The organism is Gammaproteobacteria bacterium (genome assembly GCA_019748175.1).
Classification (GTDB): domain Bacteria; phylum Pseudomonadota; class Gammaproteobacteria; order JAIEPX01; family JAIEPX01; genus JAIEPX01.
In genome coordinates this window covers 1-115,343 of sequence record JAIEPX010000014.1, presented here as the reverse complement: position 1 = coordinate 115,343, position 115,343 = coordinate 1, and the positions used below count along the sequence as shown (strand labels likewise).

100 protein-coding genes and 1 tRNA gene (1 of these 101 running past the window's edge) are annotated in these 115,343 nt (G+C 40.2%); 38 read left to right on the top strand and 63 right to left on the bottom strand.

From position 1 onward, the window contains the following. Positions 1 to 1,362 carry the 3' portion of a Fic family protein gene (locus K2X50_07690; protein MBX9587127.1) on the top strand. The gene continues 162 nt to the left of window position 1, outside the view, so the window shows 1,362 of its 1,524 coding nt (coding positions 163-1,524); its start codon lies beyond the left edge, outside the window; it ends in the stop codon at positions 1,360 to 1,362. Positions 1,363 to 1,506: 144 nt separating this feature from the next. On the opposite strand, the gene K2X50_07685 is transcribed toward K2X50_07690, so the two are convergent. The 8 genes from K2X50_07685 to K2X50_07650 all read right to left on the bottom strand — a co-directional run bounded on the left by K2X50_07685 (position 1,507) and on the right by K2X50_07650 (position 7,735). Then, positions 1,507 to 1,821, bottom strand: a complete 315-nt coding sequence (locus tag K2X50_07685; protein ID MBX9587126.1) for a hypothetical protein — start codon at positions 1,819 to 1,821, stop codon at positions 1,507 to 1,509. A 326-nt stretch (positions 1,822 to 2,147) separates the two neighbouring features. Continuing rightward, positions 2,148 to 2,291, bottom strand: a complete 144-nt coding sequence (locus tag K2X50_07680; GenBank protein MBX9587125.1) for a hypothetical protein — start codon at positions 2,289 to 2,291, stop codon at positions 2,148 to 2,150. A gap of 274 nt (positions 2,292 to 2,565) precedes the next feature. Beyond that, a complete protein-coding gene (locus tag K2X50_07675) occupies positions 2,566 to 3,078 on the bottom strand; it encodes a GNAT family N-acetyltransferase (protein ID MBX9587124.1) in 513 nt (170 codons plus the stop codon). A 20-nt stretch (positions 3,079 to 3,098) separates the two neighbouring features. After that, positions 3,099 to 3,521: a GNAT family N-acetyltransferase gene (locus tag K2X50_07670; protein MBX9587123.1), complete on the bottom strand. Its 423-nt coding sequence runs from the start codon at positions 3,519 to 3,521 to the stop codon at positions 3,099 to 3,101. Between the two features lie 164 nt (positions 3,522 to 3,685). Next, positions 3,686 to 4,423 (bottom strand): hypothetical protein, encoded by a 738-nt coding sequence (locus tag K2X50_07665; protein MBX9587122.1) that lies wholly within the window; start codon positions 4,421 to 4,423, stop codon positions 3,686 to 3,688. A 97-nt stretch (positions 4,424 to 4,520) separates the two neighbouring features. Then, the gene (locus K2X50_07660; protein MBX9587121.1) at positions 4,521 to 4,946 is read right to left on the bottom strand and encodes a hypothetical protein; all 426 of its coding nucleotides are present in this window, start codon (positions 4,944 to 4,946) and stop codon (positions 4,521 to 4,523) included. Positions 4,947 to 5,058: 112 nt separating this feature from the next. Continuing rightward, entirely contained in the window at positions 5,059 to 5,862 is an 804-nt protein-coding gene (locus tag K2X50_07655) for a serine protease (protein MBX9587120.1), read from the bottom strand. A gap of 10 nt (positions 5,863 to 5,872) precedes the next feature. Continuing rightward, positions 5,873 to 7,735, bottom strand: coding sequence for a hypothetical protein (locus tag K2X50_07650; GenBank protein MBX9587119.1), 1,863 nt, complete (start codon positions 7,733 to 7,735; stop codon positions 5,873 to 5,875). Positions 7,736 to 7,869: 134 nt separating this feature from the next. Here K2X50_07650 and K2X50_07645 point away from each other — a divergent pair, with 134 nt between their 5' ends. Then, positions 7,870 to 8,364: a GNAT family N-acetyltransferase gene (locus K2X50_07645; protein ID MBX9587118.1), complete on the top strand. Its 495-nt coding sequence runs from the start codon at positions 7,870 to 7,872 to the stop codon at positions 8,362 to 8,364. Between the two features lie 28 nt (positions 8,365 to 8,392). Here K2X50_07645 and K2X50_07640 read toward each other — a convergent pair. From K2X50_07640 to K2X50_07630, 3 genes are all read right to left on the bottom strand, one after another. Continuing rightward, a tRNA-Thr gene (locus K2X50_07640) sits at positions 8,393 to 8,468 on the bottom strand. A gap of 73 nt (positions 8,469 to 8,541) precedes the next feature. Next, positions 8,542 to 9,474, bottom strand: coding sequence for a TIGR01777 family oxidoreductase (locus K2X50_07635; GenBank protein ID MBX9587117.1), 933 nt, complete (start codon positions 9,472 to 9,474; stop codon positions 8,542 to 8,544). A 22-nt stretch (positions 9,475 to 9,496) separates the two neighbouring features. Continuing rightward, complete coding sequence (locus tag K2X50_07630) at positions 9,497 to 10,234, bottom strand: SDR family oxidoreductase (GenBank protein ID MBX9587116.1); 738 nt, start codon at positions 10,232 to 10,234, stop codon at positions 9,497 to 9,499. Between the two features lie 287 nt (positions 10,235 to 10,521). On the opposite strand from K2X50_07630, the gene K2X50_07625 reads away from it, so the two are divergent. The 5 genes from K2X50_07625 to zapD all read left to right on the top strand — a co-directional run bounded on the left by K2X50_07625 (position 10,522) and on the right by zapD (position 14,488). Continuing rightward, positions 10,522 to 11,364: an A24 family peptidase gene (locus K2X50_07625; protein MBX9587115.1), complete on the top strand. Its 843-nt coding sequence runs from the start codon at positions 10,522 to 10,524 to the stop codon at positions 11,362 to 11,364. A gap of 1 nt (position 11,365) precedes the next feature. Further along, positions 11,366 to 11,962, top strand: a complete 597-nt coding sequence (coaE, locus tag K2X50_07620; GenBank protein ID MBX9587114.1) for a dephospho-CoA kinase — start codon at positions 11,366 to 11,368, stop codon at positions 11,960 to 11,962. 103 nt (positions 11,963 to 12,065) lie between these two features. Beyond that, positions 12,066 to 12,338 (top strand): glycine zipper 2TM domain-containing protein, encoded by a 273-nt coding sequence (locus K2X50_07615; GenBank protein ID MBX9587113.1) that lies wholly within the window; start codon positions 12,066 to 12,068, stop codon positions 12,336 to 12,338. Positions 12,339 to 12,688: 350 nt separating this feature from the next. Next, entirely contained in the window at positions 12,689 to 13,633 is a 945-nt protein-coding gene (locus K2X50_07610) for a DMT family transporter (protein MBX9587112.1), read from the top strand. Between the two features lie 84 nt (positions 13,634 to 13,717). Further along, a complete protein-coding gene (gene zapD / locus K2X50_07605; GenBank protein MBX9587111.1) occupies positions 13,718 to 14,488 on the top strand; it encodes a cell division protein ZapD in 771 nt (256 codons plus the stop codon). A gap of 26 nt (positions 14,489 to 14,514) precedes the next feature. On the opposite strand, the gene K2X50_07600 is transcribed toward zapD, so the two are convergent. The 3 genes from K2X50_07600 to K2X50_07590 are packed head-to-tail and all read right to left on the bottom strand — an operon-like array spanning position 14,515 to position 19,025. After that, on the bottom strand, positions 14,515 to 15,366 hold the full coding sequence (locus K2X50_07600; GenBank protein MBX9587110.1) for a hypothetical protein: 852 nt from the start codon (positions 15,364 to 15,366) through the stop codon (positions 14,515 to 14,517). Then, a complete protein-coding gene (locus K2X50_07595) occupies positions 15,366 to 17,666 on the bottom strand; it encodes a DUF2309 domain-containing protein (protein ID MBX9587109.1) in 2,301 nt (766 codons plus the stop codon). Before K2X50_07595 ends, K2X50_07600 begins: the two co-directional genes overlap by 1 nt. Positions 17,667 to 17,675: 9 nt before the next feature. After that, on the bottom strand, positions 17,676 to 19,025 hold the full coding sequence (locus K2X50_07590; protein MBX9587108.1) for a proton-conducting membrane transporter: 1,350 nt from the start codon (positions 19,023 to 19,025) through the stop codon (positions 17,676 to 17,678). A gap of 114 nt (positions 19,026 to 19,139) precedes the next feature. Here K2X50_07590 and K2X50_07585 point away from each other — a divergent pair, with 114 nt between their 5' ends. Then, positions 19,140 to 19,994 (top strand): LysR family transcriptional regulator, encoded by an 855-nt coding sequence (locus K2X50_07585; protein MBX9587107.1) that lies wholly within the window; start codon positions 19,140 to 19,142, stop codon positions 19,992 to 19,994. A gap of 107 nt (positions 19,995 to 20,101) precedes the next feature. Here the strand turns inward: K2X50_07585 and secA are convergent, their stop codons facing one another. Continuing rightward, complete coding sequence (gene secA, locus K2X50_07580) at positions 20,102 to 22,798, bottom strand: preprotein translocase subunit SecA (GenBank protein MBX9587106.1); 2,697 nt, start codon at positions 22,796 to 22,798, stop codon at positions 20,102 to 20,104. A gap of 107 nt (positions 22,799 to 22,905) precedes the next feature. Here secA and K2X50_07575 point away from each other — a divergent pair, with 107 nt between their 5' ends. Next, the gene (locus K2X50_07575) at positions 22,906 to 23,343 is read left to right on the top strand and encodes a DUF721 domain-containing protein (GenBank protein ID MBX9587105.1); all 438 of its coding nucleotides are present in this window, start codon (positions 22,906 to 22,908) and stop codon (positions 23,341 to 23,343) included. On the opposite strand, the gene lpxC is transcribed toward K2X50_07575, so the two are convergent. The 11 genes from lpxC to murD all read right to left on the bottom strand — a co-directional run bounded on the left by lpxC (position 23,329) and on the right by murD (position 37,116). After that, positions 23,329 to 24,237 (bottom strand): UDP-3-O-acyl-N-acetylglucosamine deacetylase, encoded by a 909-nt coding sequence (gene lpxC, locus K2X50_07570; GenBank protein MBX9587104.1) that lies wholly within the window; start codon positions 24,235 to 24,237, stop codon positions 23,329 to 23,331. The genes K2X50_07575 and lpxC overlap by 15 nt on opposite strands. Before the next feature lie 104 nt (positions 24,238 to 24,341). Next, positions 24,342 to 26,090: a hypothetical protein gene (locus tag K2X50_07565; protein MBX9587103.1), complete on the bottom strand. Its 1,749-nt coding sequence runs from the start codon at positions 26,088 to 26,090 to the stop codon at positions 24,342 to 24,344. Then, on the bottom strand, positions 26,077 to 27,279 hold the full coding sequence (locus K2X50_07560; protein MBX9587102.1) for an adenylosuccinate synthetase: 1,203 nt from the start codon (positions 27,277 to 27,279) through the stop codon (positions 26,077 to 26,079). The genes K2X50_07565 and K2X50_07560 overlap by 14 nt, the downstream gene beginning before the upstream one ends. A 2-nt stretch (positions 27,280 to 27,281) precedes the next feature. After that, positions 27,282 to 28,805: a hypothetical protein gene (locus K2X50_07555; protein MBX9587101.1), complete on the bottom strand. Its 1,524-nt coding sequence runs from the start codon at positions 28,803 to 28,805 to the stop codon at positions 27,282 to 27,284. A gap of 92 nt (positions 28,806 to 28,897) precedes the next feature. Further along, positions 28,898 to 30,049 (bottom strand): cell division protein FtsZ, encoded by a 1,152-nt coding sequence (ftsZ, locus tag K2X50_07550; protein ID MBX9587100.1) that lies wholly within the window; start codon positions 30,047 to 30,049, stop codon positions 28,898 to 28,900. A 24-nt stretch (positions 30,050 to 30,073) separates the two neighbouring features. Further along, positions 30,074 to 31,312, bottom strand: a complete 1,239-nt coding sequence (gene ftsA / locus K2X50_07545; protein MBX9587099.1) for a cell division protein FtsA — start codon at positions 31,310 to 31,312, stop codon at positions 30,074 to 30,076. A 167-nt stretch (positions 31,313 to 31,479) separates the two neighbouring features. Next, the gene (locus K2X50_07540; protein MBX9587098.1) at positions 31,480 to 32,163 is read right to left on the bottom strand and encodes a cell division protein FtsQ/DivIB; all 684 of its coding nucleotides are present in this window, start codon (positions 32,161 to 32,163) and stop codon (positions 31,480 to 31,482) included. A 17-nt stretch (positions 32,164 to 32,180) separates the two neighbouring features. After that, positions 32,181 to 33,152, bottom strand: a complete 972-nt coding sequence (locus tag K2X50_07535; protein MBX9587097.1) for a D-alanine--D-alanine ligase — start codon at positions 33,150 to 33,152, stop codon at positions 32,181 to 32,183. Positions 33,153 to 33,167: 15 nt separating this feature from the next. Then, positions 33,168 to 34,580 (bottom strand): UDP-N-acetylmuramate--L-alanine ligase, encoded by a 1,413-nt coding sequence (murC, locus tag K2X50_07530; GenBank protein MBX9587096.1) that lies wholly within the window; start codon positions 34,578 to 34,580, stop codon positions 33,168 to 33,170. Next, complete coding sequence (gene ftsW, locus K2X50_07525) at positions 34,577 to 35,767, bottom strand: putative lipid II flippase FtsW (GenBank protein ID MBX9587095.1); 1,191 nt, start codon at positions 35,765 to 35,767, stop codon at positions 34,577 to 34,579. Before ftsW ends, murC begins: the two co-directional genes overlap by 4 nt. Then, positions 35,764 to 37,116 carry a UDP-N-acetylmuramoyl-L-alanine--D-glutamate ligase gene (gene murD, locus K2X50_07520; protein MBX9587094.1) on the bottom strand — a complete coding sequence of 451 codons (1,353 nt, stop codon included), beginning with the start codon at positions 37,114 to 37,116 and terminating at the stop codon, positions 35,764 to 35,766. Before murD ends, ftsW begins: the two co-directional genes overlap by 4 nt. A 227-nt stretch (positions 37,117 to 37,343) precedes the next feature. On the opposite strand from murD, the gene K2X50_07515 reads away from it, so the two are divergent. Beyond that, entirely contained in the window at positions 37,344 to 38,645 is a 1,302-nt protein-coding gene (locus tag K2X50_07515) for a hypothetical protein (GenBank protein ID MBX9587093.1), read from the top strand. Here the strand turns inward: K2X50_07515 and rlmE are convergent. Then, positions 38,642 to 39,259, bottom strand: a complete 618-nt coding sequence (gene rlmE, locus K2X50_07510; protein ID MBX9587092.1) for a 23S rRNA (uridine(2552)-2'-O)-methyltransferase RlmE — start codon at positions 39,257 to 39,259, stop codon at positions 38,642 to 38,644. The two genes, K2X50_07515 and rlmE, sit on opposite strands and share 4 nt — an antisense overlap. Positions 39,260 to 39,392: 133 nt before the next feature. Here rlmE and K2X50_07505 point away from each other — a divergent pair, with 133 nt between their 5' ends. From K2X50_07505 to K2X50_07490, 4 genes are read left to right on the top strand one after another with little or no spacing between them, the layout of a single operon-like run. Further along, entirely contained in the window at positions 39,393 to 43,943 is a 4,551-nt protein-coding gene (locus tag K2X50_07505; GenBank protein MBX9587091.1) for a hypothetical protein, read from the top strand. 50 nt (positions 43,944 to 43,993) lie between these two features. Beyond that, entirely contained in the window at positions 43,994 to 46,696 is a 2,703-nt protein-coding gene (locus K2X50_07500; protein MBX9587090.1) for a hypothetical protein, read from the top strand. Positions 46,697 to 46,708: 12 nt separating this feature from the next. Then, positions 46,709 to 49,108, top strand: a complete 2,400-nt coding sequence (locus tag K2X50_07495) for a hypothetical protein (protein MBX9587089.1) — start codon at positions 46,709 to 46,711, stop codon at positions 49,106 to 49,108. Between the two features lie 12 nt (positions 49,109 to 49,120). Next, positions 49,121 to 52,030 (top strand): hypothetical protein, encoded by a 2,910-nt coding sequence (locus tag K2X50_07490; GenBank protein MBX9587088.1) that lies wholly within the window; start codon positions 49,121 to 49,123, stop codon positions 52,028 to 52,030. A gap of 45 nt (positions 52,031 to 52,075) precedes the next feature. Here K2X50_07490 and K2X50_07485 read toward each other — a convergent pair whose 3' ends face one another. Further along, positions 52,076 to 52,816 (bottom strand): cytochrome c, encoded by a 741-nt coding sequence (locus K2X50_07485; GenBank protein MBX9587087.1) that lies wholly within the window; start codon positions 52,814 to 52,816, stop codon positions 52,076 to 52,078. A gap of 152 nt (positions 52,817 to 52,968) precedes the next feature. Between K2X50_07485 and rimK the strand changes: the two genes are divergently transcribed. From rimK to K2X50_07470, 3 genes are read left to right on the top strand one after another with little or no spacing between them, the layout of a single operon-like run. Next, a complete protein-coding gene (rimK, locus tag K2X50_07480; GenBank protein MBX9587086.1) occupies positions 52,969 to 53,874 on the top strand; it encodes a 30S ribosomal protein S6--L-glutamate ligase in 906 nt (301 codons plus the stop codon). 2 nt (positions 53,875 to 53,876) lie between these two features. After that, on the top strand, positions 53,877 to 54,929 hold the full coding sequence (locus K2X50_07475) for a succinylglutamate desuccinylase/aspartoacylase family protein (protein ID MBX9587085.1): 1,053 nt from the start codon (positions 53,877 to 53,879) through the stop codon (positions 54,927 to 54,929). A 9-nt stretch (positions 54,930 to 54,938) separates the two neighbouring features. Further along, positions 54,939 to 55,433, top strand: coding sequence for a RimK/LysX family protein (locus tag K2X50_07470; GenBank protein ID MBX9587084.1), 495 nt, complete (start codon positions 54,939 to 54,941; stop codon positions 55,431 to 55,433). Positions 55,434 to 55,462: 29 nt separating this feature from the next. On the opposite strand, the gene mraY is transcribed toward K2X50_07470, so the two are convergent. The 10 genes from mraY to K2X50_07420 all read right to left on the bottom strand — a co-directional run bounded on the left by mraY (position 55,463) and on the right by K2X50_07420 (position 67,883). Then, entirely contained in the window at positions 55,463 to 56,545 is a 1,083-nt protein-coding gene (gene mraY / locus K2X50_07465) for a phospho-N-acetylmuramoyl-pentapeptide-transferase (protein ID MBX9587083.1), read from the bottom strand. Between the two features lie 4 nt (positions 56,546 to 56,549). Then, entirely contained in the window at positions 56,550 to 57,899 is a 1,350-nt protein-coding gene (locus K2X50_07460) for a UDP-N-acetylmuramoyl-tripeptide--D-alanyl-D-alanine ligase (GenBank protein MBX9587082.1), read from the bottom strand. Positions 57,900 to 57,906: 7 nt separating this feature from the next. Then, on the bottom strand, positions 57,907 to 59,373 hold the full coding sequence (locus K2X50_07455) for a UDP-N-acetylmuramoyl-L-alanyl-D-glutamate--2,6-diaminopimelate ligase (GenBank protein MBX9587081.1): 1,467 nt from the start codon (positions 59,371 to 59,373) through the stop codon (positions 57,907 to 57,909). Positions 59,374 to 59,400: 27 nt separating this feature from the next. Then, complete coding sequence (locus tag K2X50_07450; protein MBX9587080.1) at positions 59,401 to 61,101, bottom strand: penicillin-binding protein 2; 1,701 nt, start codon at positions 61,099 to 61,101, stop codon at positions 59,401 to 59,403. A gap of 19 nt (positions 61,102 to 61,120) precedes the next feature. After that, entirely contained in the window at positions 61,121 to 61,462 is a 342-nt protein-coding gene (ftsL, locus tag K2X50_07445; GenBank protein MBX9587079.1) for a cell division protein FtsL, read from the bottom strand. A gap of 94 nt (positions 61,463 to 61,556) precedes the next feature. Continuing rightward, positions 61,557 to 62,483, bottom strand: coding sequence for a 16S rRNA (cytosine(1402)-N(4))-methyltransferase RsmH (gene rsmH / locus K2X50_07440; GenBank protein MBX9587078.1), 927 nt, complete (start codon positions 62,481 to 62,483; stop codon positions 61,557 to 61,559). A 10-nt stretch (positions 62,484 to 62,493) separates the two neighbouring features. Beyond that, positions 62,494 to 62,946 (bottom strand): division/cell wall cluster transcriptional repressor MraZ, encoded by a 453-nt coding sequence (gene mraZ / locus K2X50_07435; protein ID MBX9587077.1) that lies wholly within the window; start codon positions 62,944 to 62,946, stop codon positions 62,494 to 62,496. A 346-nt stretch (positions 62,947 to 63,292) separates the two neighbouring features. Beyond that, positions 63,293 to 65,644, bottom strand: coding sequence for a hypothetical protein (locus K2X50_07430; GenBank protein MBX9587076.1), 2,352 nt, complete (start codon positions 65,642 to 65,644; stop codon positions 63,293 to 63,295). Between the two features lie 83 nt (positions 65,645 to 65,727). Beyond that, positions 65,728 to 67,035, bottom strand: a complete 1,308-nt coding sequence (locus tag K2X50_07425; GenBank protein MBX9587075.1) for a hypothetical protein — start codon at positions 67,033 to 67,035, stop codon at positions 65,728 to 65,730. Positions 67,036 to 67,205: 170 nt separating this feature from the next. Then, a complete protein-coding gene (locus K2X50_07420) occupies positions 67,206 to 67,883 on the bottom strand; it encodes a hypothetical protein (GenBank protein MBX9587074.1) in 678 nt (225 codons plus the stop codon). A 213-nt stretch (positions 67,884 to 68,096) separates the two neighbouring features. Between K2X50_07420 and K2X50_07415 the strand changes: the two genes are divergently transcribed. The 7 genes from K2X50_07415 (at position 68,097) to K2X50_07385 (ending at position 72,424) form a co-directional block, all read left to right on the top strand. Beyond that, positions 68,097 to 68,477 carry a YraN family protein gene (locus K2X50_07415; protein ID MBX9587073.1) on the top strand — a complete coding sequence of 127 codons (381 nt, stop codon included), beginning with the start codon at positions 68,097 to 68,099 and terminating at the stop codon, positions 68,475 to 68,477. A gap of 271 nt (positions 68,478 to 68,748) precedes the next feature. Further along, complete coding sequence (locus K2X50_07410; GenBank protein ID MBX9587072.1) at positions 68,749 to 69,360, top strand: phosphoheptose isomerase; 612 nt, start codon at positions 68,749 to 68,751, stop codon at positions 69,358 to 69,360. 2 nt (positions 69,361 to 69,362) lie between these two features. Then, positions 69,363 to 69,950, top strand: a complete 588-nt coding sequence (locus K2X50_07405; GenBank protein ID MBX9587071.1) for a BON domain-containing protein — start codon at positions 69,363 to 69,365, stop codon at positions 69,948 to 69,950. A gap of 87 nt (positions 69,951 to 70,037) precedes the next feature. Next, a complete protein-coding gene (locus tag K2X50_07400) occupies positions 70,038 to 70,697 on the top strand; it encodes a site-2 protease family protein (protein MBX9587070.1) in 660 nt (219 codons plus the stop codon). Positions 70,698 to 70,724: 27 nt separating this feature from the next. Further along, on the top strand, positions 70,725 to 71,300 hold the full coding sequence (locus K2X50_07395) for a YceI family protein (GenBank protein ID MBX9587069.1): 576 nt from the start codon (positions 70,725 to 70,727) through the stop codon (positions 71,298 to 71,300). Positions 71,301 to 71,312: 12 nt separating this feature from the next. Next, entirely contained in the window at positions 71,313 to 71,852 is a 540-nt protein-coding gene (locus K2X50_07390; protein ID MBX9587068.1) for a cytochrome b, read from the top strand. Continuing rightward, positions 71,849 to 72,424 carry a YceI family protein gene (locus tag K2X50_07385; protein MBX9587067.1) on the top strand — a complete coding sequence of 192 codons (576 nt, stop codon included), beginning with the start codon at positions 71,849 to 71,851 and terminating at the stop codon, positions 72,422 to 72,424. The genes K2X50_07390 and K2X50_07385 overlap by 4 nt, the downstream gene beginning before the upstream one ends. Positions 72,425 to 72,446: 22 nt before the next feature. Here the strand turns inward: K2X50_07385 and K2X50_07380 are convergent, their stop codons facing one another. From K2X50_07380 to rplM, 4 genes are all read right to left on the bottom strand, one after another. After that, positions 72,447 to 72,881 (bottom strand): ClpXP protease specificity-enhancing factor, encoded by a 435-nt coding sequence (locus K2X50_07380; GenBank protein MBX9587066.1) that lies wholly within the window; start codon positions 72,879 to 72,881, stop codon positions 72,447 to 72,449. Then, complete coding sequence (gene sspA, locus K2X50_07375; protein MBX9587065.1) at positions 72,871 to 73,503, bottom strand: stringent starvation protein A; 633 nt, start codon at positions 73,501 to 73,503, stop codon at positions 72,871 to 72,873. Before sspA ends, K2X50_07380 begins: the two co-directional genes overlap by 11 nt. A 150-nt stretch (positions 73,504 to 73,653) precedes the next feature. Beyond that, on the bottom strand, positions 73,654 to 74,097 hold the full coding sequence (gene rpsI, locus K2X50_07370) for a 30S ribosomal protein S9 (protein MBX9587064.1): 444 nt from the start codon (positions 74,095 to 74,097) through the stop codon (positions 73,654 to 73,656). 29 nt (positions 74,098 to 74,126) lie between these two features. Next, the gene (rplM, locus tag K2X50_07365) at positions 74,127 to 74,576 is read right to left on the bottom strand and encodes a 50S ribosomal protein L13 (GenBank protein MBX9587063.1); all 450 of its coding nucleotides are present in this window, start codon (positions 74,574 to 74,576) and stop codon (positions 74,127 to 74,129) included. A gap of 340 nt (positions 74,577 to 74,916) precedes the next feature. Between rplM and K2X50_07360 the strand changes: the two genes are divergently transcribed. The 4 genes from K2X50_07360 (at position 74,917) to K2X50_07345 (ending at position 79,537) form a co-directional block, all read left to right on the top strand. Beyond that, positions 74,917 to 75,249, top strand: coding sequence for an HU family DNA-binding protein (locus K2X50_07360; GenBank protein MBX9587062.1), 333 nt, complete (start codon positions 74,917 to 74,919; stop codon positions 75,247 to 75,249). A gap of 229 nt (positions 75,250 to 75,478) precedes the next feature. Beyond that, positions 75,479 to 78,154, top strand: coding sequence for a hypothetical protein (locus tag K2X50_07355; GenBank protein MBX9587061.1), 2,676 nt, complete (start codon positions 75,479 to 75,481; stop codon positions 78,152 to 78,154). 118 nt (positions 78,155 to 78,272) lie between these two features. Next, on the top strand, positions 78,273 to 78,881 hold the full coding sequence (locus tag K2X50_07350; protein ID MBX9587060.1) for an alpha/beta hydrolase: 609 nt from the start codon (positions 78,273 to 78,275) through the stop codon (positions 78,879 to 78,881). 44 nt (positions 78,882 to 78,925) lie between these two features. Then, on the top strand, positions 78,926 to 79,537 hold the full coding sequence (locus K2X50_07345) for a hypothetical protein (GenBank protein ID MBX9587059.1): 612 nt from the start codon (positions 78,926 to 78,928) through the stop codon (positions 79,535 to 79,537). A gap of 4 nt (positions 79,538 to 79,541) precedes the next feature. Here the strand turns inward: K2X50_07345 and K2X50_07340 are convergent, their stop codons facing one another. The 4 genes from K2X50_07340 to K2X50_07325 form a co-directional block, all read right to left on the bottom strand. Next, entirely contained in the window at positions 79,542 to 81,176 is a 1,635-nt protein-coding gene (locus K2X50_07340; GenBank protein MBX9587058.1) for an AAA family ATPase, read from the bottom strand. Between the two features lie 306 nt (positions 81,177 to 81,482). Continuing rightward, entirely contained in the window at positions 81,483 to 82,469 is a 987-nt protein-coding gene (locus K2X50_07335; GenBank protein ID MBX9587057.1) for a hypothetical protein, read from the bottom strand. 20 nt (positions 82,470 to 82,489) lie between these two features. Beyond that, positions 82,490 to 83,032: a hypothetical protein gene (locus K2X50_07330; protein MBX9587056.1), complete on the bottom strand. Its 543-nt coding sequence runs from the start codon at positions 83,030 to 83,032 to the stop codon at positions 82,490 to 82,492. A 9-nt stretch (positions 83,033 to 83,041) separates the two neighbouring features. After that, a complete protein-coding gene (locus tag K2X50_07325; GenBank protein ID MBX9587055.1) occupies positions 83,042 to 83,575 on the bottom strand; it encodes a hypothetical protein in 534 nt (177 codons plus the stop codon). 247 nt (positions 83,576 to 83,822) lie between these two features. Between K2X50_07325 and K2X50_07320 the strand changes: the two genes are divergently transcribed. The 3 genes from K2X50_07320 to K2X50_07310 all read left to right on the top strand — a co-directional run bounded on the left by K2X50_07320 (position 83,823) and on the right by K2X50_07310 (position 90,385). Next, positions 83,823 to 86,171, top strand: a complete 2,349-nt coding sequence (locus K2X50_07320; GenBank protein MBX9587054.1) for a penicillin-binding protein 1A — start codon at positions 83,823 to 83,825, stop codon at positions 86,169 to 86,171. Between the two features lie 166 nt (positions 86,172 to 86,337). Next, positions 86,338 to 86,784, top strand: a complete 447-nt coding sequence (locus tag K2X50_07315; GenBank protein MBX9587053.1) for a hypothetical protein — start codon at positions 86,338 to 86,340, stop codon at positions 86,782 to 86,784. Between the two features lie 331 nt (positions 86,785 to 87,115). After that, complete coding sequence (locus tag K2X50_07310; protein MBX9587052.1) at positions 87,116 to 90,385, top strand: hypothetical protein; 3,270 nt, start codon at positions 87,116 to 87,118, stop codon at positions 90,383 to 90,385. A 24-nt stretch (positions 90,386 to 90,409) separates the two neighbouring features. Here K2X50_07310 and ubiA read toward each other — a convergent pair whose 3' ends face one another. The 3 genes from ubiA to K2X50_07295 are packed head-to-tail and all read right to left on the bottom strand — an operon-like array spanning position 90,410 to position 92,326. Beyond that, on the bottom strand, positions 90,410 to 91,273 hold the full coding sequence (ubiA, locus tag K2X50_07305) for a 4-hydroxybenzoate octaprenyltransferase (protein ID MBX9587051.1): 864 nt from the start codon (positions 91,271 to 91,273) through the stop codon (positions 90,410 to 90,412). Beyond that, positions 91,270 to 91,869, bottom strand: a complete 600-nt coding sequence (locus K2X50_07300) for a chorismate lyase (GenBank protein MBX9587050.1) — start codon at positions 91,867 to 91,869, stop codon at positions 91,270 to 91,272. The genes ubiA and K2X50_07300 overlap by 4 nt, the downstream gene beginning before the upstream one ends. Further along, a complete protein-coding gene (locus K2X50_07295) occupies positions 91,850 to 92,326 on the bottom strand; it encodes a DoxX family membrane protein (GenBank protein ID MBX9587049.1) in 477 nt (158 codons plus the stop codon). The genes K2X50_07300 and K2X50_07295 overlap by 20 nt, the downstream gene beginning before the upstream one ends. A 143-nt stretch (positions 92,327 to 92,469) precedes the next feature. Here K2X50_07295 and K2X50_07290 point away from each other — a divergent pair, with 143 nt between their 5' ends. From K2X50_07290 to K2X50_07280, 3 genes are all read left to right on the top strand, one after another. Then, on the top strand, positions 92,470 to 93,777 hold the full coding sequence (locus K2X50_07290) for an MFS transporter (protein ID MBX9587048.1): 1,308 nt from the start codon (positions 92,470 to 92,472) through the stop codon (positions 93,775 to 93,777). 123 nt (positions 93,778 to 93,900) lie between these two features. Next, on the top strand, positions 93,901 to 94,485 hold the full coding sequence (locus K2X50_07285) for a hypothetical protein (GenBank protein ID MBX9587047.1): 585 nt from the start codon (positions 93,901 to 93,903) through the stop codon (positions 94,483 to 94,485). Between the two features lie 95 nt (positions 94,486 to 94,580). Further along, on the top strand, positions 94,581 to 95,081 hold the full coding sequence (locus K2X50_07280; GenBank protein MBX9587046.1) for a hypothetical protein: 501 nt from the start codon (positions 94,581 to 94,583) through the stop codon (positions 95,079 to 95,081). Between the two features lie 131 nt (positions 95,082 to 95,212). Here K2X50_07280 and K2X50_07275 read toward each other — a convergent pair whose 3' ends face one another. From K2X50_07275 to K2X50_07220, 12 genes are all read right to left on the bottom strand, one after another. Further along, on the bottom strand, positions 95,213 to 96,337 hold the full coding sequence (locus K2X50_07275) for an SAM-dependent methyltransferase (GenBank protein MBX9587045.1): 1,125 nt from the start codon (positions 96,335 to 96,337) through the stop codon (positions 95,213 to 95,215). 2 nt (positions 96,338 to 96,339) lie between these two features. Further along, positions 96,340 to 96,723: a dihydroneopterin aldolase gene (locus K2X50_07270; GenBank protein ID MBX9587044.1), complete on the bottom strand. Its 384-nt coding sequence runs from the start codon at positions 96,721 to 96,723 to the stop codon at positions 96,340 to 96,342. After that, positions 96,720 to 97,490 carry an ABC transporter permease gene (locus tag K2X50_07265; protein ID MBX9587043.1) on the bottom strand — a complete coding sequence of 257 codons (771 nt, stop codon included), beginning with the start codon at positions 97,488 to 97,490 and terminating at the stop codon, positions 96,720 to 96,722. The genes K2X50_07270 and K2X50_07265 overlap by 4 nt, the downstream gene beginning before the upstream one ends. Continuing rightward, a complete protein-coding gene (locus K2X50_07260; protein ID MBX9587042.1) occupies positions 97,487 to 98,404 on the bottom strand; it encodes an ABC transporter ATP-binding protein in 918 nt (305 codons plus the stop codon). The genes K2X50_07265 and K2X50_07260 overlap by 4 nt, the downstream gene beginning before the upstream one ends. Before the next feature lie 15 nt (positions 98,405 to 98,419). Then, positions 98,420 to 99,061 (bottom strand): RNA polymerase-binding protein DksA, encoded by a 642-nt coding sequence (dksA, locus tag K2X50_07255; protein MBX9587041.1) that lies wholly within the window; start codon positions 99,059 to 99,061, stop codon positions 98,420 to 98,422. Between the two features lie 230 nt (positions 99,062 to 99,291). Further along, positions 99,292 to 99,849 carry a hypothetical protein gene (locus K2X50_07250; GenBank protein MBX9587040.1) on the bottom strand — a complete coding sequence of 186 codons (558 nt, stop codon included), beginning with the start codon at positions 99,847 to 99,849 and terminating at the stop codon, positions 99,292 to 99,294. A gap of 41 nt (positions 99,850 to 99,890) precedes the next feature. Next, positions 99,891 to 101,354, bottom strand: a complete 1,464-nt coding sequence (locus K2X50_07245) for a hypothetical protein (protein MBX9587039.1) — start codon at positions 101,352 to 101,354, stop codon at positions 99,891 to 99,893. Positions 101,355 to 101,533: 179 nt separating this feature from the next. After that, complete coding sequence (locus K2X50_07240) at positions 101,534 to 101,914, bottom strand: hypothetical protein (protein ID MBX9587038.1); 381 nt, start codon at positions 101,912 to 101,914, stop codon at positions 101,534 to 101,536. A 284-nt stretch (positions 101,915 to 102,198) separates the two neighbouring features. Then, on the bottom strand, positions 102,199 to 103,794 hold the full coding sequence (locus K2X50_07235; protein MBX9587037.1) for a hypothetical protein: 1,596 nt from the start codon (positions 103,792 to 103,794) through the stop codon (positions 102,199 to 102,201). A gap of 13 nt (positions 103,795 to 103,807) precedes the next feature. Beyond that, positions 103,808 to 104,650, bottom strand: a complete 843-nt coding sequence (gene dapF / locus K2X50_07230; protein MBX9587036.1) for a diaminopimelate epimerase — start codon at positions 104,648 to 104,650, stop codon at positions 103,808 to 103,810. A gap of 117 nt (positions 104,651 to 104,767) precedes the next feature. Next, positions 104,768 to 106,033 carry a diaminopimelate decarboxylase gene (lysA, locus tag K2X50_07225; protein ID MBX9587035.1) on the bottom strand — a complete coding sequence of 422 codons (1,266 nt, stop codon included), beginning with the start codon at positions 106,031 to 106,033 and terminating at the stop codon, positions 104,768 to 104,770. Beyond that, positions 106,020 to 106,136, bottom strand: a complete 117-nt coding sequence (locus tag K2X50_07220) for a lipoprotein (protein MBX9587034.1) — start codon at positions 106,134 to 106,136, stop codon at positions 106,020 to 106,022. Before K2X50_07220 ends, lysA begins: the two co-directional genes overlap by 14 nt. A gap of 373 nt (positions 106,137 to 106,509) precedes the next feature. On the opposite strand from K2X50_07220, the gene K2X50_07215 reads away from it, so the two are divergent. From K2X50_07215 to K2X50_07205, 3 genes are all read left to right on the top strand, one after another. Continuing rightward, the gene (locus K2X50_07215) at positions 106,510 to 109,224 is read left to right on the top strand and encodes a hypothetical protein (protein ID MBX9587033.1); all 2,715 of its coding nucleotides are present in this window, start codon (positions 106,510 to 106,512) and stop codon (positions 109,222 to 109,224) included. Between the two features lie 198 nt (positions 109,225 to 109,422). Then, positions 109,423 to 112,212 carry a hypothetical protein gene (locus tag K2X50_07210; GenBank protein MBX9587032.1) on the top strand — a complete coding sequence of 930 codons (2,790 nt, stop codon included), beginning with the start codon at positions 109,423 to 109,425 and terminating at the stop codon, positions 112,210 to 112,212. A gap of 82 nt (positions 112,213 to 112,294) precedes the next feature. Next, positions 112,295 to 112,975 (top strand): dienelactone hydrolase family protein, encoded by a 681-nt coding sequence (locus K2X50_07205; protein ID MBX9587031.1) that lies wholly within the window; start codon positions 112,295 to 112,297, stop codon positions 112,973 to 112,975. Here K2X50_07205 and K2X50_07200 read toward each other — a convergent pair whose 3' ends face one another. Both K2X50_07200 and K2X50_07195 read right to left on the bottom strand, forming a co-directional pair. Next, positions 112,976 to 113,632: a nucleotidyltransferase family protein gene (locus K2X50_07200; protein MBX9587030.1), complete on the bottom strand. Its 657-nt coding sequence runs from the start codon at positions 113,630 to 113,632 to the stop codon at positions 112,976 to 112,978. It abuts the gene before it with no gap. Beyond that, entirely contained in the window at positions 113,574 to 114,620 is a 1,047-nt protein-coding gene (locus K2X50_07195) for a phosphotransferase (GenBank protein ID MBX9587029.1), read from the bottom strand. The genes K2X50_07200 and K2X50_07195 overlap by 59 nt, the downstream gene beginning before the upstream one ends. Positions 114,621 to 114,916: 296 nt before the next feature. Here K2X50_07195 and K2X50_07190 point away from each other — a divergent pair. Further along, the coding region (locus tag K2X50_07190; GenBank protein MBX9587028.1) for a hypothetical protein at positions 114,917 to 115,343 on the top strand (427 nt) is incomplete at its 3' end.

Sequence of the window (115,343 nt, the reverse complement as noted above, 5' to 3'; positions counted from 1 at the left end):
TGTTCACCCCAAGCAAAGGAAGGCGAAAGCACTGTTTGGTATGCAAGTTATTGGCACTTCATTGCTCAGTACCTGAAATTCCGTTTAGATGATGATTATTGTCTGTCTGCTGAATCGTCTCTTGATGTACACGTAAGTAGCACCGTTATACCAAAGCAACTCATTGTTATGACAAAATATGGACCAAATCAGACAATCTCATTACCATTCGAAGTCAGCATCCTTATTTATAAAGATAGAAAAAAATTTCCGCAGGAAGTTGAAACCAAAGATAATATAAGGGTAATGCCTATCACTTTGGCGCTCTGCCGTGTGTCAAATACATTTTTTGAAAAGGATCCAATTAGTGCTGAAATTGCATTGAGTTTGATTCGAGACCCAAGTCAGCTTAATACAATTTTATTGGACTCTGGCGCGGTAATGGCTGCAGGAAGATTGGCAGGCGCGTATCAGCACATCGGTCGTGAAAACTTCGGCGAACAAATAATTGGTGCGATGAATGCAGCCGGCTATGATGTAAAATCGACTAATCCATTTTTGTCTAGCCAAAAGACTTTTTCAGTAAAAGAATACATGACTTCACCATACAAGGCGCGAATAATAAGTATGTGGAGCGCATTACGTGAAAATATTATCAAAACATTTCCACAGAAAGCGTATACTAAATACAAAATTGATGATCTCATAGATAAGATCAATGAGATCTACGTGAACGATGCGTATCACTCACTTTCCATAGAAGGTTATCGAGTATCGAAAGAACTCATTGTAAAAATTAGAGATGGGAATTGGAATCCAAATAATAATGACTTTGACAGAGATCAGCGCAATGCGATGGCTGCTAAAGGTTATTACAATGCCTTTAACGCTGTAAAAAATAGTATCCGAAAAATTTTCGCGGGAGACGACGTTGCCAAGACAATTAAGCATGATCTGACAATTTGGTATCAAGAGTTATTTTCACCATCGATAGAAGCAGGATTAATCGAGAGAAAGCAATTGGCTGGTTACCGTAACGATAGGGTCTTTATTCGAAATTCTTTGCATACTCCGCCTCCAAAGGAAGCAGTATTGGATTGTATGGAAGCGTTTTTTCAATGTTTGTCTAACGAAGACAATCCAGTCGCACGTGCAATTTTGGGCCATTTTATTTTCGTATTTATTCATCCGTATATGGATGGTAACGGTCGCATCGGGCGTTTCATCATGAATGTTTTATGGGTAACTGCTGGTTATTCGTGGACAATCGTTAGAGTAGAATCGAGAAGACAATATATGGAGTCTCTTGAAAAAGCATCTGTTAACAATGACATTATTGATTTTAGTAGGTTTCTTGCTCATGATATGTCAGTAAAGTGGTAAGACTAACGCATTAACTTAAACCACGACGCTTTAACTAAGAACTACCAGCAATAACCGAAATATATGAAAAAAATTTTCTCATTGTAAACTTTTGAGTTAAATCAATACGATAAATCTGACAAATTGATATCACTCTCATAGATATTACTTTCGAGACTTCTGATTTTTCACAAACTCAGAAAATTTTTTCTCGAAATCTTCTAACGTTTCGCATATTTTATCATATAACTCTTTGATTTCAGGACAATCTTTTTTTATATCTTTATATAACGGCAATGGTTTATATAGAACGAAGTGCTCCACTTCCCAATACTTACCAATCAACATTGGTACAATCTGAATCTCACACCCAATATTTTCGTTTTCTTTAATTTTTCCTTGATATTGAAATCCATAACGGAAGGTTTCATCCATATTCCAACTAAATTCTTTTTTTATTAGCTCATTAATATACGTCATTTTATCACCAGGAAATACCTAAATACGAAGACCAACTAAATCGGTTAAATTATTCAAAGAATGATCATGATTTTTATTTGAAAACTCGCTTTTCTTAGACCCCTCATGATTTCGACCACGATCTTCTACTTTCAGCTTAGAAATTGAACTCTTACATGTTTTTATTCTGGATGTTATATCTATACGCTCATGTTCTTCAAGATTGAAATTTAATTATTTTAATTTCCACCTAACTGTTGAAACGAGCAAAGATTCAATTTTTCTCAACTGAGGTAGAATCTCATCATATTCACCTCGTATTTTATCCTCTATCTCTTCTTGCTTCGTCATTGAATATCCTGAAGAATTTCATTTAATTGTCCAGCGGTTGGTACTGTATTAAAATAAAACATCCATTCATATTTATTTTCTTCACTTATCTTATCTTTTAACCATTCTTCAGGATTGTCATCAACAGCTTCCTTCTTCACTAAATATTTTTTTGTATGTCTATTGTAATATAAACCTCGCAGAAAATGATACCTATAACCCTCTTTTTTAAGATCTCACTCTTTGCGCTAGAAATCCACATATAAACTTCTCCGTTGGAATCAAGTTGGCTATGATTTCAGTATAGAATACTTTTTGAATATTTCAAGACACGACGAAGGATAGTCATACATTATCCTTCATAACCATCCGCGGTCTTATAAAATTATAACATAGCTATGTTATAGATAACTTTAATGTTGGCAGATACAAAGGTTAAGCAACAATAAATTTAAGAACGATATTTTCGTGGGGCTGAGGCTCTTGGATAATTTTTCTTTCTTCTGAATATTTATTATTCGTATAGCCAGCAATAACTTTTTTCCAAAATGCTATGGCTGGGATATTATCTGGCATTTGCATTACTTCCCAAGTTCCTGAAAATTTCTCAAATATCTGTACAGCCACTTGGCGACCAACACCTTTTCCTTGGTATTTACCGACAATAAAAAACTGTCCCATGTTCCAATCAACATCGGATGTTGTACCGATTTTATCAATTAGCACAAATCCTGCTAACTCACCATCGACTCTTATCAAAAAAGGATAATGATCTGGTTTCCAGTAATTACTTAAATCAAGCGCTTCGTAGAGGCCGTCTTCGGGAAATGACCAGTCAAAAAGACTATAAAATCCGCAGGATTTTGATAAGTCATAAGCATAGAATCTTGCCATGTTTTGTATAACAGGCACTTTATCAACCGGAGCTTCAAGTATATCAATTTTCATAATGTATTCTCATACTGTCTTCATGTTAAGTCTTTCCGTAGAAAATAAAATATTGAGTCTTTATCAAAACCTTTACGTTCAAATTCTACGGTGAAACCCAACTTTTTATAGAAATCGAGAGCCTCCCAATCCATCGTGTTCACCGTCATAAAATGACATTCATTTTCCATACCTATACATTCTGCCTTTTGCATAAGCTTCGTTCCATAACCTTGTCCACGCAACGATTCAGCAACCCAAAGAGTGTCGACAACGAGACAGCCATATATGAAACATCCATTACACCCACCGACAATGTTGTCGTTTTCATCTTTGATGAAGTACCCAAAGAAACTAATTGGCTTTAAGTCGCGTTTGGCTATCATATGCTCTTTTAGGCCATCATATAATATCTGAATATCTTGATGCCTTGGATCAGATTCATAGCTGATAGTATATTTCATAATTTGCCCATTAAATTTTTCGTGAAATAAAGCACGAAATCATCATCCAGATAAAACTTACCTTCATAATAAACTAGCTTATTCTTGTTATATAGCCTTTGCCATAAATAATTAATTTCGTTTCATTTATATCTGTACCTTACAAATTACATCCGAACTGATGCTTACCACCTCTTATTTATGGAATCAGGAGACTTTATAGGAAAATGAGCAGAGCCATAACTGGATAATTTATTTATTTCGTTTTTTGACCTAAATAAAAGCTTGTTGTTATCTCCGTATAAAGATATATCTTCATTTGGCTTAAAAGATAAATTAACACCATCGTTAGTCTTTAAAACCTTTATCGCGGTCCATCGGCCATTCCCGGAATACACTTCAGCGCCATTTGACTGAATGTTTTTTAGTAATGAAGGATTAGTATCTTGTGGCGTTAATTTAACTGAAGTAGACATGTGAATTCTCTTAGTTTTTGGCTTATCTTGTATTACATAGAACGCACTCTCTCCCTTTCTTTTACTCCCTACAATTGTTGTAGCTTCAACTTGTAATTTATATATACCACCCTCTGTAGGTGGCAATGTAAATGTCGGCTCAAGCCCATCTTCATTAAAAATGACATCATTACCTCTGATTACTTTCCAGCTCGCGGAAGAGATATTTTTTCTAGGAAATGAATCATAAAATTCCATATCAAGACCTATTTGCTCTCCAGGAAATAAATTAATTATTGGTTCCAATGAATCAATCCGATGCCATTCGAGATAATATCCGGGAATCAAGTTTAGCCAAATAGCAGCTAACCGAAAAGCGCTAAAGATCGTAAAGCATACACATAACATAGCTAAAATTTTGTATGTCGTACTTTCTTGGAGCCTTTGCACACATTTAGAAAAACTCATTACTATGTTTCCTTAGTAAATCCTATAATAACATTCGTCTCACATAATAAATAGTCTAAAAATCTAACGCTAGACTTAGGATCTTAAATATTAAAGTTCAGTTTAAAAACAACACCGCAACACGATCGACTAGCATTCCTGCTATTCCAAAAATAAAACATGGCCAATAACTTTTTTCTTCGTAAAAAATAAATATAATAGTTTTTTTATAAAGGTAATATGATGGTGATTTAAGGTACTCTTCGATTGATTTGAATTTTTTGAGTGGTCCTACATATTGTTCTAACCGTAATAATAATATTATACCCGCAAAAAAAAGAGATAATAATGAAATCGTTTCAATAAATTTTAAGATTAAAGAATGCGTCACTATTGGATGAGAACCAATAAAAGATAAGACAGCAAAAGATAACCCAGCAAAAAACATCTTGGATCTTGCCCTCAACTGATCTGCTGCAATATCTTCATTGCTCTCTATGTTTCTTGCTGCTATTTCACCACTTAAATCTGGACGATTGCCCATATTGCACCTCCTTGCAGTTCACAATGAGAAATCCCATTGAATTATCTATTGAGAACTGAGCTAAATCAAGCTAAAGCGATCAATCCATCGGTTTTATTTAACATAAGTAATATTATTTACTGATTTTAAACGCGCTTTCTAAATTTAACATTTCAATTAATTTCGCAACTGGTGTCACGATAGCAATACCAGAATTGACCTGCCCTTTAAAATCACTGCTATCAGATACACTATCTATATCATTTTTATCGGAGTCAAAATGCCCCAACACAATTCCAAATAATGGTAAAATATACTCACCTGCTTGTTTAATTTGACCCCCTATCATTCTAGTATGTCCCAAATTTATAAATACGGGTGACCCACTTAGTCCGCCGATCGATCTAGACTCAATTAAATACACATCTCTATTTTGACCTGAAACATTGATCATTTCACTTGGCATTAAGGCAATATTTCCTACTCGTACGATTGGTGAATTTCTATTTGTACCAGCGTGATGTTTGAATAAACCCGCAATTACAACTTCTTCACCGCAACTAATTTCTGCCGTTATCTCAACTTCCTTTGTCAGACAGGCTGAACTTGGATAAAAAAGATGATCAACCTCATTCGGCAGGCCACTTGGCAAAATTGCCACATCAACAGTTTGGTCCGAATGCGTTATCCAATCTGCAATCTGTGTCTCATATACGCGGGTTTCCCCATCTTTCAAGTTCAATCTTATATAAATTTCACCGACCCCAGTATGTTTCACTCCATCGAGCACATGTTTAGCTGTGACAACATATCCGAGTTCTTTCGTTTCTGATTTATGCAAAATGAAAAAACAAGTCCCTGCATATCCAAATGACCCATCACTCATTTGATATTGTAAAAAAGCAACGCACTTTTTGTAGTTATCGTTTAATTTCAATAACCTCTCCTTATAGTTTCAACTTATAAACAGTAACACCATCCTCTTCACCACCCACTTCCCAATCATTATCATTATAATTATGAGGTTGCGGAGCCATAGGATTGGGACCAGTTTTACGTAACCAATAATTCTGAATTCTAGACAGAGATTGGTAAACAATATTTTCAGCACGAATTAGATGTTCGTCATTATTTTTTGTCGATGCGTCTTTAAGAACGCATATACTCGCATCAAGCCCTTCTTGTTCATCGGTAAGTAGCCCCCAAAGAGTTGGATCAAAGCTCTTTGGTCTATTTTTTTCGCAACGCGTTCCTTCATTATTTTTTGGGTCATCACTTCGAGATTTTGGCCCCTTAAATAAGTTCCAAAATCCCCAACAAAATGATGATTTCCCGGGATTTAATGGATGACATAATTGATTGATTTTTTCATGAACTCTTCTATACCTACCATCAGTAGATAAAAGTAACTCATCTGTTATATCTCTGCTTTTATCTTCCTCCATTTCTTTCGAAATAATTTCCTGCTGAACAATATATGCTTGTCCATGTTCGTCTGCACTATAATAGTCTGTGACCGCCTCACGAACACGACGTTTAAAAGTATTATTAGAATACTTGTCTAATTGCGATACTCTATCAGTAATGTCTTTGGCAAGTTTTGGTGGAATTCTTTTGACTAACTTTTGTCGATAACCTGGATATTCCTCACGTTTCGCAGGTCTTGCTAATTGCTTATATTCGTAAAAATGTTGGTAAAGCCAATAAATATCAATTTTTTGAACTATATGATGATATTGAAATCCTGGGGGTACGTTTAACCTAAAATATTCATCATCTGGCTTATCATCAGCATTCCCACTATTTTCACCGTAAAATCCCGCAAACCACCTTAAATACTCGTACCCATCATCTTCCCAAATTGAATGCGAACGAAAAATACTGAAGTTTGGATTATAATAATACGGAGCCTCTTTACCTCTGAATAGTGGCGATTCATTTAGATCATCGAAGCTAACCAAATGTCTTTCTGGAATACCATTTAGAAAACTTCTATAAACAGAGATTCCCGCTGCTGATAATGCACCACTAAGACTACACCAAAGTAACATTCCACCAGAAGCGCCAGGCCCAGCTTGTAATCCGATTATATTTTGTAGTGAACTTGCATTAGCCATGTCATGAGCAAGATTACCTATGGATACTTGTGGAAATCCACCTGCAAAATGAAACAATAAATATCTTCCATCAGGCAGCGGTTGACCAAATTGATTATTATACAGCGCAGCACCTCTGATATATTTTTGATGTAAGGACCAGCTAGACAGCGTTGGAACATCAAGAAAGCCAACATCATATCCCCAGCCTGAATCTACTGCCCCAAGAATAGGTATATCAATATAATCCTCATATACTACATATCTGCCATAATCGCGCTCAACATTGAAATGAAAAAACCTAACATACAAATCTTTGAAATCTAGTTCTCGATATAAATGCTTTGCTGTTATCACAATTCCGTTATTTAAACGCCCTCCAGTACCGATAATATGCGACTTACTACCTGAACGATAAATGATGGCACATGCAAGTTTATAATTTTGGGCTATTAGTCTATCAAATTCAGTTCTAGCCTCTGCTGGCTTGCATAATGATTCAAATAAACTGACATTATCCACATCCTCAGGCCAAGCATTATGCACTGATATATGAGCATATTGACTGGAATTACCTATACTAAAACCTTGAACCTGCTGTTCAACAGTTTGAAATGTGTTATTTCCAGGACTCCAATAAAACCAATTTCCCTTTCTTTCGATCGCGGCCCTATTCCCATTTAATACTTGGTGATGAAAAAGTCCTTTTTGCATTGATTAATCTCAGTAATAATTAGAAGCTGCACTTTATCACAGCGAAGTATTATTTTGAATCACAAAAAGGCAGATCTTGATTTATTCCAAAAAAATAAAGACACTAAGCCATCTTACAGCACATGGTAAAAAATATGACTGAAACATTTGAAATCAAACCAGCAAGTATTGAGGACACCCCTCTTATTCTCTCGTTTATCAAAGAACTTGCTGAGTATGAAAAATTGCTGCATGAGGTTGTTGCAACAGAAGAGATATTGAAAGAAACCTTATTTGGTGAAAATGCACATGCTGAAGTGTTAATTGGCTATCTCAATCATCAACCGGTAAGTTTTGCTTTATTTTTTCATAACTTCTCAACTTTCCTTGGCCGTCCTGGAATTTATTTGGAAGACTTATTTGTAAAACCTGTGGCACGAAGCAAAGGAATCGGCCAGAAAATGTTAGCTTATCTCGCGCATTTAGCCAAAACCAGAAAATGCGGACGTCTAGAATGGTGGGTATTAGACTGGAATGAAAGCGCTATAAAATTTTATAAGCGTATCGGTGCAAAAGCTATGGACGAATGGACAGTTTATCGAGTCACTGACCAAGCTTTAGATGACTTAGCCGCGTCTTGGACAAAATGAGTATTTTGCTCATCAGCATTTTTCATTTTGGTGCCGGTGAGAAGAGTCGAACTTCCGACCTACTGATTACGAATCAGTTGCTCTACCAACTGAGCTACACCGGCAAGGGCGGAGCATTATCACCCGCGGTCCTAAGCTAAATCAAGTCATTGCTAGACCGTTAAGCGCAGACAGAACTTATCTTTTCCATTCGTGCTGTAAAGTTGAATCGAGATCAGGATATAAAAACTGAAAACCTAGCTCTAGCAATCGCTCCGGATAGATATTTTGCCCACCGAGCAATAATTCCTTGCCCATCTGACCAAACAACAAGTTAACTATCGCAGATGGCATTCTTAAAAATAAAGGTCTATGCAACGTATTGGCGAGGGATTTTGCAAATGATTTTTGTGAAACCGCGTGTGGAGCACATAAATTAACAGGACCTGTGATATCGGGATGTTTCAAGAGAAATAGTATCGCGTTAACTAAATCATCAATGTCGATCCAGGTTACTGCCTGATGACCGTTGCCCAGAATACTGCCAAGCCCTAATGCGAAGGGTAATTCAAGTTTTTTTAGCATGCCTTCTCTGCGCTTCAACACAACAGCAAAACGCATCAAGGTAACAGGCAAGCCTGCAGCTGCGATCTCATTCGTTGCTGACTCCCACTCCACTCCAATTTCACTTAAAAAATCCTTAGGCTTCTCAAAGTCTATGGGCACCGACTCAGACAACTTTGGAGGCAACGTTTCACCAGAGTCTTGCAAACCATAAATCCCTATTGCGCTAGCGTTGTAAAGATGCGGCTTGTTTGTATCTGTTTTTTGTAACCACTTCACCAATTTTTTTGTGGTATTGATACGACTGTCTTTAATGGATTTTTTAGTCGCATCTGACCATCGTCTCTCTGCAATATTTTCACCGGCGAGATTGATCACAGCATGATAAGTGTCGGGCGTGATAGAATCCAATTGCTCCCAAGATAAGCAAGTCACCTCTTTTTGAAATACACGTTTTGCTTTTTTAATGTCTCGACCAATCACAGTGACTTCATGCTGATTTTGCAACAGTGCTGGCACGAGATTTCGACCTACAAAGCCAGTGGCACCAGAGATGATAATCTTCATACGTTAATCCTTTATGAACAACTCACGCTTTTACTCTGGGCCGAATATAACTCAGACCGCCATCAACGGATAATACTTGACCAGTTACCCAACTATTTTCAGGTGCAATAAAGAATAAAATAGCCGAAGCCACATCTTCTGGCGTTCCTAACCTACCTAATGGATGCATTGACTCAGATGCTTTACGACCTACTGGACTTTGGGTAAGCGCAACCGTTAGCTTTGACTCAACAAGCCCTGGTGCAACAACATTAAAACGCAAGTTGTTATTCGCATAAGTAGCAGCGGCTGATCGTGCCAGTCCAATGATTCCTGCTTTTGCAGCAGCAATAGCTTCATGGTTGGGAAGCCCCACCAAAGCAGCAGCAGATGACACCAATACTACAGAACCACCTTTTTGAGACATGTATTTGCCAGCTGAATGCACAACGGCAAATGCGGTGGTGAGATTAGCTTGTATCACCTCATGATATTGACTTTCCGTGGTGAGATGTGCTGATTTTAATAGCAATGAACCAGCGCAATTGATAACAGCATCAATAGCCCCTAACTTCTCTTGAGCCAATTCAAAAGTTGAGTTTACATCATTAAAATGGCTGGCATCCAAAACAGAATATGTGACATTTAATTCGTTGGCTATTGGAGCGATAGTTTCTTCATTACGACCAGTTAAATGAACATTATTATCCGTTTCGACAAGCTTCTTGGCAACTGCCGAGCCAATATCGCTGCTCCCAGATATAATTAAAACATTTGACATAGTTCACTTCCTAATTGAAATTTCGCGATTAATCAGATTTACTCATAGTAATTCACGACCTAAGAAAAAGATAGCTCGGGGTTATTTCTTTGAATTTAAAATTATAGCTCTTAACTATTGTCAATCCCTGGAAAAATCAAAACTTTGAAATACCCCTACCAAATCGAGTCAAGATCCTGGCCAGAGAATTTGACACACAAATTCAGCAGGGCTATGCTCAATATAACTGAAGTCAGTAAGGTGTTGGAATGCTCGATAGCGTCGTTTTAATATTTCAAAGCAATCAAATGCTATTTTTTAGCCTCGTCGGTATTTTGGGTCTTTGTGTTGGGAGTTTTCTCAATGTGGTGGTTTATCGTTTACCCATCATGTTAGAAAGAAGTTGGACTGCCATTACATTGGCAAGTGACAATATCAAACAAAGTAGATTTAAAACTACGTTTAATGTAGCAGTACCGCGATCGCACTGTCCATTTTGCAAAAAAAATATTTCGGCTTATCACAATATTCCACTTTTCAGTTATTTATTTTTGAGAGGAAAAAGCGCTTGTTGTGCTCAAAAAATTCCTCTTCGATATCCGATAATTGAATTATCCTCGCTCATTATTTCCCTATTTTTATCGGCGCATTATGGCGCTAGCTGGCAGTTTCTTGCAGCGCTGGGATTTTCATGGACGCTGATTATTTTATTTTATATCGATGTTGAAAATAAAATATTGCCCGATAATTTAACGCTATCATTGTTGTGGGCCGGCCTTTTGATTAACACAGCTCAGATTTTCACCCCAATAGAAAATGCAATTTTTGGTGCGGTTTTTGGTTATGTTTTTTTTTGGATAATTGCTTTTTTATATCATCACTGGCGAGGTATTGAAGGACTCGGGTTAGGCGACGCGAAATTATTATCAGCGTGTGGAGCGTGGTTTGGATGGCAAATGTTGCCTCTGATTATTCTTCTATCTTCCTTGTTAGGAACAGTAATCGGGATTGTGTATTTGCTCATGCGACGCGGCAATCTTCGCGAAGCCATTCCTTTTGGACCTTTTATCGCCATCGCCGCATTCATTTCGATGATCTGGGGGCAAGATATTGTCTCTGCCTATTGCAATTTGATGGATGTGAGTTTTTAATATGCTAACAATCGGTTTAACAGGTGGAATTGGCTCGGGTAAGACAACGGTTGCGAATTTTTTTGCTGATTTGGGAATAACAATTATAGATACGGATATCCTTGCTCGCCATGTCGTTCAATCAGGCACCTTAGCCTTACAAAATATAGCCGACCACTTTGGCAATGAAATTCTTAATCAAGATCACACCTTAAATCGCAACAAATTGGCCGGAAAAGTTTTCAATAATCCTGATGATAAAACGTGGCTAGAAAAATTACTGCATCCTCTTATCCGCGAAGAAGTTGCAATGGCAAAAAAGAAAGTGACCTCACCTTATTGCATCGTCGTGATTCCATTATTGGTCGAAACGTTACCAAACCCCGATATTGATCGAATATTGGTGGTGGAAGCGCCTCAATCGTTACAGATCAGTCGAGTCAATCATCGCGATCAACGTCCTGAATCCGAAATTTCTGCGATTATTCAATCTCAAGCCACTCCCGATGCGCGCCTCGCTGTCGCGGATGATGTGATCGTCAATGACGGAAGTATGGAAAAATTGCGTGACGAGATCAGTGAGCTGCACAAGAAGTATCTTGCCTTATCTGGCGTTTGAATGACTTCGCGCCTTTCATAACCTACTGATAAATATGGAAAATAACCCACTCTTGCCCTTGTGCTATAATTATCAACGAGAAGTCAATTAAAGGAGCAAACGTATGAAAGCATTTAAATTAGCAGCTTGCAGTGCGATTCTCGCGAGCGCAACACTAGTAGGCTGTGCAACTAATGAGGAAGGCGGGACGGTTGTGGGTGCGGGCACAGGCGCCTTAGTAGGTTATGCCATAGCACCTCATAGCGTACTTGGCCCAGTCATTGGTGCTGGAGCGGGAGCGATAGTAGGAAATCAAGTCGGTCGAAATATAGATAGAGACCAAAATTATCGACATCGTTATCATCACCGACAACATTATCGCTATTACGAAGACTAATTTTTATCCATTGAACAATGGGGATTGCTGGGGGAGCAATAAAATACTCCCCCTAACAGCAGTTTCCGGCTCATAGAAATCATTTGCATTCAAGGTGTTAGAAGAGCTTCCTTTCACGATGAGGGGTTTTAGGGGAGAGAATCGTGATTCTCTCCCCTGAATATATCAAAGGAAGCATCTCCCGGTTTTTGAATCAACAGCTTTGAATACAGGGTATTGAGTGAGCAAAACATCCAAAATCCTTAACCGGGAGATGCTGCCCCCCCTAATTTCTAGATCCACCTTAAATAACTTACGATCATTCTGTTTATACTTATAGATTTTAAAAACTGTTGTGATAGACTCTTCGAATGAAAAAAGACCCCAGCACACGCACTATCTATTTATTACTCCTAACCAATGTTGTGATTTGGGCATTAGCATGGCCCATCAGTAAAATTGGTTTAGCTTTTATGGGGCCGTTATGGTATTCAGCGTGGCGATTCATTATCGGAAGCGCGGCCGCTATTATCGCTCTCGGTGCCGCGGGTGCTATTCGTATACCCAAACGCAAAGATTTACCGATCATCTTTGGTATTGGCCTTCTTCAAATGACTTTGTTTTTAATGCTGATCAACACGGGATTATCCTATGTTGGCGCAGGTCGTTCAGCGATTCTCGCTTACTCAACACCCCTCTGGGTCACTCCGCTCGCAGCAATATTCTTCCACGAAAAAGTCACCCCCATAAAACTGATCGGGGTCTTATTAGGATTAAGCGGCATCGTTGTTCTATTTGCACCTAGCAGCTTAGATTGGAGCAATGGCAACATCGTATTTGGCAACATTTTACTTGTACTGTCCGCCTTTGTCTGGGCACTCGCGATATTGCAATCTCGTTTCAGTCAATGGCATTCAGATCCACTGACACTACTACCTTGGCAATTATTATTAGCCACCATTTTGACTACCGCCGTCGCGCTTTATCACGAACCGCTCTCGTCAATTCAATGGAACTCGACGCTCTGGCTCACACTATTTTATAATGGCCTATTAGCGACGGCTTTCGGATACTGGGCCTCAATCACCGTTTTCAGAAATCTTCCTGCTGTAACATCCTCTTTGTGCTATCTCGGCGTCCCAGTTCTTGGGCTTTTATTTTCAGCACTCATCCTTGGCGAGACCATCGACTTGTCGGTCGTAACTGCCATGCTGTTAATTGTCGGTGGATTAGTGTGCGTTGCTCTCAGCAAAAATCGCCCCTCTACCCCTCAAGCAGCCAATAGTGCAGAATACTCTAACAGCCAATCCCATTAATTCTGCGATAGTCGACATCAGCGGTTTTCGCTACACAAAAACTCTGCTACTATCCCCCTATAGCGGATGAGGAAATGAGAGTTTATGCTCAATAATACCCCTAAAATAACGTTTGAACAGCCCATGAATGAGCATGTCCGCCTGTGCTTGCGCCTCGAACATCTTTTTAAACAACTGGATGAAAATCTTCCCATCGAAACAGAATGGGGTAGTCGCGTTGCTTTATCTGCAGTTCTTGAAATTTTAAACGTAGTCGACAGGCCTGATTTAAAAACAAAACTCACTAAAGCGCTCTCACAACATTCCGCAAAACTTGCTCAATTAGAAAAATCTCCTCAAGTCGATAAAGAAAAATTACATGAATTGCTAAAAGAGATTGATCGATTGAATGAAACGTTATTTAATTTACCTGGTAAAATCGGAGCTGCACTACGTGAAAATGAATTTTTAAATAATATTAGACAATACACTTACAATCCTGGTGGCGCATGCAATTTTTGCCTGCCTTCTTACCAACTCTGGCTACGACAACCTAGCCCTCATCGAACTCAAACATTGAATGCTTGGATAAAACATTTTGTTAACATACGCGAGACTGTTTTTTTACTATTGAATCTCATTCGAAATGGGGCAGTTTCATCACAACAAATTGCGCGCGATGGATTTTATCAGCAAGCTCTTGATCCCAACAATCCATGTGAACTGGTGCGTGTTAGCCTCCCTGAAAATATCGGCATTTATCCAGAAATTAGCGTGGGCAGACATCGCATGTCAGTGCGTTTTTTACTTGAAAATCTTCACGACAGACCAAAACAATTACAAAATGAAATCACATTTGATTTGAATATTTGCTGAATCAAAGAAGCGGAGCTTAATTTATCTTACGGATTGCACAGGTTACAATAGGTCGGATCCACACATTCTAACCCATCCCCTCTTGGCTGCTCAACTTCATAAGAACATTGCACACATCCCATAATTTCAGCTTTTATCCAATCCGTTTCAAATTTACAGCAAGAGCATCTCAGGCCTTTTTCAACACGTTTAATCCCCCAACCTGGAGCTGCGCAACGAGGACAAGCTGTCATTAACTGTTGAGCTAGTTTTTCTGCGACCTTTCGTATGACCCCCATACGTGTTGGATTCATATGAGCACGCATGTCTGTTTCAACCCTAACAGAATGATCCTTTGAAATTCTAACAGCTTGTTGATATGAATATTCTAATTTCTCTACTGTTTGTATGCCCTTAAAGATATCATTTTTATTTTCCCAAATATTCGGCCTGACTATCAAAGCATGACTGGGAAATTTCACTTTTTTTGAAAAATCTAACAGCTCTTCGAAATGAGTCACTGTTTTCATATCGAAATTTGTTTCGACAGAAAAAATCATAGACCGAAGATGAAAGTTTCGACTATTATCAATAAAGTAAAGAATTTCATGATCACAAGGAATAAAAGGATTATCTGGATGAGGCCCAAAAGTACCCTCACTCGCCAAAGAATAACTGAAAAAACCCTCATTAATCCCTAATTCACATTTACGCCGAACACACTCCAAAGGGCCCTCCCTTCTTGGAACTTCTCCGGAGAACGTTCCTAACGTATCCGTATCAAAATCGAAAACAACAACTTGCGCACCCAAAATGTTTTGAAAGACTGGAGCAATCGCAACATTTTTGTCATGTTTTGTTACTAAACCAATTCGCACATTTTGATAGGGTGTAAACATTATTGGAAATCCTTCCAAGAAAAGTCTCTCTGCAAAATACCAATAGATTGATCATTTGGATCTAGTATCGCTAAATTTACCCAACCATTACCAAATAATTTTTGCAAACAAGGCTGCCTTTTGATGATTTGACTGACCCTGTCTTTAGGCGCATAGACGACGGTGAGCAATCTCATAGGTTCATGGTACTGTGTTTGATCATCTTTATACACAGATTGAAGTGGTAATCCATGCATTAAATCGCTGGCGTTACCCTGCATTACTCCTATTTTACCGGTGATATTTTGAGTAATTTTACTTCCACTACCATAAGCTATGTTATCCATAGTTGAAAAAAGATATTGAGCGTTGATCCATTGGGCAACTACCATGGGGGCTGTCAAAATAATTTCTAGAAATTTCCCTTCTGGATCCTGACGCCAATCATAGGAGTGAAGAAAAGATCGACCTTCTAGAATAATATTTTTTGTCAGGTTACGAGGACCCACAATAAAACAAGCGTTTCTAGATAGCCCCCATTCCGGCCTTGTCTGAGCCCAGTCCTGACTGCGGAGTGTACAATGATCAAGAGCATTTTTGCTCTTGCAAAAATATCCTAATTCTTGCGCTCGAATAACATTATTTTTAATTCTTGCCATGTCTAAATCTTGTTTCAATTTAGCTAGTTTATTACGGATTTTTTCCTCAACATTATTTTGGAGATATAATTCCATTGCATCAGTTGTTGTATCATGTTGTGCCGCTATAAAAACTGTTTCCACAGGAATTTTAATCTCCGTATTTTGCGATAACCATTCCCTCACCCGACTATCATTCAGAATTTTTGCCAAAATCTTCGCATTAAATCCACCATGATGACCACCGCAAGCCCCGCAATCTAAAGCAGTTGCGAAAGCATTATTTTGAGTTGTACTGCCATGACCACAAAAAGCAACAATAGGAGCAAAATATTGAGTTAAGCCCATCATAGCCAGGGAGTTCGCCGCATACTGACATTGTTCGCTAAACTCGATACCGGGATTTTCACTACTAAGAACAGCAGTTTTTTCAATAATGGGATCAATCGCAACCTGAGGCTTGAGCAAACGTATCAGACTATTTTTTAATATCGAAGCCATTTTCGGGGACAATGTTTTTATCATCATCCACACGCCGGACCACAGCCCGATGGTCTCTACAAGCCCAAAATGTGTCGAAAAAGAATATTTCAATCCATAATAAATTCGCTTGATATTTTTAATAATATTTTCGCCTCGATGGAACTTATGACATTGTTTATCAGAACAAGATAATTCCTCTTGAATGATGTGTTGTGAGTCCAGTAAGACTGGGCATGAGTCAAATTCATCAGAGGAAATTTTACGAATTCTAATAGGTAACCCAAAAAACCCAGCGAACCCAAGTGTTTCGTAATTTCCTTCCTTTTCTATAGCACGTCTAAAAGGTTCGGATCGAACATCAATACAAAACACTAACTGAACTTCAGCCGACTTCTTAATCGACCTTAATTCATCAGAGCTCATTTGAGATCTTAATAATGGAAGCAAAGAAGACAAATATTTTTCTTCGCGCGACTTCATGAGTCTCGTTCTTTCGTTTATTGAAGCTATGTCAGACGAATTAATCTTAATATGATTTATAAAGTCTTTGACATTCGGACATAATAAAACAAATGTAACAAGCCTTATCGCTAAAAAATCATCTTCACTCAGTGGGTATTGGGCATTCAAATTATTAGTCGCCCACTCTACTTGGTATTTTACATATCCAGACCAGCCCGGAAGTGATGTTAGCAATATAGTCAAAAATTCTTTAGATAAAGACTCGGGTATATTTAATACCATCAAAACATAAAAAATAGCATCTCTTGGGTTCTCCGATAAACCCTTCAGAATCTGAATTTTATACGGAACGTTTTGATGCAAATTTTCATCATACAAGGCCAGTTCAAGCCAAGCTTTATAAAGACCTTTTGCTCGTCCTGGCATTGAAAATGTCGCTTGCCCTTGATCAAAAAAAGCTTGGCACCATTTTATTGTTTCACGATTGACAGAAAGCAATGTTTCTGGCAAATCTGACTTTTGAAAATAGTTAGAGCCTATAACACAAGCTTCCTCGAAAGAAAAAGATTCTAAGCCTTGCAAAGGATTACATGCGATTATATTTTCTAAAGGCCAAACTGGAGGAATAATATCCCATACATCCTTTATATTTTTCTTCAGGTACTCAAAAGAACTTCCCTTAACGTCCCAATGTGCTTGCATAGAATTTTCTTTGAAATCTCGATTTAGCGTTTTCATGTTAGCTCCTTAATAATGATAGTGGTTACGATGGGCCGTGATTGTGTTAGGGGCAGGCTGACTTGCATTCAGAGCTCTTACATAAAGCACTTTTGATTTTTGTTTTACCCACATCAAATTGCCTAATTCATTTCTGAATTGCATAGCACTCCATGCCAGGATCATTATCATTAATCCAAAACCATGAATTAAATTGAGAGGCTGTGGCTCTGATAAATTCAGTGGAACCAACAAGTTGGTGATTAATGAAACACTCAGCCCATATGACATTCCGACGAGGGAGCTCAACAACAAAGCAATTGCAGCATATTTATTTCCTACAGACTTTAAAAAGGTTAAGGAGAATTGGGCTGCTGTTAAAAAAGCTATACAAACTAATATCAATGTAGTATCCAGAGCAAACCACTCTTCTCCAGTTGCGTAAGCGAAAAAATAACTTCCGACAAAACCACAGAAAAGACTCAAAATGAACATACTTAAACCAGGGCTTTGCTTGAATAATTCTTTTTTATCTTGGGCCGCACCACCAGCACCGAGAAATAATGTTGCCTTAAATAATCCATGCCAGCATAAATGAGCAACTGCTGCGGGAAATAATCCCAAACCACACTGCATTAACATGAACCCCATCTGCGCCATTGTTGAACAAGCCAACATTCGCTTAACATCACTTTGAATTAATTTCCAGGCAGTACCTAATAATGCACTCAATAATCCTATTGTAAAAACTACTAATAGGAGGTTTTTTTCCATGAGAAACAATTGCCCAAATCGTGCCAGTAAAAATCCACCGCCATTAATTAACCCAGCATGCATAATTGCTGAAACGGGCGTTGGAGAATTCAATGAACTTAATAGCCAACGATGAAAAGGCCAAATTGCAGACTGTGTCATGGCCGCTAATAACATCAGACCCAACGCAAAACTCAAGGCTAACTGCTGGGTAGGATGCAATTCAATTTGGATGATTGTTTGAATGGACATTGATCCGGTAATCAAAAACAATATCTGAAAAGCGGCTGCAAGACTAATGGCCCCTACAAGAAAGGTTTTGCCTGCAAGTACTCCAGACGCTTTGGCAGCCGACCATTCGTACTTATGTACCATCAGCAATACTAATAGGGCATTACTTGCACACCAAGCCAAAAAGAAGGCTACGAGATTGTCAGACGCTAATAACAGCAGAACACTAACACATAAAGCCATCAATCTGAGCAAAAAACGTCCGTAATGCTCGTCACCCTGCATGTAACGGCTGGCGAATAGCCATACTAAACAGCCTATAAGGGCAACTAGACCGATCATAATCACTGCCAACGCATCGAAATTGAATACTTTCGATAGCAGTTCAATTAACATAATGACTCTCCTCGTTTAAGTTTTATAAGAAACGCTACTCTGCTTTACTAAATATATTAGATTTGTTAATATAAGGAAAATTGATAATTCTTATCTATCTTATTAGGGGTTCTTATGAACATCGATACAGTCACTCTCAAATGCTTTCTTGCCATTGCGGATACAGGCAGTTTCACACAGGCTGCTCAACGAGTTGGACGAACCCAATCTGCTGTGAGCCAACAAATCGCCAAACTCGAAAATTGTCTAGGGACTGCCCTGATCGAACGAGGCAAAACAGTTCACCTAACTAATGAAGGTGAAATTTTTCTAGGGTACGCCAGAAGAATATTTGCTTTACATTCAGAGTTAATTGACCGGTTCAAAGAACCTGAATTGACGGGCGAAGTGCGTTTTGGATTACCTGAAAGTTTTGCATCCGTTTTTCTTTCAGAAATCCTCGTTCATTTTGCACAAATTCATCCTCGGATTATGCTGATCGTCGATTGCGATCTTACTTTAAATTTGTATGAAAGATTTAAACAAAAAGAATTCGACTTAGTGTTATTGAAAATGAGCAGACCCGAAGATTTTCCCAATGGCGTGGAAGTCTGGTCTGAAAAACTAGAGTGGATAGGAGACAAAAATCTTGTTAATACAATGCTTCAAAAGGAGGAGCCAATTCCGCTCGTTCTTTCTCCAGCACCATGCGTCTATCGGGCTAGCGCCATAGGAGCACTCGAAAAAGCAGGGCTAAAATGGAGGCAAGTTTTTAGTAGTCCTAGTTATGCAGGCACTAATGCAGCAGTAAAGGCAGGTCTAGGAATTTCTGTATTACCTAAAACCATGATTCCCGCCGAGCTGAACGCAATTGATGGTACGAAGCTACCTACTTTAAGCGATTCACATATTTCTTTATTAAAACAAAACCCAAACAATTCTGCCGTTCTCACCTTCGAAGAGTTTGTCCTAAAGAAATTAAAACATTAAAGATTGATTCTGAAACAGGAGTCTAACTTGAAGCAAAGTGATCTAAACACCCAAAATCCTTAACCGGGAGATGCTGATCAATTGTCAGAGCTGCTCATTTTATATCTTTACAAAACTCCATGACATTGTTTGTATTTTTTTCCCGATCCACAAGGACACGGATCATTCCGCCCCACTTTAGGTGCATTACGAATAAACGTTTCTGTCATTAACCCAGACATTTCCTCTTCACCATCCCCCCCTTCTGTAAGCGCAGGCGCGGCCGCATGTTGATATTGCAAATTTTGCAATGACTGAGGCGCTTCCATTAATGGCGCAGGTTCTTCAACACGTAATTCGATGGTACATAAAACACTGATAACATTTCTTTTAACATTATCAAGAAGCTCCGTGAACATGGTAAAGGCTTCTCGTTTATATTCTTGCGCAGGATCTTTTTGGGCATAACCGCGCAAATGAATGCCCTGCCTCAAATGATCCATCGCTGCTAAATGTTCTTTCCAATGCGCGTCCAGGGTACGCAGCATCACTGTTTTTTCAATTTGATACATCACCTCGGATGTAAAACGCTGTTCACGTTCTTCTAAATGTTGCTTAACTGCTTCTTGAATACGCTGTTTTAATGATTCCTCATGAAGATCTTCTTCAGTTTCCAACCAAGTTTTAATAGGTAATTTCACAGCGAAATCTTGAGCTAAAACATGTTCCAATCCACTAATGTCCCACATGTCTTCCATGCTTTCGGGCGGAACAAATTGTTCAATTAAATTCAAGATAGCATCTTCGCGAATACTTTGTATTGCATCATGAATATTATCAGCAGACATTAAATCAAATCGTTGCGAGTAAATAACTTTACGTTGATCATTTGCAACGTCATCAAATTTCAACAATTGTTTTCGAATATCAAAATTATGACCTTCAACTTTTCGTTGTGCATTAGCAATGGATCGTGAAACTAAAGCATTTTCAATAGGGGTATCTTCTTCCATGCCAAGACGTTCCATCATGCTTGCTAATCGATCACTTGCAAAAATACGCATTAAACTGTCTTCGAGTGATAAATAATATTGCGATGAACCCGGATCACCTTGTCGACCTGAACGACCGCGCAATTGATTATCGATTCGTCGAGATTCATTGCGCTCAGTGCCCAACACATGCAATCCACCCGCGGCAACCACTTGATCATGACGTTTTTGCCAATCTAAACGTAACGCTTCAATTTGTTCAGGTGTAGGATTTTCGAGCTGAGCAATTTCTGTAGATAAATCACCACCCAGAACAATATCTGTACCACGACCCGCCATATTAGTTGCAATGGTAACGGTACCAGGCTGGCCCGCTTGCGCGATAATTTTAGCTTCTTTTTCGTGATATTTCGCATTTAACACTTGATGAGGTATTTTTTGGTCTTGCAAAATTTTGGACAAATATTCTGAGGTATCGATAGAGGTTGTTCCTACTAAAACAGGCTGGCCTTTTTCGTGTCGAGCAAGAATATCTTTCACGATGGCTTTATATTTGGCTTGTTGAGTTAAAAATACCACATCAGAGCGATCCATTCGAACAACGGGTTGATTTGTTGGAACCACAACAACTTCTAAGCCATATATTTGCGCAAATTCATAGGCTTCTGTATCCGCCGTACCCGTCATACCCGCCAATTTTTGGAATAATCTAAAATAATTTTGGAATGTGATTGATGCTAATGTTTGATTTTCACTGCGAATTTGCACACCTTCTTTTGCTTCAACAGCTTGGTGCAAACCTTCCGACCAACGTCGACCATCCATCATTCGACCGGTATGCTCATCAACGATCACCACTTCACCATTTTTAACAACATAATCTACGTCACGCACATAAATAGCATGAGCTCGCAAAGCGGCATTAATATGATGCATGTAGATAATATTGTGAATGTCATAAAGATTTTCACCTTGACCAATCAACTCAGCCTGCAATAATAATTTTTCGACGTGAGAATGACCTTCCTCAGTGAGATAAACTTGTTTTGTTTTTTCATCCACTTTGTAATCACCAGGGCCGTTTTCTTCTTTTTGCTTATTAAGCTTGGGAATGAGAGAATTAATTTTTGTATACAGCTCTGAACTTTCATCAGCAGGACCGGAAATAATTAACGGTGTTCTCGCTTCATCAATTAAAATACAATCAACTTCATCCACAATAGCGTAATGAAGATCGCGCTGCACTCGCCCTTCTAAATTAAAAGACATATTGTCACGCAAATAATCAAAACCAAATTCATTATTTGTGCCATAAGTAATATCAGCTAAATAGGCTTCTTTTTTCTGTTCAAATTGCATATTCGTGAGATTCACACCGACAGTCAGACCGAGAAAATCGTAGATAGGTTTCATCCACTCAGCATCGCGCTTAGCTAAATAGTCATTGACGGTCACTATATGAACGCCGCGTCCTGTTAAGGCATTTAAGTATACAGCCAACGTCCCGGTCAGTGTTTTTCCTTCACCCGTGCGCATTTCAGAGATTTTACCATCATGAAGGACCATACCACCTATTAATTGCACATCAAAATGTCGCAAACCAAGTGTTCTTACGCTGGCTTCGCGAACCACCGCAAAAGCTTCTGGTAAAATATCGTTTAAAGAAGCGCCGGCACTCACTCGTTGGCGAAATTCCGCTGTTTTTGCCTTCAGCGCTTCATCGGACAGGGCTTTGATCGAAGGTTCAAGGGCATTAATCTTCGTAACAACTTTCGCCATACGACGAATTAATCGTTCGTTTCGGGTTCCAAAAATTCTACTTAATAACTTCATAATGTGTACTACTCATAATAACATTGCAGGAGCTCCCCATCGCGAATTGTTCAGAGGGAACCGCTGATTACATTGAAACTGTCTACAGCACCTTGTAATATAGAGGCATGAAGGACGTAAATCAACTCTTAGGGTACCCAAAATTAGCTCAGCTGATGATGCATTTGCATAGCGTGACCCGTTTAAATGAGACCTTACAAGCCATTCTCCCCCCTCCATTACGTGGCCAGGTGACCTGCGTTAAGTTAGAGAAAGGCATTTTAACGATCATCGCGCCTAATGGCAGCTTTTCCACTCAAATTAGATTCAGCGGCGAGGCCATTATCGCGGGATTGAATGAAGCTCTAACCAACCAGCCTGTTAAAACGATCCGCTGTATCGTCCGTCCACACGCTGAACCAGAAAAAGAAAAACGCCCTGAGATTCGACGCATATCATCAGCAGCAGCTGAGGGTATCACTGCATCTGCAGCAACAATGAGCAATGATAAACTACGGGCCATTTGGGAAAAACTAGGAAAAAGTAAAAAACTAAACGACAGGTAAACCCTCTGCAAATCCCGATGGAATTTGTTTAGCATTTTCAAACGTCACAATTTCCCAAGCACTTTTATCTGCTAATAATGTCCCCATCAACTCATTATTTATCGCGTGCCCGGACTTATAACCTACAAATCGACCAATCATACTATGGCCTAATTGATACAAATCACCGATCGCATCGAGAATTTTATGTCGAACAAATTCATCACTAAAACGCAAACCATCTTCGTTTAAAATACGATATTCATCGAGCACAATCGCATTATCGAGACTGCCACCTAAAGCTAAATTATTGCGACGAAGATATTCATATTCTGATAAAAATCCAAACGTTCTTGCCCGGCTTATCTCTTTAATATAAGCATTTCCCGTGTGATTAAATTCAAATGATTGATTTCCTGCACGAATAACAGGGTGTGGGAAATCGATGGTCATCCCGTACACTGCACCACTGTGCGGCTCAAGGCGAGCCCACTTATCTTCATGTTTGACTTCAATGGCTTTTTTAATTCGAATAAAACGCTTAGGTGCATCCTGAACAACAATTCCTGCTGCTTGAGCTAAAAAAACAAACGGCCCAGCACTGCCATCCATAATTGGAACTTCAGGTGCATTTAAAGTTACATAAGCATTATCAATACCAAGACCTGCAAAGGCTGAAAGCAAATGCTCAACGGTAGAAATACGCACATCATTTTTGACAAGACAGGTATTTAATCGAGTATCACCAATATTTTTTGTGTGTGCTTTAATTTCAACAGCAGGTTTTATATCATCACGACGAATAACAATGCCAGTATCAACTGGAGCTGGTTGTAAAGTTAAAGATACTTTTTTACCTGTGTGCAACCCGACGCCCATAGCGTGTATTTCGCGAATTGTCCGTTGTTTTATCATCGAGAATTCCATATAAGGTTAATTCTGGGGCCCTGAATCGGCCCAACAAAAGGGGGCATTGTAGCACATTGATCTACCGAAACAACTATTTTTAATCGATATTACTAATAGGCCAGTGGATTCCACAATTGGCTATCGCTTCTACTGTTATCCATGAACTTTGATTTCTCACATATATCACGGCAGCTCTCAAGTAAAGCTGCAGTATCTTTTTCGATAAATTGAATCTTATCTCTTAGGCATCTGAAAAGATTAGTATTAAATTTTTCTGCAACCATTTCAATGGCTGACGCTACTATCTCCCACGTAGTTGTATCTGTTTCGGAACTTAGCACTGCATCCTTGTTTGATAAGACTCCTCGAAAGCATTGTAATTTCAGAAATACACTCAAGTCTTTCGAAACGTATGACATTCTCGACGGAAGGTATCTCAAAAGGCCAGCATCCTTTAGAGCATTTAAAAGATGCATCTCGTTAGTTTCACCGGCAATTGCACCTAACGCATACAAAGTTTCCTTATAGGCTAATCGAATACGAAAATCGAGCAAATATCTCCTAATCAACTCCACGAAATATCCCTTATCTTTTTCAAAAAACTCTATTCGTTGAGAAAGAAGTTTCAATTTTATACCAGAAACACTCGCTGGATAAATTTGTTCGACAGAGGAAAACAACATTTTTTTATTCTCTAAAATGGCCTCTTGCTGCCTGCAATACTGGTTAGTGTAACGATCAATATATTTTTTTCGTGCCTCAAAGAATGTATTTGACTCTGCATTATAATCATTAAATTCGTCCAATAAACTTAATAGATTGATTTCTGACAACCCAAAATCTATGTCTGCAAGAATCCAACCTGAGTTCTTTTCACCAAGCAACCACTTCAAATCAATATCAATCAAAGAAATAGCTTCACATTTCTTTTTTACAATGATATCAGCATAAGTCAAAATTTTTTCAGAATCCTTTAAATCCTCAAGAGAGATTCTTTGAAGCTTTCCATCAACAACAAAATCAATCAGTGAATTCATCAAGTGCCTGTCGTTTCTCAGGAGAAGATCACCCAGTACCGCGTGACTAATAAAAGCCTCTATTATAATTTCTATCGATTTTTTAAGGCTACATTTTTGATCATCATGTTGAGCTTTACGATAAGCTTGAACAAATAATGACAAAACCGTTTCTGACGCAATACCAGCATTTAATGGAGAAATTATGACCTCCTCATTGTTTTCTTTATTGACTATTAAGCAGGGCATCTTTGCATAGCTTGCGGTTGGTAATAATTCTTGTTGAAGCTGACTATACAGCAGTTCATTGTGCGAACGTAAATTGTAGGATCTCTTAAAAAAAATACTCACCCTTTCTCTGTTAGGTGTTCTCAGTTGAAATGTTGCTCTATAAATCCCAAAACCTAAACTAAAGTCCTTAAGATCATCTAATATAATGACGGCGCCATGAGGAACGCTATAGTGTTTTTCAAAATATACGCCAAGCGACTCAACCCAACCTTTATTCTCTAACAGCGTCAAAAATGTATCATATATAATAACTTTGATGCTGATTGGAGGATTAGAAATAATTTTTCGAAATTCATAAACGACCTCCTCAGGAACAAATTGTTGTTTTTTATCAAAGAAAATGGATTTTAATGGCGTGGCTTGAAGAAAATCTGTGGAAGATAATAGATTTCTCAATTTAACGGCGGACACTTCCTCAAGCTCACCCCTGGCATTACGGATGTCATATTTTTCTAACAGGGAGTTTATTTTTCTAGAAGCCGTTTCATAATATAATTCGATTTCTTCATCAATTGCCGGTATAACTTCAATATTAGTTTTAAATTTTACCATTTTTACAGTCTTCTCGTGTTGGTCCATAACTTAAGATATAGTTATCAAAGTGCGTATTTTCAAAAACATGTCTGATAAACTCTTCTTTGTTTAACTCAACTAGACCGTCCACCTCCTTTGCAACAGTTATTTTTTCTTCAAATTGATCGAGGCAGGTCACAGCGAGCGTTACTTTTTTAGTGATATTATTCGAGAGCTTATTAAGATCTGCAGAAATTTCCGAATTTAACTTAGCGACTTCAAGAGGTGCAAAACGTAAAGAACCTTGAAATTTGTGTGGAATATTAGTCTCGTCTTTAAACTGAGGGCAAGGACAAAAAGGACGCTCATTAGGTAAAGGCCCTATTCCATGTCGAGTCAAATAGCATCGCGTAACATAATGGACATTCAGATGATGTATTTTAGCATGATTGGCAATAGTGGATACGTTTTGTAACCCGGTATTGGAGCGAGTGACGTGAGGGAAACTCATATGGCCTTGATCTAATAAAAGTCCCTGAGCACCTTCAAAAATTAACCGCTCAGACTTTCCAAAATAATGATAATCGGCGACGTCACAATTAGCTAGAAAACTATTGATATCATGCAGAAAATATTCAAATATCTCATTCGAACAAATTAAAGAGCTTTCATCGCGAGTTAGTTTTCTCTGCATCAATTGACCCAATCGTAATTCTAGCCATTCATCTCGGATTGCTAGTAACTTTGCCTTTAACTTCTCTTGATTAAATAAATCTTTTACAGCTAATTGAAACTTTGAATGTAAATTTCGTTCTATTGTTTCACCAATACCAACGCCGCAACTACCATGTCGATTTTTTCCTAGGGAATTTTCAAATGTTTGGTTAATGAACATATCATAGGGGGTCGTAACAACTGCCTCTGGATGACAGATCACTTTTGGAAAAAAATTTCGAGACTGCAGCTTTGCTAATTCTTGCGTGAAGAGCACGGGATTTACAATGTAAAAATCACTCAGATAAGTTTCTGCGCCAGCAAACGTACCACTAGCAAAATGACTGAATACATGACGCAAGCCACCCGGTCTCTGCACCGTATGGCCTGCTTGAGCACCACCATTAAAACGAACAACTAGTGTATTTGCATTGCCTAAGGCTGCAAGATAATCAGTAATTAGGCCTTTGCCTTCGTCACCATAATTTGCGCCAATAACAACTTCGGCTTCCATATTTACTTTAATTTTGCTCCAGCGCGAGCCTCCTCACAAAGGCTCCTTAGAGCGAAATTAGGCACAATCTTCTTGCTCGTTAATTCTTCATTTGAAATAGGACACCTATTATTGCTTGCCAACCATTTCTCAATTTCTCTTCTCTCAAACGATTTTCCTGTTTCTACTAGGATTACGGGATCTTCCATTATTTCATGAGATATGGGGCACTCAAGGTCTTTATGCATCTTATCGAGAGATCGCATCGCATGTTCAGACTCTCCCTTAGCAAAAAACGCCGCGGGACCCCCGTCTATAGATTTTTTGCGCTCAACCCGGACAGGAGCTGGAAACGCCATCTCAACTAACCGCTCTCTTCTGTCTGCCGGCAGTGCGTCAAAGAAAGGTTTATAGTTTAAGCAGAGCTGGGCTATATTGAGGTTTGGCTTAAGCTTTAATTCCGGCAAAGTTGTCGCTCTCTGTGTCACAGGATCCCGTTGATTGTCACGAACGTAATTTTCGACAGCTTGCTTCTCGTAGGCTCTTTTATGACCACCCCAATCCACAGGACGATCCATATATTGGCGAGTTAAAGGACATAGAGTATAACTCAAGACTTCTGCCCATTGTTGATCAGTGAGGTTCTCTTTATTTTGCCGACTCCATTCTGCCTCAGTTAAATTTTCCAATCCCACTTTTTGGATCGGCCTAGTCCGCTTGATAATTTCTGCAATCGCATCAGCAACACCATTACTTTTTGTGCAGATCACATTATTCATACCTAGCAGATCAGTCCATTGTTTAGCCTCTGTTAATTTTTGTTCTGCTGTCTTGTTTGCTTTTTTAACAAGATCATACCAATAAGCCTGACCATCAGTAATGACAATATGATAGACATCATATTGCTCTCGAACAGCGTGTAAAAGCACCTGATTCGAAATATCACCACCATCATATTTAGGATCTAACCACATTTGGATACCAGCAGCAGTTAATCCAGGATGCACATTATCATCACCTATCGTGATTAAAATTCCTTTACGGCCATCCTGCTGAACATAATTCAAATGGGTCTTATTTGCTGCGTACCACCATAACAAATTGTAGCTTTCGGCTCCATTAGCACCACCACCCCCTTCCAACCAGATTTTTTCTAGTTGTTGTGCGAATCGATTATCGGATTCAAAGTGAGTCACCTGCAAAGGCGCGCGATCAGATTCCGCATCACCAATTCCTGCAAAGGAAATTTGCAGATTTTCATTTGGCCTGCCGAACGTCTTTTTTAAATCAACCATTAAGCTGCCTAAACTTCCTTGAAGCAGTGACTTAGGTATGATATCCATTGAACCGGTTACATCTAAGCCAATGAGTACTGTAATCACATCCCTATATTCATTAAAGGGCCCTTTCTTTGAGTGCCTCGTAGTAACAACGGCTGGATTAAATTCATCACACATCGAGTCAGCAGTAAAGCCAGAATTTACTTTGACTTTCGCCTCTTCGGCCTGCTTTTTATAAGCGACTACATCGAAGTTTCCTGAACCCATTTTTCTACTCCTTTATTAAAAAAAAAGTTCTTACTCTCTATGCCTCCCCTTACCCATCTCAATATCGGACCAATAAATAAAGATTAATTTTTTTATTTATCTTCGTCTTGCCGACGCAAGAATGCAGGAATGTCCAGATAATCAATATCTTTTGAATCCATCTCAGCTGTCGCTTTTTCAGTCGGCTGATTACGCATGATAGTAGGCTTCGCTAATTGATGATAATCAGGCGTACCATCACTCTTCGTTGTTTCTCTGTGTCTGAATTGACGCTCTCTGTCAGTACTGCCACTTCCAAGTCCTGTTGCGACCACTGTGACGCGTAATTCATCGGTCATTTCTGGATCAATAACAGTTCCCACAACCACAGTCGCGTTTTCAGATGTGAACGATTTAATCACATCGCCCACTTCTTCAAATTCACCGATAGACATATCGACGCCTGCTGTAATATTCACGAGCACACCACGTGCACCATTGAGATCGATATCTTCCAAGAGCGGGCTTGAAATAGCCGCTTCGGCAGCTTCAGATGCTCGATTTTCACCTGTACTGACACCTGTTCCCATCATGGCCATACCCATTTCAGACATCACTGTACGCACGTCTGCAAAATCCACGTTAATTAATCCGGGACGTGTAATGAGTTCTGCAATACCTTGCACTGCACCCAACAAAACATTATTGGCTGCTTTAAATGCATTGAGTAAGGTAATATTTTTGCCTAGCACACTTAATAATTTATTATTCGGAATTGTAATTAATGAATCCACATTCGCAGCAAGTGCTTTTGTACCTTGCTCAGCAACTTCCATTCGCTTACGGCCTTCGAATGCAAAGGGTTTTGTAACAACGGCAACTGTTAAAATGCCTAATTGTTTCGCAATTTCAGCAAAAACAGGCGCAGCACCCGTACCCGTTCCACCTCCCATTCCCGCAGTAATAAAGACCATGTCAGAACCATCCAACACGTCACGAATTCGATCACGATTTTCTTCAGCGGCTTTTCGTCCGATTTCCGGATCTGCGCCAGCACCTAATCCTTTAGTAATTTCTTCACCTAATTGTAAAAGTGTGCGTGCATTCGATTTACGTAATGCTTGCGCGTCAGTATTGGCGCACACAAATTCTACGCCTTCAATATTAACGCTCATCATATGCTCAATGGCATTTCCGCCACCGCCGCCAACTCCAATTACTTTTATTATTGCATTGTGTGGTACACTTTCTGTTAGCTCAAACATTTAATTTACTCCTGAAATCGATTGTTAAAAATGACCTTTAAACCAACCTGTCATACGCGACCATAATCCTGTCATACCATCTGTGATTTGAAATTCATGTCGCGCACCATCATCTTGTTGTTGTAATCCGTATAATAATAAACCAACTGCTGTTGCATATGTAGGAGCCAATAATGCGTCTGTTAATCCACGCACATGTTGAGGCAATCCTAATCGCACCGGCATTTTAAAAGTTGATTCCGCCAATTCCAGCACGCCATTCACCATCGACGCGCCTCCGGTTAATACAATTCCTGCAGCCACTAAATCATCAAATCCACTACGACGCAATTCTGCCGCTACTAAATTAAATAATTCTTCGTAACGCGCGCTCACTACATCAGCCAGCGATTTTTCTGAAAGTTGTCTTGGCGGACGACCCGCTACACTTGGCACATCAATCATCGTATGGGCATCAGCAAGGTGTTTTAATGCTTGCGCATGTTTTCGTTTAATTTCTTCAGCATACTTTGTAGGAGTACGTAAAGCCACAGCGATATCATTAGTGACTTGATCACCCGCAATTGGAATTACCGCTGTATGTCGAATTGCACCATCTGTAAACACAGCAATATCCGTCGTGCCCCCACCGATATCCACTAAACAAACACCTAATTCTTTTTCATCTTCTGTCAGCACTGAATAGCTAGAAGCCAACTGCTCCAAAATAATATCGTTAACGCTTAATCCACACTGCTGAACACATTTCACAATATTTTGAGCCGCAGAAACAGCGCCAGTCACAATATGAACTTTAGCTTCTAAACGTACACCAGACATGCCAACAGGTTCCCGAATGCCTTCTTGGCTATCAATAATGAATTCTTGCGGCAAAATATGCAGAATTTTCTGATCAGCAGGAATTGCCACGGCACGAGCCGCATCAATCACTCTATCAATATCCGCCTGGGAAACTTCATTATCGCGAATCGCAACAATACCGTGTGAATTTAAACTTCGAATATGGCTGCCAGCGATACCCGTATAGACAGATTGAATATCAATGCCCGCCATTAATTCTGCTTCTTCTATGGCACGCTGAATGGATTGCATGGTAGATTCAATATTGACCACAACCCCTTTTTTTAAGCCATGAGAGGGCTGCAACCCGTGACCAATAATTTCGATTTGACCATCGGCGGATAATTCACCAACCAAAGCCACTACTTTGTTTGTTCCAATATCAAGGCCGACAATAAAATTTTTGCTCATTTTTTTAGACATAATCGCAAAACTCTCCTGATTTCAAACTGCTCACCAAGACCAGGGAATCAACACCCCCCTACTTGAGCATAATAGTACAACAATTCCGCTGAATAGCAGATAAAAAAACTCTAATTAGTGTAACACGTGAAATAGACGCTAGCTATAGGTTAGGTCATTTTAAACTGTTAATTGGTAGCAATACCGTTTGTATACCGAGCATCGACGCTGCGCAACGTTTTAGTGCCTTCTTTTGTCAACGTAGGCCAGGCCTTAACGACCAAGGCCAATCGCTCCTGATGCTGACTTTGACCAAGCTTTATTACCGTTCCGCCTTCCAACTGAATCTCCCAGGCATGACGAGGATTCACTTTCACCGAAACTATTTTAAGCTTTTCTTTTGCCAAGACTGCTTGAAACTGATGATAATGCGACACCATCGATTTAGACATATCAGGCGGTCCAACAAAAACAGGTAAATCTGCAGGAATCGAGTCGGCTTGCGCTTTAAAAATCTCACCATCCACATTCACACCGCCTAAATTTTCCCATTTACCTAAAGCTTGTTGCTCAGTAACAGTCACAACTAAAGTATTTGGCCACACACGTCGTAATTGAATTTTTTTTACCCACGGGAGCTCGCGTAATTTATGCTGCAATCGTTCAGCATCCATCGTCATAAAATTTTTTTTCACGTAAGGAGTAATATCGTCATCAAGTGTTTTTTTTGTCACATGTTGAAACGGCGCTTGCAAAACAACATGTTCTAAAGGCATATTCATTGGGCTTATAAACCAATTATAACTCCAATACCCACCCCAAATAACGCCCAAAACACTCAGGAGAACTAACAAAGTTCGAAAAATTCTCACCTTGCGTCTCTCTCGATTCATTGATCAACACTCAACCATAAAATTTCATACACGAGTTGATCGAAATCAACACCTTCTGCTTTTGCTGCTTTAGGCACTAAACTGGTTTCTGTCATACCGGGAATTGTATTTAATTCCAGCAACCAAAATCGATCTTGATTATCTAACATTAAATCGATTCTTCCCCAACCTTTACAACCTGTCAGTTGAAAAGCCCGCAAACAAACCGCTCGAATTGCACTGCTCAAAGCATCTGAAAGTGGTGCAGGGCAAAGATAATCTGTAGAACCCTTAATGTATTTGGAATTATAATCATAGAACCCATCTTTTGGACGAATTTCGATAATGGGTAACGCATAATTTCCGATAATTCCAACCGTCAATTCACGACCTTCGATCCATGGTTCAATCATTGTATTAATTTCGTACTGATTTGCAATATTGATTGCAGCATCGATTTCAGACCAATCATTCACACGAGTAACACCCATCGTCGAACCTTCATTGGAGGGTTTTACACATAAAGGTAAACCAATTTTTTTAGCACTCTCAAGATAATCTGGATCATGATCGACAATAATCATCGGTGGCGTAGGAATTCCGTGATATTCCCAAACACATTTGGTAAAAATTTTATTCATCGTTAATGCAGAAGAAGATACATCACTTCCCGTAAACGGAATATTCATTTCCTGCAATAATCCTTGAATTTTACCGTCTTCTCCACCGGGCCCATGAAGCGCGATAAATACGCGATCGGGTCGATCTTTTCGCAAGTTTTCGCTGATATTTGCATCCACGTCTATTGCGTACGCATCAACGCCACATCGCTGAAGCGCAGCCAAAATATTACGTCCAGTCACCAAAGATATTTCTCGCTCGGAAGAATTCCCTCCCATTAATACAGCGACTCGACCCAATGCACTCGGATCTTTTTCTTTGCTGGCAAGCACCCAGTTTGTTTTTACTTGATCATCTGTTTTTAACATCGATTTTCCCTTTATTCACTGTCCAGAATGCGCTGCAATTTGTGGAGCAATTTTACCCACGCTACCCGCGCCTTGGATTAATACAACATCGTCATTTTGCACGAGACGATTTATTTCCGCCATCACATTTTCTGCTTTTTGTACTAAAACAAGTGGCACATTAGATTGTTTGCTAAAGTGCGAAGCTAACACTTCACTTGTAATTCCAGGAATTGGAGCCTCACCCGCAGAATAAATTTCCAATAGAATGATTAGATCAACTTTTTTCAATACATTGACAAATTCATCCATTAATTCAGCCGTACGAGAATATCGATGAGGCTGAAAAACCATGACTAAACGACGATTCGGCCAAACATTTCGCACCGCATCGATAGTCACCTGTAATTCTCGAGGATGATGACCATAATCATCAACCAATGAAAAAGATCCTTCTGGAATCTTGATATCACCGTACAATTGAAAACGTCGTCCTACTCCTTGAAATTTCTCCAAAGCAGCGAATGTTTTTTGTGGATCAATACCATAGTGCTGAGCAACTGAATAAGTTGCCAATGCATTGAGTACATTATGACGCCCTGGTATGGCAAGATTAACTTCGAATTTTTTATCTAAAATAGAATCAACAAGCGTAAAAGTTGCCATTAAATTATGTTGTTGGTAATTTTCAGCGCGAATTGCATTCTCACTACCAAAGCCATAGGTCATTATTTTTCCGGATAGCTTAGGCATCAATTCTAAAATAACGGGATCATCACCACAAAGCACTTTTGCACCACCCTCAGGTACTTTTTCGAGAAACTCTAAAAACGCTGCTTTTAATCGATTAAAATCACCGCCGTAGGTTGATAGATGGTCAGCATCAATATTCGTTACGATTGCCACTTCAGGTTGCAGAAATAAAAATGACGCATCACTCTCATCAGCTTCTGCAACAAAATAAGAACTGTAACCTAATTGTGCATTACATCCTGCGCTCTTTAATAATCCACCAATTACAAAAGTCGGATCTAATTTTGCTTCTGCTAAAACACTCGCGATTAAACTCGTCGTCGTTGTTTTTCCGTGCGTACCGGCAACAACAATGCTCTGATATGATTGCATCAATAGTGCAAGCATTTTTGCACGAGGTAAAATTGGAATATTGCGTTCTTGAGCTCTTATTACTTCTGGATTATCGGATTTTACAGCACTGGATAACACGACAACAGCAGCATCATTCACATGCTCCGCATGATGCCCAATGTGTACTTGCGCCCCTAAATTTCTTAAGCGAGATGTCGCTTCGCTTTCATTCGAATCAGAACCACTAATTAAATGGCCTTTCGTTAATAATACTTCAGCAATTCCACTCATACCGGCGCCACCGATGCCAACAAAATGAATGGGCTGAGTCTGATCTAATGTGATCGCTCCACTTTCTGTCATGTCACTAAACCTCTATTACTTCGCGTTGAAATTTTCCGCCGTGATGACGACTGCAATAATGGAGCAATATCACTGCTGATCCTAAGAAGCACTGCAACAACCACACAATTAATTAACACACTACTTCCCCCGTAACTCATCAGAGGCAATGTTAATCCTTTTGTGGGCAACAATCCTGCATTGACTCCGATATTCACCATTGCCTGAAAAGCAATCCATAATCCGAGCCCGTAGGCTAAATATGCCGAAAAAAAATCTTCTAATTGATAGGCTTTTCGTCCTAGCCACATTGCTCGTCCCACTAAAACACCGAATAAAATTACGACGGCAATACCACCCAACAATCCCAATTCTTCCGCAAGTACAGCAAAAACAAAATCGGTGTGCGCTTCAGGCAAATAAAAAAGTTTTTGAATGCTATCACCCAGTCCTACACCAAAAATTCCGCCGCGCCCGAAAGCAATTAATGATTGCGTTAATTGATATCCAGAATCAAATTGATTGGCCCACGGATGTAAAAATCCTGTTAATCTCGCTAAACGATAAGGTGAACTAAAAGCCAATCCCGCTAAACCTGAAGCTACCACTAAAAACAATAAGGCATATTGCCACAAACGCACACCCGCCAAAAACATCATCGCTAATGACGTTGCCATAATAACTACCATCGCGCCAAAATCGGGCTCAAGTAATAATAGCAATGCGACCAACCCCAAAATCAACATGGGCTTTATAAAACCACTCACTCGAGTTTGCACTTCTTCAGAGCGTCTTACCAAATAACTCGCAAGATAAAGAATCACACTAAATTTTGCGAGCTCAGAAACTTGGAGTGAAATCGGCCCCAAATTTATCCAACGAATACTGCCATTAACATGTCGTCCAATTCCTGGCACCAACACTAAAGCCAGCAATGCTATTCCTACAATAAGCCAAATGACACTCGTTCGTTGCCACCAATCTAAATTCACTCTAATCACAATAAAAGCGAGAATAAGTCCTAAACAAAAATGAATTAATTGTCGCCATAGAAAATGAAAAGGCGCATCAAACTCTCTTCCTGACACTGCCATCGATGCTGATGTCACCATCAACAGACCTAATCCGACCAATAATAATGCAGAGCATAAGATCCACGAATCCAATGTAAATTCCTGCCAAAATCCTGATCGGCGATAACGCTTCATGCCAATTCCTTGACGAATGTCATAAATTTTTCACCTCGATCTTCAAAATCTTTGAACATATCTTGGCTCGCACACGCAGGAGAAAGCAAAACAATATCACCGGGCTCTGCAAGCGATTGTGCTGTTGTTACGGCCTCTGATAAATCTGAAACCATTGTTACGGGCACAACATCTTGCAAGGCATCATGCAACTGTGTTTTATCTTGACCCAACAAAACAAGTTGACTCACATATTTCCCAACAGAATCGCGCAGTGATTTAAAGTCAGCATTTTTACCTTGACCGCCAGCGATCAAAACAATCTTTCCTGCACAATCTTGACCAATCCCGGAAAGAGTCGCTTGGGTAGCCCCTACATTGGTACCCTTGGAATCGTTAAACCAACGAACTTGATTAATTTCTGCAACAAATTGGCAACGGTGCGGAAGATTTTTAAATTGTTGTAATGTACTGACCATATCGTTCATCGGAAAATCGCACGCTTTTCCAAGCGCTAAAGCAGCCAACGCATTCGCTAATTGGTGTCGCCCAATTAACGACGGTAGTGTTTTCGTTGCAACAATAGGGCCATCTTTATACATCAAATACAATTCATCCGACCGCTTTGCCACATAAAAATCTGCTGTAAGTGAATTCGCTTTTTCAGTGACACTAAAACGCAAACACTTTTCCATGGGAATTTGTGCAGTAAAACTCGAAGGATCATCGACATTAATCACTGGATGTTTACAATTTTGATAAATGCGCAATTTTGCTTTTTGATATTCTCGGAAACTGTCATAACGATCCATATGATCGGGTGTCACATTTAAATTCACTGCAGCAAATGCAGCCAAAGAAGGAGTCGTTTCTAATTGAAAACTCGAAAGCTCTAAAACGTATAAAGCGGCTTCAGTTCGACCGAGCAAATCCAAAACAGGGGTCCCTAAATTTCCACCTACTCTTACACGAATACCTGCAGCCCTAGCCATCTCACCCACCATCGTGGTCACGGTGCTTTTACCATTAGAACCTGTGATAGCAACGATCGGGGCCTTAACCTCTCGCACAAACAACTCAATATCACCAATCACCGGCTTACCTTTTGCAACTTGAGCAGCAATTAATGGTTCTTTCAAACTCACGCCCGGACTAATAATGATCTGTTGCGCATTTTCCAACAAAGCAGCATCGAAGGCACCGTGCTTCACAACCACATTGGGGTAACACGCCCGAATTTCGGCCATTCCCGGCGGATTTGTGCGACTGTCAGTCACAGCCACCGGTATCCCTCGTTCAACGCAATAACGCACACAAGACACCCCGGTCTTACCCAAGCCCACAACGGCCGTTAGCCCTTTAACTGTCATAATTGGTCCCACAAGATTCGAAAATCGGTAATCATACTCGATTCTCCTAAGTCTGTCAGGCATTTTTCATGTTAGCCACATTATCTTTCCTAAAAAAAATTCGGCCGATGTTAACTACAGAGTTAAACTTACGATGACCACTAAAAAAAATGTTATAGCTTATCTTGACTCATTCTTGACGTACCTATAGTGTTCCGGAACAAGCGTAATTCTTAAAGGGAATTTTTATGAACGATGCACATGAAAAACCAGTATCAGTAGCCACGGACAATAGCCAAGCTAATAAAACCGATGGAGATGGCTTAGACGCAGTTCTAGAAATTCTCGACATACACGGAACTTCCAGAAGTAAATACCGCACCCCAGTAAGCCCAAATAGCTCCCGTCGCGGATCAACCCTAGAAAGAAACTCACCACCCACATCTCCCCGAGGATCAGTTAGAGGAAAAAGCCCCTCCCGAAATGGTTCTGCAGCCAATTCCCTTCATAAAAGATCAAACTCCCGACCACCCATCCCACAGTTCGCAGATAGATTGAAAGAAAGACAAGAAGCCATGAAAAAAGATGGAGAAAATTTCACTAAACAAATGAAAATAGAAGAAATAAAGAGACGGGTTGCCGAAAGACAGGCTGCTGCAAAGCTAACTCAAAAAAACACAAACCACGCACCACACTTGGTTGACTCCAGCTCACCTTTATTGGCCCAGCCTTCTGCTCAACCGCAATCCGTTGAACTTTTACTGTACGGCATTCATGAAAATTCTGCCGGTAAGGACATACGAATTATTACTGACGACAGCATGCCCGTCGTAATTTCGATGCTCGATCAACTTACCCCTACTGGCCAAACAGAACGCTGTATTATTACACGCCTCGATTTACAAAAAAATGAGATCGGAGGAAAAGGAGCTAAACAACTCTGTGAATGCCTACTTAAACGTCCCAGCGTCGAAATTTTAGACGTTTCAAATAATAAAAAACTTTTTTTGGAACTTCCTAAAACCGAACAAAATCCACGCATGTCTTCGGGAATGATCGGAGCAGAAGGTTATGTAGGTGCAGATGCGTTTAAAAAATTACTCACAGAGCACCCCAATCTCGCGCTTTTAATGATTAATGATTGCGGATTAAATGATTTCGGCGCAAGTCTTATTGCAACAGGAATTCGAGAAAACCAATCTCTCGTATTTCTTGACATAGGCAACAATAAATTTTCTGATACGGGCGCAAATCATATTTGCGAAGCGCTGATGCAACATAAATTTATCAGGCATGTGTTACTTGATGGCAACAACCTAACAGTTGAAAGCGCAAAACAATTACTTGAACTTGTACAAACTAATACGAGAATTCTCACTTTGGAAATAAACGATAACTCTAAAATTTCTGAACAATTAGTTACCGATATAAAAGCGCAAATAGCTCAAAATCAAGAAGCCTATAAGAAATTAGAGGCGGCTCAAAATAGCGGTGAGAAACAAGAAAGCAAGGAAACACATGAAAACAGCGAAGGAATAAACCTCAACTAACGAAAGCCCACCGCCAATAAATATACTTCGTTAGATCGAGAACGCGAGGCTTCCGGTTTACGTGTTTTAACCGCTGCAAAATTTACACGCAACGATTTCATCAAATTATCAAAACCTTCACCCTGAAAAACTTTTATCAACAATTTACCGCCCGGCTTTAAAACTTGTTTTGAAAATTCAACCGCTAATTCTGCTAAATACATGGCCCGAGGGATATCGACTTCTCTCATCCCACTCAAATTCGGAGCAATATCCGAAGTTACGACATCGACACCAACATCTCCAATGAGCGTCATCAGTGCAGCGTACGTTTCCTCAGCCATAAAATCACCTTGAATAAATTCCACTCCAGGCAAGGGATCCATGGCCAAAATATCCAGCGCAACTACCCGACCCTTAGAACCCACAATTTTGGCGAGATACTGACTCCACCCGCCCGGCGCCGCACCTAAATCAACCACTACCATACCTGATTTCACAACTTGATCTTTTTCTTGAATTTCGATGAGCTTATACACAGCGCGTGAGCGATACCCCTCTTGTTGAGATTTTTTCACAAAAGGATCATCAAAATGTTCTTTTAACCATCGATGGCTACTTTTTGATCGCGGCATTTTCCATTCTCCTACACATTAACTAAATTCTGCATGCATAATAAGCGTTTCCCCACTTGACTAAAAGACCTTCGAAGTATAGTGTTCAAATGAATTATTGCGAAGTCAATTTTTTATATAAAAGGAATTATATATGAAAAAAGGTTTACTCAGGTTGCGTCCGAATAGAACAGGCAGTTCAGCAGGAGTCGCTGATCAAGGAACCAGCTCACCTCCGGAGTCACCTAAAAATGGCGCACCCGAATCTCCTCGATCTGATTCCAATAATTCAAACCCAATCAATGATATAAAATTAAAACTAGATGAACTTAGCTTAAAGGGAAAAATAATATTAAATTTAAGTTTTCAATTTCTGTACTATGTCTTAGATGATACACAAGATCTCCCTGTTCCGACCATTCAAGAATTCCGCGCGAGAAAAGAACCTTTCAGAGAATATCTCAAAACTAGAAAAGGCCGATTGCTCCTCGCCTTAGTCACCACACCTTCTTTTTGCACACTCTTTGACGATGAACACGCGGTAGACGAAAGCAAAGTTAACAAAAGCGCAAAAAAATTAGCCGATGAAGCAATGATTAGACAAAAACTAGATCAAAGACATACTCAAGTGCGAACCAATATTTTTCTTGATGGTATTCACAAGCCTTGCATCCCTGAAGGTCTTTTACAAACAACACCCGGCTGCACAAGCATCAATGATCATTTTTTTTACAACGACCCTCGAGGCTCTCATGTTGTATCAGGAATCCATTCACCATTCCGAGCCAATGAATCTGTTGTAAATAATTTTGTCAAAATATCGGCGCTACTGGTAGAAATAGCAAAAACAATTTTGGCCTGTAACGAAGTAAGACACTTAGCACAAGAAAATGATAAAATCTTTGCCTCTAAGGATAGTGTGGAGCAAATCCTACTTCTCATGGAATCTTTTACACAACTGTGTACCGAAGCCGATAAATGCCGTACAGAATTATCCAAGATATTAGCTGCTCGAGTTAGAGGACATAAAGATAAGAAAGTAAATGAAATTCCTGAAGACACTCCATGGAAAAAAAATATGGCACAAATTTTTTCAGGCGAGCGCAATAAAAATAAACAATTAAGCACCACTTCATCAGAATGTCTAGCGATCATCAAAACAGCAGAAAGCCTTCTAAAAACTGTAGAAACAAAAACTCCGAGAAAAAAATTATCAGCAGGCCCCAGGGAAAAATTTGTTAAAGCAACTGCACAATTAAATGAACACATTGCACAATTTCTACACCCTCGACCACCAGCGCCCTCTTACTCACCCCCTATGTTACAAAATACTCATGAGGCTCAAGGCGCCTCTCTCTCAAAATCTAACGGAAGCGGATCTCCAAGAGACCCACAGGAATTAGAACGAGAACTAGCATCAAAGGAAAAGAGAACACTATTTGGAAAATTGAGATCAATGAGCGAGAAAAGATTAACTAAAAAACCATTAACCAGTGATAAAGATCTAGAAAAAGATGCCGCTGAATCTACAGCGACAACACTCGCAGAAACTGACGCTCCAAAATCTCAAGACCCTCAAACGACAGCGCAGAAACAAGGTCAATTTGCCAAAGGACGATCAGTCAGTGTAAAAAATATAAGCGCTCGGCCCTTTCGCCAAGAGGTTGAGAGCGATACGACAGGAACTCCATACGCAACTATTACCCTAGGACGATCTCGAACCGGCAGCATGCTTAGCCAAAAAATCGACACAGGCACTGCTTCACCGGGCTCTACATCACCAAGAGATGATGCGGACGCACCAAAAGTCGATCAACGTTCAATTAAAACAAAAGACATGAAACAACTTTGGGCAAGCAGAGAAAGTTCAGGTGGAGGCAAGGATTCCCCCTTTCTGGCTAGGAATAGCGGGACAATATCTCCTCGATCAAACGTTACTACAAGCAATCCGGGTAAAGTGGGCTCACCTGAAACCTCGCCCAGAACAGCCTCAATAATCGCACCTCAAAGCCCCACATCAGCAAAAAAAGAAAGCCCAAGAGTCGTCAGATCGGGCACAGCTAATTCCACTACCGCCACCCCAGCCTCACCACCTCAACAAAGAGGAACTCCTACACCTGCACCAAGAAGCACAGCTCCAACTTCTCAAGCAGACAAACCTGGAAGCCAAACAGCAGGTTTGAAGTCTGAACAACCAAACTCAATGCCAACAAGCTCTAGTACAACCGCTTCACCCCCTCAACAAAGAGGAACTCCTACACCTGCACCTAGAAGTACAGCTCCAACTTCTCAAGCAAACCCAAAAGAAAGCTCAAAGCCCGAATCCACTCCAACTTCTCCGTCATTGACCAGACCTAGACCTCCTACTAATTCTCCACCCCCACCTCCAAGTCAGCAGGGCAAGCAAGAGGAAAAACCACCGGAAGATAAAAAAGAGCCCACTAAAACTGTACAGACCTCAACATCTCCCCGCGTTGGAAATCAAGAGGGTGAAAAACAGGAAAAACCTGCAGATAAACAACCTGCAGCAACAGTTGTTGTAACTACTGCAGCCGCCCAAGTCAGTGGTGATGTCAATAAGCTATCTGACCCCAAAGCGCCATCATCAAACACCGAAGAAAAACCTAAGCAAGGCGCAGCACCTGCCAAAATTGATCCCCCCAATTCTCCTAAAAAAACAGAACTTACAGACTCAAGTGCAATATCCCCAAGATCAGCAAACCCTGGTCCGTCAGATACCGGCGGCGTAGATAAGAACTCCATTAAAAAACAAGATATGATGACCCTGTGGGCTCAAAAAACAGGCGGCACCTCACCGACGCCAAGCAGAAAGAATGAAACTACTGACTCTAGCAAAACTTCTGCCCCACCCCAAGCTCAAGAACCGCCACCAAGAGAACCTACAAAACCAGCAGAAGAATCCAAAACTAAACCTGAGATCGCTGCAAATAATTCTGCGCTACCAACTTCAGAACTGGCACCACCTCCATCGGATAAAGAGGAGGCTGGAAAGAATCCTAAAGAGCCAACCTCACCAAAAGCTACAACAGCATCCAATGGACGACAAAGAGCCGGCACTGGCCCAGAAAAAACGAGCGTTATCAAAAAACCCGCGGTACCAACTCCTGTTCGCCCTGGGGCAACACCAGATCCCGCAGTACTCTCAAGACTCTCAGCAGCAAAAAAAGCAAATTCTTCTGGCTCACCCCCAACCTCCCCCCGAGCAGAAGAGCCTAGTACACAAGATACAAAAATTGAGAAACAACCCGATGAAGCACTATCAGCAAAATCACTTACGGTCTCAAGCTCAATGCCAACCCCTCACACATCAAGTAGTCTTCAAGCGCAAAAAGGATCAGACCAGAGCGTAAAACTAGAAAAAGAGACTCCTCCAAAGCCAGGTGACAATAAAAATGAAAGAACTAATTCTCAGATATCAAATGACAGTGAGAATGGAGCAATAAGTTCAGCGAAAGAACTTGATGAGAAAGATCAAAGAATAAATAGCGGCTCTCTCGCACAACAAACTAGTAGACCTGCCACAATTGCCGACAAGGACGCCCTAACTGACTCTAAAAAAAGTCCACCACATTCTGTTATTGTTCAACCAATTTCCAAAGATCAACCAGACTCACAGGAAAACACTACACCCGCACACACACCAGTCTCTGGATTAACATCACAAAGTCCTGGAGCAACCACCAAACAATCTAATGACAGTTTGCATGTTGTAACAGGACGCGAGAAAGAGGCTCTTCGAGAAAAATTTCTTGGTGGAGGACCGGGAGCTATAGGAAGAGTTGCAAAAAAAACGACCTTCACAGCAATAGGACCTAACGTAAGTGGAAGAAGGCAAAAACAGCCACAAAAAGTGCAAAGCCTAGAAGAAGTAATTCAAGAAGCAGAACAATTATCAGCTGCTGATGCAATACCAACAACCGGAACAATGTCAGCACCTGGAAAAACACCGAAAAAAACACCAATAGAATTTTTCCAGAAATTCACAGGCACTCCTGACAAACCTGGAAAACTGCATACGAATGAAAACATCCAGGAAATCCTGACCGCTCTAGAGGACAACAGAGAGCATGAAATTGTTTTATTACAAAATAATGACATCGGTGCTTATGGAGCTTTGAAGTTGTACACAGAATTATCACAACAGAAAAAACTTAAAATCCTCTGCATGTCAAACAACACAAGACTCTTTCACGCACTCAATGATATAGAATCAAAAGGCATGGATAATACCTATGCCAGCGTGTTTGCTTTCCGTGATTTTTTAGCCACACACCCCACACTTGAACACTTGAAAATTGATGAGTGCGGGCTTGGCCCATTCGGCGCCTCTATTCTTGCAAACGGATTGAAGAGCAACAAATCATTGCTCTCACTTGATCTTCGTTTTAATGACCTTACAAACAATGGCCTTGGTTTTATTTGCGAAGCACTCATGTACCATCCTACAATTGAATCAGTACTGATATCAGCGAATCGACTCACTGAAGAGGCAGGCGAGGTTCTTCTCGAATTATTACGAACAAACAATTGCATTATCAACTTAGATTTTTTTGAAGATGCAGATTCCTTTGACCCGTCTCGAGAAAAAATTGAAAATTATTTTTCAACAAAATTAACTGATAACCTAAAAGTGGCCATTAAAGAAAACCAGCAAAAAGCTCGGGCATCACCAGAAAATAAATAAATTTATTTTCCGTGAGAATCTTAATCTATGTTTAGTAAATGGGGTTAAACGTGAGTAGAGTAAAGTTTAAAGAAACAACTAAAACCTCTGAAAACGAGACTAAACTCGCCATTATTTGCGAGTGTTTTACTACGACCATTAATGATACCTTGGGGACATTGAAAACCCGCCCAAAACTCCAGGAAAAAGACTTTTTATTGGAAACCTGGACACGACGACAATTAGAAGGTCATTTAAGAAACGTTCTTAATCAGCAAATTCAGTCTATTTGCATCCTGGTTAATAGTCGAATAAATCAAAATATAGACTCCAACCATCCTTTGCACTTGATGTTATTCGAATATCTACACTGGCTCGCCCTGAAACTTTCTGGCGCAACTCGAACTGAAGAGAGTATAGCCTCCGTAAATAAGAGAATTGAATATATTAATGCTCTAATGAAATCAGCGTTATTGTCCGGCGAAGATGCCAATGATCAAGAAATTCGAATGCTTCTTAACAATTTAAAAAAATACTTAAGAAAAATTATTCCAAAACTCAAGCCTGAAACACCTACAACTCAACTACATTCACATCTGGAAAGCCTAGTTACGCACGGAAAATTCATCATTGATAACGGAATCCGCTTTTTACACACTCTTTTTTCGAATACAGAATTACACCTCTTCCCAGGCGTTGCAAAACTTCAAGCGAATGATCCGTTCATAGCAGTAATTACAAATACAAAAAGCGGTCAATTACTGAAAGCACTCTTAATCGCACCTCAACTTAGCGAACTTTTCAAAGAAAAGGAAACATCGTCACCCACCACTTCACCACGCTCACCAAGACTAACAGTGGGTCTGCATAGAAAAAATAGTCTAAAACAAATACAAATAAATAATCCATTCATTACGAGTGATAATCGACTTTGTATTCCAAGAGCTCTATTAAATGGAAGCAATCAAGCTCAAACTTCACTCATCGAATTCTTTCACTGCGAAGAGTTGGCACAAGAGTGTGCAGGCATTCACTCACCTTTTCTCAACAAACCCAACATCATCGGAACCTTCGTTAAAATGCATGCTTTACTTTATGAAACAACAAGAGTTCTTCATTCTTGTAAAGAGGCGATGGATCTTGCTGAAGAAGATTTTAAACTTTTAGATTTTCATGTTTGTAACACTCTGATTATTGGGTTGATGAAAAAACTCAACGATTTACACGGCGCACTTCAAACGTGCAAACTGAAATTAATTGATTGCACAACACAAACATGGGAGATACTCAGCAAAGCAGGCGCAACAACGGATCCTAACACTACACTCTGGATAAAAAACATTGCTTCAATAAGTAATATCACGAGCGAATTCGATTCAGCCTGGAAAAGATGCTGCGAAGAAACTAAAGAAATTTCAGCCATTGCCACCACAATACCTATAGAAGGGCGAAAAAAAACAACGGCTCAAAAAGTTGTTCAATACGAGCAAGCCGTAGAATTACTCAACCAAGAGATAGATACTTTCTTAACAAACTTGCCTAAATCACCTGAAACATCTCCACAATCTAGCCCTCGAGGCACTGGCCCAAAAAGCCCAACAACCTCAAGACAATCGAGCCCTACACTCTCCAAAAACACCAGCGCTCAAACAAAAAGCACGAAAAATAGATTTCAAGAAATAACGGATAGCGTAGCTGCAAGACGAGGCGATAGAAAAACCAAAATCAAGCCTTCAACTTTTGTAATACCTGAACCTGGAGTTACGCCTGTAGTAGCTTATTCTCCAACTCCCTCAAGAGATCTTAGACCCCCACCGCCGCAACAGTCACCAGCATTACTTCCAAGGCCCGAATCACCCCCTCAAATTCCACAATTTGCATTAGGCTCACCAGTCGTTGAAAGAAGAAGAACTGCCAGCTCAACCTCTGTGACTTTAGTAGCACAAGAGCAAATCGGCATACAATCACTAACTTTAGTCCAAGCCACTCACTCACCCAGCCCAGAAAGAAAACTCACATCCGCACAAATTCATTCAATATCGGAAACTAACGATGATTCAGCCCAAAGGACATCACAATCTCCTGAATCAGAGAAACTGAAAGTAGCCCACTGCTTAAGCCTCTTCGGAATAAAAAAAGTACTTGATCAAGACATACCTGAACTGTTACGTCAAATTAGACCAGATACCGAAAGAATCGACTTAAATCTAAAACAAATCACAGGCACTGTCTTAGTACCGCTGTGTGAATCTTTAATAAAACACAAATCTATTAGGCAAATAAATCTTTCATGCAATCCAACTTTATTCAACGAAATTTCATCATCGAAATCACCAAATTCACACCCTTATCCTGCAGCTTTAGCTCTTAAAGAATTACTTGAAGCAACCACATCGCTTAAAGACCTTTGGCTGAGCGATTGCAGACCCCTATCAACAACATGCGCCGGGTTAATTGCTAACGGCCTCCGTGACAATCAATCACTCGAATTTTTAGATATTGGTGATAATAATCTCTCTGACGAAGGCGCTATAATGATTTTCGAAGCTATATATCGACATCCAACATTCCGTTATTTAGCTATTGACGGAAATCAATTAACAGAGGAAGCCGGTAAAGAACTGCTGAATCTTGTAAAAAGCAATACTAAAATCACTTATGTTAAATTCGACGGGAACAAAATTTCAGATTCACTCGCCGAAGAAATCAAGGCACAAGCCTACGCCAATTTACTGGCACAAGAATCCTCATTAAAAATGAATGTAACTAATTAGGGGGCTAGCTATATGTGGGAATATCTCAAAAGGGAATGGTGGAAATCTAAAGAGTATTCTGCTGTTGAATTGAATATGATGAATGAAATTTATCGCTGTTTTAGAGAAAGCCAATGCGGTAAAAACGAGCCTCCCGAATTGAAAATGGGCAATAATAAAATGCCAGAACATGAAATTTCTGGCCAAGATCTTTTAGCCAGTGTTTGGAATGATAAATTAGAAGACGGCTTCTTATCCACCGAAGTACAAGACATGATCAGTGATTGCACTGAATATATGTCGTTGAGAGTAGATGCCAATGTTGGTAATCCAAATGACCCCACGAATCTAACCTGCTATGAGCTACTAATATGGATGACACGTGACTTATCCGGCGCAAAATGCAATGAAGCAACACTGAACATCGTCGATAATCGTATTCAATATCTCATTAAGTTAGGAGACGCAAAAATCTTTAAAAATGAAAAAACTCGACGCACAATGCTTAGTGTGATTACCGCTGTTCGAACAACATTACAGCATAAAATCAGACCCATAATAAACAGAGAAATTGAGAACTCTTGTGTTCGAGACTACTTAACTGAATTAAAAAAGCTTGGTAAGCGGGTTTCAGATTACGGATTTCAATTCCTTTACTTTGCTCTAAGAGACACCATTAAACCTTCGCCAGCAGACATCTGTTTGCTACCAGATGAAATCACTGAATCAAGAAGCGGCCTACTTCTGCAGTGTCTGGTTAAAACAGCATCCTATTGTCACATATTTGACACCAAAGACCCATCAGCAACAGAGCTTACGAGCATCGAAGACAAGCCTCAATCCGAAAATACTACGACTCTCGTCAATCCATTTATTGACCAAAAAAATCAATTATGCATACCGCAATCTCTTTTCGAAGACGTCAAACACACAGCCGGGCTATATGATTATTTAAATGGGAAATCACGAAGCACTGTTAAAAAAACTGGGATAGTTGAAGCATTTAGAACGGATGAAAAATTGCTCAGTGATTTTATGGAAATGCACGCGTTGTTAATTGAACTCGCTCAGATTTTTTTAGCCTGCGACGAAGCATATAAATCTGCGGGACAGGGCGGCGACCTTTTGGTCTATGGCCAAAGTAATAAACAGATCAATGATTTAATGGAAACCTTAAAAAAACTCTGTACAACCTTGACGCGTTGTCATAATCGCATAAAAATCGCAACCAGCACTCAAGAAGCAATAGAAACCGGCAAGACGGTAGCATCATTACCAAAAGCCACAAGAGCTTGGCTTAAAAATTTAGCCCGTTTACCTTCTATTAATGACCAGCTTGAGAGCGCTTTGTCATCATGCATCGATGAAGCAAACAAAATTCAAACCAGCTCAAATAAAATCACCACAGAAGAACGTCTAGAAATCGCGAAAAAACAAACTCTATATTTTACTGAAACAGCGGAAATATTAAGCAACCATGTTACTCAATTTCTTACGAGACAGCCAATGTTAGAGCTACCCTCAAGTGTTTCTCCAAGATCACGCTCAGCGACCGGATCGCGATTTTTCCCTGAATCCCCCCCCTCAACAAGATCTGCCGTTGAGGCATCAACTTCTACTCAAGAACTCGCCACCATCCCAAGAGGACGAGCATTGACTTTTACGATGGGAGCCAGACCAAGCCCCAATACACCCCATCAAAGCGCAGCTCAAACTCCAGATGTGTCAGATATAAAACCTTCTCAAGACGTTCATAAGCTAGACCTAAGGGGCAGTTCAAAGCGTGTATTTACAGACAACCTTGTCAATTGCGCCGTTCAATTAATAAAATCAAGAACACAGACATTCACCAAAATACAATTAAAGAATAATAAACTTACTTCTAACAGAACCAAAGCGTTATGGAAAGCACTGGCAGAATGTAGCTCTCTCACTAAATTAAATGTGACAAACAATCCTTCGCTATTAAATTTAAGCGACTTTTCTGGAACCCAAATGGAATCGCTCAATGCTTTTTCTGATTTTATTAAAACAACTAAAACTCTTAAGGCTCTTCACATCAATAGCTGCGGAGTAGATGTTAAAAGCGCCGGTTTTATTGCTTCATGTCTCTCTCTCAATAAAACGTTGGAGGTGCTTGATATTGGTGGCAATACATTAAGTGACGCTGGTATCGAGGCAATCTGCGTGGCATTACAAAAAAACAAAATCCTTTACGATCTACGACTCAACTATATTAACATTACTGATCAAGGAGCCAAACACATTCTAGATCTACTAAAAGTATCTACTCAAATTACAGATCTTATGTTGGATGATGAAAAAATCTCTCCAGAAATGAAAAGTAAAATAGGTGAGCAATTATACCATAATCGCCAATTACTATTGGACCAACAAAACCCTTATAAAGTTTCAGGAACCAACCTTCTATAGCGAGGAAATGATATGTTAAAACGTCACGTATTACATCGACCTGAATATACGGAAAATGAAAAAAACAGAATGAGAAGCGTACATCGGTGTTGGCATAACGCGATGCCCGATGAAGGACTACCGGATTTCCTTAAAATGAATGCCGAGTTTACACTATCAACTCATAACATCGATGAAATTCACACACAAAAAGGAACATGGATAGCCGATATTAAAGAACACGGATTACTGCAAACAGAATCTGATGCAATGATTGGGCATTTATGCGCGTATATGGTCATACGATGGAAGAGAAAATTTGGCAAAAATGGCAATACCAATGATCCGTATAACTTAGTTTGCTACCAACTATTAACGTGGCTCACGAATACGCTATCACGTGCGCCTTGCAGTGAAAGCACACTAAAGATGGTTAAAAAGTACTGTGACTACTTGAATAACTTACTCAACTCCGGAGCATTTAAGCCCGGAAGACATAACAAAAAAACCATGCGTAGCACGTTAATTCGTGTAAAAAATATTTTAGCAGGAAGAGTGACTCTTGCCATTAAACGAGAAATTGCCAACACCAGTGCCCGAGAACATCTAGAAACCCTGCAAAATTATAGCAAAATTATTTTAAGCAACGGTTTTCGTTTTTTATATCATATTTTTAATAGCACCGAAAATACACCGCCTCCCAATATCACCCGATTTCGCCGACGAGAATCTGATTATGAACCAATATGTTCTACAAGTATTGGCATGCTACTCACTACGCTCGCCGACACCCCCGAATTTTCATCTTTTTTCCTTGAAGAACATCAGAAGAAAGGAACTTTAGCCGTAAATAGCTATGATACGATTAACAATACAGGTCAAGCTCGCAAACTTTCGCTGAGAGCAACCCAATTATCTTCCAATCCCTTTTTAGACAAGAGTAACAATCCGTGTATTCCTCGTGCTCTGATGCAAAGTCAAAAAATCAGTGACTTCCTAAACCCAACAACAATTCCAAAACAAAATAGCAAAGCAATCAACACAGGTATCTACAAACCCATACAGCTCAATCCTCAACTATTAGAAGCATATATGGAGATGCACACAATACTGATCGAACTCGCAAAAGTATTTATGGGGTGTGACGAAGCAAAAGCCTTAGCAGGTATAGGGGGAGACCTTTTGGTTTATGGTATCAGCAATGATCAAATCAATCGCTTGATGGATACCTTAACTAAACTTTGCACAAGATTATTAGAGTGTCAAAAAACGTTAGTAACAATTTGTGATCAAATCTACGAACCTCTCACGCATGAAAACAAAACTTCAGAAGCCGCGAATATCAACTGGGTAAAAAATTACGAAAAAATAGCTTCACTACAACGTAAACTCGAGCAAGCTACTACTAAAAGCATTAAACAAGCGAGTTTAGTCAAAGAAAAATCCAACATAATACCCAAGGAAGAAAGACTCAAAACCGCACAAAAACAAACTCAATATTTTGCTCGCATTACCGAACAACTTAATCATCAGGTTGATTATTTTTTAAGACGAGAACCAACACCTACGTTACCCAGCAGTCAATCTAATTGGAAAAGCGCTCAGTTAAAACACACCACTCAAAATTCATCGCTTAAAGCTCTTCCTGATTCAGCAAGAGTAGAGGTGCTCGAAGATGAGAGCCCCCAAACTGAAGCTCCCAATGGAAAACAATTAGCAGTGAACTTTAGAACATCGATGTCAAATCTAAGAAATATGTTGCGCAATAAAAAATCAACTGAGAAACAATCTGAAGTTGGGAATTCAGCAGAATCTCAAAATAGTGAAACCTCTTCGACTGAACCAAAACCTCGATTAAGTACAAAACTAAGAACGTCAAGGTCCCACCTACCATCATTTGGCAAACAATCAGGACTACCCGCCACTTCAGATGCCCCAGAAATTTCGCCCGAAGCCACTGACACCGCTGCTCCTGTTGCAGGAACCAGTCCACGCAAACAACAATTAGGTGGTAGCCTGAGAAAATCTTTTACCAAACTGCTTAGATTAGGAAGCTCAGGGGAAGATTCAGCACAGAGCTCAACAGCTAACTCCCTATCAGCATCTCGAGCACGTGCAGCTACAACCACGGGAGGAAAAGTTGAACCCCCCTCTTTTGATCGCTCTGCAATTCGAAAAAAGGAAACAGATACAGCACAACCCTCACCGGTAATATCGCCTAGAAATACACCTATGATTGCAATGCTAGAACCAGCCAAAGAACTTCCATGCAAACGCATAGAGATCTTAGGCGACGCAACCACAGACCAATATGTAGATGACACCTCAATTGGCTGGACACTCGAAATGTTCTTAATGAACGCACCCGAAGCCACGGAGATTCATTTACAAAGAAATAGAATTACAGGGATAGGCGCTGTAAAACTCTGTAAATTATTATCAAAGCACGCTATTTTAGAAAAGCTCAACTGTTCATCGAACAAAACTTTTTTCAGCTGGGTCGCATGTGATGATTTTGATTCAGCTGGATGGGCTGCCGCAAAAAATATATCTAATTTGATAGCAAATCATACCTCACTCAAAGAATTAAATATCAGTGATTGCGGCTTAACTTCTGCAGGATCTCAATGTCTCGCACTAGGACTCGAGAAAAATAAAACACTTGAATTTCTAGATCTGTCCGACAATCCTATTGGAATCGATGGAGCTTTAGAAATCTGCACCGCATTACGGCACCATCCCACTCTTCAATCTCTAATGATTATGGGAATCAAATTAAACGAAAAATGTGGCAACGCTTTCTGTCACTTACTTGAGGAAAATCCTAGAATTACTTTCCTAGCTTTCAATGAAGCCAATAATTTTTCAGATGAAACAACCCAGAGAATTTACGAATTGCTCAACAATAATCGAAGACGGAATAGCACACCCACCATGAAGTAGTGAGACGCATTTTTTGTGATGACTGAATCCTATATAATATTTTATTTATGTTCTAACATCTTGCTTAACGGGTAAATTCTTCATCATCTTGCGATAAACGTGAACCCATTCTGCTGACACTACACCACCTGCGTGTCGGCCAAATTCTTTTTTATCATTGTTGCCCCATGAATTACGCTGATAGGTAATAATGCTGGCAATGACATCATCCGAAATCTCACTAATACCCCAGGTAGGCATCATGGATTTAGAGTGACCATTTAATACAATACTAAGGTGACCGTAAACAGGCCCTGTGACAATTAAACTTCCAATCAATTTTGGCCCTTTTTTACCTTCACCATTGGCACCATGGCAATCCGCACAATAACGTGCGTAATTCATTCGACCCTTTTCTAATGAACCAGCGCTAGGTTTTAGATCTTCAATCTGAACATTAATTTTAGGCGCGGGGCTGGGAACAGGTGTTGGCGGAGGAGTTGCTGCGTTTTCAGGTGCAGGCGAGTCAGTCGCAGGAGCAGAAGCGGGGACAGGAGTCGGGGCAGCGGCAGGGGCTGAAGTTGCGGCAGAGGCGAGGGCTGGGCCAGCTGCAGGGGCACTGACGGACGCTCCTTCTGTAGCAGTTTCATCCGCCGCAATCGCTGAAACAGACATTTGCTGCGTATTGGACGTACCCGTCGAAGCTGCAGACACAGAATCTGAGCTAGAGCTAATTTGAGCCTGAGTCATAAAACTCAACAGCATCATAGCGATTCCTGAAAATAAAACTTGAACATTCCTTCGCATAAACTATCCTCCTGTAGGGGTCGGGTCTCCCGTTGGCTATCTTGAGATGTATTCATCTAAAGATAGCCAACGGGAGACCCGACCCCTATACTAATGGAAAACTCTCAGTATTTGAACTATTATTAACTCAATACTTTAAGGATCGAAAAACTTTGGACATCGCGATTTTATCTCGGAACGAAGACCTCTACTCAACCAGACGACTGCTAGAAGCCGCCGAAGCACGTGGCCATAATGTGTCTGTTATCGATTACGCCCGCTGCTACATGAATATCGCCTCACGTAACCCCAGCATTCATTACAAAGGTAATGAACTCGAACCTTTCGATGCCATTATTCCTCGCATCAGCCCAAAACGCACTTTTTATGGCGCTGCCGTAGTGCGACACTTTGAAACCATGGGAACCTTTAGCATTAATCCCTCAATTGCGATCACACGATCGCGTGATAAGTTACGTTCGCTTCAGTTATTGGCACGCAAAGGCGTCGGACTACCTATTACTGGATTTGCAAATTCACCCAGTGATGTTGACGATCTAATTGAAATGGTGGGCGGAGCTCCCCTCATTATTAAATTAATAGAAGGCACTCAAGGTGTAGGTGTTGTTTTAGCAGAAACATTAAACGCAGCAGAAAGCGTTATTCAAGCATTCATGGGATTAAGCGCAAACATTATTGTTCAAGAATTTATTCATGAAGCCAAAGCATCTGACATTCGCTGCTTTGTCGTAGGCGATAAAGTTGTTGCTGCAATGAAACGTCAAGCAGATTCTGGTGATTTTCGTTCCAACATTCATCGCGGTGGAAGTGCTACCACAATCAAAATTACAAAACACGAACGTGAAACGGCGATTCAAGCGGCTAAAATAATGGGATTAAAAATGGCTGGCGTGGATTTATTACGATCCAAACGCGGGCCTTTAGTCATGGAAGTTAATTCTTCACCTGGATTGCAAGGCATTGAAACAACAACAGGTATCGACATCGCAGATAAGATTATTGAATATATAGAAAAACATTCTAAGCCAATCACTCGACACAGTCGTTATGAAGGTTAGCTATGACATCATCTTCTGACACGATTTTCATTAATGAAATACCCGTCGAATTAGGTGATCGACGAATTATTACGATCGATATGCCTAAATTATACGATTGCACACCCATTACAATGCCTATTCATGTAATCCGCGGAGAAAAACCTGGCCCTGTACTTTGCGTAGTCGCTGCAATTCATGGCGATGAAATTAACGGCATTGAAGTCATTAAACTGCTGTTAAAAAAACCGCAATTAAAATCAATTGTTGGCACACTGATAGCAGTACCTATCGTCAATATTTATGGATTTCTTTATCAAACTCGTTACCTGATGGACCGTCGCGATTTAAATCGTAGTTTTCCCGGGTCGTTTTCGGGCTCTCTGGCTGCTCGTTTAGCACATTTAGTGATGAGCGAAGTCATCACTCAAGCCACTCATATTGTAGATCTACACACAGGTTCTTTACACAGAAGCAATTACCCACAAATTCGAGCAAATCTCACCGATAAAAACACTCAAAAAATAGCGAAAGCTTTTAACTCGCCCGTTATTTTACATTCGGAGGGCCCACAAGGCTCATTACGATTTGCAGCAGAAGAGAAAAACATTCCCATCATTGTTTACGAAGCTGGCGAAGCACTTCGATTTAATGATACGGCTATTAAAATTGGAATTAAAGGCGTATTGAATGTAATGCAAGAATTAAAAATGATTCGTTCAGCTGAAAAAAAACCAAAAAACCATTCGCTCGTTGCTCAAGCCAGCTATTGGGTTCGATCACCACACAGTGGAATCACTCGCCCCTTTAAAACACTTGGAGATATCGTAAAAGAAGGTGAACTCTTGGCAACAATTTCTAATCCCGTTGGCGATGAAGAGTATCATGTGATTGCACCTCACGCAGGAATGATAATTGGAAAAAGCAATATTCCAACCGTACACGATGGTGCAGCATTATTTCATATTGCCACATTCGAAAAACTTAAACACATTGATGATGAAATTATAAACAGACAAATCTCTCTCGATCCGAATTTGGATGCGAGCGAAATGGCACATGGTCAACCACTCTAGGGATGTTATATGTTAGAGGGATCTGAAAAATCAAAAACAAGTACACTTCTGATTGGATGGCACGAATGGTGTTCGCTACCTGACCTCGGCATCCCTGCAATTAAAGCGAAAATTGATACTGGCGCAAGAACATCCGCTTTACATGCCTTCGACATAAAAACCTCTCATTATGAAAATCAAAATCGCGTCCATTTTTCTATTCACCCTGTTCAAGGAAATACGAAAATTGTTATACAATGTCACGCCCCTATTGTTGATGAACGTTACATCATGAGTTCGAGCGGACACAAAGAATTACGCTGTGTTATTTTAACGAAATTAGTTTTGGGTGATATTACTCAAGAAATTCAACTGACATTATCCGACCGAGACCCTTTACGATTTCGCATGCTGCTCGGACGCGAAGCCCTTTCAAAAAATCTGATCATTAATCCTGGACGTTCTCTTTGTTTAGGCAGAGTCACAAAACATGAACTGAGAACGATATATCATTACCCGAAATAACCCTAGATCCGAACTGCGAATCTAGGATGTTACCTAATCTTGAGCGAAGCTAATCCTAATAACACTAACACAAAACTAATAATCCAAAATCGAACAATCACACGAGGTTCAGGCCATCCAATCAACTCAAAATGATGATGAAGCGGTGCCATCCTAAAAATTCGTTTACCCGTGAGCTTAAACGAAGCCACCTGTAGAATCACTGAAACGGTTTCCATCACAAAAACACCGCCCATGATCATCAACACTAATTCTTGTCTGACAACAACGGCCACGATCCCCAATGCCGCACCTAAACCTAAAGCACCCACATCGCCCATAAAAACTTGCGCAGGATACGTGTTGAACCATAAAAAACCTAAACCAGCACCAACAATCGCCGAACAAAATACGGCAACCTCACCCACACCGGAAAGATAAGGAATCGTCAAATAAGGAGCAAATTGCGCGTGACCAGAAAGATACGCAAATACGCCCAATGCACCTGCGACCATCACAGTTGGTAAAATAGCTAAACCATCAAGACCATCCGTCAAATTAACAGCATTACTACAACCCACAACAACGCAATACGAAAAAATAATGTACAAAAAACCCAGTGGCAACATGACATTTTTTAAAAAGGGAATAACAAGAGAAGTTTCTACAGGCACTGTAGCAGTAACATATAAAAATATCACTGCCGATAAAGTAATTAAAGATTCCCAAAACAATCGTTTTCTCGCAGAAAGCCCTTTACTATTTTTATAAATTAGCTTTTGGTAATCATCTATCCAACCGATCACACCAAAACCCAAAGTCACTAGCGTCACCAACCAAACGTACGCGTTCGTTAAATCACCCCACAGTAAAATGCTGATCGCTATGGCAACTAAAATTAAAGCGCCACCCATGGTAGGTGTTCCTGCTTTTTTTAAATGCGTTTGAGGACCATCATCACGAACAGATTGGCCTACTTGATAATAGGTTAATTTTCGGATCATCACGGGACCAACGACCAAAGAAATAATCAGTGCGGTTAAACTACTTAAAATTGAACGCAATGTTAAATAGTGGAACACTTGAAAAGGATGATAATATTTTTCCAAAAATTGGGCTAAAAAATATAACATGAAATTATCCTTGCTGATTCAAAAGAGCGGCTACAACATTTTCCATTCGCATAGAACGCGAACCTTTCACTAGCATCACCTTCTTCTCATTCAATATAGGCTTCAACACCGTCACCAGTTCTTGAATATCCGTAAAATGTTGGGCTGAAGACCCATATGCGGCAGAAGCATACGCTGATAATTTTCCGTAAGTGAAAAATTGATTAATACCCGCTTCTTGAACCCACGTTCCAACATCACGGTGTATTTTTTCTGATTCTGGTCCCAACTCCCCCATATCACCCATGACTAAAGCCGTTGGCATTCCAGTTTGCTGCAGTACTTTTAATGCAGCTTTAAATGCCAGTGGATTTGCATTATATGTATCATCAATTAAAACAGCCCCATTAGATAATTCATGACGAATCATTCGTTTTGACACAGGGGACATATGCTCCAAACCTTTCTTAATATCTTCGAGCTTCACGTCACACGCAATAGCACACGCACAAGCAGTCAGCGCATTATTAATATTATGCTCACCGATCACTGGCAATTCAATTCGAATTTCACCTGCTGTTGTGACTAACGTAAATTCCGGACAACCTTGTGCATTCAAAATAACATCTTTTGCACTCACTTCCGCATTCATTTGCTGCCCAAAGCGAATCACTCGTTTACCCGCCAATTGTTGCTGCCATAATTTAGAGAGCGGATCATCATGATTCACAACAGCAATACTGTTTTTATTCGAATCTGAAAAAATTTCTCCTTTTGCCGCCGCAATATTTTCTATCGTACCAAATCCTTCTAAATGCACAGGCGCAATTATTGTGACTGCCGCCACATCCGGCTGAGCAATTTTTACAAGCCCCGCTATTTCTCCAGGGTGATTAGCACCCAACTCAAGAACCACTGTTTTATAAGACTCATCTAACTGTAATATCGTTAACGGTAATCCGATATTATTATTAAAACTGCTGACAGGGCTTAATGTTTTACCTAAACCAGAAAAAATACTGGCCAACATTGCTTTTGTCGTTGTTTTCCCACAACTACCTGTCACAGCAATTACTGGAATATGAAATTGTTCACGATGCCAACGTGCTAATTCACCAAAGGCCTGAATTGTATCAGACACAATAATTTGTGGTATTTTCACATCAGCTTTCGTGCTCACTAAAATAGCCGCTGCTCCGTTCATCTCTGCGTCATGTGTAAAATTGTGCCCATCAAAATTCTCACCTTTGATCGCTACAAATAGCTCACCCGATTTTATTGTACGTGAATCAATACTCACACCTTTATAGTTAACCGTGTGATCACCTATTAATTCAGCCGATAAAATTTCGGCACATTTTTTTACAGTAGTCATAAATTCCTCAATCACGTAAGCGCTTTTCAGCTGTTAAATGCTGAACCCGTTCAATATCACTAAAAGGCAATTTCTCATCACCCATAATTTGGTATGCTTCATGCCCTTTTCCAGCGATTAATACCACATCTCCTGGCTCAGCACAATCAATCGCATGAGCGATTGCAGCTCCGCGATCAAGCTCTACTTCTACTGCCCAAGGACATAATAATCCTGATTTAATTTCATCAATAATCGTTTGCGGAGATTCCGAGCGAGGATTGTCATTTGTTAAAATAAGTTGATCACTATAACGCTCTGCAACTTGACCCATTAGAGGTCGCTTTCCTCGATCACGATCGCCACCACAACCAAATACACACCACAATTTTCCTTCGGCATGTGGTTTTAATGCCAGCAACGCTTGCTGCAAAGCATCAGGTGTATGCGCATAATCCACAACAACAAGTGCTTGTTTATCACCACCATACGCTTGCATACGACCCGTCACGGTTTGCACTTGGTTTATTCCTTCTAAAGCTTCCTCTAATGAAATACCCATCACAATTAATACACCTAACACTGCTAAGACATTACTGATATTAAATTGACCCAACAATTGACTGCGTAATTCACCACCACCCCAAGGTGACTCAATTTTTGCACGGAAACCTTTATAATTTTGACGAATATTGCTCGCGATAATCATCGAGCAATCAACATCAGTATGATTTTGCAATCCGTATCCCACAACATTTAATTGCCCACTCAAGCTTTGAACAATTTCTTTTCCAAAGGGATCATCACAATTAATAATTGCATTTTTCAAATTAGGCATACTGAATAAACGCCTTTTTTGAGCTTTATAATGTTCCATAGTACCGTGATAATCTAAATGATCGCGCGTTAAATTCGTAAAGACTGCCGTTTCAAATGAAACTCCACTCACGCGCTCTTGATGCAGGCCATGTGATGAAACCTCCATGGCAATAGAATCTGCACCTTGTTTTTTTAATTCAGCTAAAATTCGTTGCACATTCACCGCATCAGGGGTAGTGTGAGTACTAGAGATTAATTCAGGCAAAAAACCATAACCGAGTGTTCCGATGATTCCACATCGCCGACCACATTCACGCAAACTTTGAGAAATAAAATGAGTAATAGAGGACTTACCATTAGTACCCGTGACACCAACAACTGACATTTGTGAAGAAGGATTTCCGTAAAATCGGCCTGCAATTTCGCTTAAATAATGCCGCAACTCGGGAACAACAATCACTCGATCATTTTTTTCAATTTCACGCTCAGCTAGAACAGCCACCACACCTTTTGCTAGTGCATCTTGAATAAAATTATGACCATCAAATTCTTCGCCTGACAAAGCAACAAACACATCTTTATTAGTGACTTGGCGTGAATCTAACACCAAGCGATCAAACTCTGCTGAAAAAGAAGGCGTCACAATACCTGATAAACAATACGCTAAATCAGCCATTTTTTTTCTCTCATCTTTTACTCTTTACTACGTTTTTGCTGGCGCTAAAGCTGAAGCTGGTTGCTGTTCAACAGTTGCAGGAGGCAAATTATCAGGTGGTACCGCTAAAATGCGTAACGCGCCCGCCATAACCTTTGCAAAAACAGGAGCCGCAACAACTCCGCCAAAATGTTCTGACTGTGGCTCAGTCACAACCACAATACACGCTAATCGCGGTTTATCCAAGGGGGCGAGGCCCGCAAAAGAAGACGAATAACGAGAATGATCGTATCCGTGCTTACCAGCAATATAGGCCGTTCCCGTTTTACCGCCAACATGATACCCAGCAACATTTGCTCGTGTACCAGTACCCTCTTTCTCGGTTACAAGACCCAGCATTTTTACAACTTCTTGCACAATCTTCTCTGGCAAAATTCGTTCCCCCGGCGGAACACGTTCATTTTTCACTAACGAAATGGGTCGCTTTATTCCACCCGCTGCCAACGCAGTATAACCTTGCGCTAATTGCAACGGTGTGACTGTCATGGCATAGCCCATCGCTAAAGTTGCTGTTTCAATCGGTCGCCATCGTTGACGCGTTGATAAAGTTCCTGATACTTCGCCTGGAAATCCACTGCTCGTTTTTTCTCCAAATCCAAGATGAAAAAGTGTTTGAGATATTTTTTGTGCCCCGACAACCGCCGCCATTTTACTCATCGCAACATTACTGGAATGTTGTACAGCTTGACTCACTGTAATTACGCCGTAATTATGCACATCGCTAATCGTATTGCCATCGATAGTAATTCGCCCTGGATTGGTATCTATAATGGTGTCTGGTTTAAATTTTCCTGACTGCAAAAATGTCGCCGCACTAAACGCTTTCATTGTTGAACCTGGTTCAAAAACATCGGTTACTGCACGATTTCGATATCGCCCATCTCGCGGACCCGTAATTGAATTTGGATTATACGAAGGAACGTTGGCCATTGCTAAAATTTCGCCATTATTTACATCAACAACAATCACAGTACCGGCTTTTGCATGATATTGCTCAACTATCTCTCCAATTGCTCGATACGCAATAAATTGAATTCTATTATCGATCGACAAAGCTAAATCGTGACCTTCTCGCGGTTGTCGAATGGTATTTAATTCTGCTACCACTTGACCCAATCGATCTTTAATCACTTCTTTTTTCCCAGGCACTCCACGCAACCATTCATCAAATTCTAACTCGATTCCCTCCTGGCCCGCATCATCCACATTGGTATTTCCGAGCAGATGCGCCATCACATCGCCTTCAGGATAAAATCGCTTAAATGTTTTTTCCGTGTAAATCCCGGGAATACCTAGATTTTTAATTGCTTCTGCCTGACCAGGCGGCAAACTTCGGTTTAAATAGACAAATGTTTTCTTTTTGGACTGAAATAATCGATGACGTAATTTTGTAGGGGTCCATCCTAACAATTTTGCGAATTGATCAAATTCAGGATGATCCAGTGGAATTAATTTTGGATTGACCCATACTGCATTCACTTGTGCACTGACTGCAAGAGGCTTCCCATTACGATCAGTAATCATTCCTCGATGAGCCGGAACACTCACAATACGATGCATACGAGCATCGCCTTGTTTTAATAAGAAATCGTGCTTGATGATACTCAGATCAGCCATTCGCAAAACGAGACAAACGCCTGCAATTACCAACAGACCTATAACAGCATAAAATCGTCCAACATAATTCATTACTTCTATTTCACGATATTCAGCGAGAAACCCTGACGATTTCTACTTGTCTACCCACAGGTGATGCCATTAAGAATTTTTGATGCGCAATTTGTTCAACGCGCACTTGCCTAGACAGCGTGCCTTGTTCGAGTAATAATTTACTCCAATTTTCATAATGCGTGTTGCTAACATCGTGTCGCGCTTGCAAGTCTGTTGTTAATTGTCGGCTAATATGTTTTGAGCTAATCGTCGCAAAAGATGTCAATAAAATAGAAGATAAAAGCAACATATTCCGCAGCACTGGCCTAGAAGCCAAAGGCATATAAGGCACTGCCCATTGCCATCGAATCACATTAATTGCACGTGTTGCTGTAGTCATTTTTTAATCCTCCTTTTCATTTAGTGTTCAACAAAAAACACCCTGCTCTACTTACAGAAATTTTTCGCTATTGCAAAAAACCTCTTCCCTCTATTCATATTTTTTCAGCGACTCTCATCACTGCACTGCGCGCACGCGGGTTGTATCGACATTCTTCTTCACCCGCTCTCACAGCTTTACCTACTAAACGCAATTGCGGATGTAATTGATCCGCAGTCACTGGCAAATCTGGAGGATAATCATCCCCTCGAGCTGCCTTGCGCATAAAATTCTTAACAATCCTATCTTCCAATGAGTGAAAACAAATAACCGCTAATCGACCACCTGTTTTCAAAACGCTTAAACATTGCGGCAATACCGATTCCAACACCTGCAATTCCTGATTTATAAAAATCCGAACTGCTTGAAAACTACGCGTCGCCGGATGTTTAAACGGCTCCCATCTCGGATGGGCCGCAGCCACAGTATCAGCCAATTGCTGAGTTCGCGTGATCGGGTTTTGAGCTCGCGCCTTAACAATCGCCTTAGCAATTCGTCTGGCAAAACGCTCTTCCCCATACTCTCGCAATACTCTCTCTATTTCTTGCTCACGAGCTTGACTAATCCAAGAAGCGGCGTCCATGCCGTACGCTGGGTTCATTCGCATGTCCAGCGGTCCATCAACCGAAAAACTAAAACCTCGTTCTGGCGTATCGAGCTGTGGGGATGAGACCCCTATATCCAGCAAAATACCATCTACTTGACCACGCCAACCGAGCTCATCTACACATTCTTCTAATTTACCAAATGATCCGTGCCACAATTTTAATCGCGCATCGTCACCGAATATTTCTTGCCCGCATCGAATCGCTTCGGGATCTTGGTCTATGGCCAATACTCTCCCGTCCGAATTCAACGCAGCTAAAATATTTTTCGTATGCCCACCGCGACCAAAGGTCGCGTCTACATACTTTCCCGAGGCTCGAATGGCTAACGCGGCTAACGCTTCTTCTAATAAAACTGGTTTGTGCTCACCACTCACAGTGAACTCATCACAAAATTATAGACATCAGTTCTGGCGGCAGTACCCCACTGGCATCGGACGCTAACCAGCGATCCCTAGATTCATGCCAAACTGACTCACTCCATAATTCAAACTTATTCGCTAAACCGATTAAGGTTACTTTCTTATCAAGCTGAGCATACTCTCTCAGCTCACCGGGCAGTAAAATTCGCCCATTCGCATCAATCTCAACTTCTGTGGCATGCCCGATCAACAAACGCTGAACCCGTCTTACTGCGGCATTGAGCGCCGGTAGAGCCTGTACGCGTCGTTCTATTTCTTCCCAAACGGGCAGTGGATACATCAAAAGACAGGGATCTTCAGTATCAATGGTCACAACCAGATGCCCTTGCGCTACCGTCTCTATACTGTGACGATAACGAGCCGGAACGGCTAACCGCCCCTTCGCATCCAAATTAATCGCATTAATACCCCTAAACACCCACTTTATCCCCACAGTTCACCACCAAGCCCCACATTATTACACCACTCTCCCACTAAATGGAAGCCCCTACCCACAAAATTTATTGAGATGACACAGGATGCCCCACGCTTTCATGTCTGACGTTAACCTCTTCCGCTCAATGGGCCATCCATGGCCCATCCCGCTATCATCCTGATACCTATTCGCTCCAGAGGTTAACGTCAGACATGAAAGTGTGGGTTTGCCACTTCATTATTGCGTGACAATCCAGTAAAAAAATGAGATCTAAAGGATTAATTTGTTTTTTTGCTGATGAGCCACGGCCGTCTTGGAAAAGCATAGGGGTCTACCCCTATGCTTCACTTCACTTTCCTCTAGAATTACGAGGACTTCTTGAACCCCTCTCCTCTGAAGCAGGCGGTCTATTGACATCACCACCTGTAGACTCGCGCGACTTTCTATGAGGGACTTTAACTTTAAATTTTTCTAGTAATCTCTCAGCAATAGACTGTTTAGCATTTTCATCTTGCACTGTATTTTTTCTAAAAATATTCATGACGGCCCGCACTTTTGGATTTGGCTTTTTAACATTAAGCACGTCCAATGTCGACTCCATCGCCTTTTTTTGACTCTCTAATTTCTCTTTGAATTTCTCGTTGATATGAGGCCCAATTATTTCGATCGTTTTTTGTAATTTCTCATAGTCACTCATCAAACTTTTTCTATCATAATCACTTTTTGGATTTATTTTCTTAGACAAACTCTGTAGTGATGATAATTTCTTGTCAATGACACCCCGATCCTTCATATATTCATCAAGAATACTGCTCAACCTCTCTTTGACCTCAGCATGGTCCATGTGTGATAAATTTTCTCGCACTTCTTCTTCCGGATTTGAATATTTTTCACCGTAAAGCGCAATCAAAACATCACGTTCATTTTTTTCGGTCGCACCACTTTCCCGCTTTTGCTCTACATCAACAGCTTCTTTCTCTGCAACAGCTGATGGCACCACTAATACTTTATGTAAATTTTCAATTTTTTCCAAATAGGAATTAATAGGATCTTCGTGTGGATCATTCATAACCATGTGAATTTCTTCGAGTGCCGACATTTTAGGGTGAAGATGCATAGATTTTGACCAAGTCAAAGGAGCATTGAATTCTGAAAGACGATGCAAATCAATTTTCCCGATATCATCCAATTGTGCCAACGCTTTTTTTAAATCTTTTTGATTTCTGCGATAATCAACAGACCTTTCATCTTCCTTAATGGGCGTATCCAATTTTTTTTGGATCATAGATCTAATTTCTAAAAGTCTTTTCCTTAATACTATCAAAGAACGCACACTCTCTTTAAGGCCCCTTAATTCAACTAATTTTTCATCAGCCGTTTCGGGCTTTCCTGTTTGAGGATCACCAGAAGCAATTCGTCCCAGACTGAGCTGGATGAATGTTTTATCTAGAGGATTTAACTCTGCAGAAAAATCTGTTATCTCTTCAGTTAATTTCTCAATCTGATTTTGTTTATCTTCTCTATCTGATGCAACACTAGATGCCACTTTTAATTCAAAAGCTCCTGTTAGCGTATCAAAATCAAGCCCCCCCTCACTATCTAGATTTTTTTCAGCTGACTCCGCTTTTTTTGAGATCCTTCGTTGCTCCGCCTCCTGTAATTTTTCTCCTCCACCTTCCTTTTTTTGTTTCATCCGTTCTCTAGCCTTAGCCAAAGCTGACCAAGCCCTTTCTCGAGACTCTTTGGATTTCTCCAGCAGCTCATTAGCATCCCGAATGACATCCGCAGGTGGTCTTTCAGCTGGCTCTGCTTTTCTAGCGACATCCTCACGCTTTGAATCTTCTTTACCTATAAATTTTTTTACAACTCCCAATTCCCTCTGAGCTATCCTTCCTTCTCTCATCTTTTTAATTATCCTTTCTTTTAATGGCTTAAATTGCTCACGAGACTTTTTGGACTTTGCCAAAAGTCCCGCATCTTCTTGAGATAGCCCTGTTTTCGCAGCATCTGCTTCATCCTCAGCTTCTTGTTTTTTAGGAATTCCAACATCCGATCGCTCTGCTGACGAAACATGAGGATCTGACCCCATAGGCGTTTCGTATTCTCTTGATGCTTCCCCGGTCGCTTCATCAAAATTATCCGGCTCTGCGAATACCTGGAATTTTTCAGCGTCTTCCACTTGGCTTTCATCATCTCCTCCGCGCGAGAATCCCTCATATTTTTTCTGTTCTACTTCACTCTCAAAAAATGCTTGAACGTATTTAAACTTATTTATGACAGAATCAAGCAATGGGAAAATGCTTGGATCTAACGTTTGCCCTTCAATCTTTGGTTTTTTTTGAGGCGGCTCTTGTGTTGACCCTGTCACAAAGCTCCATAAATTTCGACTTGCATCAGTTAACGCAGAAGCTCCCGTTGCGACATAATCTGCTGCAACTGATAGCGCTCCTTGTGTTTCTTTATCCTTAATTTCTTCTAATCGTTTACCCATTGCGATTAGTGCAGCGCCAAGAGCATGGGGATCAAATTCTCCTGCTCTTAACATATTATTCTGATTCTGCCTATATTCTTCTAGGACACCACGCAATTCCTCGTTCAGCTTTCCATTCGGGACAATTGCCATGCGTTCATTTATTTTGTCAATAGCATCATCCACTGCTTTAAATATCTTATTTAAATAATCAACATCTCTATCTCTCATATTTACCCCCACATGCAAACCTATATTTTCATTTTAGTCCATTTACGCTCTTATCTCCTGCAAAACAGCATTAACAATGACTTTTAAGACCTAGAGGAGCCTCTATCCGAAGGGCCTCTAGATCCACGGCTCAAAACCTCAGAATCTTCGGGAAGATTTTCTTTTTTCTTACCTCTGCTCCCCATTATAGGTTTATTTTTTTCTGGTTTTTGTGGTTGGCTATTAATATTTCCACTTTCCCTCAGTTTCCCAAGTCGTTTAGACTGCGTCCAAGAGCGTGGCTGCTCTGGTTTTTCTTGCTTAAGCATTAATCGCTTAAGATTTTCCAAGCCTCCTTCCAACGTAATTAATACGGCTATTTTATAGTCAAGAGAAGTATTTTTTACCTTTTTATTATCCTGCTCAACTTCCTCAAATTTCTCTCTAAATTCAGCAATCACATTACCTTCGTTCTTTTTATCTGATTCAGATAGAATTTTTTTCATGGCTTGAAGCACACTACTAATTTTTACACCCACAAGTCTTTCATGCAATGAAACCACGTCAAAAAAGATTTCATTCTGGGCTTGTCTATTATTACTCTCTGGATTTTTTAATTGATCAAATATTTCGTCATATTTCGCCATCAATGCTCGATTTCCACTTTTTGAAATCATGGGACCATCAACACCCAGCATTGCTTTTAATAATTTTCTTTGTATTTCTAAATTCTCAATACTTCTAGGGCCATCTATCTCATCGTCACTTGTATCCTCTTCATAACTGCTTCTAGCTAATACTGCTCTTTCTTTTTTTATCTCATCAAGACCAGGGAAATTCTCCGTTTCAAGCAACTTTATCATGGTACTAATGGACTGATGCATATAATCTTCAGGTTCAGCCGTGAATTCCTCGAATGCTGAAGGTGTAACTAGAAGTGTATGATCAACGCTCGCAACGGCTTTCTCCATATTTTCTAACATACGTTTGAAATCATCGGGTCGTCGTTTTTGAAATTCTAATGCTCGACCACTTTCTTTGAAATCATTGATAAATTTTCCAAATTTCTCAAGCTGAGATTGTAGAGCATTGCGATTTTCTTCGTGATCAGCTTTCATATCGCTCATGATTGTCTCAAAAACCTCTGTCTTTGCATAAACATCACGCATAAATATATTAAACCAGCGCTCCATATGTAAATCTTTTACTGCTAGATTAATTGCTTTTCGTTGCTCTACTGGGATATCGTTTTTTGCGTTAGGTCCGTGTTCAAGAATAAAATCCCCGCACGCTTTTTCCCACGCCTTAATATCATCTAGTAATGATTCAGCACCTTCGATGGTGGGCTCCCGATCCCTCTCCACAACCTCTCGCGCCTGCCTTACAAGCTCATCTGCCCGTTCTTTAGCCACCTTACACCTCCCCAAATGAATCCTCACTGTAATTATAGCAGATGGAGAATCAACGCGTGGCAAGAATGGCCGAAAGCGGCTCAGCAAAAGCGTCTTGAGGCCTCGCTACTTCACACGCTAGACGAGAGAGGTATCGATGCCCCTTTAAATTGAGAATAGTTATAATGGCTTTAAAAAGGTGGCTGTGAGAAAGGTTTATCCGCAGGTGATTCTAAAATCATTATGGCATATTCATAAACGGGCTGAGCAGGCAAACCCAACACTTTTACACCCGCATTATAATACGCCTCAAAATCAGCGCGAACTGTGGGCGCTTGCTGAGGAGAAAGATGATTAATTATACTGTCTAATTTCGCTTTTGCCGCATCGATCGCGCGAACGTTCACTTTCGCTGCTTGTTTTTTAGGCAAATATTGAACATAAAAAAGATGACGGAATTGTTTTTGATACAGCATAACATACGCATCGGATACTTGCTTAAATGTCCCATCAGGAGTACAGAGATCTAACGCTGTTTTTGTGAATTTATTCAATGCTGTTTCAAAATCTCGAAAATTACCACTTGCGCCCATAAACGGGCCTTTACCCTGCTTGTTGAGTTGATCACGAATCTCATCTTGAGCTTGATCATAACAATTTCCATAGGCATAAATCGCTTTTGTAGTCTCAATCGTATTTTCACCGTGAATTTTTGTATATTTTTTTACAAAATCAAGTGACGATAGCTTCAATACTTCACTGCACGGCATCATATTATGCGGAAGATCGACCGGCTCATTTTCAGCCAACACCGAAAGAGCTCCGATTAAAAATATGGCAGGAACGACTAATTTAAACATTGTACGCATAAGCAAAGACTCCGTGATTAAATACTTACTAATATCTATTTAAATGAAGATAGCCCCTTAAGTCAACAGGAAGGGTCAAATCTGGACAAATATTCGTCTTTATTATTTGTATATTTGTCCAGATCTACCCCCTTCCCAACAAGATCAACATCCCAACACGAGGTTTTTGTGGAAAGAAAATGGTGTACCTTGAGTATTTTTTAGGAGCACCTCATGACACTACACAAAAATTCTCGTGACTCACGCCACAAACGTGGCCAACAAGCAGAAAATATTGCAAGAAATCTATTGATTAAAAATGGGATGACATTAATTCTAGAAAATTACTATTGCAGAATGGGTGAAATAGATTTAATTTTATTAGATCAAGATTGCCTCGTATTCGTAGAAGTACGTGCTCGAATTAACGCGAGATTTGTTTCGCCAATCGACTCTATCGATTTTTATAAACAAAGAAAAATCCTGCTCACCGCGGATTTTTTTCTGCAAAACAACCCACAGTATTCCAAAATGACATGCCGATTTGATGTGGTCGGCGTCAATTTTTCTCACGACCCACCGAGTTTTGAATGGATTAAAGGCGCATTCTGCTAAAGCCCAAATGAGTAAAAAGAGGATAGCAGAAAATTAATTATCCTGAGCCACGTAGGCGAAGAATCCGACTTTCTTGGAGAAAAATAAAGCGCAGCGAGGGGGGCCCGAGCGAGCCATTTTCGGAAAGACTGTCGGATTCTCACGCCGACTATGGAAGCTCTAAATATTAAAGTCTTTCTTGAAAAGTAGATCTAGTCAAACAGGTTCCCCTATCAAACCCCAAAGAGATTCGCTACAATGGATGTCCCTTGTTGAGAAAAAGCAGTCAGTCATGCAAGCACTAGACATTACAAGCTCCGTTGATCGAATTAAGGCACACATGCTCGAAAGTGCAGACACAAAGCGCTTGGCCGCTGAACAATTGGCGCCTGTCATCGCAGCCGCTGGTGATACCATGGTGCAGTGCTTGATTAACAACAACAAAATCCTGAGCTGTGGAAACGGTGGCTCCGCGGGCGACGCCCAACATTTTTCCTCCGAAATGCTCAATCGCTACGAGCGAGAACGCCCAAGCTTGCCCGCTATCGCGCTCACAACAGACACCTCTACACTCACCTCAATCGCCAACGACTACAGTTACGCGGAGATTTTTTCAAAGCAAATTAAAGGTCTAGGTCAACCGGGTGATATTTTATTAACCATATCAACTAGCGGCCAATCACTCAATATTCTACGCGCGATTGAAACCGCGCATGATCGACAAATGTCGGTTGTCGCCTTGACCGGAAAAGACGGTGGGGCTATTGTCGAATTATTAAAACCGAACGATATTGAAATTCGTGTTCCCTCTTTTCGGACAGCACGCATTCAAGAAGTTCACTTGTTAATTATTCACTGTTTGTGTGATATGATCGATCAATCACTTTTTGGACCGGAGAATTAATCATGAAAAAATTATTTGTTATTTTGGTTTGCTGTTTATCATTAACAGCGTGTCTTCCTGCCGCTTTTGTGGCTGGCGCAGCAGCAAGCGGCGCTGTAGTGACTGATGGTCGCGACATGAAAACACAGTTGCAAGATAAAACAATCGCTCATCGTGTCCGCACCGCATTACACCTCAACAAACATCTGGACAAAAGCACTATTATTTCAGTAAGCACATTTAATCGTGTTGTACTTCTGACAGGTCGCGCACCGAATGAAGAATTACATGAACTCGCTTCAAAAATTGCGCATTCAGTTAAGAATGTAAAACGCGTTCATAATGAAATTGTCATCGGCGACAATACTTCTTTTAAAGAAGCCGCTCAAGATACTTGGTTAACAACAAAAATCAAATCGTCTTTGCTTGCAGAACGCGGATTAAATTCAGCACAAATTAAAGTCGTAACCGACAACAGCACTGCGTATTTAATGGGATTGGTAAGTCGTGATCAAGCTGATTTAGCGACTAATGTTACTCGTCATGTACCCGGCGTTGACAAAGTCGTGAAATTATTTGAGTACACCTCTGAACGTAAACCTTTACTTTAATTAAGAAGGGGGCAGATCTTTGCTTGATAAATACTTAAAGTAAGCATGTATCAAGCTAAGATCTGACATCTTAACCTAGGCAACAGCATGGATAAACTCAGCACAGCACAATTAATTGCCGTATGGCTCATTCCCGTATTGTTTGCCATTACACTCCATGAAGTGGCTCATGGTTGGGTCGCGTCAAAATTTGGTGATTTAACTGCGAAATTATTAGGACGATTATCACTAAACCCACTTAAACATATCGACCCTATAGGCACCATCGCGCTGCCTGCATTATTAATCATTACTCACGCGGGTTTCGTTTTTGGCTGGGCAAAGCCTGTGCCCGTTAATCAGTTCAATCTGAATAATCCACGCCGAGATATGGCCATCGTTGCTGTAGCGGGCCCGCTATCAAACCTTCTCATGGCAATTATGTGGGCTGCCGGATTAAAAGCGGGGATTTACTTAGCCCAGACTCAAAGCCCCATTGGTCAGTGGCTGGTCTACTCTAGCCAAGCAGGCATAATGATTAACATTTGGTTGATGGTACTTAACTTAATACCGATTCCTCCCTTGGATGGCAGCCGTGTCATCGCTAGCTTACTCACACCAAAAGCAGCACAATTGTATGGTCGCATCGAACCTTTTGGAATCATTATACTTATCATATTAGTTTATACTAACGTATTAACAGCAGTAATAGCGGGACCCGCAGAATACGTTTTTTCTAGTATACTAGGGTTGTTCCGTATTATTTAATGTGCAGTTCAACACAAGGAGTGTGGCGTGAAAGCAAATCTATTCAAATTGGCAACGGCCTTATATTTTTGCATCTTTTTAATTTCTGCCAACGCAGCAACTGAAACATATATTTTTGACTCTAGCCACACTTGCGTATTATTTCATATCAAACATTTTGGATTTTCAAATCCCTCAGGCAAATGGATGGCAAAGGGCCAACTGATTCTCGACGAAAAAAAACTTCAAAACAGCAAAGTCAATGTCACGATAAATGTTGCAGACATCGTTACCGGTAATTCTGAATTGGACAAACATCTTAAAGGTGTAGATTTTTTTGATGTTGCAAAATTTCCAACCGCTACTTATGCCAGCACTTCCATTGAGCGCACAGGAAAAGAACGCGCTATCATTCACGGCAAATTAACACTGCATGGCATCACAAAACCTGTCACATTAACAGTAAAGCTCAACAAAAAAGGGCAGAACCCGATCAACAATAAATTAACCCTCGGATTCACTGCAAGCACCACATTACGACGCTCTGATTTTGGTATCACTACATTATTACCAGGATTAGGCAACGACGTTAAACTCGACATTGAAGCTGAAGCTGCTAAATAAGTAGAGAATTATATGCTGTTCAGAAATACTGATCATCGTTTTGGTCTCATTGCTATTCTTCTACACTGGTCGATGGCTTTATTGCTCATAGGACTTCTGGCGCTCGGATTAACTATGGTGAATTTGCCCATCAGCATTCAAAAACTTAAGTATTACGGTTGGCATAAAGAATTTGGAATTCTCGCATTGATGTTTGCGACTGCGCGATTAACGTGGCGCATGAGCAACACAACACCTTCGCTCAGTAATTTACCTCGCTGGGAACAATTTGCTGCTCGCTCCGCACATTATGCCTTTTATTTTTTCATGCTTGCTCTACCAATCACCGGATTGTTGCTTACGTGGTCAGCCAATCTTCCTGTTTCGTTTTTCGGCTTGTTTACACTGCCAACATTAATCACCCCCGATGAAAATAAACGACTTTTCTTCACCGAAATTCATGAATGGCTAGCCTACGGACTCATCGCCACATTTTTTTTACACGTTGGCGCCGCACTAAAACATTATTTTATTGATCGTGATGATATTTTACAGAGGATACTAAAACCATGAAAAATACCGCTTTTGGAAAATTATTTCTTATTTCAGGCATTATTTTGTCATCACCTGTGTGTCATGCAAACGTACAAAAATGGCAAATTGTTCCAGATAAAAGCTCGATCACATTCACCGCAACTCAAAATAATGCACCAGTAACTGGGGAATTTAAAGCTTTCTCCGGCGATATTAATTTTGATGTTGAACAATTGAGCAATAGCAATGTGACAATTATTATCGACATCGCTTCCGTAAAAACCTCTTATGCGGACATTGCTAAAACATTAATGTCTCAAGAATGGTTTGATGCGAAAACGTTTCCAAAAGCAACATTCAAAGCGAATTCGTTTAGCAAGATGGGAGAAAATAATTTTCAAGCGAATGGAACTCTGACTATTAGAGATAAATCTACTTCAGCAACACTTAAATTTGAGTTACAACCTGTATCAAAAACAACATCTATTGCTAAAGGTGAAACAACAATTCAACGTTCTACGTTTGGCATTGGAAGAGGCGAATGGGCGAGCACTGACAATGTGAAAGATGAAGTGAAAATTAATTTTACCCTAGCGGCAACGAAGCAATAAAGGGGTCAAGACTTGACTCCATTTACTTTACAATTCTTAGATTCGGTTTTTTAGGGCCCGTACCTGAAGGTGAAGATGCACCAGGTGCATTATTATTGTCCATTGTACTTGGAGAATGGTTTTTTCCGGTTGTCTCAACGTCATCATATTCGTTAGGAGGAAAAACCATTCCACCACCTGTTTCTTTTGCATAGATTGCTGTAATTGCAGGTATGGGAATATACAAATCGCGAGAAACGCCACCAAAACGTGCGCTAAATTGCAACACTTCTTTTCCTAACACAAATTTGTGAACTGCAGATGGCTGTATATCAAGAACAATTTGACCGCCTTTCACAAATTCTTGAGGCACAATAGTGCCTTCGTACAATGCATTCACGGCAATATAGGGCGTAGAATTATTATCGAGTATCCATTCATAGAGCGCATTCAACAAATAAGGACGACTAGGCGACATGTTTTTCTCGCATTTCTCTTTCTGTTTCCGTCAAACTCGCTTGAAAAGTATCTCGTTTAAATACTCGCTGCGCATATGTCGTCAATTGTTTTGCTTGATTACCTAGATCAATACCCAAAGAAGGCAATCGCCACAATAAAGGCCCAATTGTGCAATCAACCAATGAAAATTCTTCACTTAAGAAATAAGGCATCTCAGCAAATACAGGCGCTAAGCTTTTTAAATTATCACGCAATTCTGTCCTGGCTTGCTCTACCGCAGCACCACGACCTGTTTCGATAGTATTCGCTAACTTATACCAGTCACGCTCAATTCTATACAACATCAATCGACTTTTTGCTCGTGCAACAGGATAAACAGGCAAAAGTGGAGGGTGAGGAAATCGTTCATCCAGATATTCCATGATGATATTAGCATTGTATAAAACTAATTCACGATCAACCAATGTTGGTACAGTACTATAAGGATTCAAAGCAATAAGGTCTTCAGGAGGCTGATCAAGATCAACATTTAATATATCAACAGTAACACCCTTCTCGGCCAATACAATTCGAACTCGGTGACTGTGGATATCAGAAGTTCCAGAATATAAGGTCATCACAGAACGCTTCAGCATTGTCATCTCAACTACTCCCAGCAGCTCACGCCGTTGATTGGCACTGCTTCATTAAATAAATAAGGGAAATCACACACCCAAACACTCCATCGTTCAAAAAATAGTAGAGTGTAATATCAAAGACTCAGCCCACTATGACAGTGGGCTGGTAAAAAATTAACGTTTAGAGAACTGCTTACTAGCACGAGCGCCGGGTTTACCCACTTTCTTACGTTCTTTCATTCGACTATCACGGGTAATAAAACCCTTGCTACGCAGAACTTTTTTGAGCGATTCATCGTACTTCACTAAAGCACGCGCAATTGCATGACAAACTGCGCCAGCTTGACCTGTCTCACCACCACCTTTAACGGTGATAATCATATTAAAACGATCTAAAGGAACACTGGCTTCAACAAGCGGACCTCGAACTAGCATACGAGACGTTTCACGAGGAAAGTAATCGTCAAGTGAGATGCCGTTAATCGTCATTGCGCCAGAGCCTTGACCTTCAGACCCTTCGGAAGCTTTAGCAGCCTTCAGCGCTTTAGATGGCCTTAAAAATGCTCTTGCAGTCGCTGTTTTGCGTCGACCAGTACCATAATATTGAATCATTGCCATTACATTGTCTCACTTAAAATCATCGATAACTAAGCAGCTTCTCTGCTGTCCTCTAAAACCCATACCTGTGGCTGTTGCGCCGTATGAGGATGTTCACTACCCGCATACACTTTTAGTTTGCGGAACATCGCTCGACCTAAAGGTCCTTTAGGCAACATACCCTTCACTGCACGCTCAATGGCATGAGTCGGGGCTTTCGCCATCAACTTTTCAAACGTAATTGATTTCAAACCGCCCATATAGCCCGTATGGTCATAATAGACCTTTTTAGTGCTTTTATTTCCGGTAACGCGGACTTTTTCGGCATTGACCACAACGATGTAGTCACCAGTATCAACATGAGGGGTAAAAATTGCTTTATGTTTGCCCCGTAGGCGATGAGCCACCTCAGTTGCTAAACGTCCCAGGGTTTTCCCTGATGCATCGATTAAATACCAACTATGTTGTACTTGCTCTGCCTTGGCATTGAATGTAGACATTTGGCTAAGCGCTCCAATCAAAAATTTAAAGGTTGCAGATCGTACCTCAGTTCCAGCTATTTTACAAGGACTAATTTGACATCGGCATCTCCCAGCGAGGGATTTAGGATTTGGTCGTTTTGGTCACTCGACGCCCTCTCTTCATGGCTGTTGAGAGCTAACTCCTTCTTACTCAAAACCAATACGATAACCGCTATAAATATCGATGTTTTTTTATTTTAGGGGCTGTTTTTTCCTTGAAAAGATGATACTGTTGCCGTTCCTAATTAAGGAGTATTAGGGATCTGATGTCTACGAGACCTTAGATCGCATTGTTTAACATTAACTTGAGAGAGATTTTATGGCTAGCAAAAAACTGTCAGCAGTGAAAGAAGCTTACACCAAGTCAGAAACTTTAGCATATTTAGCAGATTTCACTGGCTTAACCAAAAAAGAATGCGCGAGCGTTCTTGAAGGATTATCTAATGTCATCGCAAAAAGCTTAAGTCCGCGTGCAATTGGGGAATTCACTGTTCCTGGATTAATGAAAATCCGTCGTATTAAAAAACCAGCGACCAAAGCTCGCAAAGGTATCAATCCATTTACTGGTGAAAGCATGATGTTCAAGGCGAAGCCAGCGCGTAACGTCCTGAAATTCCGTGCTTTGAAAAAACTCAAAGAAATGGTGAACTAATCTGGATAGCCCCCTGTACGATACAAAAACAGGGGGCTTCTTGCTCTTCCTTCTATTCCCCAACCAGCCTCAAACAGCATGTCTCACCTTTTGTCATTAAACCTCTTAATACTTTCTTAACTTCCCCGTGCTATTATTCAACCTATTGCTTAACCAATGAACCTTGAAATTACTGTTTATTGGCCCCAAATAGCTTAAAGTAACCAAGAGTTAACAGAGGAGACTCGAAATGCAAAGCAAGACACCAAATTCAAATAATGGCGGAACTCCCAACACAGGCAACCAACCGCCCAACCCTGCAGCAAAAGAAACTAGAAAATCTAGTGATGTCGTTACTGAATTAAATGCTGCCAAAGACCACCTCTACGAACTTGTTCGAAAACTTGGTAACCCGAAAAGTGACAATATCCTTAAGAAGCTAGACGAAGCCAATGAGGAACTACATAACTTTTCTCAAGGCAGCTTAATTAAACAAATCGAAGAACAACATAAAAAATTAAAAGAAGAAATCCTTGCCGAAGCTAATCTCGAAACAGAAAAACAAAAACAAATAGCAAGTGACGCTTTACAAAATTACTTCAATAAACGCATAGAGCTTGCTCGCATTCGTCAGCAAGAAATTAATCAAGACGACAAACAAATGATGGATGCTGCAACGTATGTGTGCAGCTACTTTGATACCCCAGAAGGTATTCGTCAACACGCGATTAGTGAAACTAATGAAAAAAAACGAAGTGAAACGATGAATAAAGTTATTTCTGAACTGGGAAATAAACACAATCATATCCATCGGGCTGAAGGTACATTCTTCAAGACAAAACATATTGTCAAACTTGAAAATGGCGTCTATACCTCTGAATCACCCGTTGATTTAGCGATGACAGTCAAAGCGCATGGTCATAATGATTTCGAATTTTCAACAGGATCAACTGAAAAAGGCGGTTGGGTTCTCCGTCAATCGATTAAAGAAATGCTCAAAGTTGGCATTAAAGATATCTCGTTGACCAAAGAGCTCCGAGAAAAAATGTACACACCACGCCGAGCGAATAATTTTGCTGATGCAATCTTAGAAAGTCGTCGCACGCTCAGTTATTTCGAAATGGAAGACCTAAGACAACTTGAGAGAATTTGTAACGCCAGCCGATCTGCGTATAACGACATCAAAGGAAATAATATATTTGATGAGAAAGGCGACATCAAAGCGGATGCCAAATGTGCACCAGCAATCATTCATCAAGCGAACACCTTTATGCGTCTCACCGATGATAAAGATCGCCTCGCTTACTTAGAAATTCTTTTCCCAGTTAACAAGGAAATTCAATATACTCAGCTGGTCAATGAGCTAGAATCTAGAGTTCCAAAAATTAACATCGACGGCTTAAGCCCTAAAGACTATTTCGAACAAAAACTGATGTGGCGATGGAATCGAAGCGCATTCAGTACTGTATATAATGCCGAGCAGAAAGCGGCAGAATTCAATAAAGACACAACCGATACACCCAGTCGTAAAAATATTTACCTGGAAGCTAAAGATCCAAACTTGCTTTCAAGGCTAGCTAAATCCGATAAATTAACTACTGATAATCGCGTTGAACTTGTTAATACCCTTTTCGATAATGCTCAAGAAGGAAAATCCAATCAAGTAGCATTTTATACGCATCCAATCCTGAGAGCTCGCTCAGTGAGCGGCGATGATATGAAGAACTTCATCGACAGAACACTGCCATTAATCAAACATCTCGTTATTAAAGAAAATAACGTGATTGATTATCAAGCGACTACAGAACAATGCACTAGGTTGATAGCAGGTTTACGTCAAAAAGCAAAAATAATTTTTGCTGAAGAAATTCGAGCTAACAATCCTAGAGCATTCGAAAATTTCTATAAAAATAAATTACTGCTCGATAGCCTCGAAAAAGAAACGCACAAGTACTTACATGATGATCTGACTGATAAGCAAGTCACAGCAGAAATTGGTGCAAATGACCCTCAATATGGCGTAACACTCGAAAGCAAAAGAGATGAATTGAAGCGAAAACTCTCTAAACCTTTTACTGACTTAAAGAACAACCCGAACGATCCTGAAGCAGCGGCCACTTACTTTATTACCTACCTTCATCCTGAACTACAACTGAGTGAATGGTCAAAATTAAGCCCAGCCGATGGCGATGGCGATGCTGAAAAAGCAAGTAAATTAGAATTACGCGCTCACATTGTAAAAGCATTTTTAGTCACTCACCAAACTAGCAATTCTCCAGTCAGCGCTGATTACGTCAACAAATTCCTGAAACCATTAATGCAACAACTAACCCCAGGGGAATCGAAGGAGCTAGCAACAAAACTTCAAGTCCTTTTAGGATTAGCGTCAAATGGTTGCAACAAACAACAAAATGATGCCATTAATTTGGTGCGTGCAATGTTTAATGACAGATCAGCCATCGAAACATTGAGCCCCGAAAATCTTTTCAAAGCGTATTATTTACTGCAGAACACTTCAAAGGCAAAAGCCGACGCATTGAAAGAACGCATCCAGTTCCTTCTTGAAGACAAACCCTCCAATTTGTTTACTGGCTGGATGTTCAATCGCACTTTTGATGCAGAAATGAAAGACTTGTTATTCTCTGCTAATCAAGATAAAGCCGTTACTCAAGAGATTATTGACGAGCTCAAAGCTGACAGTACACTGAAAGAAGGCTCTGACTTAGACATCTATATTCAGCGTCTTGATCAGATGCAAGGTAAACCGCCAGCTGCCGTCGCTAACGAAGAGGATCTCGATATGAGCGCTGTTCACAGTGGTGATGAAGATACTGATTCAGAATCAGTGGGAATGAGAGACAGATCCCACCATGATTTCGATGAAGAACATACCGCACCGAGACCAACCTTCGTTGGTGTCGATTAATAGCCGCTAATTTCACAGTCATAGCGTACTCTCACTTGTAGTGTACGCTGTGACATTTTTATTGTATCCATGAAGGAAATCGTTCGTGACACAATTTGCCACTTTAGAATCTCTCTCTATTCCTGGCCCTGCAGGAAATCTCGAAACCGTTATTGAACATCCAGCAAAACCTATAGAAAATACTGTCGCAATTATTTGTCATCCTCATCCTTTGCACGGCGGAACGATGACGAATAAAGTGGTAACAACGTTAGTAAGAGCCTGTCAACAACTCGGAGTTATTGCAATTCGATTTAATTTTCGAGGCGTGGGCCAAAGCGAAGGTCAGTATGATAATGCTATTGGCGAGCAAGACGATTTAAAAGCCGTCATCGCTTGGGCGAAAAAAAAATATCCACACTGCAGGCTCTGGTTAGCCGGATTTTCATTCGGATCGTACATCGCTGCAAAAGTTGCCAGTGAAATACCTGTCGAACAACTCATTACCATCGCACCTCCGATTAATCGTTTTGATATTCGTTCACTACCCCCATTAAACTGTCCGTGGCTTATTGCGCAAGGCGATTTAGATGAAGTTTTTCCTGCTCAAGAAGTGTTTGATTGGCTAGAAACTCGATCAGAAAACTTTCAGCTCATCCGAATGCCCGATGCTGGACATTATTTCCACGGCAAACTCATTGAGTTACGGGATAGTATCATTGAGAAGCTTACATTGAATTCTCACTAATCTACTACTATACTTGATCTAGACTACGGATAAGTGAAGGACATATGCCAATAACGGATCAAACACCCGATGAAGACGACTTAATGGCCCTCGCCACAGGCGTGTGGGGTCAAAGAGATCAAGGGATATTAGTTGATAGCATCAACCGGGCCATTAGCCCAGAAGATATTGCGTATCTGCGCAAATACTGTCCGTTTATTCAAATTCTCAACATCGATGCAACATTTGAACATTACACCAAAGTCAATTTTATTACTGCCAAATCAGGCTGGACTATTCAAGATTTAGATGATGGGCTGTGCACTTCCATCGGACCTTTTATGTATGGTGGTTCGAATAGCCCACCATTAGAGAATCTTGAAACTCTTGATATTGAACTGCTCAAAAAATTTGTCAATTCAGGAAAAGGCACCGTAATTAAACAAGCTTTTGACACTGCACACGAAATGGTTGAACTCATAAAATCTCGTTGGAAAGGTGGCATAGAAATTATTGCTGGAACAGATTTAATGAAATGGGCTATTTGGGTTGCAGCAGAAGAATATAAATTAAAAGTGGTAGGATACGTGCCAACAGAAGAAGACAAGAGAAAACGTGTACGCATTGCTCATCTTGCCGCACAAAAAGCCATTACTCCAAAATCGCAAAGAACCTAATATATTATCGGACAGCCACTGTTTGCGATTCTTTAGGCATTTCTTTTTGATGTGCAACTTCAATCGCTTGACGAACACCATCAAAAGATCTTATCCAGGGCTGCTGTCTTTTCACAGCATCTGGCAATTTCAACAAAGCGGCTTTTGCATCATCAGCATTTTGATAATTTCCATAGACTAAAACATACCAATCTTGTTGATTTAATTTAGTATGATAATACATTGCTTCGGCAAGATGATTTTCAGCAATAAATGTATCCAATAATTGTGGAGCACGAACACCCATAATTTGAATCGTGTAACCTTTAGCACCCATTAATTGCAACTCAGTCCCAGTAATAGAATCTGTCATAGCAACAGAAGGTTTCACCGCTTCAGTTTTTACCGCATTGGATTCTGTAGAGGATTTATTGGCTAAATATACATTTTCATCAGCCAACTTAGCTCCTGCGCATAAATGTTGATTATGTACTACAGGCATACTAAATGACTCATCGTATTGCTCTGCTTCGCTCAACTCAGTTCCTTGCAAATGATCAACAGCCGCTGCGATCGCGGCACGAACATCAGGACTTAATTGCCCACTATTAGCCGCAGCGGCATCAGTAGCATCAGCAACAGATTCATCATTAAAAGCATCTTGATTTTCTAGATGCGTTTTTTCAGTCGTAGTATTCAACGCAGAATGCAAAGCGGAAATTTCACTGGAATGACTATGATGCATTGGATAAAATTGCCACATTAACAAAAACAAAACGACTAAAGATGTTGCGCCAATCAGTTTCATTTTATACCCCTGTAAATATTGAATGAATGGAACAGAATGCTCTTCAGAACGGTGATCAAACTTTACTGAATCCACAAAAACCTGTTGAGCAACTCGATTGATTCGCCCTGGGAATCCACCTGATAACAAATGAATTTGTTTTAGCACGGCAGAATTAAATGGAAATTTTTGATTTGCGTTTGCTTGAGAAAAACGAAACTCTAAATATTCACGGATTTCTTGCAATGAAAGCGGCTCAATGTCTAAGCAAGGAACTTGACGACTTGGAGCAAAAGAATCCAGCATATTCATCACTGTTTCTTGCAACTGAGATTCGCCCACCAACACGACACGAAATTGAGATTGAGAAAGATCCTGTGTAAACAATAAATGTAAAAATCGCATTAGCGTTTCACGAGGCAAACGATGGGCATCATCAATAAACAATAATTGCGAGCCGATTTCATTCGCAAGAAGACCCAATTGATATAGCACCTCTGGAATACCCGCGCCTGCTCGAGGTTCGAGTCGACTGTCAGCGTAACAATCAAGAATTAAGTGATCCACATCATGATGAGGCTGCGCTTCTATATAATGGATACGCGTGGAATCATTTTGCAATTGAAGAAAATGTTTAATGAGTGAGGTTTTACCTGACCCTACAATTCCGGGCATCAGTAACAAAGGGTGTGAGCCGGCACGAAAGGCCTGCAAGAAACGGAAATGCTCTTCCCATTGCTTAACAGGATAATACAATGAATGAGAATCATCGAATGGCGAACGCTCGATTCCAAGCTCGCCTAATTGACGGTTAGAATCTTCCATTTCTCGTGAGCCTCTTATCCCACACACTCCATCAAATTGTGCACTCATCCTGTGCTACCTCAGTATCAAATCTCTATCCTTATTTTCAACAGGGGGTAAATCCTTGATGAAAATCCTGGTACGGACACGCAATCCTACGTGTAGAGCTTGATTGTAGCCCCTGTTTTACCTAAGTCAATGGCTAAAGCACCCGTCGGTTAAGGATTTTTGATGTTTGAGTCACTCAATGCCTTAATTTCATAGTTGCTGATTTTATAACCGGGAGATGCTTCCTTTCATATATTTAGGGGTGAGTATCACGATTCTCTCCCCTAGAACTCCTCATCGTGAAAGGATAACCTTCTCCTTTCATTACTATAGTTGTGGGGAAGAAAGGAGATGAGGAGAAATGAAAACCACTAACTCTTTTCTAGAGCGATGTTTGCTTTGCCATCGGAATAATTGACCCAAAACCGGAATTTGAGATAAACCAGGCAGTTGCTCAATTTGGCTCGATTCTGTCACGGTGAACAACCCGCCTAGCACAACGGTTTGACCGGCTGAAACAGCCACTTCCGTCGTCAAGGATTGAGTTTCAATGGCTGGGGTTCCCTGAACGTTTAAAGTACTGACTTTGTCATGATTGACCTCTAAAGCTAAAAGTAATCGATGATCAGGCAAAGACCGAGGCCGCACTTTCAACCGCAACACTGCTTTTTTGAACACGGCGTTAGTTGCACCACTTTTGGTTTTTTCTGAGTATGGGATTTCTGTGCCTGCTTCAATTACAGCCTCTTTATTATCTTCAATTAACAAATGCGGTCGGGCAATAATGGCTCCTTTGCCTTCTTCTTCTAATGCAGACAATTGCAACGCTAAAATTTTTCGATCTAAAACACCAATTTGCACCGTCGCCAAACTATTATCATTAGGCATGTCCATCATTAATTTATCCCCGAACTTATTTTTATTATATGATGCCGCCCTGCGCCATTGAATCCCCAACTCATCAATAACACTACTTTCCACATTCACAATATAAGCCACCAAGTCAATTTGAGATGAAGACACATCCCAGTGCCGTAAATATCGCTGCGCTTTTCGCCATTTCGACTCTGTTAAATACAACCAGATTCCATTTCGTAAATCATCTATTACGATCGACTCTTCACCACCCAATTTACCCAATGAATTGGAAAGCAAAGTTGAAACTCGAGCCACAGGTTGATGAAGAAGTGGGCACCAATGCTCTTCAATTTTTTCTTTAATGATCACGGAGTCATTATCAGCCCTCATCTCAAAAGGATCTTTTGCAAAAGTTACTTCACTAAATAAAATTATCACCATTAAAAAAAATTTCAAAAAAACCTCTTCACCTAACATCAATTGGAAGCAACCTCTACATTCAAAATCAACTTCAACCCTCGAGTATTTTCATCATGATTTAAGGTCATTGAACGAAAATCCAAACTATCGCTGTGTTTAGATAAATTTGAAAAAACACACAAAGCTTGAGAGTAATTTAACTGCGATGCTAGCGTTAAAATTGGCCTTCCATGGCCGCCTGAAGAACCATTAATATCCGAAATTGAATATCGCAGAACCCCACACTCACGACAAAAATAACTTAAACTCAATGAAGGACTCAAAAATCCACCTTTAATTCCTAAGTTTTTTTCAAATTGAGCCACTTTCACTTTCTGAGCCCCTCTTAGCGCATCACACTGCTCAATAATTTTTTTCGTCTTCATTAGTTGTTTTTGTAAATCACGCTCAGACAACAGCAAATTTTGATAATCTTGCAAAGAGTCTCGAATGAAAATGTAATATATTAGTAGAAAACTAACTATCAACACCAACGCTTCACTGACTTTTTTATGGTCAACGAACCACTCTTTAACAACAGCCCCCTCTATAATAATCACAAACACCTCTTAACAAGTTACCTTAGCGATAAATTCAATCTGAACGAGATTTTGATCATTATCAAAATTAATTTTTCTCACCTGTATTTGCGTTAACCCACTCAATAAAGTTAATTTTCGTAACAATTCTTTTAAATCCATTACCTGTCGAGTAACAATTAATAAGCCCCATCCACCTGATTGAACTTTTACCTCTTCAACACGCGCTGATTCAGGCAAAATATCCCCTAATTTATTAAGCCATGCTTCATGACAAGAGAAATGTTGACGCCACAACTGTTTCTGTTCCAATATTTTCAGTCTTGTATTTTGATCCTCTACAATTTTCTCAAGAAAATTCTGTTTCTGAACACTCTCATTCAATGCTTTTTTTAATAAAACAACTCGCCTTTCTACTTGATGACAATGCCTCAAAACATAAAATCTCCACCCCACTGCTAATATCAGTAACACACTCAAACAGATTACTATATGCACCACAATTTCACGTCTGTCATTTCGACGCCATTCTTCAGACCAAACAAGTAAATTAATTTTGTTCATCACAACGTCACATTACCTATGTGAGTAATTAAAATAATCGCGTAGTACTACGCAATTGACATCCGCTCTTTTCAGCAAGCAAGAAAGAGTTAACCGATTTAACCGAAACTCCGAATAGCTCTCTAACTTTACCAAACAGCTAGTACCTGCTAAAATCCACCCCTTGTTAGTTAAAGATTATTCTGGAAGTACAAAATTGAGACGACTGTTCACCGCTTTGCTGAGTTTGGGTTTTACGTTACTGGCGATGTTAATTTGCATCTATCTTTACATGTACATTCGCCTACCTGATGTCAAAACGCTAAAAAACGCCCAATTTGAAGTCCCTTTACGTATTTATTCTGCCGACGGCAAGCTGATAGGTGAATTCGGCGAACAACGACGCACGCCCATCACAATAGATCAAGTCCCTAAAGAGCTAATTTGGGCAATACTGGCAACAGAAGATCAACGCTATTTTGAGCACCCCGGGGTTGACTTAATTGGCTTGGTGCGCGCTGCTATCGCAGTGGTTACTAGCGGCCATAAATCTCAAGGCGCAAGCACAATTACTATGCAAGTCGCTCGAAATTTCTTCCTCACGAGCGAAAAAACCTACGGTCGTAAGATTAATGAAATCCTGCTCGCGATAAAAATTGAAACCTCTTTTAGTAAACGAAAAATTTTAGAGCTCTACTTAAACAAAGTTTATTTAGGTCACAGAGCTTACGGTGTCGCTGCTGCGTCTGAACTCTACTATGGCAAACCTTTGGATCAACTGACGCTTGCGCAGCTCGCTATGATTGCCGGCCTTCCTCAAGCTCCTTCGCGCGATAATCCGATCAGCAACCCTAAAGCAGCGCGCGATCGTCGTAATCACGTGTTACTGCGCATGCTTGAAAATGGACATGTTAGCAAAGCCAATTACAAGAAGGCCATTGCCGAACCCATGACGGCCCAATATCATGATCATGACCAAGCTATCTCACTCGCAGCACCTTATGTCGCTGAAATGGTTCGGGCAACCGTTGTAGATGTTTATGGAAAAGAAGCTTACGGTTCTGGTTTGAAAGTATACACCACGATCAATTCCAAAATGCAGCAAGCCGCCAATGGCGCTATGTATAACGGATTGATGGGATATGAACGTCGCCATGGTTACAATGGCGCCCTAGAAAATTGGGGTCCTCACAAAGGAAAAAATTGGGACAAATGGCTTGATCAACTCGAAGACCTCGAGGGATACCAAGACTTAGTACCTAGCGTCATCACAGAGGTGGCTTCACAAAGCGCTACGGCCTTGCTAGCGACTGGCGATCTAGTCACTATTCCCTGGGCAGGACTTTCATGGGCACGACCCAATATCGACGATGAATACGTGGGCAAACTTCCCGACACGGCATCAGATGTTGTAAAACCGGGTGACGTTGTTTATATACGCCATACCGGCAAATTCTGGGAACTCACTCAATTGCCTGAAGTTGAAGGCGCGCTGGTTGCCATGAACCCTAAAAATGGCGCCATATTGTCGTTAGTGGGCGGATTTTCTCACCATCGCAGCAATTTTAATCGGGCTACTCAAGCCGAACGTCAACCTGGCTCCAGTTTTAAACCCTTTGTTTACTCAGCCGCTTTAGCACATGGTTACACACTGGCCTCGATTATCAATGATGCCCCCATCGTATTCCACGATAAAAACAGTGAGGATGAGCTCTGGAGACCTCAAAACGACAACCAAAAATTTTACGGCCCTATGCGTTTGCGCGCCGCACTTACTAAATCACGAAACCTCGTCTCAATCCGATTACTTAATGCGATGGGACTGAAATACGCCATTAATTATTTGCACCATTTTGGTTATTCTGATGCCCAATTACCTCGCTCACTAACCCTAGCGCTAGGTGCAGGCTCAATCACCCCCCTACAGCTCGCGACTGGTTATTCCACCTTTGCGAATGGCGGTTACCGCGTCAAACCGTATTTTATTGACCACATTGAACGCGAAAATGGCGAATTAGTTTATCGCGAAAATCCGGTCACTGTGTGCGAAGATTGCATCAGCGATGAAGAAACTGACTCTGCAGAAAAAAGTAGCGATAATTCAGGGGCTCTTCCAGCGCCCAGAGTGATTACTCCACAAAATGCGTACTTAATCACCAGCGTACTTCAAGATGTTATCACTCAAGGTACAGCTCAACGAGCTATTGCATTACATAGAAGCGATATTGCCGGTAAAACAGGAACAACTAACGATCAATTTGACGCCTGGTTCGCGGGCTTTAATCAAGACGTCGTTGCGACCGTATGGGTCGGCTACGACCAACCTCGTTCACTCTATGAGTTTGGCGGACAACTCGCCCTGCCGATCTGGATGGACTTTATGCAAGTGGCTTTAGCTGGCAAACCCGATCTTAAATGGGATCAACCACCTGGACTAGTCACTGTTCGCATCGATCCACAAACAGGCCTCTTAGCTTATCCTGGGCAACCCAACGCAATCTTCGAAAAGTTCCTCGAAGAAAACGCCCCTACAGAACAAGCCAGTGCCTCACAAGCCACTAAAACAGTCTCTGAGAGCACCACAGAACTAGAGCCAGAGCCAGAGCACCTGTTTTAAATCTGTATTCACCTTTAAGTGCATAAACCATCTAATGATTAACACTGCTTCGCTGATTCTGCAGCCTATAATTTGCTAAACATTAATAAAAAATATTAAGATTGATCTTATTTTAAAAGTATGTTATTATAAAAATGTACTAAATTTCATCATAAGGAGCTTGATTATGAAACGACGCATCCCTTTGCTTTCTTTAATCCTACTAACTGCCCTCAACCTCTCTTCAGCAATGGCAAGTACTGCTGCGATAGATACCGACAGAACTCCGCTAAACAAAGTTAAGATCATAAATAATACAGCTAAAGACATAGGCTACATCATTATTTCTGCATCAACCAATACAGATCTTTTATATGGCGTAAAGGCTAAAAAAAGTGATACGTATCATGCCAAAGCCACAGGAGATGTTAATGCTACTGTAAAAGTTGCACTGTGTGGGAAAATTAACAAAGTCACGGGCGTCTGCAGTCAGTTTGTTGCAAACTCAGTGAAAAACTGCGTAGGCGAAGCACGATACGATTTTTACAAGGTCAAATCTGTAAAAATAGATTCATTAGATTCTTGCATCATCACATGCAATGATGGTGATAAGGCTTCCTGCGTAGTTAATTAATTTGAATCTTTAGAAAGGGGCTGGCCTGAGATCGAGTAATTAAAATAACTCGCTTCCTTAGGATTCAGCCCCTTTCATTATCTAAACAAGCCTTCGCTCGACAAGCCACTAAAACAGCCTCCGAAACCAACCCCGAACAAGTGCCAGAGCATCTATTTTAAACCCGCCATCTCCTGCTTAAGGATTTTGGGTGTTTTTTGTCTCTCAATGCATTGAAGCTCTTCTAAAGCCTTCAATGCAAATGTTTTCACTTTAGCGGGAACTGCTGCTTAACCCCCAAACGCTTCATTATGTTCTATAATTACACTATAAGGACTGTAATGAGGTTATTATGCGGGATTCAAGTTTAGATAAAATGATTGAAGCGGGCTTAGCTAGCAGTGCTGAATTCACTGATCAACTGAGTAAACTATTTATAGCGTATAGATCAGAGGAAGGGATAAACCCTGTAGGTCTGCTTGAGAAAATTAATGTTCGATTAAATGCTACAGCAACTCTAGACCCACGTACTTATCAAAATTTAACTACGACATTAGCGACTCCGATGGACGATCCGAGCGCCGCCTTCGAAACCGCAAAAAGCAGACTAGGTTTAAAACAAAACGTTGATACCAGGCTTGCACTAGAACACATGAAATACGAAGTTCTTGCTTCAATGCTTAGTTTTGTTGTCAATACTCCAGCTAATGAGAAAAGCCAAAGGATTATTGATGCAATATACATACACGGCTCTGAACAAGATCGCGCTTTATTAACGTCCATTGGAAAAAAGGGACAAACTGGAGTTGTGAATCAAACTTGGCAAGCTTTTACCGGACTTGTTGGTATGTCAACTACCCCAACACCAGCTCAAATTATGACCACAAAGCAAAGCAAACAAAATGAAATGGCCAAATTACTCGCGGGGACGCCCAAGGAAAGCGACAATATTCAAGATGCTCTTGATCCATTAATAAACCGACATGGTTACAGCATTATCTTAGCTTCACCTGAAGGAAAACCCGAAAAAGGAAAAATCTATCTCGAAAAAATTAACAGTACCTCTATAAAATATACCGTGCTCGATCCACACGGCAAACCTCAAGAAGGTACCGTTTCAGTTAATCAACTCGTCGGTGAAGGAACAGATTCACAAAAATACAATCGCCGTCGTCGAATAGAAGAAATCCTACGCGGAACACTGGAAAAAAAAACGTGTGAAGAAGAAATATTACCCGGTATTTTAAATATAGCCATCAATGCTGGTCATGCACACATTGACTTTAGTTTTGTAGATAAAATTGAAAATAAAAACGTGAAAAATATTTTTAAAGCGGTTGAAGAAATCACATTCGACAATAACAATAAATTTAACACGCCGGAATTACTTAAAAAAGTTAGCCATAAAGATCTTCCTAAAATTGCGGCCGAACTTGAATTACTAACACATTTTATCTTTAGTTTACGATACTCGATTGAGGTTGTTGGTGATACACTATCTTCAGACCAAAAAGCCATTCTCTATCGTCAACTCGATATCTTAAGCACCCTAGTTTCACAAGCTCAAGAGAATATAGTTGGCGCGATGATTCAGAGACTCGAATTATTAGATCCCGAAGTCCTTAAAAATCTTAATCCCTTAGAATATGACACTGAATATTACTGCGATGAAAAAACACAAACAGTTTTAAAAGCCGATAAGATTACTCCAATGCCGGACATGCTCGCACGACTTCAACATATTAGCACCACAGACATCATCAAGTATCTTATTTATATAGCCAAAACAGGTAACAATGAACAATGTGCAGCACTATTTAAGGTTCTACCCGATAAAGTTAAAACCTCTAGTGAATTTTTAACAACATGGTTAGATAATAAGCTAAGGGAGTGGAAACTCAATTTTCCTGAAGGAGAAAAGAAATTTCTATTAGAATTCATAGTTGCACATAAAAATTTATATCAGTCCTCCAAAGACGCAGAAAAAGGGGAAATGACAATCTCACAAGATGATTTTGTTAGACTCTGTATTCTCCTCAATACAATTAATTCATACACCAATAAAGATGCCATGATGAAAGTGCTCCAAGAAGCCAACAGCAATGGTTATTTTGAAAATCGTGAAGACTATAAATCATTTTGTGAAATCTTCTCACCAACAACCGCCATGGGCGCTGCATTATTTAATCGACTGATACCTCATCTCGGTGAAAGTGACTCCATCTTAAGCCTCATAATCCAAATTAAACCTTTAGAAAATGATCATATTAGAATGGAAATAATTACTAAAATAATGGAGCAATATGGGGTTAAGGGAACTCTAACTAACCTAGACTCAATATTGGTTTTCACGAATCATGAAAAGGGCTCAACTTTTGCTTTAATGCCCAATTCTTTCTTAGAACAATGCTTGGAAGAAAATCAAGATTTAGACTCCTATATAGAAACAGTCGTTCGTGTAAATGAAGTAGTCAGCGAAATGCCTTTTATTGCTTTCCTGGGTAATTATTTAAAACCTAAAGAGATACAAAATCTTATAGGAGTCGAAACACAAGAGGGAGAAAATTTAGAAGAAATCTTACAAAATGCTAAAACGCATCTCGGAGAAAGCAATCTACGCTACGCTAGTAAAATGTTAAAAGAAATGCAAAAAATGAAATTAATTAAGGCTAACAAAGAAGGAGTCACTGACGCAGCGAAAGCCGTGTTAGCCATAACTCAAATTACCAATAATCTTCTCAAAAATTTACCTTCTTACCCTGAAAAATCAGAGGATCTAGCAGCCCAATTCGCTGATCTACTCACGGAATTAGCATGGTTTAAAAAAGACTTCGGTGATAATCCGCACACTCGTAGCGCACTACATCACTTACTCAGAAATCTGTGCTCCGATAGCAATCTTAATCTTCTTGTCGAAAATATTGAACCATATCAGAGAGAAGATCTTCAATTTTTCTTGGCTGCTTTAAGAAGAATGGAGATTCATTCAGAGCTAGAAGTTAAACCAGAAGCAACACCTTCTACAGGGCTAGTTATCGATATCGAAATGGAAGATAATCGATTTAGCACGGATGAACAAAACACACAACTCGTGGAAGGGGCCTTCCAATCCGCTGATGCTTATCAAGTACTTCAAAAAGCTTTAGCCGCTGAAAAGACAGAATCAGAAAATAAGGCTCATGAAGAGTTACCGCAAGAAATCTCTCGCTTAACTGATGTTGCAACTCGCCCAGGTCATCGCCCGATAGAAACGATCAAAATTATACATTCATGCAATAAATTAAGTTTAGGTAACAATTTAAAAATTAAATTTATCCATTTTCAAATCGCCGTTCTCGCATTTTTAGAGGTCTTTAAAAAATATAAACCGAGGCAAAACCTAATAGCGGAATTAGTTAATAAAATCCAGGCACTCAGGGCCGGAAAAACATCTGATCAAACTGCGCTAGATCAAACTCCACTATCAGCTCCGGATGAGGAAGGCATTCGAACAAAACCAGAAGATCGCCCACCTCCGCCCACTGAATCACTAAAACCACCCGGAGCTAAAGAACGGCCCGTTCCTCCAGATTATCAAGCACCGGAACCACCTGTTGATGGTGATGTTACACCTAAACAATAACTGTCGGCGTCGCGTCTTGAGTTGTTACAGGCTGCCACAAACAACGCCGCAGAAGATAAATAAACCAAACCAATGATTATTGAGAAAGGCTTTGAAGCATTTCTGTGGATCACGTGTTGAAATCAATTTTGTTTGGTATAAAGTTAATGCGACAGCAAGCATCCAGAAGGGATAAAAAAGTAGCGATAGTTTTTGTTGTAATGAAAACAATAATAGGTCAAGCAAAACCAAGCTATGCAAAACAGTGACAAATAACACGTCATAACGGTGTAATTTTATAGCCGTAGATTTTATTCCAATTTTCAGATCATCTTCACGATCAACCATGGCATAAATAGTGTCGTAGGATAATGTCCATAAAAATGCGATGAAGAATAATGCAAAAGATTCCCAAGATAATGTATTACTGATTGCAGTATATGCCATCAACACGCCCCAAGAAAATGCAATGCCTAATATTATTTGGGGCCAGTAAGTAATTCTCTTGGCAAACGGATAAAGAATCATTAACAGAATAGCCAAAAAAGACATAATTATTGTGAACCCATTTAAAAAAAGAACGCAACAAAATCCAATGATACTGAGCAGAATAAATAAACCTAAAGCTTCAACCAATTGAACACGGCCAGTCACCAAAGGTCTTTTTTTCGTGCGAGAAACATGACCATCAAAATTTCGATCAGCAATATCATTCACTACACATCCCGCACTACGAGTAATTATAACACCTAAAATAAATATGACTAAAATAGAAATTGGCGGAGTTCCTTTTGATGCAAACCATAACCCCCATAATGTAGGCCACAGCAATAAGAATATTCCAATGGGGTTTTTTATACGCATTAATTGCAAAAATGCAGAAACTTTAGTTAACGCTGATGAGGTCATTTCAGATTCTCTGACTGCGCCACATATTTTTCCATATGCGGAGAAAAAACCTCTAACAGCACTATCGCACCACTTGGAAGATAAAATTGCGACCGTCTTGCCCACATAAATTCTGGGCATTGTTTAAAAGCATCAGCCGCTACTTGATATTCACGATGCCCTGGTAATAAACATGCAATACTATAATCACTTCGCGAAATCCTGGGGTCACCAAATAATATTTCACCGAGCGGTCGTTGCCCTAACCCTGTAAATTTCTGACCGTGTGCTCTCACTACATCTATTGGAAAAAAAGATCGTGCATAAATCCAGGGCACATTAATTCCATGCAATATAACTTCTCGACCGATTCCCCAGACATTTTCTCGTAATAATATTTTTCTTTCACTTTCATGAGGTTTTTGCCACGAGTGATCTAAAATAGTTACACTCATTTGATCATTACTAAGCTCTTTTATTGTTTTAGTCATGCTACCCGCATCAAAAAAAATTTCTCGGAAAAGCAAAGACATTTCTTTGTTACACAAAAACTGAGCGGGATAAAAACGCGCTGGTAAACTACTATGCGCTTCTGGTTTAGGTGGACATTTCTTCAAATAGGTAACCATATCTCTTACTGATCCAATAATCGAGCGAGTATTTACTATAACCACGCGTCATCATTAATGCCAACAATAGCCCCCAATTAATATGCTGATCTAAGCCCAGCGCACCTTCAGGTGTCCACAAATAATGATATGAAATCACTGCCATCATATTATAGATAAAAAATGCCGCAATGGATACGCGACCACCCAATCCCAAAACGAGCAATACTGGTAAAATTAATTCTGCGCCCGTACCAACAACGGCAGCAATATAAGAGGGCAACAACGGAACATGATATTCGTACTGAAATAACATTAACGTAGTATCCCAGCTTTCTATTTTCGATAATCCGGCAATAAAAAATATTTTAGCGACCCAAAGACGGACCATGAGATCTACAGCAGGCACTAAAAAATTCAATACTTTGAATAAAGGCCGCAAACACTTGGCAATAAACACAATCATAGTCGATCCTTAACCTGAATATTGTCTAAACAATCTAACACCAGCACGCACCACCCTCAATCAAGATCAATAAATAAGACTCTACACTTCAAAAAGATTATTGTATACTGCATCGTTTTTTGTGTGAATAGGGGGAGAACAGGATGAGCGCCAAGCAACAAAAAGGTCAGTATGGGATTCTCAAACCATTCATCATAGTGGGGCTCGCTAGCCTATTCTATGTTTATGAGTTTTACCTGCGGGTCATGCCCAGCGCAATGACCCACGACTTAATGCGTAGCTTCAGCACTGACGCCGGTGGATTAGGTCTCATTAGCTCACTCTTCTTCTTCGGCTACGCCCCCATGCAGATTCCGGCCGGTCTAATGTACGACCGATTTGGCCCCAGAGTGCTGCTCACTGTATCAGTCTTTTTCTGCGGCGCTAGCGCCCTCATTTTTGGTATGACCGATAACTTCTATATAGCGTGTTTCGCTCGCTGGGTAATCGGTTTCACCTCAGCATTTTCTTTCATCGGCGCCTTATTACTCGCCTCTCGCTGGTATCCAGCAAAATATTTCGCAATGATTGCTGGCCTCGTCCAATTTATGGGTAGCATGGGTGCCATAGCCGGCGAAGCTCCGATCGCCATGATCGTTGAGCGCATTGGCTGGCGACCCACCGCTATCTGGTCAGCTGTGGGCGGTCTTATATTAGCCGTGCTCTTAGGGCTCATCATCCGCGATGTTCCCCCTGACCCTATCAACGTCGCCAAACACACGCTCAATACCACTCGTTACAACAACGAATGGCAACGCTTACGTCGTGTCCTAGGTTGCAAACAAACCTGGGCTGTCGCGGTTTACGCTTTTAGCACCTGGACCCCTATCTCAATTTTTCCTGGCCTTTGGGGCGTTCCCTTCATTATGAAACTCTACAATACTTCTGGATCAGTTGCGACCCAAGCCATGATTGCTGCCTGGTTAGGAACAGCCGTAGCAAGCCCCTTAAGCGGATGGTGGTCTAACAGAATCAACAGTCGGAATGTACCTTTAACAGTATGCGCAGTTTTGAATTTAGTCACGTCCATCGCTGTTATTTACTTACCTTTATCATGGCCAATGATGATCATCGCGCTCTTCTTGTTCGGTTGTGCAGCCGGGGCCCAAACAGTGACCTTTGGGGTCATCCAAGATATTCACCCACCTGCTGTAGCAGGAACAGCCGTAGGCTTTAACAACATGGCCGTGATTGCTGGCGGTGTGATACTCATGCCTTTTGTTGGCTATATTCTCGATTACGTATGGAACGGGCACTTAATCAATGGCGTCCATGATTACACCCTCGAAAATTATCGCATTGCACTGCTGATGGTTCCTTTCTGCGGAATCATGGGCTTAATTTCGAGTCTATTTATGATTAAAGAAACGCACTGCTTAGCGCAGTATGAATTAGAACTAACACGTAAATAACAAGCTAAGGGGGCAAGTCTTGCCCCCTTTCTTCCCATCAAGCAGCCCCCCTTATCGTGCCCCCTTAATACTATTTTAAGAATACCCTATTACAATGATCATAATAGTTACAGAGCAACCATCATGTCACCATTTGCAGACAAAGTTAGAAAGCTCATCGCACAATATAAGCAAATATTAAAACGTCATTTGCCCGCACGATCTTTTTCTGCAAAAATAAACACGCTACAAATAAAACGCACCCAATTAAAGCATGCTTCTGACATTGATTTATATTACACAATAGACAGAATTCTCTATGAAATTGATAGCTGGCACTCTAATAAAGATATGGCCTCAAGTGAGTACTCTGGGCTAGACGAATTTAGGGATCATATTAAAAATACTATTCAAAATTACGCCCTAAAAGATAATAAAGTGATCAACCGATGTCAGCATGCTTCTCGTACTTTAGTCGAAAGTATCCAACTATTGAACATGCCTCAAAATGAAAAAACGATTGAAAAGTTAAAATCTAACATCGCCCATTTAAGACAACATGGCCATGAAGAAGAACTGCAACAACTTAGCCACGCACTGCAAAAAATGAAAATATCGAACCTTCATGGCAATTATAATAACAGCCATTTTGCCAATGATTTCGATTTTGAATTTATTGACAAAGATGCTCAACTTTATCATACTGCGCAAAATTCAAAATATGAATAAATACAGAATACATAGCATAATATCTTATGCTGTAATGGCCACTTGTGTTGAGATCAACACGAACTGGGAAATTAAACCTCATCGGAGAAAATAGTATGAAATTCCTAAAAACTACAGTAGCGACAACCTGCACAACTCTGCTTCTTGCAAGCGGATTAACCATGGCTGCAAGCGTACCTAAAGCTGTAATTGAAAAAAGCTCGCACAGCAAATCACTCAGCGGTTCTGCCACAAGCAACATGACTAAACGTGGCAAAACATGGCATTACGGCGAAGTGAACGACAACATTATTTTTGTTTCGAATATCAGTATTGCTAATAAGTCAGGTGGCATTGTTTACTCAAGCGTAGACTTTTTAGGCATGAATATTCATGACGAAGATTACATCACTGCTAACGACGTTATCAATAACATCACCACCAATTTTCAGTTTTCATCAGTACATTTAACACTAAGTGATAGCAATCACATTGTGTTCTTTGATGGCAATGTGTATCCCAATACGCACTTCACCATCAGACGTCTGTACACTGAAATCGCACATGGCGTTCGATCTGCTGAAGGAAAAAGCCAACTTCAACTCGTTCGCGATTAACAGTTAATTATTCTAAAATAAATTTTTTCAAACTCAAAGTGTTATAAGATTTTTCTTTCGCGATGAGGGGTTTTAGGGGAGAGAATCGTGATTCTCTCCCCTAAACATATCAAAGAAAGCATTTCCCGGTTTTATTTTCTGCAATCTTTTTCTAATATCATCACTTTAAATAGCTCACCCATTTCACTGGGAAGCGTTAACATTTTTACCTGATTTGCCAAAATAAATTGTTGCTCTGGCGTTGTCGCAGTTTTTTGCATTAAATCAAGCAGACCATTCTTTAATAAAAATTCAGCTTGTGTTGAATAGCGTTTTACTTTTAACGAGAGCGCTTCAGCGGCTTTGCCTACTGCCGTAAAATCGACATGCGCAGTAATATCTTGAATTCCAGCTAGAATCAGGGGATCCGGATGAGCTCGCTGCTGAAAATGACACATCAATGTCCCCGTATTTCTTTGAGGGTGGTAATATTCTTCGCGTAGAAAACCATAGTCGATAATAATGATTTCGCCTTGATGAAGCGCCTTATCCAAACTACAGATCCAGGGATCAACATTCAGGTTAATTTCAGAATAATAATATAAAGGAAATTCAATATCTAATTTTTGAAGTTCTACGCTTAATTTTTCAGAAGCCGGACGAATTTTCCAAATAAATTCATTATTATCATTGAGCCCCACTACTCTTTCTAAATAACCTTCGCTACTTTTTTGAAAAATACTCACCGGCATTGCATCAAGCACTTCATTCGCAATGATGACGCCATCTAATGAACTTTCAGGCAGAGACTCCAACCAATCCACTCGTGAAAGTTGCTCTGGCGCTATTTCCCCGATTAATTTTTTCTGACGTTCTTGCAATTCTGGACTGACATCTAAGATAAGGTACTGATCTGGTAAACAATCCATTTGAGCCAATGTTTTTAATATTCCAGCAGCAAGACGCCCTGTACCAGCCCCCAATTCTAATATCGTTTTATCCTTATACGTTGACAAGACTTTTTGGCAATATCCCGCCAGACATTGTGAAAAAAGAGGAGAAATTTCAGGCGCTGTAACAAAATCACCGCGTCGACCGATTTTCTCAGTGCCCACGCAATAATAACCAAGCCCAGGAGCATACAACGCTAATTCCATAAATCGTGAAAAACCCATCAAACCTTTTTCTTGAATTTCTTGACGAATTTTTTCTGCCATTTTTTCGGAATGAGACCTGGCTGCAGAATCTACAAGGTCACTGTACCACGCACTCGACATCACTAATGCTCAGTCGCTAATAACGATGGTCGCGTCCGTATAATTTTCAGCCCGACTGTTTCCGCTATTGAGAGCGCATCAGGTTTTCTTAATTCTAAATTCACTGTATATATCGCAGGAGAAAACAACCATAACCATTTCACTATAGCATCAGCCAAGCTCTCGATTAATTCAAATTGAGTTGTTTGCACATACTCACTTAAACCCGTCGCAATTGCTGCGTAATCCAGCGTGTCCGATAAATTGCCTGATTCAGCGGCTGGACGAAGATCTGTAGCCAATAAAATATCTAGCTCGATTGGCTGCAAGGCAATACGCTCATGGGGCAAAACACCAATAATCGTTTTTATCGCTAAATTTCGGATAAAAATCTCATCAAAGCTCATGTACGAATCCCTATACCTTTCTCCAATAGAATCCAGGCCAGAGAATACGATAATACTGTGATCACGAATAATACAATCAATGACCCCACTACATTCACATCTGATTGCCCTAACATTCCGTATCGAAATGTATTGACCATATAAAGCACTGGATTAAAGTGCGATATTATTTGCCAGTGCGTAGGTAGCATTTCAATGGAATAAAAAATACCCCCCAAATAGGTTAGCGGGGTCAATACAAACGTAGGGATGATTGAAATCTGATCGAAATTATCTGCATATAAAGCATTAATAAAACCAAAAATCGAAAATAACGCGGATGAAAGAACTAGCACCAACAACATCACAAAAAAATGCGCGATGATAATATGTGTAAAAAATAAAGAAATCAAAATCACCACAGCACCAATCATCAGACCTCGTAACACACCGCCAGTAATGTACCCCAAAAGAATCACCGAGCTTGTTGCGGAAGATACCAACATTTCTTCAATATTACGAATAAATTTCGAAAGATAAAATGATGTAGAAACATTGGTGTAGGAATTTGTAATGACGGCCAACATTACAAGACCCGGCGTAATATATTGCGCATAACTAAATCCGTGCAAAAACCCAATCCGGTTCCCAATCAAACCACCAAACACAATAAAATATAAACTAGTTGTGATAGCAGAAGGAACTAACGACTGACCCCAAATTCTGAGGAAACGCCGAACTTCACGCTCAGTAATTGTCCGATAGGCTATCCAACTTCGCGAGCTCATGATTTACCATTCTTTGTAAGCAACATAAACATTTCTTCCAGACGATTCACCTTATTTCGCATACTATTTACGCTAATATTATTAGCGGATAAAATTTCGAACACCTCGTTCATGCTGTGTGTCTTTTGCACATCGACCTCCAATGTTTTATCATCAATTTTTCGCATGATTAAACCATCGATCGATGGCAACGCTTTGCAAGGTTCCGCTAAAAACAAAATAAAGCTTTCCATTTGTAGCGCACTTAACAAACTCGAAACGCTCGTATCTGTGATTATTTCTCCGTGATCAATAATCGCAACATTTCGACAAAGATTTTCAGCTTCTTCTAGATAATGAGTAGTTAAAATAATGGTAATACCTTGCTGATTAATACCCTTAATAAAATCCCACATCGAGCGACGAATTTCTAAATCCACACCTGCGGTTGGCTCATCCAAAATTAAAAGCTTAGGTTCATGCATCATAGCTCGAGCAAACATTAACCGACGTTTCATTCCGCTCGATAATTCTCGAACCTGACTATCTCGTTTTTCCCATAAATCCAAGTTTTTTAAATATTTTTCGGCGCGCTGTTTTGCCAGTGAACGAGGAATTCCATAATAGCCTGCCTGCTGCAGTAAAATATTTTCGACTTTTTCAAAAATCGCTAAATTGAATTCTTGAGGAACTAAACCAATCATAGATTTAGCAAAGCTTTTTTGAGAATCTAAATCATGGCCGAAAATTTGCACATTACCAGAAGTTTTGTTGACCAACGATGTGACAATACCGATTAATGTTGTTTTACCCGCACCATTAGGACCAAGTAATGCAAAGAAATCGCCCTCTTGCACTTGAAGACTCACACCTCTTAAAGCTTCAACTTTACTTGAATAAACTTTTCTAAGGTCACGAACCTCAAGTGCTAACATACATACACCGATAAATTAGCCAATTTCTTGTTTTTCACGAATTTCATCGATTGTCTTACAATCAATACAGAGGGTGGCGGTAGGTCGTGCTTCAAGACGTCTAATTCCTATTTCTGCGCCACAGGATTCACAAAAACCATATTCACCGGTTTCAATTAACTCCAATGACTCTTCAATTTTTTTAATAAGTTTTCGTTCGCGATCACGCGTACGGAGTTCTAAGGTAAATTCCTCTTCTTGCGCTGCACGATCGAGAGGATCGGGGAAAATAGCGGCTTCGTCTTTCATATGCCGAACTGTTAAGTCAGCACCTTCTCGTAGCTCCTTACCCCAACTATCCAACAGACCTGTAAAATGAGCTAATTGCTCTTTGCTCATATAAGCCTCATTCTTTTTCAACTTATATGGCTCAAACTGATATGGGCCAGTGATAGCCGACTCTCGGCTGCGTTTCTTTTCAGCCAGCGCTGAAGCACTCGTTTTCGCTGCTGAAGTCTTAGGTTTGCTTACAGCACCTTTACTCGGCGCCGCCTTAGCTGGCTTAACCTTTGACGTCGCTGATGGCGCCTTAGCTTTAGCAGTTACCTTAGATTTAGCAGCCGTCTTAGCAGGTGTTTTTGTTGTTTTCGATGTTTTGGTAGTTGTCTTAGTTGCCATTTATCCCTCCTAGTGGAATCAATATGTAGTTAAATAGCTGAATTTCTTCATCCATATGAACGTTCAGACTATACAGGCAGTTTCGCCAATCTGCAAAACACATGACGAAAACCGAAGCCGTCATGTATATCAAATCAAGTATTAATACGCAAGGATAAGTGTTAAAAAGAGCCTGTCCCTTAATGCTAATCAGGGACACTCCATACTCCAAAAGGCAATTGGATTACTACCTATTTATTGTCCATTTTTTGTCGTTTAATCTCGACCTCAAGGCCTATACCCATTTCCTCACAGTCTTGAGTGAGCCGTTGCAACAAATCTTCTTTCACCTCTGTATCTGATTCTCTTAAAAGCTCAACAAATCTATCATAGATCGGTGAAGCAGATTTTGATCTACTTTCGCCAATATAATGAGTATATTTATCGACAAACTTACGTACCCCTTCAATATTCTCAGGAGAAATGATTGTAAATAAAGAAAAGTTTGAATTAAAGGAAGCTTTCGAAAGAGAGTTTTCGCTATAAACCGCCACCTCATCATAAGAAAGTAATTCTGACAGCCTAGCCGCTAAGTCAGTTCTTGATTGAACAGTAACAGGATTTTGGCTATGAATGAGGAAATAAATCTTATATTTAAACCCATCCAACTTCGAATAACCCACACTAATATCAGAGTCAAACGACTCTCTAGCGGCAGCTTGAATCGCTGCGAGTTTATCCAATGAAGTCAGAGCCGTCATTGCATCATTGAAACCACTCCGATCAAAATTTTCTTCATCTCTATTCATAGCGGACTCCTAAGGTAAATATTAAATCAGAACTGTCTCTATTAATAACGCTTATAACTGGATCTTGATTGAGGCTGCCTATCTTTGCCCTCCCGCTCATCGTCTCTCTTATCCTCATCACCGCCCGGTGGCGAATGACTACGCTGTCTTTCGAATCTAGCTTTAACTTTCCGCCTACTCTCTTGAAGGTCCACCTGGGGATCTCTGCCTGTAGCTCGAGGAGGGCTCCGAGACCTACGATTTCTATTGCCACTATCGCTTGTTCGTTTTATCTCGTCTCCAGCACCTCTATCTCTATCTCTATCTCTATCTCTATCTCTATCTCTATCTCTATCTCTATCTCTATCTCTATCTCTATCTCTGTTTCTTTCCTTATCTCTGCCCCTGTCTCGATCTCTCCCCCTATCTCTGCCCCTGTCACGTTCTAGAGGATCATCTCGCCCTCTCTTAGCACTTGAATCTGTCACATTATCTCTCATACCCTTGGGTTCTTCAATATTTCTTTGGACACCTCGTGTACTAGCGTCTAGTTCGGGCACTGGAATTCTTTTTTTAATTTCTTGAGACTCATATGCTCTAGGTGAATTTTCACCAACTGGCAGCATTACTGCACCGTGACATTCGTTTGCCAAATAATTATTTATTATCGGATATAATCCATTTGTAAAACGAGCTTCATAAGAAAGCACAAACTCTTCTCGTAAGAATTTCACTACATTCATTTTTTGTACATTATCTTGTATGTGAGCGAAATCGTCATCTCGTTTCATATTCAAGTCTCTACAAATTTCGAGAATAGCCCGGAGATGGGGCTTTTCCACCATTACCGGAAGTGCCAAACATTTAACAAGATTTAGTTTAACACTTTCGCAATAAAATCTTTTAAAATCACGAGCACAATTTGAGCCAGCGATATAAGCAAGAAATGCGGCATCAAGATTTCCAACCAACACAAATTGCTTAGCTTTCTCAAAAAAATAGGTCATCGGAGAAAGCAGCTTGACTATTTTAGTGTCTCTTTGTTCTTGAGTACCAGTCTTCATATAACTTAATAATTTTTTACCGTTGGCAGTTCTCTGAAAATTATTTTCATAAGTCTTTACTGCATTATTATCATTAGAAGTCGTTAGAAAAATACAGAAATCACGGATTATCGCATCACCGTCTTCCTTACTCAATGCATGACATGCATCAGCAACAACATTTCTATAGTCTTTAATCGTCTGTAAAAATACTGGTAACTCTTCTTTTCTTATACCCATGGCATCGAGAAGACTGCCCATCTCAATGATATTAAATAGATATTCATATTTTTTATCGAGATTTTGAGCGTAGTTTAAACCCCGAAGTTTCTCAAATAGGAAAGCAAATACTTCAACACTGTTCTTACCGGTAGTCTTTTGTTGATCTCGTACAGCTCTTAGAATAGGTGCATGAATGCAAATATCATCAAACAATGCTTCATTAATAGCCATATTTCCAGCATCTTCACCAACTTGTTTCACAACACTCCCCTCACGATACCAATCTCATATGAAATTATAGCTCATTTTTGGTCTTTTCACATTATAGCTGTTCCATAGGAAAATTTGAGAAGATTTCAAATCAAACTAAATTCACATAGATGGCATCACCACGTGACATCATTACATATGTCAGTATTATTAAAAATACTAGTGTCAGTTTATAAGAACACTCTAGGGATCATTAGAAAAATCAATGCCATAATAAAGTGAATCCAGATCCACTCTTCTTTTAATTGAAATAACCTCACAAACAATTCATAAATTTTGCGATTAGAAAACTCAAGGGGGCCACCCATTATCTTTGAAACTACCAACTGTGACACCCCTGCACGAAGCAACAATACCCATGAAGTCACTTGTACCCAATGAAAAAAGGAAGCAAGAGGTATTTTTAATGCGAATTGAACTGACAGTGAAAGTGTTGTAAAAATCAGAGCAACAAAAAACAAGTTAAATTGCATTTCATGCTTGATTTCTTGCCGCTCTCTAGCCAGCGCATCCTCCAAGTGAGGACGCCTGTCATCTCTGAGATCACCCATCTTTTCTTGCCCTTAAAAAAATTATTTGATAATCACCCAATAAATATTAGTCAGCCAAAATATAAGCTCATTAATGAATAAAATACTCAGCCTCAATAAATAAAAAAAATACCTCAAAATGACTGACAACACGTTCCTCAGTTTAAGCCACTCGCTTGACCATACAATTTCACATTAAAAGCGATTTGACACCCTTACTATAGACAAAATAGCAGATTTCTCAATAATTGCCTGTCCATATGCCTGTAGCACCAATTATGACTAGTAATCAGCCAAACCATTCATTAGTCAGGACCTGACTCCTTTGTCTTTTGTAAGTTTGGGAGCGCCTGTGCGCTGACTTCACCTTTTTCATTAATAGCTATAGCGACATCAGAAAAATGAGAAGCAATTAAGTTTCCTACAGCAGCTCGATCCATCGTTCTAAAACTCAGTGGATTGTTGTGCGTAAAACCTGGGATGATTTTGTTTGCCCAATGAAATGCAGCAACTACATCACTCACTTGATGTCGAAATGACCAAACGTTAAATAAGAGAGCCGGTAAATACGTGACTAAAATAGCGCTTTTAAATGTTTGCTTGTGTAGCTCAAGGAGGCGGTAACGTTCAGGATATTCTTGTAAGGCTTGGTACATGCTTGAAGCAGCATCGGGCGTCATGAGATTTGTCATGGTCATTATACGCGTTAGTAACAGAGCCTCATCTTCGCTTGCATTAATTTTAAGATGTTTTGCACAAAGATTGGCATAAGTAATTGCGGTGCTTATAGAGGGATTTTGAAAATGAAGATCCATCGCTTCATGTAATAAATTCGCTCGCAGCGCAACGCTGTCATCAAAAAAAACTGCGCTATCTAATTTGATGTGCCCATTGAATCCGAAAGCATTAATCAACCAATAACGTTTCCAAAATGATAAAGCTTCAGCTGATAAATTGGCTCGCTCAAAATCCTGAAATGCAGAATTATTTTCCAAATAAAACATGTGTCGCCAATGTTGCTTATCGTTAGGAAAAGCAAAATGAATTAAACGCTGAACATCGGAACTTGCACTTGAATAAGCAGGATACATTTTAGGCACTAACGTCACAGTAAAGCCGCTAAATTGCACGCTATCATAAGGATACTGCTTCGCATATGACGTTTGAGCAAGATAAGCATTGGCTGCCGGTGATAAGGTTACTGCACCAATTAAAACAGCTCGTATTTGTGCATCAATTTCATTATCGTTAATTTGAAATTCACTCAAAACAAGGCGAAAATCATTGTATGACAATTTTTCCGTTTCACGTTGATCCCGAGTAAAAGTTTGGTAACTCTGCCTTACCTGTCCTGGATCATTAATATCAGTTTGCGTAACTAACAGCAACATTTCAATTCGAGTTAATGCGCGTAGTATTTCACGATTGAGATGATTGCTAATATTAACTTTATTATCTGAAGCATCATAAATGACAGAAGCTTGTGGCGTAAACGCTGTATTTTGTTGCACCCAATCCAGTTGTTCAATGATCAGCGTTAATAATTCTTCAGGTAGATTGGATAGCCTTGGATAATGCGTGCTTATCAAAGTTTCCATGTTAGTTAAATACGCGCTACGACTATATTTTTTAGGATCCGAGGGCTCTTGTGAGTCAGCAGTATTCAGCAAAGTCATTGCGCTTACCGCGACTAATCCAGCGAAAGAAATCAAGGATTGTTTTTGAGTTGTGGAATCGGACCTGTAGTACTGATCGTTGAATTTGAATTCATTAAGTGAGCGTTCGTGAGCACGTCTTAAACGAGTCATTACACAATTGATATTTCGTACTCTATCAGCAGCAACACCAACGTATTTTCTAAGCATATTGAAATCATCCCATTTTGGAAGTATTTTTTGCAAGCCCAAGCTCTAACTATTTTATCGCACCCCATCGCCCAGCAAATACCCACTCTGCAGGACCTGTCAACCAAACCTCACGGCCATCGCCCTCCCACTGCACCTCTAAGTCGCCACCCGGCTGTTTAACGGTCACTGCGCCTTGACACCAACCTTGAGAAAGAGCAATTACAGCAGCCGCACAAGCCCCACTGCCACATGCTAAGGTTTCACCTACACCACGCTCGAAAACTCTCAAATGCAGAGTATTTTGCTCAGCGGAATTAATATTCAAAAAACCCACATTAACTCCTTCGGGGAAGGCTGAATGCGAGTTGAGTATGCTCCCGATTGAATTCACATCAAACTCATCGAGGTGGTCAATTTTTATCACGGCGTGAGGATTTCCGACATTAACGGTCATTAATTCATGCTCTTTTCCATCCACGTCCAAATGATAAGCAGGGCCCGAACCCGGAATCTGGTGAGGTATTTCTTGGGCCTTAAAACGCGGAACACCTAAACTTACACTGACCCGATTATCTGAAAGACAGCGCAATCGCATCTTGCCTTCTGAGGTTTCCACCACAACTTCGGGCTTTGCACTCAAGCTCGCTTCACGAATGAATAGAGCTAAACACCGCGCCCCATTTCCGCATTGAGCGACTTCTCCACCATCTGCATTAAAAATGCGATAACGAAAATCGACGTCTTGAGTTGAAGCTTGCTCAAGCAATAACAACTGATCAAAACCAATACCTCGTTGCCGATCAGCCAATGAACGAATATCGTCAGCACTAAAATTGATGGCTTGATGAACCCCATCAATGACCACAAAGTCATTGCCTAGAGCCTGCATTTTAGTGAAATTAAACGCCAACATTTACCACGCCTCACAAATAATCAAAGGGATCTGATACAAGCTCTCACTGTTCCAAATATTTTCAGAATGTCTCAGTTAAATAAAGCAGAAACCGTGATCAATGTAAAACACCTCTCACATAAAGGGGGCTGACCCCGGCAATACATGTTCATTCTCAAATAAAGCCGTCACCGACTCTCGTTCACGCACCAAATAAGACTGATCCCCATCCACCATAACCTCTGCAGCGCGCGGACGTGAATTATAATTGGAGCTCATCACAAACCCATACGCCCCAGCCGTCCTGATCGCGACAAGATCGCCAACTTTAACAGCAATATCGCGACTTTTACCTAGAAAATCGCCTGTTTCACAGACTGGCCCAACCACATCAAATCTCGCCACATCAACATCAGTTCGAATCTGCGCGGGAATAATATCTTGATAAGCATCATATAGAGCCGGCCTCAACAAATCGTTCATAGCCGCATCGACGATTGCAAAATTCTTATGGGCCCCATACTTTAAGTATTCGACTTTGGTCAACAAGATCCCAGCATTGGCTGCAATCGCCCGCCCAGGCTCAACGATCAACTCTAACGAAGGGTCTGTAAAACGCGTCGCTAATGCCTTTGCATAATCACCGGGGGATGGCGGTGTTTCATCACGATAAGGCACGCCCAAGCCACCCCCCAAATCTAAATGCTCTATCTCAAAACCACGCTCTTTGAGGGTTTTGACAAGCGCATAAACCCTATCAAAAGCATCTAACAGCGGATCCAACTCCATCAATTGCGACCCAATATGACAATCTACGCCCACAACACGAATACCGGGTAACGATCGAGCCAACTCATACAACTCTAGAGCCTCAGCGAGATCCACCCCGAATTTATTTTCCTTCAACCCCGTCGCAATATACGGATGTGTTTTTACATCCACATCAGGATTCACACGTATCGATATCCGCGCAACCTTACCCATACTGCCCGCAATCGCATTCAATCGTTCTAATTCAGGCCTAGATTCCACATTAAAACACCCAATTCCTGCGGCCAGGGCCCGTTCTATTTCCCAAGCAAGCTTTCCCACCCCCGAAAAGACGACGTGCCGGGGGTCTCCGCCTGCGGCCAGAACACGCGCCAGCTCACCGCCTGACACAATATCAAACCCAGCCCCTAACCGAGCAAGCACATTGAGAACAGCTAAATTTGAATTGGCCTTTACCGCATAGCATATTTTATGGGGATGAGCCCCTAGCGCCTCATCAAATACCCTATAATGACGCTCCAGAGTGGCCCGAGAATACACATACAATGGCGAACCATACTTTGACACGAGATCAGCTACCGAGACGTCCTCAGCATACAAATGATGTTGACGATAATTAAAGTGATCCATGGGCACGCTCGTGTTTAGAAGGCACTTCGTCTGGCAGATACAGTGGGCCCGCTTGACCACAAGCCGCTATAAAAATTAAACTTGTTAATACCAGTAAACGCATGACCTCTCCACATGTATTCAATTCAACCAAACCTGCAACAATCTTAAAGAGAAATCGAATTAATGTCTTTACTTTTTTCAGACGGAAGAGAGGAAGAAAACACTATTCTCTTGAGCCTCTTAGGCGAAGAATCCGACTATTCTTGGAGGCAAATAAAGCGCAGCGAGGGGGACCCGAGCGAGCCATTGCCGGAAAGAAAGCCGGATTCTCACGCCGACTTAAAGCACACAATAACTTCAACCAAAATGGCAGGTTAACAGACATCCTCAAGCATCAAGTGGTTTTTGCAAATCAGCCCTTAAATTCCACAGAACACCTCATATTTCCTTAATATTCTGGGCGTATACTTGGAAACAAATGGGGAGAGATGAACATGATTGAAGCACTAGAAAAATTATTACGCGATTTAGAGGAAGATTTCCAGAACTTAGAAATTGCTTTCACTAAAGGTCAAGAATTTGACATGACTGAATTCGCCTTAAGTAATTTTAACGATTCAAAAGTTGCTTTTTATGATCCTGAACATTGTGATGGCATCAATAATAATCCTGAATTAAAAACAACTATCGAACAATCTGAAATAAATTGGGTCGATGCATCAACTCACGAATATCCTAAAAATGTAGGACGTGCGCTGTATAACTCTACACTACGAGCACTTTGGATGGCCAAAAATCCTGGTTCTGCCGCACCTGGAATTAAAACACACAAAGAATACATCGATACGAACCATCTCTATATGGACAACCAAAAAGTTGAAACTCGTGGTCCAGCAGGAAATGGAGTATCATCTACTGCCTTGACTCGAACACCTTTAATTGTCGATCCCACCACAGAGACTTTCGGTAAAAGCTATCAAAAATTTCTTGATGTAATGGCCAAAGATACTGATCCTTTCAGAGACACAAAAGCAAATTGCTGGGTACCTGGCGCAGCCTCTATGATGGATGCGAGCACACCCAAAACTATTGCTGGCTTTCAAACATCACTACATGTTTTGAATGAAAGATTAGCTATTTATCACGCAAGAAAAAATGAAAATCTTTTGAACGAAGACAATTTTATTGCCGCATCCACGGCAGCCACAGAAAAAACGAAAGAACTCACACAATCACTGCGTGAAATCGAAAATAAGTACAATCCGTTTTTTGACACAGCAAGGCAGGTTGAACATAATATCAACAGCACTAATCTTTCTGAAATGAATAGCAAACAAAAAGAACAATTCATCAAAGAAACCATTGCTCAATTAGAAGCGATGAAAAAAAATGCTATCACTCAAGAAGCGATACAACATGACATTGATACACTAACAAATCAATACAGAACCTTATCAAACAACAACACCGTCGCCTTACCTCACACACCTGGCTATCAATCAGGATTGTATCAAGGCATTGACATATCCCTCAGTTTCCACAGCGCCGAAAACGATGCCATTCAGCAACTTCAAGGCTCGATAGCTAAATTAAATCACTACAAAAATACGCATGCACAAATCGTCGCAAAACAAGAAACTCAGCTCAAAAAACTTCAAGGCGATCTTATTGAGAGCGCTGCGCAACTCATTAATAAAGTTGAAAGTATTAAATTCGCAGTTACCCAGTTAAACGATTTGATTCATAACGAAAAAAGACTTCGAATCGGATCAAAAAGTTTCGACGAAATCGCAAAACGAATCACCTGGGACGATGAAATCACGCAATTAGCACAATTGAAAAGTCGATTGATAAGAGCAGAAAGTCAATTATCATCACAAGAAGCTAATCAACCCATCGACGAGGCTTTGTTCAAAGAATTAAGCCAAATCCTTGCATGGAACCCTCAAGAAATCGAACAATGGGGCTATATCACAAAACCTGCGGGTTATGCAGAATCCGGCACAAAATTATTCTGGTCTGCACTCAACAGTTTAGCACTGTCAGAACAGCCAAAATCACGCCAGCAATTATTGCAGGATGAAATTAAAGCACGCTTAAAAAATGTTTCAATAGACCCTAACCGTAAAAAAACGAATCTTGAAACAATGGAAGCAACAACACAATCAGAGCTTACAGCTGTTGAAGACTCCTTATCTCTCATAAACAAATATTTCGGAGAAAACGGCGAAGCGGTCAATTATTTAAAAAACCGAGAAAAAGAATTTGCTTTCTTCGACAATTTACAAGCTATGACAAAAATTTTCAGACGGACCCCTACTGAAAAAGAAAAAAGACGAAATTTCATTGCTGAAATTGGTACTCTTGTCAAAAACTATGAGAACGATCGCAATCCAGAACACTTACGATTAGCACTTAAAAAAATTAATGCATTAAAAATCACAGAACAATTTAAATCTCGCTCTGAATATAAAAAATCCATGAGGGCGGTCCTTAACAAATTAAGCGGGGATATTAACGGCATCTTGGTTAAAAATGATCTGCATACTCAATATTTCCATCCTGAACACGGTAAAGTAGGAGTTTTCCTCGACATTTTAAGAAAAAATGACCACTGGAAATACAGCAATGCATTAAGCGAAATCGAAACTATTAATGCTTCCATGAAGGCGTACGGCCACGATCAAGATCTAAAACGTACTGATAACACTCTCAAATTAGTGAATAATTTACTAGACCACTGGACTGAATATGCCCCCACAGGCGCATCACACGTCAATCAAATGAAGCACACGCTTGAATCTTTAAAAGACGCACTCGAAAAAAATGTACTTTATAATAAATATTTTGGTACCGAAGGTGTTATCGAACAATCCATCAAACAATCCGCAAACGACAGTAATGAACCAAAATTACAGCGAATTAACTACCTCTTTTCGATAGGAGAGTTGATGGAGCAACACGCACAAGACAAAAATCCTCAACACCTGGTCAAAATTCACGAGAAAATTGATGCCGTTATCAAAGAAGGCAGCACTCTTTTTGCCGACGATCGAGCCAAAGGCCAACATTCCATCCAAACGATCTTAGCAGGACTTAAAGAGGAACTGAGCCAATCCAATAATGCTCGAGCTAACATCGCCCACGAAGAGCGCGGAGTCGCCGTAGCTCCTGTATCAAACAGCTCTAGAATGGTCATGAGCAACTAGCCCAGAGCGCAAATGAGAGTCTACGCATTCGTAGGCTAGGTAACTAAGACGATCGCAAGAGCCTCTCTGAATTCCCGCAATTCTGCACAAGGCAGCAAACAATTTCCATGATTCAAGAGAAGAATTGCCCACTTCTTAATATTTTGTTAAGCTTAACCCTTTAAAATCTTCGGAATAGATGAATATAGGCACATAGGTATGATGAAACGACTAGTTGAAGAATATTTAATCGAGCTAATGAAAAGTTTCAACGAATTTGGCATCTTGGGTCCAGATGGCCAGCCTTTCAAACCTGAAGAATTCCTGGCTGGGGGCAATTTCAACTATGAGGCACTTCAGCTATTCGAACTTGGTGAAGAACAGCCCATTAACTTAAAAGACCGCCTCGAATCCCATCAAAACTTCTACGTCCTCCTATGTGACGATCTTGAATCTGCAATGAATGAAGATCCATTATTAAAAGCGGCAATCGAAGACAAAACGCTAGGCTGGATTAATGTTGATACCAACAATGAAAATCAATACCCCATAAAGGCTTTAAAGGCCATGTGGAACCACATCTTACATCCCAACAAAGTACTAAACAGTAATGCTAGTTATTTCACTATAGGAAGAACACTCTTAGGTCTGCAACCGTTCCTACGTTACCACGCAGGTTATCTTGATGACAGCGCAACGACTAATCCTGAGGTACGGTATTATGGTGCTCCACGGATTGTTGACAAAAGAACATTGGCTTTTTCAAAAAAAGCCCTAGCATTATTTGATAAAATAATTAATCTTGAAAAACCACTAGAGGCCGTATATGAAATGATCGGCGCAGTGTCAAGAGTAATTCCACAGAAATATTTTGATAAAATGGTAGCCACTTACAAAGAAGCTCATCGTGAATTAAACGTACGTATACCCCGCTTTGAAGAAAGCCTTGCCAAAGCACCTACACAAGAAGAATTAGAATCTTTGCTCACAAATATGAACGAGTTGAAACAACCAGCTCAAGCTGCTATCGATAAATATTATCCGTACTTTAATTTCAGCATCAGCATACAAAAACAAATCAGTGCGTTCGAAGCAAGACATCCTAACGCCACCAACGAAGAAAAAACGCCATTCTACACTTCATTGCTTGATCAATTCACTGAATTCGAAGGCAAAACAGCGCCTACAGCTGAAGAGATTGAAGCCGATCTTCAAATTTTAGCACCTATAAGATTTGAATTAGCAGAAAAAATGATGGCACTACTTGGGAAAGAAAAAAATGTTCATTATTTAAATAAAGAACTATTAAAGGCTATTTATATCGTTCTGAGCACACCCGATCTTTTAGAAAAATATAAACCCACGATAGCAGATATGCAACTTAATCTTCACGAAACAAAACGTCAAATCCAAATGAGACTGGGTGACGTCACTGTTGTGGGAAAAACAACGAAATTGATTGAAGATAAAAAGGCTGCTTTAAGAGCTATTCATAATTTACAAAACAATATAAGGTTAAATGAAGTAACGAAAACCACCTTAATTCAAAATATTGATCTGGCTAAATTAAAACACGCTGATTTCATAGCAAATACTGAAAATGAAAGGACAGAATTAAATGAAAGAATCTCAGCATTTGACCGTACAATGGCAACACTAACTCATGATATGAGACTCTTTTACGACTTAATTGATTCACTTCAATCCAAAGCATGGGATCACAATATAGCAGAAGATATAACACCAACATTGGTACAACAACTTGGATGGACACAACAAGTTGAAGCAGAGTGGAGACAAAAAGACGCTGATTACGAAAAATGGAAACAGAGTAATATTAAATCTGAAGACAATGGGAGTCTTACGGGATTCTTATCTCGAAATATAAGCCATTATAGTCATTATGCTTTAAGCACTATCGTCAGTCGCACTCCTAGACAAGCACTTATTGCTGAAATCCAAACTCGTATCAACGAACTTGATGTAATATATGAAGAAGATAGAGACAGCCTTTTCGCATTAATGATGACCCTACATGAACTGGAAGCGCCGGGCGTTGAGATACTTGCTCATCAACAAAGACTTCAGACTGAAGCCGATTCGAATAGTGCGAGAATCGATGAAATCGGCGAGGAAATCGCAGCGGAAAACACAAAAATTGGACAATGCAGTAATGAATTCAAAGAACTTCTCAATCAATGCACAATTAAATTAAATGCGATTATTACACAATCCAAGAACGATTTGAGCTTATTGCAAATTGGGCCAGCAACTATTATTCGACTCAAATCTATTTTTGAAAACACCGCACGGGATATCGGAAAAATCAAAGAAGAATACGATGTCACTGTACAGGCCTGTGAAAATAATTTTGCATCTGACGAGATAGATACCGCTAAAAAACAATTCGAAGACCAATATAGCCTCTTTGAGCAAAATCAAATCAAATTACTTAAATCTATGACCACTATGTCTGAGCAGCTAGTAACCGATTACAAACTTGGCATTACTGAAAACGACCCTGAAGCACAAAAAAACCAACATATTATTGTTCTTGCCACACAATTGAAAGATTTGGCATTAACTTATTTGCCACAGGAAAAAACACTAGCCGAAAAAATTCAAGCTAAAGAAAATTTCGAAAAAGCGTGTGCGCAAGAATTATATTCTAATAATGCAAAAATAGCTGTTGGTGTAGTAGTGGGCATTCTTTCAACTATTGTTCTATGTGCAGCTATAACAGCTGCTCTGGCACTATTTTTTGCTGGGGGCGGATGGTTGGCATTTATGATTGGCGCCCCGATCTTAGCAAAAGCAGGCGTCACTGCCGCCGCATCCAGTATCGCAATTGGTGGCTCCATTGTTGGTGCTGCAGTCGGAGAACATTTAGACGAAAAATATTCTCAAGAATATTTTGAACAATGGCGATTCTTCTATGAAAATGTAGACCAGGTTGCCAAAGAGACTTGCAAAGAAACTCCCGCAATTTCGTTGCCAAATAAAATCTAATGATGATTCTATATTTACTCTTTCTATGAATTTTCAGAGATCCATGTTATTTTTACCGATTCTCATCATCAGGAAATATCACATGGTATCTACCACAGAAATTTTAAATACGGTTGAACTGGGCGCAGCAGATACAGCACAATACAGCGTTATCTGGCTGCACGGCCTCGGTGCTGATGGCAATGATTTTGTTCCAATAATCCCAGAATTACGCTTGCCGAATATCGAGAAGATTCACTTTGTATTTCCTCACGCCCCCATTCGCCCTGTCTCTCTTTATGGCGACATGCCGATGCGAGCTTGGTTTGATATCTATAATCTAAGCGAATCAGGCCCTTTTGATGTCACAGGAATTAATGAAGCTATTGCCTCTATTCACCAACTCATCCAACGAGAAATTGATCAAGGTATTCCATCAGAAAAAATAATTTTAGCAGGATTTTCTCAAGGCGGATTTATCGCACTATTGAGCGGATTATTTTTTCCTGAACGTATAGCAGGCCTAATTGGACTTTCTACATTTCTTTGGAACACGCCGGATTTTGAAGAACGGCTTCAACCACAAAATCAACGCACACCGATTTATATTGCACACGGATCGGCAGATTCTCTGCTACCTCTTAAATATGGTGAACATGCGGCCACTCATTTAAAAAATAGTGGTTACGACGTTAGTTTTCACACATATCCAATGGCACATACGGTATGTTTTGAAGAAATAGAATCGCTGAGTTTTTGGTTACAAAAAATTCTAATTTTTTAATCACAAGGGCAAATAAGATCCGTTAACTTCTTCATAAGTCTCAACAGTACCAACGTTATACCATCTTCCTTGAAAATACTCGCCTGTAATTTGCTGCTGAGAAATCGCTGAACGAAGAAGATTTCCTAGTGGAAAAACGCCGGGTTTACAGCCATCAAATAGTTCTTTTCGAAGCACACCAATATTCCCATAAGTAAATAACTGTGAACCGTCTAATGACAGCAGGCCTTCTGAAAGTGCAAAATCACCCCCTGTAGGCAATGGATCAACCATCACTAAATGCGCAATTCGCTCTGGAGGTTTGCGCAAAGTGTGATAAGGATACGATGTAAAAATATCTGCGCTGACGACAAGAAAATAATCACCCAGATGTTCTAATGCATGATAAATTCCTCCGCCCGTTTCATAGGCGGATTCAGGTTCTACTGAATATTGAATCGAAACGCCCCACTGACTTCCATCACCCAAAATCTTGGGGAACATGTCGGCTTGATACGCAATGTTGATGACAAGGTTGGTAAAACCGCTTGCAGCCAAAGCTTCAATTTGATGCACAATAAGAGGACGTCCTGACACCGGAAGTAATGGCTTAGGACAATTATCCGTCAATGGTCTCAGCCGAGCTCCGCGCCCTGCTGCGAGTATCATGGCTTTCATGCTTCATAACCTTTGTTTGCAATAATTTTGCCAACCCATTCAACTGGGGGTGGCGAGAACAGACCCCTAAAATGTAATCGGCTAAGCGCGGAATATCTCCAACATAACTTGATTTTTTATCTCGCAAAAATAATCGAGCAAAAATACCCATACATTTTAAATGTCGTTGAACACCCATTAAATCAAACCATCGCAAAAATTGCGACATCGAAATATCTTGAATGATGCCTGCATCACGTGATTTCTCAAAATAACGCTGAGCCCAATTCACAACATTTGAGGCAGGCCATGCAATGTAACAATCTTTCAATAATGACACTAAATCATAGGTGATTGGACCAATGACAGCATCTTGAAAATCAATTACACCCACTTCATTTTCGGGCAGAATAAATAAATTCCTAGAGTGATAATCTCGATGAACGACCGTTGTTGGTTGCTCCAAAGCAGCTTCAATCAGTTTAGAATATGTGGATCGAAGCGCGGCTTCTTCACGAGCAGATAATTTGACATTCAGATATTTTCCTAAATACCACTCTGAAAAATACTCACACTCTTGTGACAATAATTTTTCATCATAGGCAGGAAAAGAATAGGCACTTTGCGGTGTTTGTTGAATTTTCACGAGAGCATCAATCGCGGAAAGATAAAGATTATCTACATTCGTCGAACTTAAATGATTACTATAAAGCTCATCGCCTAAATCTGAAATCAGCATGTAACCTTGGTGAGTATCAGATGCGATTATTTTTGGAACGTGCACACCATGATCAGTAAAAGCCTTCGCTATGCCCAAAAATGCTTCTATTTTCTCATGTGCTGGCGGCGCATCCACTGCAACTCTAGTTCCAGATTTTCCCATCACACGAAAGTAACGTCTAAAACTCGCATCCCCTGCCAAAGGCAGAATGTCGGCTTCCGCACAAGGAAATACAGTTTGAAGCCACTGATAAAGCCCTAAAAACCTGTCGTCAATAAATTTACCCATTTTACCTCCCTCATCAGAACGAACAGGTGATTATATGATTAAGTTAGACAAATATCTAGCCCAATAAGAGTTATCATTAAGTTCAAAAACTTGGAAAAATATATTTAATTATCATATCGCGACAATAATTACCGAGAATTCCTATATTAATGAGGTGGTTATCACCTGGACAACATAGTGGATATTATGTGACCACATATTCTGGAGCTTGAAAGCTGTAAAACAATCATATTTTTTTACACAAGTCTTGGAGTTGTATTAACCACAAGGTAGACTACGTCAGCCCGGAGGAAAGAGTGAACTACAGATCGAAATTTACATTATTATTTCTAATAAGCGCCGCATTATGCGAAGACGTAATTGCTAATGCGCCCACACAAAAACTTCCTTTAGCTGAGCTTCTGAATTGGCAACCACAACCCAATAATATTTGTTACGGAACTTTTGTAGATCCAAAAGAAATTAAAAATACAAAACCCATCGCTAACGTTAATCAATCACCTATGAGCATTACATCAAATAATCCAACCACACTATCACTAAAAGGCCAATCAACGGTTTCAGGACATGTGACAATTCAGCAGCCTGGTCGATTATTACGTGCTGAACATGTTACATTTAATCGAAATCCTACAACTCAAATAATTGATCGAATCGAATTAAAAGGTAATGTTCGTTATTTTGAACAAAAACAAGAACTCGCTGGTCAACGCGTTTTAATGA

Bases quoted from the DNA above. Each gene is read 5' to 3' on its own strand.
- K2X50_07685 (MBX9587126.1), bottom strand. From the start codon at position 1,821: ATGACGTATATTAATGAGCTAATAAAAAAAGAATTTAGTTGGAATATG.
- K2X50_07675 (MBX9587124.1), bottom strand. From the start codon at position 3,078: ATGAAAATTGATATACTTGAAGCTCCGGTTGATAAAGTGCCTGTTATA.
- K2X50_07670 (MBX9587123.1), bottom strand. From the start codon at position 3,521: ATGAAATATACTATCAGCTATGAATCTGATCCAAGGCATCAAGATATT.
- K2X50_07665 (MBX9587122.1), bottom strand. From the start codon at position 4,423: ATGAGTTTTTCTAAATGTGTGCAAAGGCTCCAAGAAAGTACGACATAC.
- K2X50_07660 (MBX9587121.1), bottom strand. From the start codon at position 4,946: ATGGGCAATCGTCCAGATTTAAGTGGTGAAATAGCAGCAAGAAACATA.
- K2X50_07650 (MBX9587119.1), bottom strand. From the start codon at position 7,735: ATGCAAAAAGGACTTTTTCATCACCAAGTATTAAATGGGAATAGGGCC.
- K2X50_07645 (MBX9587118.1), top strand. From the start codon at position 7,870: ATGACTGAAACATTTGAAATCAAACCAGCAAGTATTGAGGACACCCCT.
- K2X50_07635 (MBX9587117.1), bottom strand. From the start codon at position 9,474: ATGAAGATTATCATCTCTGGTGCCACTGGCTTTGTAGGTCGAAATCTC.
- K2X50_07630 (MBX9587116.1), bottom strand. From the start codon at position 10,234: ATGTCAAATGTTTTAATTATATCTGGGAGCAGCGATATTGGCTCGGCA.
- K2X50_07625 (MBX9587115.1), top strand. From the start codon at position 10,522: ATGCTATTTTTTAGCCTCGTCGGTATTTTGGGTCTTTGTGTTGGGAGT.
- coaE (MBX9587114.1), top strand. From the start codon at position 11,366: ATGCTAACAATCGGTTTAACAGGTGGAATTGGCTCGGGTAAGACAACG.
- K2X50_07615 (MBX9587113.1), top strand. From the start codon at position 12,066: ATGAAAGCATTTAAATTAGCAGCTTGCAGTGCGATTCTCGCGAGCGCA.
- K2X50_07610 (MBX9587112.1), top strand. From the start codon at position 12,689: ATGAAAAAAGACCCCAGCACACGCACTATCTATTTATTACTCCTAACC.
- zapD (MBX9587111.1), top strand. From the start codon at position 13,718: ATGCTCAATAATACCCCTAAAATAACGTTTGAACAGCCCATGAATGAG.
- K2X50_07600 (MBX9587110.1), bottom strand. From the start codon at position 15,366: ATGTTTACACCCTATCAAAATGTGCGAATTGGTTTAGTAACAAAACAT.
- K2X50_07595 (MBX9587109.1), bottom strand. From the start codon at position 17,666: ATGAAAACGCTAAATCGAGATTTCAAAGAAAATTCTATGCAAGCACAT.
- K2X50_07590 (MBX9587108.1), bottom strand. From the start codon at position 19,025: ATGTTAATTGAACTGCTATCGAAAGTATTCAATTTCGATGCGTTGGCA.
- K2X50_07585 (MBX9587107.1), top strand. From the start codon at position 19,140: ATGAACATCGATACAGTCACTCTCAAATGCTTTCTTGCCATTGCGGAT.
- secA (MBX9587106.1), bottom strand. From the start codon at position 22,798: ATGAAGTTATTAAGTAGAATTTTTGGAACCCGAAACGAACGATTAATT.
- K2X50_07575 (MBX9587105.1), top strand. From the start codon at position 22,906: ATGAAGGACGTAAATCAACTCTTAGGGTACCCAAAATTAGCTCAGCTG.
- lpxC (MBX9587104.1), bottom strand. From the start codon at position 24,237: ATGATAAAACAACGGACAATTCGCGAAATACACGCTATGGGCGTCGGG.
- K2X50_07565 (MBX9587103.1), bottom strand. From the start codon at position 26,090: ATGGTAAAATTTAAAACTAATATTGAAGTTATACCGGCAATTGATGAA.
- K2X50_07560 (MBX9587102.1), bottom strand. From the start codon at position 27,279: ATGGAAGCCGAAGTTGTTATTGGCGCAAATTATGGTGACGAAGGCAAA.
- K2X50_07555 (MBX9587101.1), bottom strand. From the start codon at position 28,805: ATGGGTTCAGGAAACTTCGATGTAGTCGCTTATAAAAAGCAGGCCGAA.
- ftsZ (MBX9587100.1), bottom strand. From the start codon at position 30,049: ATGTTTGAGCTAACAGAAAGTGTACCACACAATGCAATAATAAAAGTA.
- ftsA (MBX9587099.1), bottom strand. From the start codon at position 31,312: ATGTCTAAAAAAATGAGCAAAAATTTTATTGTCGGCCTTGATATTGGA.
- K2X50_07535 (MBX9587097.1), bottom strand. From the start codon at position 33,152: ATGTTAAAAACAGATGATCAAGTAAAAACAAACTGGGTGCTTGCCAGC.
- murC (MBX9587096.1), bottom strand. From the start codon at position 34,580: ATGACAGAAAGTGGAGCGATCACATTAGATCAGACTCAGCCCATTCAT.
- ftsW (MBX9587095.1), bottom strand. From the start codon at position 35,767: ATGAAGCGTTATCGCCGATCAGGATTTTGGCAGGAATTTACATTGGAT.
- murD (MBX9587094.1), bottom strand. From the start codon at position 37,116: ATGACAGTTAAAGGGCTAACGGCCGTTGTGGGCTTGGGTAAGACCGGG.
- K2X50_07515 (MBX9587093.1), top strand. From the start codon at position 37,344: ATGAACGATGCACATGAAAAACCAGTATCAGTAGCCACGGACAATAGC.
- rlmE (MBX9587092.1), bottom strand. From the start codon at position 39,259: ATGCCGCGATCAAAAAGTAGCCATCGATGGTTAAAAGAACATTTTGAT.
- K2X50_07505 (MBX9587091.1), top strand. From the start codon at position 39,393: ATGAAAAAAGGTTTACTCAGGTTGCGTCCGAATAGAACAGGCAGTTCA.
- K2X50_07495 (MBX9587089.1), top strand. From the start codon at position 46,709: ATGTGGGAATATCTCAAAAGGGAATGGTGGAAATCTAAAGAGTATTCT.
- K2X50_07490 (MBX9587088.1), top strand. From the start codon at position 49,121: ATGTTAAAACGTCACGTATTACATCGACCTGAATATACGGAAAATGAA.
- K2X50_07485 (MBX9587087.1), bottom strand. From the start codon at position 52,816: ATGCGAAGGAATGTTCAAGTTTTATTTTCAGGAATCGCTATGATGCTG.
- K2X50_07475 (MBX9587085.1), top strand. From the start codon at position 53,877: ATGACATCATCTTCTGACACGATTTTCATTAATGAAATACCCGTCGAA.
- K2X50_07470 (MBX9587084.1), top strand. From the start codon at position 54,939: ATGTTAGAGGGATCTGAAAAATCAAAAACAAGTACACTTCTGATTGGA.
- mraY (MBX9587083.1), bottom strand. From the start codon at position 56,545: ATGTTATATTTTTTAGCCCAATTTTTGGAAAAATATTATCATCCTTTT.
- K2X50_07460 (MBX9587082.1), bottom strand. From the start codon at position 57,899: ATGACTACTGTAAAAAAATGTGCCGAAATTTTATCGGCTGAATTAATA.
- K2X50_07455 (MBX9587081.1), bottom strand. From the start codon at position 59,373: ATGGCTGATTTAGCGTATTGTTTATCAGGTATTGTGACGCCTTCTTTT.
- K2X50_07450 (MBX9587080.1), bottom strand. From the start codon at position 61,101: ATGAATTATGTTGGACGATTTTATGCTGTTATAGGTCTGTTGGTAATT.
- ftsL (MBX9587079.1), bottom strand. From the start codon at position 61,462: ATGACTACAGCAACACGTGCAATTAATGTGATTCGATGGCAATGGGCA.
- K2X50_07430 (MBX9587076.1), bottom strand. From the start codon at position 65,644: ATGAGAGATAGAGATGTTGATTATTTAAATAAGATATTTAAAGCAGTG.
- K2X50_07420 (MBX9587074.1), bottom strand. From the start codon at position 67,883: ATGCGTACAATGTTTAAATTAGTCGTTCCTGCCATATTTTTAATCGGA.
- K2X50_07415 (MBX9587073.1), top strand. From the start codon at position 68,097: ATGACACTACACAAAAATTCTCGTGACTCACGCCACAAACGTGGCCAA.
- K2X50_07410 (MBX9587072.1), top strand. From the start codon at position 68,749: ATGCAAGCACTAGACATTACAAGCTCCGTTGATCGAATTAAGGCACAC.
- K2X50_07405 (MBX9587071.1), top strand. From the start codon at position 69,363: ATGAAAAAATTATTTGTTATTTTGGTTTGCTGTTTATCATTAACAGCG.
- K2X50_07400 (MBX9587070.1), top strand. From the start codon at position 70,038: ATGGATAAACTCAGCACAGCACAATTAATTGCCGTATGGCTCATTCCC.
- K2X50_07390 (MBX9587068.1), top strand. From the start codon at position 71,313: ATGCTGTTCAGAAATACTGATCATCGTTTTGGTCTCATTGCTATTCTT.
- K2X50_07385 (MBX9587067.1), top strand. From the start codon at position 71,849: ATGAAAAATACCGCTTTTGGAAAATTATTTCTTATTTCAGGCATTATT.
- K2X50_07380 (MBX9587066.1), bottom strand. From the start codon at position 72,881: ATGTCGCCTAGTCGTCCTTATTTGTTGAATGCGCTCTATGAATGGATA.
- sspA (MBX9587065.1), bottom strand. From the start codon at position 73,503: ATGACAATGCTGAAGCGTTCTGTGATGACCTTATATTCTGGAACTTCT.
- rpsI (MBX9587064.1), bottom strand. From the start codon at position 74,097: ATGGCAATGATTCAATATTATGGTACTGGTCGACGCAAAACAGCGACT.
- rplM (MBX9587063.1), bottom strand. From the start codon at position 74,576: ATGTCTACATTCAATGCCAAGGCAGAGCAAGTACAACATAGTTGGTAT.
- K2X50_07360 (MBX9587062.1), top strand. From the start codon at position 74,917: ATGGCTAGCAAAAAACTGTCAGCAGTGAAAGAAGCTTACACCAAGTCA.
- K2X50_07355 (MBX9587061.1), top strand. From the start codon at position 75,479: ATGCAAAGCAAGACACCAAATTCAAATAATGGCGGAACTCCCAACACA.
- K2X50_07345 (MBX9587059.1), top strand. From the start codon at position 78,926: ATGCCAATAACGGATCAAACACCCGATGAAGACGACTTAATGGCCCTC.
- K2X50_07340 (MBX9587058.1), bottom strand. From the start codon at position 81,176: ATGAGTGCACAATTTGATGGAGTGTGTGGGATAAGAGGCTCACGAGAA.
- K2X50_07325 (MBX9587055.1), bottom strand. From the start codon at position 83,575: ATGAACAAAATTAATTTACTTGTTTGGTCTGAAGAATGGCGTCGAAAT.
- K2X50_07320 (MBX9587054.1), top strand. From the start codon at position 83,823: ATGTTAATTTGCATCTATCTTTACATGTACATTCGCCTACCTGATGTC.
- K2X50_07315 (MBX9587053.1), top strand. From the start codon at position 86,338: ATGAAACGACGCATCCCTTTGCTTTCTTTAATCCTACTAACTGCCCTC.
- K2X50_07310 (MBX9587052.1), top strand. From the start codon at position 87,116: ATGCGGGATTCAAGTTTAGATAAAATGATTGAAGCGGGCTTAGCTAGC.
- ubiA (MBX9587051.1), bottom strand. From the start codon at position 91,273: ATGACCTCATCAGCGTTAACTAAAGTTTCTGCATTTTTGCAATTAATG.
- K2X50_07295 (MBX9587049.1), bottom strand. From the start codon at position 92,326: ATGATTGTGTTTATTGCCAAGTGTTTGCGGCCTTTATTCAAAGTATTG.
- K2X50_07290 (MBX9587048.1), top strand. From the start codon at position 92,470: ATGAGCGCCAAGCAACAAAAAGGTCAGTATGGGATTCTCAAACCATTC.
- K2X50_07285 (MBX9587047.1), top strand. From the start codon at position 93,901: ATGTCACCATTTGCAGACAAAGTTAGAAAGCTCATCGCACAATATAAG.
- K2X50_07280 (MBX9587046.1), top strand. From the start codon at position 94,581: ATGAAATTCCTAAAAACTACAGTAGCGACAACCTGCACAACTCTGCTT.
- K2X50_07275 (MBX9587045.1), bottom strand. From the start codon at position 96,337: ATGTCGAGTGCGTGGTACAGTGACCTTGTAGATTCTGCAGCCAGGTCT.
- K2X50_07270 (MBX9587044.1), bottom strand. From the start codon at position 96,723: ATGAGCTTTGATGAGATTTTTATCCGAAATTTAGCGATAAAAACGATT.
- K2X50_07265 (MBX9587043.1), bottom strand. From the start codon at position 97,490: ATGAGCTCGCGAAGTTGGATAGCCTATCGGACAATTACTGAGCGTGAA.
- K2X50_07260 (MBX9587042.1), bottom strand. From the start codon at position 98,404: ATGTTAGCACTTGAGGTTCGTGACCTTAGAAAAGTTTATTCAAGTAAA.
- dksA (MBX9587041.1), bottom strand. From the start codon at position 99,061: ATGGCAACTAAGACAACTACCAAAACATCGAAAACAACAAAAACACCT.
- K2X50_07250 (MBX9587040.1), bottom strand. From the start codon at position 99,849: ATGAATAGAGATGAAGAAAATTTTGATCGGAGTGGTTTCAATGATGCA.
- K2X50_07240 (MBX9587038.1), bottom strand. From the start codon at position 101,914: ATGGGTGATCTCAGAGATGACAGGCGTCCTCACTTGGAGGATGCGCTG.
- lysA (MBX9587035.1), bottom strand. From the start codon at position 106,033: ATGGATCACTTTAATTATCGTCAACATCATTTGTATGCTGAGGACGTC.
- K2X50_07220 (MBX9587034.1), bottom strand. From the start codon at position 106,136: ATGCGTTTACTGGTATTAACAAGTTTAATTTTTATAGCGGCTTGTGGT.
- K2X50_07215 (MBX9587033.1), top strand. From the start codon at position 106,510: ATGATTGAAGCACTAGAAAAATTATTACGCGATTTAGAGGAAGATTTC.
- K2X50_07210 (MBX9587032.1), top strand. From the start codon at position 109,423: ATGATGAAACGACTAGTTGAAGAATATTTAATCGAGCTAATGAAAAGT.
- K2X50_07205 (MBX9587031.1), top strand. From the start codon at position 112,295: ATGGTATCTACCACAGAAATTTTAAATACGGTTGAACTGGGCGCAGCA.
- K2X50_07200 (MBX9587030.1), bottom strand. From the start codon at position 113,632: ATGAAAGCCATGATACTCGCAGCAGGGCGCGGAGCTCGGCTGAGACCA.
- K2X50_07195 (MBX9587029.1), bottom strand. From the start codon at position 114,620: ATGGGTAAATTTATTGACGACAGGTTTTTAGGGCTTTATCAGTGGCTT.